Source organism: Ottowia sp. (assembly GCF_047975795.1).
Taxonomy (GTDB): Bacteria; Pseudomonadota; Gammaproteobacteria; order Burkholderiales; family Burkholderiaceae_C; genus Ottowia.
Genome location: NZ_JBKEEE010000010.1, coordinates 1 through 112809 on the forward strand (window position 1 = coordinate 1; position 112809 = coordinate 112809).

Genomic DNA, 112809 nt, shown 5'->3' on the forward strand with positions numbered 1-112809 from the left:
AAAATCAGGGTCAAGCGAACCAAAAACAGCGCAAAACGATGAGAAATTCAACGCTCGTTTCGCCATGTGAACATTCACGCGCCACCTCGCCCTGCAGCGGGGGTTGTGCAGACCTTCCCTAAGAGCGTGTTCAAAGTCTCAGCGTGAGAGGTGTGGGATGCGGATCGGGATGGGCTGCAAGGCGCAAACCGCAGCGATACCTAGTGGTATCGCGAGCATTTGCAACGCAGCAGACCGCCCGAGGCCGCGCCTACATACCCGCGCAGAGACTTTGAACACGCTCTAAGACAAGCATATCGCTCGGCTTCGCTAATGTCCTGAGTTGTAAGTTCGTTGAAAAGAAAAATCTGCCGAAATCGGCACCAGGCAAGGTGCAAAACGTAGCGATATCGGGCGGTATCGCGAGGCTTTGCAACGCCGCCTGACGTCGATTCTCAGTGGATTTGTTCAACGGATTTGCAATTCAGGACCCTAGGCATAGGTGGTTTTTCATCTGCACCGCATGCGCTACAAGGCGCTGAAGTGAGCGATCGTTCACCGGGCGGCAGTTTGCTGGCGCGGGCCTGGCAGGCGCTGCAAGACTTTTGGGCGCCGGTCATGCGCGTCTGGCGCGCGCTGGCGCGGCGGCTGTGTCCCATGAAGCGTTCGGTGCTGGCGTTTCTCATCAGCGCCGGCTGGGGGCTGCTGGGCATGGGTCTTTTGGGTCTGGCCTTGTATTACGCGGTGCTGCCGGCGCTCTGGCCGTGGTTTCTGCCTGAAAGCCAGTGGCATGGCGACTGGGTCTGGCCGGCCATGATTGGCGTGGGGATGTTGTGGTCGCTGGGCTTTTTGATTGCAAGGGTGCTTAATCTGCGCCTGCAAGCGCGCTAGGCAGCGGTGCGCCAGCGTCGGCTGGCGTATGTCGCGGTGTTGTGGCTGTGGGCGCTGGCGCTGTGGACGTACATCACCTGGGCGGTGGATGTATGGCGCTGATGCGACACGGAAGCACGACAGCGGCTACAGCGGCTACAAGGCACAGGCTATTTTTGCTTCATGATTAATAGCGTATTGGGCTTGATGCAAGAGCGTTAACGGCCAGTTTTGCTTGAATATTCAAGGCTTGAACAGCGCCCAATCCGGATCCTATGCCTGTGATGCCATGGCGTCGATGCATTGACAATATTTGGTCTTGCAAATAAATTCTCGCCGTCGCTTGGCCGGTGTCTTTGGTGTTTGCTGGACAGGCAGGTCGGCCTTGATTTTTTAACTCGCCATTTTCATGATCGCCCATGTGTGCCACCACGGTTGACCCAGCGCCTGCTTTGGCCCACGCCACTTTGATGGCAGGCATGGCCGCGCCGGTTGATTTTTTTACCCCCGAGCAGTTCAGTCCTGAAACCAGCGTGATGTATCTGCTGCGCCTGGCGCTGGTGGGCATGGGGCGCACGGTCAACCGCGAACTGGCGATGGAAGAATCCACCCTGCCGCAGTGGCTGCCGCTGTTCAAGGCGCACAAGGGCGGGGCCAACACCGTGGCCGAGCTGGCGCGCCAATGCACCATCGACGTCAGCACCATGACGCGGCTGCTCGACCGGCTGGAGAAAAAAGGCTTGTGCCGCCGCGAGCGATCGACCACCGACCGGCGCGTGGTGCACATCGTGCTGACCGCGCAGGGGCGCGCCGTGGCCGAACGCGTGCCCGAGGTGCTGTGCCGTGTGTACAACCAGGCGCTGGCCGGTTTCAGTGCCGCCGAGTGGCAGCAATTGCAGGCGATGCTGACCCGCCTGGGGCACAACGCCTGCGCGCTGGCTGAAGATGGTCTGCACGGGCCTGCTGCACCGGTGCAATCGGCCACGACACGGAAAAATACCTAACCAAACAAGGGTCTGGCCGACGCTGCACTGGTGGCTTGGCTGTTGACCGACTGCCCGTATGTCTGAACAAAACCAAAATCAAAACCAAAACCAAAGCACACCAGCCCAAACCGCCGTGGGCCGCTCCGGTGGCCGTTCGCGCCGCCAGCGCACGTTGATGGGGCTGACGCTGGTGCTGATACTGGCGGGCTTGGCCTGGCTGGCCTACGACTGGCTGGTGCTGCGCCATTACGAAGAAACCGACAACGCTTACGTGCAGGGCAACGTGGTGCAAATCACCCCACAGGTGGAAGGCACGGTGGTGGCCATTCGCGCCGACGAGACCGATCCGGTGCAGGCAGGCCAGCCCCTGGTAGAGCTGGACGCTGCTGACGCCCAGGTGGTGCTGGCGCAAGCCGAGGCAGCGCTGGGGCGGACGGTGCGCGAAGTGCGCGCGTTGTACGTCAACAACGGCGTGCTGCAAGCCCAGGTGCGCCAGCGCCAGGCCGATCTGACGCGCACCAAAGCCTTGCTGGTGACCGCACAAGACGATCTGGCGCGCCGCCAGCGGCTGGGCGCGGCCGTGTCAGGCGAAGAGCTGGCCCATGCCCGCGACACGGCGGCGGTGGCACTGGCCGCCCGCACAGCGGCAGAAGCGGCCCTGGTCACAGCGCGCGAGCAATTGGCCAGCAACCAGTCGCTGACCGCAGGCACGGCAGTGGCCCAGCACCCCAGTGTGCAGGCCGCTGCGGCCCAAGTGCGCCAGGACTGGCTGACCGTGCAGCGCATGGCCTTGCCTGCACCCGTGTCGGGTCATGTGGGCCAGCGCCATGTGCAACTGGGCCAGCGCGTGTCGCCGGGCACGCCACTGATGACGGTGGTGCCGCTGGAGCAGTTGTGGGTGGATGCCAATTTCAAGGAAAACCAGTTGCGCCAGATCCGCATTGGCCAGCCCGTCACCCTGACAGCCGACGTGTATGGCAGCAAAGTGGTGTTCAACGGGCAAGTGCTGGGTTTGGGCATGGCCACGGGCGCGGCGTCGGCGCTGCTGCCCGCACAAAACGCCACCGGCAACTGGATCAAGGTGGTGCAGCGGGTGCCGGTGCGCATTGCGCTGGATGCGCAGCAGTTGCGCGAACACCCCTTGCGCGTGGGTCTGTCGATGCTGGCCAAGGTGGACATCAGCGATCAAAGTGGCCCCGCCGTGGCCAGCAGCCAGAACGCGCAGAGTCTGGGACAAACCCAGGTGTTCACCCATGACGCAGCGGGCGTGCAGGCGCTGATTGAGCGCATCATTGCCCAGAACCTGGGGCCATCCGGCGGGGCATCATGAGTGCACCGCAAGCGGTGCTGCCGCCGCTGCAAGGCAGCACGCGCTTAGTGGGCACACTGGCGCTGTCGGCGGCCACGTTCATGAACGTGCTGGATTCGTCCATTGCCAATGTGTCGCTGCCCGCCATCTCGGGCGATCTGGGCGTCAGCCCGGTGCAGGGCACCTGGGTCATCACCAGTTTTGCGGTGGCCAACGCCATTGCTGTGCCGCTGACTGGCTGGCTGACGCAGCGCCTGGGCACGGTGCGGCTGTTCGTCGCCAGTGTGCTGTTGTTCGTGCTGACCTCATGGCTGTGCGGGCTGGCTCCCAACATGACGACGTTGATCGCCTTTCGTGCGCTGCAAGGCTTTGTGGCCGGGCCGATGATTCCGCTGTCGCAAACGCTGCTGCTGTCCAGCTACCCACGCGCCAAGGCAGGCTCGGCCATGGCCATATGGTCGATGACCACGCTGCTGGCCCCCATCATGGGGCCGTTGCTGGGTGGCTGGATCACCGACAACATCAGTTGGCCGTGGATCTTCTACATCAATGTGCCGGTGGGGCTGGCCGCTGCGGCGCTGACCTGGATCATCTACCGTGATCGTGAAAGCGCCACCCGCAAGGTGCCGATCGACGCCATCGGCCTGGCGCTGCTGGTGATCTGGGTGGGTGCGCTGCAACTGATGCTGGACAAGGGCAAGGAGCTGGACTGGTTCCACTCGCCGCTGATCATCGCCTTTGCCGTGGTGGCGGTGGTGGGCTTCGTCTACTTTCTGGTGTGGGAGCTGACCGAAGAACACCCGGTGGTGGATTTGTCGCTGTTTAAGCTGCGCAACTTTTGGGCCGGGTCGCTGGCCACGTCGGTGGGTTACGGCGTGTTTTTTGCCAACGTGGTGCTGCTGCCGCTGTGGTTGCAGCAGTTCATGGGCTATACCGCTACGTTGGCTGGTCTGGTGCTGGCCCCGGTGGGCCTGCTGGCCATTGTGCTGTCGCCTATGGTGGGCTTGACGGTGGGCCGGGTCGACCCGCGCTGGTACGCCAGTTTTGCCTTTGTGGTGTTTGCAGCGGTGATGTGGATGCGTTCGCAGTTCACTGTGCAGACCGACTTCATGACGATTTTGCTGCCCACAGTGGTGCAAGGCGTGGCGATGGCGTTTTTCTTTGTGCCGCTGGTGACCATCACGCTGTCGGGGCTGGAACCGGAGCGCATTGCGGCGGCTTCAGGGCTGTCGAATTTCACGCGCATCACGGCCGGGGCCATGGGCACGTCGATCTCAACCACGCTGTGGGAAAACCGCGCGGCCATGCACCATGCCGAACTGGTGGAGGCGGTGCGTTATGGCCGTTTGCCTGCCGAACAGGCGCTGACGCAGTTGCAGGCCAGTGGCATGAGTCATGAGCAGGCGCTGGCCGCTATCAACCAACTGGTGACGCAGCAGGCGTTCATGATCTCGACGCAGGAGATTTTTTACGCCTCAGCGCTGCTGTTTGTGGCCTTGATTGGTCTGGTCTGGCTGGCCCGCCACCGCGACAGTGCCGTGGACAGCGCCGCCGCCGCAGGGGCGCATTGATGGGGCAGGGGGATGAAGGCGGTTTCAGTTGCGGTCAGCGCGCACCCGCACAGCGCGGGGACAATACACCGGGGCGCAGGGCAGGGTGGGCGCGGCCACCAGGGCGTAAGGCTTGACCTGGCGCTCGTCAATCACGGTGGCTGGGGGGTAATAGGTGGTGGCGGCGGGAATAAAAGGCTCTGCGGCCATCTGGCGTTGCGCATCAGCGCCGCCGCCAGTGGGATTGAATTCGCCTGCATCGGGCATGCCAATGTCTTTGTAGGGCGAATTGGGCAGTACGTCGTCGGTGTTGACGGCGCTCAGCGCAGCTTGCGCCGAACCGGCTGCGGCCCACAAAGTGGCGACGATGAAAGTACTTTTAATAATGGACACGGGCAACCTCCTGACATCAATGATTGAAGGGCAGTTTACCGGCTTGCGGCGCGGCCACGGACATCAAAGGCGTGATTTGTGGTGAATTGATGCTATTTGGCGCGGATACTGCACGCGCTTCATCTCACAATAAGCGCATGAAAACCACACTGAATGGCACCCGAAAGCCTTGTATCGCCCTGATCGCAACAGGCGGCACCATAGCGGGGGTTGGGCCAAAGCCTGACGCTGGCGCAGCGCCTTCGGCCGCTTACCAGTCGGCTGTCACCCCGGCGGACGAGCTGGTGTCCGCCGTGCCGGGTTTGAGCGGCATGGCGCAGTTGAAAACAGAGCAGTTGCTGCAAATTGATTCGGCTGACTTCACCGACGAACGCCTGTTGCTGCTGGCGCGCCGCGTGGCCGCGCTGTGCGATCAGGACGACATTGACGGCGTGGTGGTCACCCACGGCACCGACACGCTGGAAGAGTCGGCTTATTTTTTGCACCTGACCGTGCCCAGCACCAAACCGGTGGTGCTGACTGGTGCCATGCGACCGGGCACGGCGCTGGCACCCGACGGGCCATTGAATTTGCTGCACGCCGTGGCGGTAGCCGCGCACCCCAGCAGCAGCGGGCGCGGCGTGTTGGTGGTGATGAACGAAGACATTCACAGCGCCCGTGACGTGACCAAATCGCACACCATGCGTGTGAACGCCTTCACTTCGCCTTACGGGCCGCTGGGCAGCGTGGTGGAGGGCGTGCCGCGCTGGTACCGGGTCGTGGCGCGCCCGCACACGACGGCCAGCGAGTTCGGTATTGGCCAGATCGATCACCTGCCCCTGGTCGGCATCGTCACCAGCCATGGGCAAATGCGGTCCGAAAGCTTCGACGCCTGGACCAGCTTAGGTGCTAAGGCTATCGTGTACGCAGGTTTTGGCGGTGGCACGGTACCGCTTGCCTTGCAGCCCGCGCTGCGCGAGCTTGGCGCGCAAGGGGTGTGCGTGGTGCGTGCATCGCGGGTGGGCAGCGGGCCAGTGATTCGCAACGCCAGTTTTGACGACGATGCCTGCGATAGTGTGGTGGTGGATGATCAGAATCCGCCCCGAGCGCGCCTGTTGACGGCTTTGGCGTTGGCCAAGTCATACACCGCCGCTGAGTTGCAACAAGTGCTTTGGCGCTATTGATGGGGCAGAACGGCGGAATGTGATGGGCCATAAAAAAAGCACGCCTATCGGCGTGCTTTTTGCTGAAAGCGCAGCACTGAGGCTGCGGCTTTATGCCAGAGCTGCCATGCTTTATTTGGATGCAGTGGCGGATTTGCTGGGGGCTGTTTTTGCAGGGGATTTCGTGCTGTTGCTGTTTTTGGCAGCCGGTTTGGCTTTGCTGTCTGTTTTTGTATCTGCTTTGGCAGGGGCGCTGGCGGCGGCACCTGAATAGGTCGCACCATTGACAGTCAGCCCTTCAGCCGAGAGCTTGGCGGCGGTTTTGTCGCCGACGCCATTGACGCGGCTGATGAGGTCGCCCCAGTCCTTGAATTTGCTCTTTTTGCGCTCGTCCACGATCTTGCCGGACAGGCTGGGGCCAATGCCTTTGACGCTGTCCAGATCGGCGGGCGAAGCGGTATTGACGTCTACGGCAGCAAATGCCATGGCGGCATAGAACATGGCCAGCACGGCCAGGAATTTTTTCAGCATGAATGTCTCCTTGATGCGAATGAAGGTGATACCGACTCAAGGCGGCCGGTGCGCCATCTCCATAACGATACGGAGCGTTGTATCGTTGACGTGGGGTGCAGCGGCTCAGAGTTCTTCGATTCGCCTTGGCGGAAAGCTGTCCCAGGCCTGGCATCCAGGGCATTGCCAGAAATAGCCCTGCGTTTCAAAGCCGCAGGCGGCGCAGCGGTAGCGGGCCAGAGGACGTGCAGCGTGTTCTAAAGAGCGCTGCACGATGGCTCGGGTGTCGTCTGGCGCAAAGGTGGCGTGACTTAACCAGCGGGTGGCGGCAATCAGGGATGGTTCTTGCGCCATGTGTTGTTCGTAGGGAGTGCGCGCCTGCTCCCAGGGGGTGCCCAGGGCGACTTGGGCTTGCACGATGGCGTCGGCCACGTCAAGGGATGGGGTCTGGGTGTAGGCGCGCTCAAGCAGCGTGATGGCGTCTTGTAGCCGCCCGCAAGCTTGACCGATGCGCACCAGCTCGCTGGCGATAAGAGGAACGGTTTGTGGAACATGGGTTTCAAGCTGTGCCAGTTGTTCAAAGGCAGCGTCCCAGTTTTGTTGGCCCGCCAGAAGGCCGGCCAACTGCACGCGGGGGCGAGCAGCGGTAGGTGCATCGGCAATGGCTTGCTCCAGCAGTTGCATGGCAGTCGCCGGGTCTTTTTGCTTGTTGAGCACGTTGGCTGCCAGCTCGCACTGATAGTGCGCCAGACGGGCGGTGAAGTCGCTGGTGCCGGTTTGCTGCAAATCGCGGGCAATGGCCGTAGCCTGGGGCCAGTCGCGCGCGCGCTCGTGCAGCGACAGCAGGGTCAACCAGGCCTGGTTTTGATATGGCGTGCCGATGAGTTTGCGCAAGGCCTCTTCGGCTCGGTCAATCAAACCGGCTTTCAGAAAATCTTGCGCCAGTGCAAACTGGGCACGCTCGCGGTCACTTTTGCTCAGGTCGGCACGCGCCAGCAGGTGCTCGTGTACCCGGACGGCGCGTTCGTATTCGCCACGCCGCCGAAACAGGTTGCCCAAGGCAAAGTGCAGCTCCGAGGTGTCGGGGTCGCGCTGTACGGCTTCGATGAAGGCGTCGATGGCCTGGTCTTGCTGCTCGTTGAGCAGGTAACTCAAACCTTTGAAGTACGCTTTGGGGGCGCGGTTGTTCTCAATGCGCCACTGGCGCAGGTCAAACCGCGATGCCAGCCAGCCCAGGGCGAAGACGATGGGTACGCCAAGCAGGAGCCAACTGAGGTCAAATTCCATGGGGTGATGGGCTGATGGTGTCGTCTTCTGCAGCGTGTTCAGCCATACCGGTGGTTGGCGTGATGGATGCCTTGCGACGAACCCACCAGCCAGGCATCATGCCCAGCACCCCGACCGCCATGCCGATCACAAAGGCTATCAGCACCACCAGCGTCATGGGCGCACGCCACTGGTGGCCGAACAGCAGGTGCACGGTGGTTTCTTGCTGGTTGTTCAACGCGAATGCAAACAGGGCAAAAAAAATGGCTGCCTTCAGTATCCACTTGAGCAGCCGGGTGAGTGTGGTCATGAGTCTTCAGAATTAATTCAGAAGATTCTAGCGATATGGTTTGCGCTACGTGCTGGGGCGAGCCTCATCAACGGGTTGATTGCCCACAACTTCGCGCAGTGCCTTGCCGGGTTTGAAGTGGGGCACACGCCGCTCGGGGATGTGCACGCTTTCTCCCGTGCGCGGGTTGCGGCCCATGCGCTGCGGACGCCAGTTGATCGAAAAGCTGCCAAAGCCACGGATTTCGATGCGGTGGCCGCGCACCAAGGCGTCGCTCATGGCGTCGAGCATCGTTTTGACGGCGGCTTCGGCATCACGGTGGGTCAATTGCCCCACGCGCTCTGCCAGCAGTTCTACGAGATCCGATCGGGTCATGGCAGCCAAGGTTTTTTGTGTTCGGTTGAAGTCATCGACCGCCTGATGGCGGGCGGCCATGGGGATCGGTCGGTACAAAAACAACGCTGCTTTACTTGTCGTTGTTGTCCAGCTTGGCGCGCAGCAAAGCGCCCAGGCTGGTGGTGCCTGCACTGCCAGCGTTTTGCTGGCTTAGGTTTTCCATGGCTTCTTGCTGATCCACGGCGTCCTTGGCTTTCACGGACAACTGGATGTTGCGCGACTTGCGGTCGACGTTGACCACCACGGCGGTCACTTCGTCGTCCACCTTCAACACCTGGCTGGCGTCTTCCACACGATCGGTGCTGATTTCAGAGGCACGCAGATAGCCCACCACGTCGTTGCCCAGATCGATCTCAGCGCCGCGCGCGTCCACCGTTTTCACTTTGCCTGACACGATCTGGCCCTTGTCGTTCACCGTCACGAAGGTGGTGAACGGGTCTTGATCGAGTTGCTTGATGCCCAAGCTGATGCGCTCGCGGTCCACGTCCACGGCCAGCACGATGGCTTCAACGTCCTGCCCCTTCTTGTAGTTGCGCACAGCGGCTTCGCCGGTTTCGTTCCACGACAGGTCAGACAGGTGCACCAGGCCGTCGATGCCAGCGGCCAGGCCCACGAACACGCCAAAGTCAGTGATTGACTTGATGGGGCCTTTGACGCGATCGCCGCGCTTGGTGTTTTGGGCAAATTCTTGCCAGGGGTTGGCCTTGCACTGCTTCATGCCCAAAGAGATGCGACGCTTGTCTTCGTCGATCTCCAGCACCATGACCTCGACCTCGTCGCCCATCGACACCACTTTGTTCGGGGCCACGTTCTTGTTGGTCCAGTCCATTTCGGACACGTGTACCAAGCCCTCGATGCCCGGCTCCAGCTCGACAAACGCGCCGTAGTCGGCGATGTTGGTGACTTTGCCAAACATGCGCGTGCCCTGCGGGTAGCGGCGCGACACGCCCAGCCAGGGGTCGTCGCCCATTTGCTTCAACCCTAAGCTGACACGGCTTTTCTCGGTGTCGAACTTGAGGATCTTGGCGGTGATTTCCTGACCCGGCTGCACCACTTCTGAGGGGTGACGCACACGGCGCCAGGCCATGTCGGTGATGTGCAGCAGACCGTCGATGCCGCCCAGATCGACAAAGGCACCGTATTCGGTGATGTTCTTGACCACGCCGTTGACAATGGCACCTTCTTTCAGCGTCTCCATCAGCTTGGCGCGCTCTTCGCCCATGCTGGCTTCGACCACGGCGCGGCGGCTCAACACCACGTTGTTGCGCTTGCGATCCAGCTTGATGACTTTGAATTCCAGCGTTTTGTTTTCGTAAGGCGTGAGGTCTTTGGTGGGACGGGTGTCGACCAGCGAGCCGGGCAAGAAGGCGCGGATGCCGTTGACCAATACGGTTAGGCCACCTTTGACCTTGCCTGCGGTGGTGCCGGTGACAAACTCGCCTGATTCCAGCGCCTGCTCCAGCGCCAGCCACGAGGCCAGGCGCTTGGCGGTGTCGCGGCTGAGAATGGTGTCGCCGTAGCCGTTTTCGATGGAGCCGATGGCCACCGGCACAAACGCGCCGGCCTCAACCTCGACGTCGCCCTGGTCGTTCTTGAATTCTTCAATGGGGATGTAAGCCTCAGACTTGAGTCCGGCGTTCACGACGACAAAGCTGTGCTCGACACGCACCACCTCGGCGGTGATGACTTCGCCTGTGCGCATTTCAGTGCGTTGCAGGGACTCTTCAAACAACTGGGCAAAAGATTCAGACATGAAATTTCCTTTTGGCGCGCACACAGGTTCACGACGGCACCGTGCAATCGTTTCTAAGGCTGTGAGGCGGCAGGGCTGCGGCTGTAACCGCGGTTAAAAAGTTAAACAACCTGCCAGCTCGGTGCGCCAGGAATGCGCCAGGAGGGAAGCCAACAGGGCCTGAAAAACACCCTGTGGCTTAAGCTCCAGGATGGTTGCAACAACAGAATAATGATTGCTGAACAATCAAAAAGGTTGCCGTGCTTGCCACCAAGCCAGCACCTGCGCCACCGATTCATCAATCGACAGTTGGGTGTTGTCCAGCAGCAGAGCGTCTTGCGCGGATTGAAGAGGCGCGGTAGAGCGGTTTTGATCCCGCGTGTCGCGCGCTTCCAAGTCAGCGCGAAGACTGTCGATATTAGCCGAAATTCCCTTGGAAATCAATTGCTTATAACGCCTTTCCGCACGCTGCGCAGCGCTGGCGGTGAGGAAGATTTTGAGTGGCGCGAGAGGAAAGATGACGGTGCCCATGTCGCGTCCGTCGGCCACCAGGCCGGGCAGGCGGACAAAGCTGTGTTGCAAGTCCACCAGCGCTTGCCGCACGGCGGGCAGGGCAGACACGTGTGAGGCATCCATGCCCGCCGCTTCAGTGCGGATGGCGTTGGTCACTTCGGCGGTATCCAGCCAGATGTGCTCGCCTTCAAAGCGCACGGGCAGCTGGCGGGCCAGGGTGGCGATGTCGGCTTCGTGGGCAACGTCTGGCTCCAGCCCTTGTTGACGCGCCGCCAGGCCCGTCAGGCGGTACAGCGCGCCAGAGTCCAGATAGTGGTAGCCCAGTTGCCGGGCGACTTCAGCGGCCAGCGTGCCTTTGCCCGAAGCGCTGGGGCCGTCGACGCAGATCACGGGCACGGGTTGGTCTGGCTTGGCTATGGCGAACAGGGTTTCAAAATAATCAGGGAAGGTTTTGCCCACGCATTGGGGGTCTTCGATGCGCACGGGCAGGCCCGCCGGGTTGAATGCTGCCAGCGAGCCGCACATGGCCATGCGGTGATCGTCGTAGGTGTGGATGCTGGCGGCTTGCCATGCCTGGGTGCTGGGCGGCGGTGTGATGCGCAGGTAGTCAGCACCTTCTTCTACTTCGGCACCCAGTTTGCGCAACTCGGTGGTCATGGCGGCGATGCGGTCAGTTTCTTTCACGCGCCAACTGGCGATGTTGCGCAGCGTGCTGGGGCCATCAGCGTACAGCGCCATCACGGCCAGCGTCATGGCGGCATCGGGGATGTGGTTGCAGTCCAGGTCGATGGCCTTGAGCGGCCAGATTCTGCGACGGACTTGGAGCCAGTTGGGGCCGCTGGTGATCTCGGCACCCATCAGACGGGCCGCCTCGATGAAACGAATGTCGCCCTGAATGGAGTCGGCACCAACCCCTTCTATTTTTAAGCCGTCTTGGCCGTTTGTGCTTTCTGATAAAGCGCCGGCGGCTATGAAATAGCTGGCGGATGATGCGTCTGCCTCAACGTGAATTTCTCCCGGCGAGCGGTAGGCCGTGCCGCTCGCAATCACAAACCGTTGCCAGCCCTGGCGCTGCACCTGCACACCAAAGCGGGCCAGCAGTTGCAAGGTGATGTCGATGTAGGGCTTGGAGATCAGCTCGCCCACGACTTCGATGGTGATATCGCCTGCACCGGGCTGGCTGGCGGCCAGCGGCAGCGCCATCAGCAGCGCGGTGAGGAACTGGCTGGACACATCGCCGCGCACGGCAATGGGGTGGTCCAGTCGCAGCGCAGGCGTGCCAATGTGCAGCGGCGGATAGCCGGGTGTGCCGGTGTAGCGCACGTTGCAGCCCAGGGACAGCAAGGCATCGACCAGGTCGCCAATGGGGCGCTCGTGCATGCGGGGCACGCCATGCAAGGTGAAATTGCCGCCCAGTACGGCCAGCGCCGCCGTTAATGGACGCATGGCGGTACCGGCGTTGCCCATGAACAAATCGGCTTGGCGTGGCCAGTCACTGCGACCACCGATGCCTTCAATCACCGCTTGCGTGCCGCTGACGGTGACGCCGCAGCCCAATTGGCGCAGCGCTTGCAGCATCACCTGGGTGTCGTCCGAGTCCAGTACGTCGTGCACCACGGTGCGGCCAGCGCACAGTGCAGCCAGCAGCAACACACGGTTGGAGATGCTTTTGGAGCCTGGCAGGCGCACGCTGCCTTGCACGGCCCGCAGCGCAGGCACATCGAGAAAGGCGATGTCGTACACGGTGGAAAGAAACGAGTGGTCAGCCCGCGGCAGGCTTGCCTGCCGCAGTGCTCCAGCGGGCGCGGGCCACGCTGGCGCGGTTGATCAGGCGTTCCAGCTCGCTGGTGTTGCCCTCGGCAATTTCCTTGGTCAGCGCGGCCAGAGCGTCCTGAAAGTGTTGCAACTGGTGCCCCATTTCTTCGCGGTTGGCCATCAGCACGTCGCGCCACATTTGCGGGTCGCCGGCAGCGATGCGGCTGAAGTCGCGAAAGCCTGGGCCAGCCAAAGAGAGGAAGGTGTTGCCTTCGGGTTGGGCGGCAATGCTGTTCATCAGCGCAAAGGCAATCATGTGCGGCAGGTGGCTGATGGCGGCAAAGGCCGTATCGTGCTGCTCGGGCGACATCTGGATCACGTTGCTGCCGATGGCGCGCCACAAGGCGTCGGCTTTTTCGATCTTGGCTGGCTGGGTGCGATCGATGGGGGTGATGACGAGCTGTTTGTTGGTGTACAGGTCGGCATCGGCATAGTCCACGCCCGACACCTCACGCCCGGTCACCGGGTGGCAGGGCACAAACTGGCCGACCTGGATTTTCAGCGTGCGTCGCGCGGCATCGACCACGTCGCGCTTGGTAGATCCCACGTCCATGATCAGCATTTGTGGCGTGATCAGGTGGCGAATGGTTTTGAGCGTGGTTTCAGTGGCGGCCACGGGCACGGCCAGCAGCACCAGATCAGCGCCAGATACGGCCAGCAGCGCCGAAGAGGCCTCGGCGTCGATCACGCCCAACTGGCGCGCGCGCGCGGTGGTCGAAGGCGATTTGCTGTAACCCACCACGCGCTTGACCAGTCTGGCACGCTTGAGTGCCAGCGCGAACGAGCCGCCCATCAGCCCGCAGCCGATTAATCCGAGTTGCTCAAACATCTTGTCCCAACGGGTAAGCACCCAGCACTTTGTAGAAAGCGCATATGGCTTGCAGATCGGTCAGCGCGGCCTTGACGTGCGGTTCGCTGGGGTGGCCTGACAAGTCGATGTAGAAAAAATATTCCCACTGGCCCGACTTGGCCGGGCGCGATTCAAAGCGTGTCATCGATACGCCGTGGGTTTTCAGCGGCGTCAGCATGTCGTGCACCGAGCCGGGGCGATTGGGCACCGACACCACGATGCTGGTGCAGTCGCGCCCAGTGGGGGCGGGCGTGGCCATGGTCTGCGGCAGACAAATCACGGCAAAGCGCGTGCGGTTGTAGGCTTCGTCCTGAATGGCATGGGCCAGGATGTGCAGGCCAAACTGCGCGGCGGCGCGCTCGCCCGCCAAGGCCGCCCAGGAGGGGTGGACCGCTGCCAGGCGCGCGCCTTCGGCGTTGCTGGACACGGCGCGACGCTCGGCGTGGGGCAGATGTTCGTTCAGCCATTTTTGGCATTGCATTAATGCCTGAGGGTGGCCCATGACCACTTCAATGTCTTCCAACGAGTTGATCTGGCGCAGCAGGTTGAAACGCACCAGCAGGCTGACCTCGCCAATCATGTGCAGGGGTGATTGCCTGAACAGATCAAACGAGCGCGTGACCACGCCTTCGGTGGAATTTTCCATGCCCACCACCCCAAACTGGGCCGTGCCTGCGGCGGTGGCGTGGAACACCTCGTCAAAGCTGTTGCAGTACACCAGATTGGCCGCGCTGCCAAAGTACTCGATGGCGGCCTGCTCGCAAAAGGTGCCTTCAGGGCCGAGCACGGCCACGCGCTGCGGCACTTCCAGTGCCAGGCAGGCGGACATGATTTCGCGCCAGATAGCGGCCACGTGCTGGTTTTGCAGCGGCCCAGGATTGGTTTGCTGTACCTTGGCAATGACTTGCGCCACGCGGTCGGGGCGAAAAAAAGGGGTGCCCTCTTGCCGCTTGAGTTCGCCCACGGCTTCGGCCACGCCCGCCCGCTCGTTCAGCAATTGCAGCAACTGCGTGTCGAGACGGTCAATCTGTACTCTGAGTTGGGCCAGCGCGTCGGACTGAACGGGAGAGGTGCTCATGGACAAAAATGAAAAGAAAGAGGCCAACCCTGAGGTTGGCCTGTGGCGTCAAGAGTGTAACCGTTTGCGCTTACTTCTTGGGGGCAGCGCCGCTGCCAGACGGTGCGCTGGAAGCGGCATTGACGATGCGGGTGGCGGCCGCATCGAAGGTCTTGGCACCATTTTCTACCGCTGGCTTGGTGGTATCGATCACGCGCTTGGCCCAGGCGTTGGACGCATCAGGCCCTAGGGCTTGAAACTTGGCGCTGACGGGTGATTCAAGGTAGGTGATGATGGTTTTCAGCTCGTCTTCAGACAGTTTTTCCATGAAGATGGGCACCAAGGCCGCTTCAGCCGCCTTGCCCACTTGCGCGTCGACGGCCTTTTGCGTGCTGTCGGTGAACTTTTTCAGCTCTACGTCCAGCTTGTCGCGCACGTCTTTTTGCTTGGCAGGGGGCACGGATTCGTCCAGGCGTTGCGACCAGCCGGCCAGCAAAGGCTGCACGGCGCTGGCGGTGAGCTGGGCCGACAGCACTTCGCCATCGGCCTTGCTTTGCATTTGGGCCAGTTTGACGGCCAACGCACGCTTTGAATCAGATTGAGCCATAACGCTTGTGGATAAAGCGCATGAAGCTACTATAAAAATAGCGATTGGCAATTTGTTGAGGGTTGCTTTCAAGATTTACTCCGTTGGGGTGTCCGTGGAATCGCCGTTATCCGGATCCTGCGCGTCGTTTTCAACAATGCGTTGCAGGCCGCTCAACTGGGCGCCGTCGTCGAGTGCGATCAGGGTCACGCCTTGCGTGGCGCGGCCCATTTCGCGGATTTCAGCCACGCGCGTGCGCACCAGCACACCTTTGTCGGTGATGAGCATGATTTCATCTTCCACGCTGACCAGCGTGGCGGCCACGACTTTGCCGTTGCGCTCGCTTTGCTGGATGGCGATCATGCCCTTGGTGCCACGGCCGTGGCGTGTGTATTCGGTAATGTGTGTGCGTTTTCCGTAACCGTTTTCAGTGGCGGTTAGAACGCTGGTGCGGGCACTTGGTTCCGCAGTGCTGTCGCTGGCCTCTGACTCGGCCACCAGCAGGGCGATCACGCTTTGGCCTTCTTCCAGTTGCATGCCGCGCACGCCGCGGGCGTTGCGGCCCATGGGCCGCACATCGTTTTCGTCAAAGCGCACGGCCTTGCCGCCGTCAGAAAACAGCATCACGTCGTGCGCGCCGTCCGTGAGGGCTGCGCCAATCAGATAGTCGCCCTCATCAAGGCCGACGGCGATGATACCAGCCTTGCGTGGGTTGCTGAACTCGGCCAGCGAGGTCTTCTTGACGGTGCCCATCGAAGTCGACATGAACACGTAGCGATCTTCAGGAAAGCTGTGCGCCTCGCCCGTGAGCGGCAGCACGACGTTGATTTTTTCGCCCTCGGCCAGCGGGAACATGTTGACGATGGGACGCCCGCGCGAGCCGCGCGAGCCGGAAGGCACTTCCCACACTTTCAGCCAGTACAGCCGTCCCCGGTTGGAAAAGCACAGGATGTAGTCGTGCGTGTTGGCGATGAACAGCTGATCGACCCAGTCGTCTTCCTTGGTGGCGGTGGCTTGCTTGCCGCGCCCGCCGCGCTTTTGCGACCGGTATTCGGACAGCGGCTGGGCCTTGATGTAGCCCGAGTGGCTGAGCGTGACCACCATGTCGGTGGGTGTGATCAGGTCTTCGGTGGCCAGGTCTTGCGCGTTGGGCTCGATGGTGGATCGGCGTGCGCCGTTCTTGGTTTGACCAAATTCGGTTTTGACGGCGGTCAGCTCGTCGGCAATGATGGTCGATACGCGCTCGGGTTTGGCCAGGATGTCGAGCAGGTCTTCAATCTCGGCCATCACGTCTTTGTATTCAGCGATGATTTTGTCCTGTTCCAGCCCTGTCAGGCGTTGCAGGCGCATTTGCAAAATTTCTTGCGCTTGCGTGTCTGACAGGCGGTACAGGCCGTCGCCTTGCAGGCCAAAGCTGCGGGACAAACTTTCGGGACGGTAGTCGTCGGCACTGATGGTGGCACCGTCCTCGCGGGTGCGGGTCAGCATTTCGCGCACCAGCGCACTGTCCCAACTGCGGGCCATCAGCTCGGCCTTGGCCACCGGTGGCGTGGGTGATTCGCGGATGATGCGGATGAATTCGTCGATGTTGGCCAGCGCCACCGCCAGACCTTCCAGCACGTGGCCGCGGTCACGCGCTTTGCGCAAATCGAACACCGTGCGGCGGGTGACCACTTCGCGTCGATGCTGGATGAAGACCTCGATCAGATCTTTCAGGTTGCACAGCTTGGGCTGCCCGTCCACCAGCGCCACCATATTGACGCCAAAGGTGTCTTGCAACTGGGTTTGTTTGTACAGGTTGTTGAGGACGACTTCGGGCACTTCGCCGCGCTTGAGCTCGATCACCAGGCGCATGCCGGATTTGTCGGACTCGTCCTGGATGTGGCTGATGCCTTCGAGCTTTTTCTCGTGCACCAGTTCGGCCATGCGCTCCTGCAAAGTCTTTTTGTTGACCTGGTAGGGGATCTCGTCAACGATGATGGCTTGGCGCTGGCCTTTGTCGATGTCTTCAAAATGCACCTTGGCGCGCATGACCACGCGGCCACGACCGGTGCGGTAGCCGTCGCGCACGCCTTGGATGCCGTAGATGATGCCGCCGGTGGGGAAGTCGGGCGCAGGCACGATCTCCATCAGCTCATCGATGCTGGCTTCGGGCTGGCGCAGCAGGTGCAGGCAGGCGTCTACCACCTCATTCAGGTTGTGCGGCGGGATGTTGGTCGCCATGCCAACGGCAATGCCGCCCGAGCCGTTGATCAGCAGGTTGGGCAGCCGGGTGGGCAGTACCGTCGGCTCCAGCTCTTTGCCGTCGTAATTGGGCACCATATCGACGGTTTGCTTGTCGATATCGGCCAAAATTTCGCTGGAAATTTTCTCCAGCCGACATTCTGTATAGCGATAAGCGGCGGCGCTGTCTCCATCGACCGAGCCGAAGTTGCCCTGCCCATCAATCAGCGGGTGGCGCAGCGAAAAATCTTGCGCCATGCGCACCAGCGCTTCATAAGTGGCCGAATCCCCGTGTGGGTGAAAGCGCCCCAGCACGTCACCGACCACGCGCGCGCATTTCACATAAGGGCGATTCCAGACGTTGTTGGCTTCATGCATGGAGTACAGCACGCGCCGGTGTACCGGCTTCAGCCCGTCCCGCGCATCAGGCAGCGCGCGACCCACGATCACGCTCATGGCGTAATCCAGGTAGCTTCGCCGCATCTCCTCTTCCAGGCTGATAGGGAGCGTTTCTTTGGCGAATGAAGTCATAAATGTAGGTTGCAGTCCACGGCGGGCGAAAGGGATCAATTCTAGGGGCATTGGGTTGTCGCAATCGCGCAACATAAGCTCAAAATTACGGCCTTGTCTGACGCCCGCAATGCGCGTTCTGGTAAGAATGCACGAAGACGTGTGGCACAATCAATCCCAACGTTTTTGGTGGTGGTCACTTGAAGCGTCCGATTTATCGCAGCCCGGCTGCGGATTTTTTCCCCATGAGGAGAACCATGAAGAAACTCAACCAAGTAGCGATCATGTTCGCCGTTGCAACCGTCGCTGGTTCCGCCTTCGCTGCTGGCTCGACGATCAACTCTGACAACTGGCGCAATGGCCACGGCAACCTGATCTGGAAAAACGGTACCAACGAACTGTGCTGGCGCGATGCCAACTGGACGCCTGCAACGGCTGCTCCTGGCTGCGACGGCGCTTTGGCTCCTGCTGCTGCTCCAGCGCCTGCCGCTGCCCCGGCCGCAACACCTGCTGCTCCGCCTCCCCCGGCTCCGGCTCCTGTCGTGCCGACCAAGGTGACCTACGCTGCTGATGCCTTCTTCGACTTCGACAAGTCGGTGCTCAAGCCTGAAGGCAAGGCCAAGCTGGACGATCTGACCAGCAAGATCCAGGGCATCAACCTGGAAGTCATCATTGCCGTGGGCCACACCGACTCGGTGGGTAGCGCTGCTTACAACCAACGCCTGTCGGTTCGCCGTGCTGAAGCCGTCAAGGCTTATCTGGTGAACAAAGGTGTTGAGCGCAACCGCGTTTACACCGAAGGCAAGGGCGAAACCCAGCCAGTGGCTACCAACAAGACCGCTGCTGGCCGCGCCCAGAACCGTCGCGTGGAAATCGAAGTGGTTGGCACGCGCGCAGGTCAATAATCCGCTTCACCGGATAACGACTCAAGAAAGCCTTGGGAGTGCAAGCTCCCAAGGCTTTTTTTATGCGGCAGCGACTTTGGGCTTTATGCAGATCGATCCGGCTGGCGTGGTGCTACTGGATGGTGGGGGTTGGGTGGTTTTTTTTGGGGTGCCTGCCTGCCTTTGCAGCGCAGTCTGTGCAGACGGCGACTTGTGCCATGGTCGCCGCATCCGCATTGAACTGGCCTGCATCCCGCAGTGCGGTGCTGGTGGTACTGTCGCCGCGCATGGTTTACGCCCTGCATGAGTGGCCGCGCATGCGCGTGGCCGCTGAGGCGGCAGGATTTGAAGTGGTTTTGCGGCGTGATCCACAAGTGCCTGCAAACGAGTGGCGGGCTGCTTTGGAAGCCGCAGGAATGCTCGATTTAAGCATCATCCCTGTGATGGAGCCACAACTGGCCGCCGCTTGTGGCTTGCTCAACCATTTTCCCAGTGCGCTGGTGGCGCGCTGTGGCCAAGTCCATCCTTGGCCGGTTTTTGGGGTGATGCCCAGCGATATGTGGCGCGCTGTTTTGGTGCAACGCCGGGATACCTTGTCATGCCCCTGAATGCTTTCTCACGCGTGCAGACCCAGCAAGCGTTGGTAGGCGCTTGTTTAATGGCGCTGCTGTGCGGTGGCGCGCGAGGTGAGGAAAGCGCCGCACCCGCTTGCGTGCCCCCCATCAGCTATCTGCCACTGGATGGGGCGGTGGTTGGCTTGGATACCCGTGACGTACCTGCGCTGGGCACTTATGAGCGCATCAGTCCAGATGGCCGCTACGTGTTGCGCTCTTATTCTGGTGCCCAGTGGGGGCGGGTGTCGCTGATGGAGTTGCCTGCTTCTGAAGCAGGCCCAATCAAGGCGTACCGAACGCCTTTTGACAATGAGGCGTTCCCGGTTCAGGGCACATGGCGCTATCTGGTGGACGTCAACGGTGCGCATTACCGCTTTGCTGATGTGCTGCGCTTGCAAGCGCAATCAAAGCCTTTGTTCAAAGGTGGCATGACAGGGTTTTACGCCGCAGCGTCCGAGATGGCAGTGAACGCACGCTCTTTGAAGCCGACTGCTGAAAAGCCGCAAACGATATTTGTCCGCTCGCTGAGCTGGCCCCAAAGTGCCCATCCTGACCAGCAAGGCGTAGGGCCTTTGCAGATCGCTACGCTGACCGTGCGCGATGACGGCCAGCAAGCCCAAATCATCCAAACCGACGGCCCGCACTTCATTTGCGGTGGTCGCGCGGCGCTGGACGGCAACGTGTACGCATTGCCCATGATTTCAATCGACGGCGCTGAGTTTTCAGCCATTCCGCAGGTGCCGCGCCAGGGCAAGCCCACAATGCGCGTCTATGGCCTGGGCGCGGCCAGTGGAGAGCCAGCGCCGTGCGACTTACGGGCTGATTTGGGTTTTTCACCCGGCAAGGCGGTGTTTGGTTACCCCAGTGGGGCCACGTCTGCGTGGCTGACCTACAGCGACCTGGGGCACGTGTACGTGTACGACCGGGGTTTGGCGACCACCTTCAGGCTGGCCCATGGGCGCCACCGTGTGTTGGCCAGCGCCTTTCCGGGCCTGACACGCGATGGCCGGGTGATTTACGGTGCCACCTGGCGCGACTGCCCGGATGCCAAAATCTGCCCGGAGCGCGCTGGGTATGTGATTGCCGATCCGTATCAGAGTGATGATTACCGCAATTTTTGGCACCAGCGCGCCGAGCAGCCTCCCAAAGCCTGCATCACCCAGCAAGAGGTGGATGCCGAGCGCGCCCGGTTTGCGCAAATGCACGGCTTGCCGCCGTAGACCGGGCTTGCGGCCGGTGGCAGCGGCGCTGGCCGTGGGACAATCAGGCCATGAATGCCGCCAATGTTGACGAATCCGAACTGGCCAAATTTTCCGCGCTGGCGCACCGCTGGTGGGACAAAAGCGGTGAGTTCGCGGCCCTGCATCACATCAATCCACTGCGCCTGGACTGGATTGATGGCCTGAGTCCGCTGGCGGACCAGCAAGTGTTGGATGTGGGCTGCGGTGGCGGCATTTTGGCCGACGCCATGGCGCGCAAAGGCGCGCATGTATTGGGCATTGACCTGGCTGAGAAATCGCTCAAAGTGGCGCAATTGCATGCGCTCGAAGCGCAAACGCCCAATATCACGTACAAAAATGTGGCCGCTGAAACCTTGGCGGAGCAGCAGCCCGGCCAATTTGATGTGGTGACGTGTCTGGAAATACTGGAACACGTGCCCAATCCGGCGTCTATCGTGCAAGCATGCGCCACACTGGTGAAGCCAGGCGGATGGGTGTTTTTCTCCACCATCAACCGCAATCCGAAGTCGTTTTTGTTCGCCATCGTGGGCGCGGAATACGTGCTGAACTTGGTGCCCCGCGGCACGCACGAATATGCCCGGCTGCTGCGCCCGAGCGAGCTGGCGCGCTTTGGCCGCGATGCCGGGCTGACTGTGCAGCACACCAAAGGGCTGGAATACAACCCGTTGACGCGGCGCTACCGCCTGTCAGGCGACACCTCGGTCAACTACCTGCTGGCCATGCGCAAAACCGTGTAACGTGGCAATACGCTGCCGCGCGCACGACCCAAAAATTCGCACAAAAGAACGCCATGCTGCTTGATGCTGACCAATCCCAATTGATTCTGGTGGACTACCAAAGCCGCTTGATGCCCGCCATTCACGGCAGTGTCGAGGTGCTGGCCAACGCCCAGCGGCTGGCCCGCATGGCCCGGCTGATGCAAGTGCCGGTGTGGGCCACCGAGCAAAACCCGGCCAAGCTGGGCGGCACCGATGTCGACCTGGTCGCGCAGTGCGACCGCGTGGTGCCCAAGATGGCGTTCAGCGCTGCCAGCGTGTTGCAGCCTTTGCTGGCACCGCCTGCACCCGCGCTGCGCGGCAACGCGCGCAGCCTGCCGCGCCACTTGCAAAAAAACCAGCCCGCCCAGCAAGCGCCCGAACGCAGCACGCTGGTCATGGCCGGTTGCGAGGCGCATGTCTGCTTGCTGCAAACCGCACTCGATTTACTGGAAGGCGATTGGGATGTGTGCGTCGTCACCGACGCCTGCGGCTCGCGCACCGACCGTAACCGCGATGCTGCGTTTGACCGCTTGGCCGCTGCCGGGTGCGAGCTGCTGACCGCCGAAATGGTGGGATTTGAATGGTTGCGCGACAGCCAGCACCCGCAGTTCAAAGCATGGCAGATGCTCATCAAATAAATCGCTGGTCTTGTGGGTCAGGAATTAAGCACGTTTTGGCTGACAGCGCTTGTTGAGAAGGTGGATGTAGCTACTAAAATAATAGTATTTCGCGCTGTTGCCACAGGCAGCGGCGCAACCAGCATTCAGGGAACCCATGCCATGACCTCCAGCAAACAATACAAGCTGTCTCGCCGCTCGGGCGAGCTGGCGCAAGCCGTGCCCCAGGTGGTGGCCATGCGCATGGGCCGCATGATGGGTGCGGGATGGCTGCCCGCCGCCAGCGACCAGCAAGAGTTTTTCCGTATGGGGGCGGAAAAGTTCGAGGCGTTTGGCGAATCATGGCAGGCCATGATGGCGCAGACGGCGCTGTCGCAGCAGCAGTTCGCCAACTGGTGGATCGGCTTGTGGTGGGGAGCGGCCATGAGTGGCTGGACCAGGTGGCCCACCGCTGGCCATGTCTCGACCCGTGCCGGTGAGCATTGGGCCAACGCCATGCTGGACATCGGCTTGCACGGGCTGGCACCAGTGCACCGGCGGGCGGTGAACAACGCGCGGCGGCTGGAAAAAGCGGCGCGCTGACTGGCGCTGGTTCCTTGACCCAGGTGTCTTGAATCTGGCATGAGGCTCCGGCGTGATGTCGAAGGCGGCGCACCTGGCTGTCAGCTTGACGCAAGTGCCTGCCTGCCACAATGTACCGATACCCGCTTGAATGCATTGGATACGCCAATGCGGGACGTGACCGGTGCATTGGCCCGTGCGAACATGTTCAATAAATACGACATAACTCAAGGAGACACTCATGACCAACTACGCTGATTTTTTCCGTCGATCCATTGATGACCGCGACGCCTTTTGGTCTGAGCAGGCCAGGTTGATCGACTGGCAAACCCCGCCACAAGCCGTTTGTGATTACAGCAACCCGCCGTTTGCGAAATGGTTTGTGGGCGGCACCACCAACTTATGCCACAACGCGGTGGATCGCCATCTGAAAGACCGTGCCGACCAGCCCGCGTTGATTTTTGTCTCCACCGAGACCGACCAAGAACGCGTTTACACCTTTGCCGAGTTGCACGCCGAGGTGCAGCGCATGGCAGCAGTGTTGAAAGCGCAAGGCGTCAAAAAAGGCGACCGGGTGCTGATCTACATGCCCATGATTGCCGAGGCGGCGTTTGCCATGCTGGCCTGCACCCGCATTGGGGCGCTGCATTCGGTGGTGTTTGGCGGTTTTGCGTCTGGCTCTCTGGCCACGCGAATCGACGATGTCGAGCCGGTGGTGATTGTCAGCGCCGACGCTGGCTCGCGCGGCGGCAAGCCAGTGCCCTACAAACACCTGCTGGATGAGGCAATTTCGCTGGCCAAGCACAAGCCCAAGGCGGTGTTGCTGGTCGATCGCGGCCTGGCCCCCATGCAATTGGTGCAAGGGCGCGATCTGGTGTGGGGCGCGCTGCGTGAACAGCATTTGAACGCTCAGGTGCCCTGCGAATGGGTCGAATCCACCCACCCCAGCTACACGCTCTACACCAGCGGCACCACCGGCAAGCCCAAGGGCGTGCAGCGCGATACCGGTGGCTACGCCGTGGCGCTGGCCGCGTCGATGAAGCACATTTTTACGGGCAACCCCGGTGAAACGTTCTTCTCCACCAGCGACATCGGCTGGGTGGTCGGCCACAGCTACATCGTCTACGGCCCGCTGATTGGTGGCATGGCCACCATCATGTACGAAGGCACGCCAGTGCGCCCTGACGGCGGCATCTGGTGGCATCTGGTCGAAAAATACAAGGTCACGGTGATGTTCAGCGCGCCCACGGCGGTGCGGGTGCTGAAAAAGCAAGACCCGGCTTATCTGACGAAATACGACCTGTCCAGCCTGCGCGCGCTGTTTCTGGCTGGCGAGCCGCTGGACGAACCCACGGCGCAGTGGATCAGCGCCGGGCTGAAGGGCAAGCCCATCATCGACAACTACTGGCAGACCGAAACTGGCTGGCCCATTCTGACCATTTGCAATGGGGTCGAAAAGCAATCGTCCAAATTCGGCTCGCCCGGCAAGGCGGTGTACGGTTACAACGTCAAGCTGCTGGACGACCAGACCGGTGCCGAGCTGGCCGGTGCCAACGAAAAAGGCGTGCTCGCCATCGAAGGCCCGCTGCCGCCCGGTTGCATGCAAACCGTGTGGCGCGATGACCAACGCTTTGTCAACACCTATTGGAAGAGCGTGCCCGGCAAGCTGGTGTATTCCACGTTCGACTGGGGCATTCGGGACGAAGACGGTTACTTCTTCATCCTGGGTCGCACCGACGATGTGATCAACGTGGCCGGTCACCGCCTGGGCGCGCGCGAGATTGAAGAATCCATTTCCAGCCACTCTGCGGTGGCCGAAGTAGCCGTGGTGGGCGTGGCCGACCAGCTCAAAGGGCAGGTGGCGATGGCCTTTGCCGTGCTGAAAGACGCCAGCATTCTGGACGACGAGCAGGCCCTGCTCAAGCTGGAGGGCGAAGTGATGAAGGTGGTGGATGCCTCGCTGGGTGCAGTGGCGCGGCCGTCGCGCGTACGTTTTGTGCAGGTGCTTCCAAAAACCCGTTCCGGCAAGGTATTGCGCCGCGCCGTGCAGGCTGTTTGCGAAGGGCGTGACCCTGGTGATTTGACCACCATGGAAGATCCTGCTGCGCTGCAACAAATCAAGGAAATGCTCACCCCATAAGCCGGGCAATGCGTGCAAGGTGACCGTGGGTTGTATGCCACGGTGGCCTGCACGCGCGCTGCCGTAGTGGCAAAATGGCGCTCCAGCGAAGTATTCCGGCCCCTTCCCAGCCAGTCGCGTCCGCCAACCGGTTCAGCCGTGACGCGGAAGGTTTTTTCACCAGCTCCAGCCCCCTGAAGGGGGGCGAAAGATCAGCGAACGCCATGAACGAGACGAAGTCCGTCTATCAAACCTACCAGGGCAACACTTATCTCTTTGGCGGCAATGCGCCGTATGTCGAAGAGATGTATGAAAGCTATCTGGCCAACCCCGGCAGCGTGCCCGATTCGTGGCGCGAATATTTCGACGCTTTGCAGCACGTGCCCGCCCTGGATGGCAGCAGCACGCGCGACGTGCCTCACCTGCCGGTCATTAATGCCTTTGCCGAGCGCGCCAAGCAAGGCGGCACCCAGGTGGTGTTGGCTTCCGGGGCCGATTCTGAGTTGGGCCGCAAGCGCACGGCGGCGCAACAACTGATTGCCGCGTACCGCAACGTGGGCGCGCGCTGGGCCGATCTGGATCCGCTCAAACGCACCGAGCGTCCGCCAATTCCTGAGCTGGAGCCGTCGTTCTATGGCTTCACCGACGCCGACATGGAGACGGTGTTCAACACCAGCAACACCTTCTTCGGCAAAGACACCATGTCGCTGCGCGACTTGCTGAACGCGCTGCGCGAAACCTATTGCGGCACCATTGGTGCCGAGTTCATGTACATCACCGACCAGACGCAAAAGCGCTGGTGGCAGCAAAAGCTGGAGAGCGCGCGTACCAACCCGCAGCTCAACGCCGAGCAGAAAAAACATGTGCTTGATCGCCTGACCGCTGCTGAAGGGCTGGAGCGTTTTTTGCACACCAAATATGTGGGGCAAAAGCGCTTTTCGCTCGAAGGCGGCGAGAGCTTCATCGTCGCCATGGACGAGCTGGTGAACCAGGCGGGCAAAGAAGGCGTGCAAGAAGTGGTGATCGGTATGGCCCACCGCGGTCGCCTGAACGTGCTGGTCAATACGCTGGGCAAGATGCCCTCGATGCTGTTCGCCGAGTTCGACCACACCGCACCCGAGAACCTGCCTTCGGGCGATGTGAAGTACCACCAGGGCTTCAGCTCCGACGTCAGCACACCTGGCGGCCCGGTGCACCTGACGCTGGCGTTCAACCCCTCGCACCTGGAAATCGTTAACCCGGTGGTCGAAGGCAGCGTGCGCGCCCGTCTGGACCGTCGCGGCGACAACGAGGGCGATACCGTCCTGCCCGTGCTGGTGCACGGCGATGCGGCCTTTGCGGGCCAGGGCGTGGTGATGGAAACCCTGGCGCTGTCCGAGACGCGCGGCTACACCACCGGCGGCACGATGCACATCGTCATCAACAACCAGATCGGCTTTACCACCAGCGATCCGCGTGACAGCCGCTCCACCCTGTACTGCACCGACATCGTGAAGATGATTGACGCGCCCGTACTGCACGTTAACGGCGACGACCCCGAAGCTGTGGTGTTGTGCACCCAACTGGCCTTGCAGTACCGGCAAGAATTCAACCGGGATGTGGTGGTGGACATCATCTGCTTTCGCAAGCTGGGCCACAACGAGCAAGACACGCCCATGCTGACGCAGCCGCTGATGTACACCAAGATTGGCCAGCACCCCGGCACGCGCAAGCTGTATGGCGACAAGTTGGTTACGCAAGGCGTGCTGACGGCCGAAGGCCCGGACGAATTCGTGGCTACCTACCGCGCCGCCATGGACGCGGGTCGCCACACGGTCGATCCGGTGCTGACCAACTTCAAGAGCAAATACTCGGTCGACTGGTCGCCTTTTTTGAGCACCAAGTGGACTGATGCGGCAGAAACCGCAATCCCTCTGGCTGAGTGGAAGCGGCTGGCCGAGCGCATCACCACCGTGCCTGAAGGCTTTAACGTCCACACCCTGGTCAAAAAAGTGCTGGAAGACCGCGCCGCCATGGGGCGGGGCGATGTCAACGTCGACTGGGGCATGGGCGAGCACATGGCCTTTGCTTCGCTGGTGGCCAGCGGCTACCCGATCCGCCTGTCGGGCGAAGACTGCGGGCGCGGCACCTTCGTGCACCGCCACGCCGTGCTGCACGACCAAAAGCGCGAGCGGTTCGACGAAGGCACTTACATCCCGCTGGAAAACGTCAGCGACAAGCAGGCTCCGTTTGTGGTCATCGATTCGATCCTGTCCGAAGAAGCGGTGCTGGGTTTTGAGTACGGCTACGCCTCGAACGACCCCAATACCCTGGTGGTCTGGGAAGCGCAGTTTGGTGACTTTGCCAACGGCGCGCAGGTGCTGATCGACCAGTTCATCGCCTCGGGCGAAGTCAAGTGGGGCCGCGTCAACGGCATCACGCTGATGCTGCCGCACGGCTACGAAGGCCAGGGGCCAGAGCACTCGTCGGCGCGTCTGGAGCGCTTTATGCAACTGTCGGCCGACACCAACATGCAGGTCGTGCAGCCCACCACCGCCAGCCAAATCTTCCACGTGCTGCGCCGTCAGATGATTCGCCCGCTGCGCAAGCCGCTGATCATCATGACGCCCAAGAGCCTGCTGCGCAACAAGGACGCCACCTCGCCGCTGACCGAATTTACCAAGGGCAGCTTCCAGACCGTGATTGCAGATCAGGGCGAGCTGAAGGCCGACAAAGTCAAACGCATCGTCGCTTGTTCGGGCAAGGTGTATTACGACCTGGCCAAGCGCCGGGAAGAAAAAGGCATGGACGACGTAGTCATCATCCGTGTCGAGCAGCTCTATCCGTTCCCACACAAAGCGTTCGGTGCCGAGGTCAAGAAATACCCTAACGCCACTGAAATCGTCTGGTGCCAGGACGAGCCGCAAAACCAGGGGGCATGGTTCTTTGTGCAGCATCTGATTCATGAAAACATGCAGTCGGGCCAGAAGCTGGGCTACGCCGGTCGCGCCGCATCGGCTTCGCCCGCAGTGGGCTATGCGCATTTGCATCAAGAGCAGCAAAAGTCACTGATCGATGCTGCCTTTGGCCGTATCAAAGGCTTCGTGTTGCAGAAATAAGGGGTGTTGGCGCTGGCGGACACGCTGCGACAGTGCGGCGCGGCCCGCCAGGTGCCCACGATGAATCACATACAAGACAACTGGAATACATCAAATGGCGATCGTTGAAGTCAAAGTCCCCCAACTGTCCGAATCCGTGGCCGAGGCCACGCTGCTGCAGTGGAAGAAACAACCGGGTGAGGCCGTCAAGGTCGATGAAATCCTGATCGAGGTCGAAACCGACAAGGTGGTGCTGGAAGTGCCTGCCCCGGCAGGTGGCGTGCTGGCCGAAATCGTCGAGGCCGACGGGGCCACTGTGGTGGCCGACCAACTGCTGGCCCGCATCGACACCGCTGCCGTGGCAGGCGCGGCCACACCAGCGGCAGCCCCGGCACCCGGTGCGGCGGCTGCCCCGGTCGTTTCGGCTCCGGCCACCGCTGTAGGCGGCAGCAAGTCTGACATTGCCATGCCCGCGGCCGCCAAGCTGATGGCCGACAACAAGCTGGCTGCCGGTGCTGTGGCGGGCACCGGCAAAGATGGTCGTGTGACCAAGGGCGACGTGCTCGGCGCGATGCAATCAGGAGCTGGTGGCGCAGGTGCTGTCAGCGCTGGTGGCCAAAAAGCTGCGCAAATTCCGACGGGTGTTCCCACCAGTGGCCTGCCGCAAGTCGCTGCGGCCCCCCCCAATTTGGGTGACCGTCCCGAGCAGCGCGTGCCCATGACGCGCCTGCGCGCCCGCGTGGCCGAGCGCTTGTTGCAATCGCAGGCCAGCAACGCCATCCTGACCACCTTCAACGAGGTGAACATGCAGCCGGTGATGGAGATGCGCAAGCGTTTTCAGGAAAAGTTCGAGAAGGAGCACGGCGTCAAGATCGGCTTCATGAGCTTTTTCGTTAAGGCAGCGGTGCATGCGCTGAAGAAATACCCGGTGCTCAACGCCAGCGTGGACGGCAACGACATCGTCTACCACGGCTATTTCGACGTCGGCATTGCCGTTGGCAGCCCGCGTGGCCTGGTGGTGCCGATCCTGCGCAACGCCGACCAGATGAGCTTTGCTGACATCGAGAAAAAGATCGCCGAGTTTGGTGCCAAGGCGCGCGATGGCAAGCTGGGCATTGAAGAGATGACCGGCGGCACCTTTTCCATCAGCAACGGTGGCGTGTTTGGCTCCATGATGTCCACCCCCATCATCAATCCGCCGCAGTCGGCCATCTTGGGCGTGCACGCCACCAAAGACCGCGCTGTGGTCGAAAACGGCCAGGTCGTGGTGCGCCCCATGAACTATTTGGCCATGAGCTACGACCACCGCATCATCGACGGTCGCGAAGCCGTGCTGGGCCTGGTGGCGATGAAAGAGGCGCTGGAAGATCCGGCGCGCTTGTTGTTCGACATCTGACCGGCCCGCAGAAGCGCCCGATCACCATGCCCAAGGCCAGCAAGTGCGCCGTGCCGCCGCAGTGTCGACTCAACCCGACGCTGCACAGCGCCGACTTTGCCGATGCCTATCAGGCCGCCAATCCGCAGCCCGCACGCTCGGCCATGGCGATCTGGCTGGACACTGTGCGCCGCACACCCGCCTGGGTAGAGCGTGCCATGGATGCGCGCAACGCCGTGGTGCGGCGACTGGGCCTTAAAGATTTGGGTAACCTGTCCAGCTTTGAGCCGCTGAAAGCCGACCACGACTACCGCGTGGGTGACCGGGTGGGCATTTTCACCGTGCGCCATATCGCTGTCGATGAAGTGATTCTGGGTGACTCGGACAAGCACCTGGACGTGGCCTTGTCGCTGTTAAAGATGGACGATGGCGCGCGCGTCGTCGTCTCCACCGTGGTGCATGTGCACAACCGGCTGGGCCACGCCTACATGGCGCTGGTCAAGCCCATGCATCGGCTGATTGCCCCAGCGGTGCTCTCGCGTATTTGAACTTTTGAAAGACTTCTCATGAGCCAACAATTCGACGTCATCGTCATCGGCGCAGGCCCTGGCGGCTACATCGCCGCCATTCGCGCTGCACAACTGGGCTACAACGTGGCCTGCATCGACGAGTGGGCCTCGGCCGACGGCCAGCCCATGCTGGGCGGCACCTGCACCAACGTGGGCTGCATCCCGTCCAAGGCGCTGTTGCAAAGTTCAGAGCACTTTGAGCACGCTGCCAAGCACTTTGGCGAGCACGGCATCAGCCTCAAGGATTTGAAAATCGACGTGCCCAAGATGGTGGCCCGCAAGGCCGCTGTGGTCAAACAAAACAACGACGGCATCCTGTACCTGTTCAAGAAGAACAAGGTCACGTTCTTTCATGGCCGTGGCAGCTTCGTCAAGGCGGTGCAAAGCGGCTATGAAATTGCCGTGGCCGGAGCCAAGCCCGAGACTCTGACCGGCCAGCAAATCATCGTCGCCACCGGCTCCAGCGCACGCGCGTTGCCCGGCCTGCCGTTTGATGAAGAGAACGTGCTCAGCAATGACGGCGCGCTGCGCATTCAGGCCGCACCCAAAACACTGGGCCTGATTGGCTCGGGCGTGATTGGGCTGGAAATGGGCAGCGTGTGGCGTCGCTTGGGCGCGCAGGTGACGGTGCTGGAAGCGCTGCCGACATTCCTGGGTGCGGTGGATGAGCAAATCGCCAAAGAAGCCAAAAAGGCTTTCGACAAACAGGGCTTGAAGATCGAGCTGGGCGTGAAGGTGGGCGAAGTCAAGTCCACCAAAAAGGGTGTTACGGTGGCGTACACCAACGCCAAGGGCGAGGCGCAAACGCTGGCGGTGGACAAGCTGATTGTCTCTATCGGGCGTGTGCCCAACACCACCGGCCTGAACGCTGAAGCCGTGGGCCTGAAGCTGGGCGAGCGCGGTGACATCGTGGTCGATGCCGACTGCAAAACCAACCTGCCCGGCGTCTGGGCCGTGGGCGACGAGGTGCGCGGCCCCATGCAGGCGCACAAAGCCGAAGAAGACGGCGTGGCGGTGGCTGAGCGCATCGCCGGCCAGCACGGACATGTGGATTTCAACCTGGTGCCCTCGGTCATCTACACCAGCCCAGAGATTGCCGGGGTGGGCCAGACCGAGCAGCAACTCAAAGCCGCAGGCGTCAAGTACAAGGCCGGCACCTTCCCGTTTCTGGCCAATGGCCGCGCGCGCGCGCTGGGCGACACCACCGGCATGGTCAAGTTTTTGGCCGATGCGGCTACTGATGAAATTCTGGGTGTGCACATCATCGGCCCCATGGCCAGCGAATTGATTGCCGAGGCGTGCGTGGCCATGGCCTTCCGCGCCAGCAGCGAGGACATCGCCCGCATCTGCCATGCCCACCCGTCCTTGAGCGAATCGACCAAGGAAGCGGCGCTGGCGGTCGACAAGCGCACCTTAAATTTTTAATCAAATGGGCTTATATCGCTTATTTTGAAAGCGATGAACGCTATATTTTTAAAAGCTAATCAAGCACTGAAGTGACTGGAGTTCGCCAAGCCTACGAGGCTGAGTTGAAAGCCCGTGGCTACAAAAGCGATCCGGCGCAACTACGCGCTGTTGCTGCGCTGGAGCGCTGCGCCGCCGAATGGTCGGCTTACAAAGAGCGGCGTTCCAGTTCGTTCAAAAAACTGTTCAACCGCCCTGATATTCCCAAGGGCGTGTACATGTATGGCGGCGTGGGGCGCGGCAAAAGCTTTTTGATGGATTGCTTTTTCAACGCCGTGCCGCTGCGCCGCAAGACGCGGCTGCACTTTCATGAATTCATGCGCGAAGTGCACCGCGAGTTGACCAGCCTTAAAGGCATTGCCGATCCGCTGGACGAGCTGGGTCGGCGCATGGCGGCGCGCTACAAGCTGATTTGCTTTGACGAATTTCACGTGGCCGACGTGACGGATGCGATGATCCTGCATCGCCTGCTGGTGGCGCTGTTCGACAACGGTGTGGGCTTTGTCACCACCAGTAATTTCAGGCCCGACGATCTGTACCCTGACGGCTTGCACCGCGACCGCATCTTGCCTGCCATTGCCCTGCTCAACCAGCGTATGGAAGTCGTCAACGTGGACAACGGCACCGATTACCGCCGTCGCACGCTGGAGCAGGTGCGGCTGTACCACACGCCTTTAGGTGCCGCAGCCGATGCGGCCATGACCGCTGCGTTCGATCAATTGGCCACCTGCGCCGACGAAGACACGGCGCTACGCATTGAGTCGCGGCAAATCCGCGCGCGCCGCCGCGCGGGCGGTGTGGTGTGGTTCGACTTCAAAGAGCTGTGCGGCGGCCCGCGCTCGCAAAACGACTATCTGGAAATCGCCAGCCAGTTTCATACCGTGCTGCTGTCCGATGTGCCGCAAATGTTTGTCCGCCATGCCTCTGAGGCGCGACGCTTTACTTGGCTGATCGACGTGCTGTACGACCGGCGTTGCAAATTCATGCTGTCGGCTGCCGTGCCGCCTGAGCAGTTGTACACGGAAGGCCCGCTGGCGCATGAATTCCCACGCACCATCTCGCGCCTGGCCGAGATGCAGTCGACTGAATACCTTGCCTTGGCCCACCGCACGGTAGATACTCATTTGACATGAATACGCGCCTGACAACCCGCCTGATCGGAATGACCTTTGGGGCGACTTTATTGGTGGCCTGCACATCTGCCCCGCCTGTGAGCGAAGAACGCCAGGCCATCGACGCCGCCAACCACGCTGCGGGCGAGGCACTGGCCGCACAGGCACCGGCCGATGATGCCTTGCTGGCCCCTTGGCTGGCCGCAGAGCGCACCCGTATTGGCGATGCACGCCGCGCCGCGCAGCAACAGTTTGACGAGGCTGAACGTGCCTGCTGGCGGCGCTTTACCGTCAATGCCTGTATCAGCGATGCAAGAATTGAGCGGCGCGCCACCACCGATCGTCTGCGGCAGGAAGATCTGGCTTTGAATGCGGTGGAACGCCAGCGTCGCACTGCCGAGCGCCTGCGCACGCTGGATCAGAAGCAGCAAGATGCCGAAGCGCGTCAAGGCGCACGCCCCTGAGCGTTGAGCGCGCCCGCATCCCTGATCTCAGCAAGCGGTAGTTTTCAGCGCAAAGGCGTAAAGGCCGAGCCGACTTGCGGCTTGTTGGTGACCAGGCGCTCGACCCGCACAATGGCCAGCGACAGGTTGTCGCCCGCGCCAGCGGCCCGCACGCGGGCTTTGTCGATCAGGAATTCGCTGGCATCGCGCGGCGGCAGCGAATGCAGCACCGACCCCAGCTCTTCATCGGTGAAGTAATGCCACAGACCATCGGTGCAGGCCAGCAGCGAGTCGCCCACTTGCAACTGGGGAATGATGTGCGCGTCCAGCTTGGGGTCGTCTTCGGTACCCAGGCAGCCCAGCAGCACGTTGGACTTGGGGTGCACGGCAGCTTCGTCCGGCGTCATCTCGCCCGCATCCACCATGGCTTGCACGTAAGACTGGTCTTTGGTGCGCCGCACCAAGGTAGAGCCGCGAAAGTGGTACAGCCGTGAATCGCCCGTGTGCAGCCAGTGGCATTCGCCACCGGGGGCAATCAAAAAGGCCGCCAGGGTGCTGTGCGGCTCTTGCTCGGCAGCCACGGCGGTCATCCTGATGACCATGTGCGATTCTTCGCCAATCTGGCGCAGCAAGGCGCTGGCGTCTTCGCTGTCGGGCGAAAAGTGCTCGAACAGCTGGCGCGATGTCAGCAGCACCTGGTCAGACGCCTTGCGCCCGCCTGTGCGCCCGCCCATGCCGTCGGCCACCACGCCCATGACGCAACCGTTGATGCGCGGGTGCGCAAACAGCGCCACCTGGTCTTGTTGGTACGGGCGGTCTCCCTTGTGAATGCCCGTGGCTGCGTTGAGTCGGTAACCTTTGTCCATGTTGTTGTGGCCCGTTTTGTTGTGACCAGCAAAGGGGCGTTGCTGGTCTTGCCAAGCTTCGTATTATCGACGCAACTTTAACGGCGCAAAATACACCTATCCTGTGTTTAGTAACAGTTTTGTGACATCTCACCTGCACTCCCTGGAAAGACAACTGATTGAGTTGCGCATGGAACACGCCGATCTGAATGCGTCCATCGACCAACTGGCCGGGCAAACCCCGGTCGATCAACTGATGGTGCAGCGCCTGAAAAAGCGCCGCTTGGCCTTGCGTGATGCCATGGCGAGACTGCAATCGGTGCTGGATCCTAAAGAACCCGCATGAAGGCGTTGATCCAGGCCGTGCAGGCGGTGTTTGATGCCGGTGGCCCACTGTCGGGGGCGGCTGAGGGCTTTTGCGTGCGCGAAGGCCAAACCTGTCTGGCGCTGGCCGTGGCTGAAACGATAGGGCAGGGCGGCGTGCTGGTGGCTGAAGCTGCCACCGGTGTGGGCAAAACCTTCGCTTATCTGGTGCCCGCATTGCTGTCGGGCGAACGGGTGCTGCTGTCTACCGCCACCAAAACCTTGCAAGACCAGTTGTTCGGGCGCGACTTGCCGCGCTTGGTGCAGGCGCTGGGCGTGCCAGTGCGCACGGCTTTGCTTAAAGGCCGGGGCAGCTACCTGTGCCTGCACCGGCTGGCGCTGGCTGGGCAAGCCGTGGACGTGCGCGAGCCGCGCCTGCGCCACGCGTTGACCAAAGTGGAGCGCTGGGCACCCACCACCCATACGGGCGATCTGGCCGAGCTGCCGGGGCTGGACGAGCGCTCGCCCATCATCCCGTTGGTGACTTCCACGCGCGAAAACTGCCTGGGCGCTGAATGCCCGCAGTTTCGCGCCTGCCACGTGAACCTGGCGCGGCGCCAAGCCATGGCCGCTGATGTGGTGGTGATTAACCATCACCTGTTTTTTGCCGATTTGGCGATTCGTGAATCTGGCATGGCCGAGTTGCTGCCCACTGTGCGTGTGGCCATTTTTGACGAGGCGCACCAGTTGAATGAAACCGGTATCCAGTTTCTGGGCCAGCATCTGGCCACCGGGCAACTGCTGGATTTGGCGCGCGATGTGCTGGCCAGCGGTTTGCAGCATGCCCGCGGCCTGTGCGACTGGATGGCGCTGGCCGCCGGGGTGGAAACCGCTGCGCGCGATCTGCGCCTGACCCTGGGTGCCGTGCGTGGGCAAGGTCAAACCCGTCTGCGCTGGAACGGGCTGGCTCCTGAAGGGGTGGACGAGGCGCAATGGCCGCGCGGTCTGGCGCGCCTGATCGCTGCGCTGAACGCCGCTGCCCAGGGGCTGGACACCGTCAGCGAGCTGTCGCCTGATTTTAGGCGTCTGGCCGAGCGTGCGCGCTTGCTGACCGCGCGTGCCGAGCGCTTCGCCCAGCCCTGCGATCCGGCGCTGGTGCGCTGGGCCGACGTGGGCGCTGCACTGCGTTTGGTCGAATCGCCGCTCGATATTGCCGAGGCCGTGCGCACCCGCCTGCTGGCAGCCCCTGCCGACGACGATGAACAGACAGGCCATGAGCGGGCTGGCGGTGCATCAGCGGGTGTATCAGCGGGTGAAACGCCTGAAGCGACGGGCCCCCCTGCACCTGTGTCTGCGTCTGCGTCTGCTCCAGAGCCTGTGATCGAGCCTGCATCCGCTGAACCAGCGCCCCCCGAACGCCCCCGCGCCTGGGTCTTCACCTCCGCCACGCTGGGCGATGACGAACGCCTGAGTTGGTTCACCCAGCCCTGCGGTTTGCAGGACGCGCGGGTGTTGCGCATCGACAGCCCGTTTGACTACGCACGTCAGGCAGCGCTGTACGTGCCCAGCCACCTGCCGCGGCCCGCCGATCCGGCCCACAGCATCCAGGTGGCCCGGCTGGCGGGCGATGCCGCCCAGCGCCTGGGCGGGCGCACCATGGTGCTCACCACCACGTTGCGCGCGCTGCGCACCATGGGCGATGCACTGCATGCGCGCTTTGGTGAAAGTGCCGGGCTTGAGGTGCTGGTGCAAGGCAGCCTGCCCAAACGCGCGCTGATGGAGCGCTTTCGTCAGGCAGGTCAAGGCGGCGCGCCAGGGGCCATCCTGGTGGCATCGGCCTCGTTCTGGGAAGGCGTGGATATGCCGGGTGAGGCGCTGCAACTGGTGGTCATCGACAAGCTGCCCTTCCCGCCGCCGGGCGATCCGCTGGTCGAAGCCCGTTGCCGCAAGCTGGAGGCGGAAGGCCGCAGTGCGTTTGCCAACTATTCCGTACCCGAAGCGGCTGTGGCCCTCAAGCAAGGTGCGGGCCGTCTGATCCGCCGCGAAACCGACACCGGCCTGCTGGTCATTGGCGACGCTCGGCTGATCCAGATGGGCTATGGCCGTCGCCTGCTGGCCGCGCTACCGCCCATGCGGCGGTTGAGCACGCAAGCGGAGTTTGATCAAGCGCTGGGGATGATGTCGGCGGAGATCACGGCTTAATCGTGACCTGCCCCTGATGGGCTGGTTTCGTGGCTTTCTGCCATCAACCCCTGTTCGCTGTATTGGTAGTACGTCGTGGTCGTTGTGCCGCCTTCTGTTACCGTCTTGGCTATCCTGCGTCCAAACGGGTCGTACCGGTAGCTGAGGAGCCTGTCGTGCGAGTCCCAGGTTTGTTTTGTGGCTTGCCCCAGGGTGTCGGTGGTCTGGATCAATCGGCCCAGCGCATCGTAGCTGTACAGGGTGGTTGCTCATCAGGCCCTGCTCACTGTAGATCAGGATATTTTATGGATCGAATCCGGATGTGGCGCTAGTGCAGCAATCGCAAGCAGCTATGAAATCAAGAGCTGCAGGGAGTGCCTTAAACCTGCGGGATAGCAAAACTTAAGACCCCAGCTTCCCCGTGGGCGGCCATCGGCACGGATGGTCCACACACGGCCAATCCATTAGGCCTGACGAACGTGTCGACGCCGAGACCCACACAACCCCAAGACGGCCAAGCACCCAGATAAACCGAGCAGCAGTTTTGTTTCCAGCGTCGGTACGCTGGCAATACTTCCTTGCCCTGAAGGAACGCCAGTGGCTGTAACAACGATAGTGGCTACTGCATTGGCGCATACGGCGGGGTTGACCGCTGGCTGTACGCAGATTTGATATGGGTAGCTGTAGGTTCCTGGCGTGGTGCTTGGCGCGACGGTGATAGTGCCATCAGTGGCCATGACGATAGAGCCACTGGTGGGCGTGGGAGCGATGATTCCGGGGGTCAAGCTCACATTGGTACCCACAGCGGCCGAGGCACCGTTGGTAGAGTCGTTTTCGGCCACGCTTGCCGTGGTGATACCTGCCGCTGGTGCCGTGTAACTGTCGTCCAGCGCAGTGATGGTGGCAAATAACCCTGGGGAAATTGGGGTCAGATCATAATTTTATTTAGCTTCGAGCTAACTTTTAACTCAACCAAATTGGCCTTTGCGCTTGTAGATAAAGCGCTAAATGCTATTGATTTTGTTGCGTTTTCAGGTGGCCTCAGATGCGCTTACCACAACTGCCACCAGGGCTTGCTTTCACCCTTTAAACCACGCACCAGGTACACGCTGTTGGGGTAGTTCTGGTCCAGCACGCGACGGGCGTCGTCGCGCAACGCGGGCATGTTGAGCTGGTCGTACGAGCGGGTGAGGATGTACAGCGCTTCTTCCAGTGCGGGGGCGTCACGGTAATCGGCAATGGCTTGCTGGGCGCGGTTGATGGCGGCGACGAACGCGCCGCGGGTGTAGTAGTAGCGCGCCACGTGTACGTCGTACTGGGCGAGGGCGTTGACGGTGTAGCGCATGCGCGCCTGGGCGTCGGGGGTGTAGCGCGATTCGGGAAAGCGGGTGACCAATTCCTGAAACGACTCGAACGCCTCTTTGGCCGCGCGCTGGTCGCGCTCGGATAAATCCTGCCGCGACAAGAAGGCGAATAATCCCAGTTCGTCGTTGAAGTTGATGATGCCCTTCATGTACAGGGCGTAGTCAATGGCCGGGCTGGCCGGGTGCAGCCGCATGAAACGGTCCAGCGTGGCGATGGCCTCGGCCTTCTGGCCGTCTTTGAACTGGGCGTAGGCTTTTTCGAGCTGGGCCTGTTGCGCCATAGGGGTGCCTGCGGCGCGGCCTTCGAGTTTTTCAAACAGCGGAATGGCTTTGTCGTAAGCGCCAGAATTCAGCTCGTCCTTGGCCTCAGACTGGATGCGGTTGGGGCTCCAGGTGTTGGCGGGGTCGGACACGGTGGTCGAGCAGCCTGCCAGCAGCGCTGCCAGCACCAAAGTGGCCGCGCCTGCGGCTGATAATCGGGCTTGTTGCATCAGTGGCCAATCTCTTGAATCACGCAAGCTCAATTATATCGACCGCCCCTGCGGCGGGCGGCAGCGTCTGGGAGCCAGAGGACAACGCGGGCGACGCGGCCGATGGCCTGGACAGCGCCGACGGGGCTGAAGTTGAGCTGCGCCAGATCGCCGTACCCGCTGATTTTCATGGCCAGCGGCTGGACCGCGCGCTGGCCAGTCTGGTGGCTGAGTTTTCGCGCAACTATTTGCGGCAGTTGATCGAAAGCGGCGCGGTACAGGTGAATGGGGCACAGGCGCTCAAGCCCGCGCAAAAAGTCCGCGCAGGTGCGCAGTTGTCGGTTGAGCTGCGCCCCACGCCCATGAGCCAGGCGTTTGTGCCGCAGGCCATCCCGCTGAATGTGCTGCACCAGGACGAGGACTTGCTGGTGATCGACAAACCGGCTGGCCTGGTGGTGCACCCCGCCCCCGGCCACTGGAGCGGTACTTTGCTCAACGCCTTGCTGGCACACGACGGGCGCGCCGCTTTGCTGCCGCGTGCGGGCATCGTGCACCGGCTGGACAAAGACACCAGCGGCCTGATGGTGGTGGCGCGCAGTCGCCCGGCCATGGACGCACTGGTGGCCCAGATTGCCGCGCGCGAGGTGCGGCGCGAATACCTGGCGCTGGCGCATCGGCCGTGGACGGGCGCGCCCGAGCGCGAGGTGGACGCCGCCATCGGCCGCGATGCCCGCAACCGCCTGCGCATGGCGGTGGTCGATCTGGCGCGCCAGCCGGGCAAGCTGGCGCAAACCCGTTTTGAACTGCTGGCCAATGCCGAGCACGGCTGCCTGGTGCGCGGGCTGCTGCGCACTGGGCGCACACACCAGATTCGGGTGCACATGGCGCATCTGGGGCACCCGCTGGTGGGCGATGCCTTGTACGGCGGCGCTGCAGCGGCAGGCATAGCGCGGCAGGCGTTGCACGCGCGGCGGCTGGCGTTGGTGCACCCGACGAGCGGTCAACTGCTGGACTTCGAGGCTGCCTTGCCGCTTGATCTGGGCAGTGCCCTGCGGCAATGGGGGCTTGGCTACAATTCGCCTTGATCGGCTGGCCCGTGGATGGGCCGCCGAATGACCGGGCAGGACAAGATGCCGCCCACCACCCAATCTTTGCACGAAGGCTGGCACCGCAGCGGTGTTTTTGGTACTTCGGATTTCTTGGCACCTTCTGGGCTGCGCCGGGCGCGGCCTGTTCAACACCACACCCATGAACCGCTCAGGCTTTGAATCGCATGAACTGCGCATGTGCGCCGCCGCTGTGGCGGCCTTGCACGGAGGTGCGCCATGAATTCGGTCGATGCACGCCGCATTCTTGAAACTGCGCTGATCTGCGCCCAGCAGCCGATGACGGTGCGCGAGCTGCGTGTGCTGTTTGATGACCAACTGAACGCCGACACCCTGAAAATCTTGCTGCAAGAGCTGCAAGACGAATGGACGCAGCGCGGTGTAGAACTGGTGCAGGTGGCCAGCGGCTGGCGCTTTCAAAGCCGCCCCGAGATGCGCGAGTACCTGGATCGGCTGAACCCCGAAAAACCGCCCAAATACACCCGCGCCACGCTGGAAACGCTGGCCATCATCGCCTACCGCCAGCCGGTCACGCGCGGCGACATCGAAGACATTCGCGGCGTCACGGTCAATTCGCAACTGCTCAAACAACTGGAAGACCGAGGCTGGGTCGAGGTGATTGGCCACCGCGAAACCGTCGGTCGCCCTGGTCTGTACGCCACCACGCGGCAGTTTCTGGACGATCTGGGGCTGGAATCGCTGGACCAGTTGCCCATGCTGGAGGCACCGTCCGAGCAGGCGGCCAGCATGTTCGATGCGCTGGAAACCGTGCAGGCTGACGCAATGACTGATGCGACGGTGGGTGCCGTCGTGGGCAATACCGCTGAATTTCAGGGCGTACCTGAAGAGGAAGCGGCTGCCGCCGAGGCATTGTCTGACGGACCGGCAGCGGCATCGCCTGATCTGCCTGCCGATGGGGCAACTTGGCCTTTTGCAGATGCACAAAGCCCCGCTGATACATCTGCCCTGGTGTCTGGCGATGTGCCCCAGACTGAAGCCAGCCCTGCGTCAGAGTTGCCACCGAAGCTGCCAGAACAAGCCGATGCAGCCCCTTCAGACGAGCTGGAAACCAATTCTGATGTCAGCACCGGCGCGGATGCGCAGGCCGAAACACCGATTGAAACCGAAGTTGCCCCCGACACGGACAAGCTGCTGAACGACGATCTCCCACCCACCCCAACGCCCACACCATGAACGCCGACGAGCCGACCCCACTGGATACCGAAGGCCCTGACGATGCTGAAGGCCAAACCACTGGTGCGCCACGTCAGCGCACCGAAAAATCTAAACAAAAATCGCCTTCAACGCCGTCTCGACAAGCACAAAAAGCTACAAAAAGCGAAGCAAATCAACCCACTGATGATCTGGGGGCTGTGGCTGCGCTACCGGCGGCCACTTCGGATGATCTGGCCCCGGTGGTCATCGACGACGTGCTGTCCGGCCGTTTTGACGATGAAGCCGACGCCCCGGCCACACCGCCCACACCGCCCAAGCGCGTGCTGCTGCCCCAGCCTGAGCAACCCAAGCTGCACAAGGTGCTGGCCCAGGCGGGCCTGGGGTCGCGGCTGGAAATGGAGCGGCTGATTCTGGAGGGGCGCATCAGCGTCAACGGCCAGCCTGCGCACGTGGGCCAGCGTATTCAGTACGGCGACCAGGTGCGCATCAATGGTCGCCCGATCCAGGTGCGCATTGCACCGCCACCGGCGCGCGTGCTGGCCTACCACAAGCCGGTGGGCGAGCTGGTCACGCACGACGATCCGCAAAACCGGCCCACCGTGTTCCGCAAACTGCCGCGCCTGCAGGCGGGGCAGGGCAAATGGCAGTCAGTCGGGCGGCTGGACTTGAACACCGAAGGGCTGCTGCTGCTGACCAACTCGGGCGAGCTGGCCAACCGCCTGATGCACCCGCGCTTTGGGCTGGAGCGCGAATACGCCGTGCGCGTGTTGGGCGCGCTGACTGACGATGAAAAGCAGCGCCTGCTGGACGGCGTGACGCTGGACGACGGTATGGCGCAGTTCAGCTCGATCAAGGAAGAGGGCGTCAGCGAAGGGGCCAACCAGTGGTACCGCGTGACCATCTCCGAGGGCCGCAATCGCGAGGTGCGGCGCATGGTTGAATCGGTCGGCCACGCCGTCAGCCGCCTGATCCGCATCCGCTACGGGGCCATGCTGCTGCCGCGCGGCTTGAAGCGCGGCATGTGGATGGAGCTGGGCGAGCGCGACATCCGCGCGCTGGGCGAAGCCTCGGGCACGCCCGAGCGGGTGATTCGTGGCGGGCGCGAGCCTGGCCCTGCGCAGGCCGACAAGCCGCGCCGTGGTCGGGGCGACCGCGGGCACAGCAGCGGCCCGCGCCCCAGCATGGCGGGCGGCGCGCCGCGCGATATGCAGCCGCCACAGCCGCCGCGCCCCGCACCGAGCGGCCCGCGCCGCCGTGGCGGCAGCATGGGCGGTGGTGCGGGCGGTAGAGCCGATGACGTGGGCAGCGCATCGGGTCGCAGGGGCCGGGTGCAGCCGGATCCGCTGAAAACTTCGCAAGGCTATATCGGTGCCGACAGCCTGTCGCGCCAGCGCAGACCAGCGTCTGGCGCGGGCAAGACCAAGACGCGCGGCAGTGGTGCAGGCCAGCGGCGGGGCGGTACAGGCGGTGGGCGGCGCGGATGATCGTGCTTTTACCGCGCTGAACTGCGGTTAGAGCGTGTTCAAAGTCTCTGCGCGGGTGTGTGTGCGCGGCCCCGGGCGGTCTGCTGCGTTGCAAATCCTCGCGATATCGCCAGGTATCGCTGCGGTTTGCGCCTTGCAGCCCATCCCGATCCGCATCCCACACCCTTTACGCTGAGACTTTGAACACGCTCTTAAAGCAACGGCTGAAACTGTAGCCACGGATGCCCTTGTGGCTGCTGGGTTGACCCGGTCGCCGGTTAAAATGAAGAGCTTTGCCTTTTACGGGCAAAACGGTTTTCTTTTTATTACAGGATCATTGCTTTTATGGCTACCCAACGCACTCTTTCCATCATCAAGCCCGACGCCGTGGCCAAGAACGTCATCGGCCAGATCTACGCGCGTTTTGAAGCCGCTGGCCTGAAAATCGTGGCGGCCCGTTTGCAGCATCTGTCGCGCCGTGAGGCAGAGCAGTTTTATGCCGTGCACAAAGAGCGCCCGTTCTTCAAGGATTTGGTGGATTTCATGGTCTCTGGCCCGGTCATGATCCAGGTGCTGGAAGGCGAAGACGCCATCGCCAAAAACCGCGAGCTGATGGGTGCGACCGACCCCAAAAAGGCCGACAAGGGCACCATCCGCGCCGACTTTGCCGATTCGATCGACGCCAACGCGGTGCACGGCTCCGATGCGCCTGAAACCGCCGCTGTCGAAGTGGCGTTCTTCTTCCCCGGCCTGGCCATTTACTCGCGCTGAAGCTGAGCGCGGCCTTTGGGGCCGCTGATATGAACGCCATCACCCCGGTCAACCTGCTCGATTTCGACCTTGACGGACTCGCTGCGTATTGCGAGAGGCTGGGTGAAAAGCGTTTTCGCGCTGTGCAGCTGCTGCGCTGGGTGCACCAGCGCGGTGTGGCTGATTTTGGCCAGATGAGCGACTTGGCCAAGTCTTTGCGTGACAAGCTGGCAGGCCGTGCCGAGGTGCGTGCGCTGCCCGTGCTGCGCCAGCACGAATCGCGCGACGGCACCATCAAGTGGCTGTTCGACGTGGGCGGCGGCAACGCCGTCGAGGCGGTGTTCATCCCCGAATTCGAGTCCGATGACGGCGGCGCGCTGGATCGCGGCACGCTGTGCGTGTCGTCGCAGGCCGGTTGTGCCGTAGGCTGCCGCTTTTGCTCCACGGGCCATCAGGGTTTCAGCCGCAATTTGACGACGGGCGAGATCGTCGCTCAGCTGTGGTTTGCCGAGCACTATCTGCGCCGCAAGTTGGGCCAGGACACGCGCGTCATCTCCAACGTGGTGATGATGGGCATGGGTGAGCCGCTGCAAAACTATGACCGCTTGATACCTGCGCTGCGCCTGATGCTGGATGACCACGGCTACGGCCTGTCGCGTCGGCGCGTGACGGTGTCTACCTCGGGCGTGGTGCCCATGATCGACCGGCTGGCGCGCGATTGTCCGGTGGCGCTGGCGGTGTCGTTGCATGCGCCCTCAGATGCTTTGCGCGATCATCTGGTGCCGCTGAATCGCAAATACCCGCTGGATGAACTGTTGCAAACCTGCGTCCGCTACCTGGCCAGCGCGCCACGCGACTTCATCACGTTTGAATACTGCATGCTTGATGGCGTCAACGATGCGCCCGAGCACGCCCAGGCGCTGATCGCGCTGGTGCGCCAGCACAGCGCGCAGGGCCTGCGCTGCAAGTTCAACCTGATTCCGTTTAACCCATTTCCGCAGTCCGGGCTGGCGTGTTCGCCCACGGCGCGCGTACAGGCGTTCGGTAAGCTGCTGAACGCAGCGGGTATCGTCACCACCGTGCGCAAAACGCGCGGTGACGACATTGACGCGGCCTGTGGCCAACTGGCTGGCGATGTGCAAGACCGCACGCGGGCACCAGAGCGCATGGCGCGCCAGCGTACGATGGTGTTGCACCATGCACCAGTCAAGACGGTGTCGACTACAAAGGTGGTTTCATGATTTTTGTTTCTTCGTTTTCCACAGGGCGGCTCCTGCGGGCCTGGGCGGCGCTGGCATTGGTGGGGGCGCTGACGGGCTGTGTCAACCAGCCCGGGTTTGGCGACATTCCGCCCGAGCTGCAAACCGCATCGGACGAAACTGATGACCGCAAACGCGCCCGCACGCGCGTGCTGCTGGCCACCAGCTATTTCCAGAATGGGCAGACCATGGTGGCGCTGGACGAGGTGAAAAAAGCCATCCAGACCGACCCCAGCTTTTCGGAGTCCTACAACTTGGCCGGGCTGATCTACATGGCCATGGGCGAGCAGCAACTGGCGGGCAGCAATTTTCAGCGCGCCGTACAACTGAATTCGCGCGATGGCAATGCGTGGCACAACCTGGGCTGGTTGCAGTGCCAAGGTGGTGACTATGCCGCCGCCACACAGTCGTTTCAGACCGCCATTGCCCTGCCGACTTACCGCGAGCGCGCCAAAACCACCATGGCGCAAGGCGTGTGCGAAGCCCGCAGCGGGGACTTGGCCAAAGCCGAGGCGACCTTGCTGCGCGCCTACGAGCTGGACGCGGGCAACCCGGTCACCGGCTACAACTTGGCCAAGCTGATGTACCAGCGTGGCGAATTTGAGCGCGCGCGCTTTTACGTCCGCAGGCTGAACAACAGCGAAATGGCCAATGCCGAGTCGCTGTGGCTGGGTGTCCGGATCGAGCGCAAGCTGAACAACGGCCAGGCCATGGAGCAACTGGCCTCGCAGTTGCGCAGACGCTTTCCCGAGTCGAACGAGTTGAAAGCCTACAAACAAGGGCAGTTTGATGACTGAGCGCGAGGCCGAGCCTGTCAGCGCCACGGAAAGCGCCACGGAAGATCGCGCAGAGCAGGCCAGCATCATCCAAGCCAGCGCCACCCAGGCCGGGTCGTTGACGGCCGGTGCCATGCTGCGCCAGATGCGCGAGGCGGCAGAGGTTGACCAGGCATTGCTGGCCAGTGCGCTGAAAGTGTCACCGCAAAAAATCCAGGCGCTGGAGAGCGATCAGTTCGATCAGTTGCCCGACATGACCTTTGCGCGCGGCCTGGCGTCGGCTGTGGCCCGCGCATTTGGCGCAGACCCGGCCCCGGTGCTGGAGCGCATGCCCGTGGCCGCGCCCGATCTGCATGCGCCTGCGGGTGTGGGCAGTGCGCCGTTTCGCGGCGCTGGTGACAGGCCTGCCCCGATGCTGGCGAGCAGCTTTTCCAAACCTTTGCTGTGGGGCGTGATCGCGCTTTTGGTCGGGGCGGTCGTCCTGTGGCGGCTGCCGACGCTGCCCATTCAATTGGGCGCACCTCAACCGGGCGCGCCTGCAACCGGTCAAGACGCTGCCGTGACAGAGTCGGCACCGGGCGAGGTGACTGAAAGCCTGTCGTTGAACCAGGCGGAGAATGTGCCGCTTGAGTCGGCCTCAGAGGCGACTTCAATAACCACATCGGAATCTGTATCTGCATCGATGGTGCCCCCGGCGGCTTTGCCTGCCAGCGCGGCGTCGGTCACGCCTGGTGCGCCGGTGCCGCTTGCGTCGGTGCCGCTTGCTGCGGCATCGGATGCGGCGCGCAACGCCGCTCAGGCCGCCACCGGTGCCGTGGTTTTTGAGGCCACGGGCGAGACCTGGGTGGCGGTGCGCGATGCCAACGGCAAGGTGCTCATCAATCGCACGCTTCAGTCAGGTGCCAAGCTGGGCGTGAGCGGTGATTTGCCCCTGTCGGTTACTGTGGGTCGCAAGGACGCGGTGGCGGTCACGGTGCATGGCAAGCCTTTTGACATCAAGTCGCTCAGCCGTTCGGCGGTGGCGCGTTTCGAGGTCAAGTAAGTGGACATGGCTGCCCCCACCTTGCCTGTTGCGGTGGCCCAGCCTTTGCCGCGCCGCAGCCGTCAGGCCCGCGTGGTCTGGGGCCAGCGCGTGGTTACCGTGGGCGGCGACGCGCCGGTGCGCGTGCAGTCGATGACCAATACCGACACGCAAGACCCCGTGGTCACTGCCATCCAATGCAAAGAGCTGGCACTGGCGGGCAGCGAGCTGGTGCGCATCACCGTCAATACGCCCGAGGCGGCGGCGCAAGTGCCCTACATTCGTGAGCAGTTGGATCGCATGGGCATCGATGTGCCACTGATTGGCGACTTTCATTACAACGGCCACCGCCTGCTGACCGAGCACCCCGGCTGTGCCCAGGCGCTCAGTAAATACCGCATCAACCCCGGCAACGTGGGTAAAGGGACTAAGCGCGATACCCAGTTCGGCCAGATGATCGAAGCGGCCCTGAAGTGGGACAAGCCGGTGCGCATTGGCGTCAACTGGGGCAGTCTGGATCAGGATTTGATGGCGGAGCTGATGGACGAAAACAGCGGCCGCGTCCCACCCTGGGACGCGCGCCAGGTGATGTACGAGGCGCTGATCCAGTCGGCCATCGACTCGGCTGGGCGTGCCGTGGCCATGGGCATGGCACCAAGCCAAGTCATCCTGAGCTGCAAGGTCAGCGGCGTGCAGGACTTGATCGCCGTTTACCGCGAGCTGGCGCGCCGTTGCGACTATCCGTTGCACCTGGGGCTGACCGAAGCGGGCATGGCCACCAAAGGTACTGTGGCGTCCAGCACCGCGCTGGGCATCTTGTTGCAAGAAGGTATTGGCGACACCATTCGCGTCAGCCTGACGCCGCAGCCGGGCGAAGCGCGCACGCAAGAGGTGGTGGTGGCGTCGGAAATTTTGCAGTCGCTCGGCCTGCGCGTGTTCGTGCCCAGCGTCACCGCCTGCCCGGGTTGCGGGCGCACCACCAGCACCACGTTCCAGGAGCTGGCCAAGCAGATCGACGACCACCTGCGTGCACAGATGCCGGTGTGGCGCAGCCGTTACCCCGGCGTTGAAAAGCTCAAGGTGGCGGTGATGGGCTGCATCGTCAACGGCCCGGGTGAGAGCAAGCACGCCGACATCGGCATCAGCCTGCCCGGCACGGGCGAAGCCCCGGCGGCCCCGGTGTTCATCGACGGCGAAAAAGCCGTGACCTTGCGCGGCGAGCACATCGCGACGGAATTCCATGCGCTGGTCGAGCGCTATATCCAGCAGCGTTTTGGTGCTGAAGCCGTGGCCAGTGCCAAAAGTTAAAAATCAAACCATGCTTTGACGCTTGTGTAACAAGCGATTGAAGCTATTAAAAATATAGTTTTATTGCCATGTCAAAAACACCTTCGATTCAGGCCATCAAAGGCATGAACGACATCTTGCCGCCCACGTCGGCGCGCTGGCAATGGCTGGAAGATCAGGTGCGCTGTGTGATGGGCAGCTTTGCCTACCGCAACGCTCGCACGCCCATCATGGAGCAGGTGCAGTTGTACACGCGCGGCCTGGGTGAGGTGACCGACATCGTCGAAAAAGAGATGTATTCGTTCCAGGATCGGCAAGACAAGCACGGCGACGCTGACCATCTGGCGCTGCGCCCCGAAGGCACCGCCGGTCTGGTGCGCGCCGTGGCCGAGCACAACCTGCTGTACGACGGCGGCAAGCGCCTGTTCTACATGGGGCCGATGTTCCGGCGCGAGCGTCCGCAGCGTGGCCGCTATCGCCAGTTTCATCAGATCGGTGCCGAGGCGCTGGGCTTTGGCGGCCCCGAGGCCGACGCCGAGATGATTTTGCTGGCCGTGGCGCTGTGGCGTGCACTGGGCATCAAAAACTGGCGCCTCGAACTCAACAGCCTGGGTCAGCCTGATGAGCGGCGCGCCCATCGCGAAGCCCTGATCGCCTACTTCGAGCAGCATCAGGAGCAGTTGGACGAAGACGCGCGCCGCCGCCTGCACAGCAACCCGCTGCGTATTCTGGACACCAAGAACCCGGCCATGCAGGCGCTGGTCGATGGCGCGCCCAAGCTGCTTGACTATCTTGGCGCGGCGTCACAACAGCACTTTGCGGCGGTACAGGCCATGCTGCGCGCCAGCGGTGTTGAATGGCGCATCAACCCGCGTCTGGTGCGCGGGCTGGACTATTACAACCTGACGGTGTTCGAGTTCATCACCGACAGCCTGGGCGCGCAAGGCACCATTTGCGGCGGTGGTCGCTACGACTATCTTGTTGAGCAGATCGGCGGCAAACCCGCGCCCGCCGTCGGCTGGGCCATGGGTGTGGAGCGGGTGCTGGAGCTGCTGCAAGAAGAGGGCATGGCCGTGCCCGAGCCGGTGCCCGATGCTTACGCGGTGATCCCTGATGCGGCGGCGCTGCCTGCGGTAATGCCCTGCTTGCAAGCGCTGCGCGCGGCGGGGGTGGCGGTGCAAATGCACGCCAGCAGTGGGCAAGCGGACGCGGGCATGGGCAGCATGAAAAGCCAGCTCAAGCGCGCCGATGCCTCAGGTGCGCGCTTTGCGCTGATTTTTGGCGCGCAAGAACTGGCCGAAGGGCAGATTACCGTCAAAGCGCTGCGCGATGGTGCAGGCCAGCAAAGCCGCCAGCCGCTGGCCGACGCGGCGGCCTGGGCCGCCACCCTAAAATCTCCCGATTCAGCACAGTGATCCACACGACCGCAACAACACGACCGTAACGAACCGCCATGGCAACACATCTCGACCTTGAAGAACAGGAACAGCTTGACGCGCTCAAGCACTTCTGGAACCAGTGGGGCAACCTGATTACCTGGGGGCTGATCGCCGTGCTGGCGGCCCTGGCCAGCTTCAACGGCTGGCAGTACTGGCAACGCCGTCAGGCGGCGCAGGCCGCTGTGCTGTACGACGAAATCAGTCGCAGCGCCGAGGCGGGCGAGCTGGAGCGGCTGCAACGCGCGCTGGCAGATATGAAAGACAAGTTTGGCAGCACCACCTACGCCGCCCAGAGTGGTTTACTGGCGGCCAAGACCCTGTATGAAAAAGACAAAGCAGCCGAGGCCAAGGCCGCGCTGACCTGGGTGGCTGAGCAGGCACCCATGGACGCGCTGCAAGCTGTGGCCCGTTTGCGGCTGGCGTCTATCCAGACGGGCGAAAAAGCCTATGACGAGGCGCTGAAAACCCTGTCGGCCAGCGTGCCCGAGCAATTTGCGGCTTTGGTGGCCGACCGGCGCGGTGACGTGCTGCTGCTGCAAGACAAGCGCGCCGAAGCGGCGGTGGAGTTTGGCAGGGCTTATCAGGGCTTGAGCGCTGACAGCGGTGACTACCGCCGTCTGGTGGGCATCAAGCTCAACGCGCTGGGCATCGATCCGGAAGCGGCGGGCACCCGTGCAGCGGCTGACGGGGCCAAGTCATGAAAACGCTGACTGGCCAAACTTGGCGGCGCTGGCCTGTGGCCGGTGCTGCGTTGCTGGTGCTGGCTGTGCTGGCCGGATGTGCTGGTGGCAGCAAACGGCCCGAACCGGCCGAGTTGCCCCCCAATGTGGCTGTGCTTGGCGTGCGGCAAGCCTGGGTGGCGCGGGCGACCGAAGTGGCGTTTCCGCTGGAAGTGCACGTCGCTGGTCAGCAGGTGGCGCTGGCGGGATCGGACGGCACGGTGCTGACGCTGGACGCGGCCACGGGCCAGACGCTGGGCCGCGCGCAGGTGGGCGAGGCGCTGTCGGGCGGCGTGGGCAGCGATGGCCAGGTCACCGCCGTGGTGACGCGGGTCAACGAAGTCGTGGCTTTGTCTGGCGGGCGTGAAATCTGGCGCCACCGTCTGGGCACGCAAAGCTATACCGCGCCGCTGGTGGCCGGCGGGCGCGTGTTCGTGCTTGGAGCTGACCGCTCCTTGACAGGCATGGACGGTCAGACCGGGGCTGTTCTGTGGAATGTGCAGCGCACCACCGAGCCGCTGGTGCTGCGGCAGGCGGGGGTGTTGACAGCAGTGGGCAATACGTTGGTGGCCGGGTTGTCGGGGCGCCTGGTCGGCGTCAATCCTGACAACGGGAGCATTCTTTGGGAAGCCCCCGTGGCGTCGGCGCGGGGCACCAACGACGTGGAACGCCTGGTCGATCTGGTGGGCGGTGTGAGCCGTCAGGCCAACGTGGTGTGCACGCGCGCTTTCCAGGCGGCGGTGGGCTGTGTGGATACCCACAACGGCCAGGTGCAATGGACCCGGCAGGCCAATGGGGCTACCGGAATTTCAGGCGATGGTGAACGCCTGTATGGCACGGAAGGCGATGGCCGCGTGATGGCCTGGAACGCGCAAGATGGTGGCCGGGCCTGGGTGGCTGATGATTTGCAATGGCGCTTTTTGACCGGCACGCTGGTGTTGGGCAGCGCGGTGGTGTTTGGCGACAGCACGGGTTTGGTGCACCTGCGTGCACGCGCCGACGGCAAACCGCTGAACCGCCTGCGCACCGATGGCTCAGGCATTGCCGCCACGCCCGTGCTGGCGGGCAATACCCTGGTGGTGGTGACGCGCAAAGGCGCGGTGTACGGCTTTGTGCTGGAATAGATGCACACCCCCCTGAGTCGCTGCGCGCCTTTCCCCCTCTCCTGCGGGATGGGGGACACCGCCAGTGGCCGGGCCAAGCCCGCTCCACGGCGGTACCTGGTTTGTACAGCCATTGGCCAGGAAGGGGTGCCGAAACCGACTGATCTTTTTTGTTCAGGACTGCTTGAGTGAAACCCGTTATCGCGCTGGTGGGGCGGCCCAATGTGGGCAAATCCACCCTGTTCAACCGGCTGACCAAAAGCCGGGACGCCATCGTGGCCGATTTTGCGGGCCTGACGCGTGACCGCCACTATGGCCAAGGTCAGTTGGGTGGGCGCGAATACATCGTGATCGACACCGGCGGCTTTGAGCCGGATGCCGACAGCGGCATCTTCAAAGAGATGGCCAAACAGACGCAGCAGGCCGTGGCCGAGGCCGATGTGGTGATTTTCATGGTGGACGCGCGCGCCGGGCTGTCGGGGCAAGACCATGACATTGCCCATTACCTGCGCCGCTTGGGCAAAACCTGCTTGCTGATTGCCAACAAGGCTGAGGGCATGCGCGAAGGCGCACAACTGGCCGAGTTTTATGAACTGGGCCTGGGCGAGGTGGTGCCGGTGTCGGCCGCGCATGGGCAAGGCGTGCGTTCCATGTTGGACGCGGCGCTGGACGCGCTGGGCATTCCTGAGCCAGACGAAGACGCGGCCGAGCCAGATGAAAGCCTGATCCGCCTGGCTGTGGCGGGTCGTCCCAACGTAGGCAAGTCCACGCTCATCAACACCTGGCTGGGCGAAGAACGCTTGGTGGCGTTCGACTTGCCTGGCACCACGCGCGACGCCATCAGCGTGCCGTTTGAACGCAATGGGCAGCGTTTTGAGCTGATCGACACCGCAGGATTGCGCCGCAAAGGCAAGGTGTTTGAGGCGATTGAAAAATTTTCGGTCGTCAAGACCTTGCAGGCTATTGAATCGTCCAACGTGGTGCTGCTGTTGCTGGACGCCACGCAAGGTATTACCGACCAGGATGCGCACATTGCGGGCTTCATCCTTGATGCGGGCCGCGCCGTGGTGCTGGCGGTGAATAAGTGGGATGCGGTGGATGCCTATCAGCGCGAGCTGGTGCAACGTGCCATCGAGACACGGCTGGCGTTTCTGAAGTTTGCCGAGATTCATTTCATCTCGGTCAAAAAGCGCCAGGGCCTGGGGCCGCTGTGGGGCTCGATTGCCAAGGCGCACAAAGCCGCGCTGCGCAAAATGCCGACGCCACAGCTCACCCGCTTGCTGCAAGAGGCGGTGCAGTTTCAGCAACCCCGGCGTGCTGGTATGTACCGCCCTAAACTGCGTTATGCCCACCAGGGCGGGATGAACCCACCGGTCATCGTGGTGCATGGCAACTCACTGGACGGGGTGACCGATGCTTACAAGCGCTATCTGGAAGGGCGCTTTCGCAAGGCGTTCGATTTGATTGGCACGCCCTTGCGTATCGAAATGAAATCGGCACGGAACCCTTACGCCGACAAGGACTCATAAGCTGTCTTGGTGCACACCTGCCGTGGCGTGGGCAATGGACTTCTTCGCTGACATTGACCATTTGGCGCAATGACCGGGGTTGATTTTTCAGAACTCGCCCACAATTAAATAGTTCTTTTGTGGTAAATTCCATTCTTTTCTCAACTTCTCGAACACGGAGAATATCGTGAGCAATAAAGGGCAACTCCTACAAGACCCGTTTCTCAACACCTTGCGTCGTGAGCACATTCCGGTGTCCATCTATTTGGTCAACGGCATCAAGCTGCAAGGACAGATTGAGTCTTTTGATCAATACGTTGTGCTTTTGCGCAACACCGTTACGCAGATGGTCTACAAACACGCCATCTCGACCATCGTGCCTGGCCGTGCGGTCAATTTTGCAGCCGCTAACGATCAGCAAGACGCTGATTAAACAAGACTTGGACACCAAGTCCAGAATTGTTTTTTAAGCTCTCTGTTTCATAGCTGCCGTATGTCCGGCCAGGTGTTTCTCGACATTGTCTGATCGCGTTGATGCCAGCCATTGCGCTGCTGCTGTGCTGGTGGGTGTGGACTTGGGTGCGCCGCATTTCGATGGTGAGCTGCAAGAGCTGGGCCTGCTGGCGCAAACCGCAGGTCTGGAGCCAGTGGCGCGCCTGAGCTGCAAACGAAAAGCCCCCGATGCGGCGCTGTTCGTGGGCAGCGGCAAGGCTGAAGAAATCCGCCTGCTGGCCGTCAGCTGCGGCGCGCAAGAAGTGCTGTTCGACCAGGCGCTCAGCCCGGTGCAGCAGCGCAATCTGGAGCGCGCCATTGGCCTGCCGGTGAACGACCGCACGCTGCTGATTTTGGAAATCTTCGCCCAGCGCGCGCGCAGCCATGTGGGCAAGCTGCAAGTCGAATTGGCACGCCTGCAATACCTCAGCACCCGGCTGGTGCGGCGCTGGTCGCACCTGGAGCGCCAGCAAGGCGGTATTGGCACGCGCGGCGGGCCGGGCGAGACGCAGATCGAGCTGGATCGCCGCATGATTGGCGAGGCCATCAAGCGCACCAAGGAGCGGCTGGTCAAGGTCAAGCGCCAGCGCCGCACGCAGCGGCGTCAGCGCGAGCGCCGGGGCATCTTCAACATCTCGTTGGTGGGCTACACCAACGCGGGCAAATCCACGCTGTTCAATGCGCTGGTAAAAGCGCGCGCCTATGCAGCCGACCAGTTGTTCGCTACGTTGGACACCACCACGCGCCAGTTGTACTTGAGCGAGGCGGGTGGCTCGGTATCACTGTCTGACACGGTAGGTTTTATCCGTGATTTGCCGCACGGGTTGGTCGAAGCGTTTGAAGCCACGCTGCAAGAAGCCGCCGATGCCGATTTGTTGCTGCACGTGGTGGATGCGGCCAACCCCGGCTTTCTGGAGCAGATGCATGAAGTGCAACGCGTGTTGCATGAAATTGGCGCGGGCGAGGTGCCGCAATTGCTGGTGTTCAACAAGCTGGATGCGGTGGACGAAGGCCGCCTGCCTACAGCGCTTGAAGGCACGTTCGAGCTTGATGGACGGACATGGGGTCGCATCTTTGTCAGTGCCCGCTCTGGCCAGGGGCTGGACACACTGCGCGCTGCGCTGGCCGCCAAAGCGCAGGCCGCTTGGCACGATCATGAAGCGGCGGTGGCAATTGGGCACAATGACGGGTTGGACACGAATGTGAATACGAATATGGATGTGCGAGCCGATATGCGAGACGACAACGAATGAACGATCAATTTCACACCCCCCGAGCAGCCACTTGGCCTGAACGCGTGCGCGGCATGTTCAACCTGAACGACCCGCATTGGGGTCGAGGCGACCAGTCGTCCGGCCAGGACGAGCCGCGCCCAGATGATCAGCCTGACCGGCCTGTCGAGCCACCACGACAGCCGGAGCGGCCTAGAGGCGGCCAGAATCAAGGCCCGCCCGATCTGGACGAGCTGTGGCGCGACTTCAACCGCAAGCTGGGCGGTATGTTTGGCGGGCGCGGAGGCGGGAGCGGCCGTGGCGCAGGCAATGGCGGCTACCAGCCGCCCGAGATGAAAAACGCGGGTGCGGGCATTGGCATCATCGCTGGTCTGGCGGTGGTCATTTGGGCTGCCACCGGCATCTTCATCGTGCAGGAAGGCTATCAGGCGGTGATCACGCGGTTTGGCAAGTTTGACCGCGTGGCCACGGCGGGCGTCAACATGCGTTTGCCTTACCCAATCGAGCGGCACGAGACGGTGGCCGTGACGCAGATCCGTTCCAAGGACGTGGGCGGCGACAGCATCATCCAGTCCACCGGCCTGCGCGAATCGGCCATGCTGACGCAAGACGAGAACATCGTTGAAATCCGGTTTGGCGTGCAGTACCGCCTGAGCGACGCGCGAGCTTATCTGTTTGAAAGTAAAAACCCGGACGATGCGGTGGTGCAGGCCGCCGAAAGCGCGGTGCGCGAAGTGGTGGGCAGCATGACCATGGACAGCGCCATGGCCGAAGAGCGCGACCAGATTGCGCCGCGCGTGCGCGACTTGATGCAAAAAATTCTCGACCGCTACCACGTTGGTATCGACGTGCTGGCCGTCACCATGCAGCAAAGCGGTGTGCGTCCGCCCGAGCAGGTCAAAGAAGCGTTTGACGATGTGCTCAAGGCCGATCAGGACAGCAAGCGCGCGGTCAACGAGGCGCAGGCTTACGCCAACCAAGTGGTGCCGTTGGCCAAGGGCACGGCAGCGCGCCTGACGCAAGAGGCCGAGGGCTACAAGGCGCGCATCGTGGCGCAGGCCGAAGGTGATGCGCAGCGCTTTAATTCGGTGCTGACCGAATACCAGAAAGCGCCGCAGGTCACCCGTGACCGCATGTACCTGGACACCATGCAAAGCATTTACGGCGGGGTCAACAAGATCATTGTGGACAGCAAATCGGGCGGCAACCTGATGTATCTGCCGCTGGACAAGGTGATGCAGGCCGCCGGGGCTTCTGCTGCGCCAAACACGTCAACAGCGGCCGCTGCCATCTCGGCACCGCCCGCAGCCGCTGCCAACGATGCGCGCACGCGCGACAACACCCGCAGCCGCGAGCGTGAATCTCGATAAGCCCAGGGACACTGACATGAACAAAATCGGATTTATCGGAACCTCTGTCCTGCTGCTGTTGATGCTGCTGGGCGCTGCGACGTTCGTGGTCGATCAGCGCCAGTTTGGCGTCGTCTTTCAACTGGGCCAGATCCAGAAAGTGGTGAGCCAGCCGGGCCTGAACTTCAAGCTGCCGCTGGTGCAGAACGTGAGTTACTTCGACAAGCGCCTGCTCATGCTCAACAGCATGGACAGCGAGCCTTTGCTGACGGCCGAAAAGCAGCGCGTGATCATCGACTGGTATGTGCGCTGGCGCATCACCAACCCGCAGGAATACATTCCGAATGTGGGCCGCGACGAGCAAGCCGGTGCGCAGCAGCTCAACCGTGCGGTGCGCAACGCGTTTCAAGAAGAGATCAACCGCCGCACGGTGCGCGAAATCATCTCCACGCGCCGCGAAACGCTGATGGCCGACGTGCAGCGCAAAGTCAGCGAGGCGGTCAAAGGCAGCAAGCCGTGGGGCATCGAAATTGTGGACGTGCGTATCACCCGCGCCGATTACGTCGAATCGATCACCGCCTCGGTGTATGGCCGTATGGAGGCCGAGCGCAAGCGCGTAGCCAACGAGTTGCGCTCGACCGGCCAGGCCGAGGCCGAGCGCATCCGCGCCGATGCTGACCGCCAGCGCGAGGTGACGGTGGCCAACGCTTACCGCGATGCCGAAAAAGTGCGCGGCCAAGGCGATGCCGAGGCCACGCGCCTGTATGGCGCTGCGTTTGGCCAAGACCCGCAGTTTGCCGAGTTCTACCGCAGCATGGACGCGTATCGCGCCAGTATTGGCAAGCAAGGCGATGTGCTGGTGATCGACCCCGATTCGTCGGACTTTTTCCGCAACATGCGCAGTCAGTCGGCATCGGCGCGCCGCTGAGGTGCTCCAGGGTTTTTGCGATGAACAGCGACACGCTGTGGCTGGCTCTGGGCCTGTTTCTAATTTTGGAAGGGCTGACGCCCTTCATCGCCCCCGGCGCATGGCGCAAGATGCTCCAGCAAATCAGCCAGATGCAAGATGGGCAGGCACGTTTTTTTGGCCTGATGATGCTGATGGTGGGGCTGGTTTTGCTGTGGCTGCTTAAATAGTGCCAGCGGCCCATGCGCTGCGTTGATCGGCACGAGGCTGGCACCACGGTTTGCGCAACCGTTTGTATCGCCCGGTAGAATCGCGGTTTTAACGGCCCACGAAAGCTGAAAACCGCCATGTCCGCTTGGCTTTTGCCGGATCACATTGCCGATGTATTGCCCGCCGAGGCACAGCACATTGAAGCACTCCGCCGCCAGTTGCTCGATACGGCGTGCAGTTACGGCTATGAACTGGTCATTCCTCCCCTCATCGAGCACCTTGAGTCGCTGCTGACCGGCACCGGCCAGGCGCTGGATCTGCAAACCTTCAAGCTGGTCGATCAGATATCTGGCCGTCTGCTGGGCGTGCGGGCGGACACAACGCCGCAGGTTGCGCGCATGGACGCTCATTTGCTGGGCAAGCAAGGCGTGGCCCGCCTGTGCTACTGCGGCCCGGTGCTACACACCCAGCCCGAGCGGCCCCACGCCACGCGCGAACCCATGCAGTTCGGGGCAGAAATTTACGGTCATGCAGGCCGCGAGGCCGATCTGGAAGCGCTGTCGCTGGCACTGGATTGCCTGCGCGCCGCGCACGTTGGGCCAAGCTTGCTGGTCGATTTGGGCGATGCCCGCATCGTGCGCGCGCTGCTGGCCGGTGTGATGGTCGATCCGCAGGTGCTGACCCAGGTGCACGCCGCGCTGGCCGCCAAAGATGCGAGCGCGCTGGCGCAGCTGACCAAGGCTTTTCCTGCCACGTCGCGCCAAGCGCTGGCGGTGCTGGTTCGGCTGTACGGCGGCCCAGAGGTGCTGGCCGAGGCAGAGCAATCCCTGGCGCACATTCCCGGCGTGAAAGACGCGCTGGCCGATCTGGCCTGGCTGGCGGCGCGTTTGCCGGATGCTCGCCTGTGCTTTGATCTGGCCGATTCGCGCGGTTGGGGTTATTACACCGGCGTGCGTTTTGCCATGTATGCCGAAGGCGCGGGCGACGCCGTGCTGCGCGGTGGCCGCTACGACGGCGTGGGGGCGGTGTTTGGCCATCAGCTTGACCGCGTGCGGCCTGCGGTCGGTTTCAGCCTGGATGTGCGGTCGCTGGCGCGGGTGGCCAAGCGCCCTGCGCGCCGCCCAGCCATCCGCGCACCCTGGAGCGATGCGACCGATTTGCACGCCGCAGTGGCAGCCTTGCGCCAGCAAGGCGAAGTGGTGGTCAGCATGCTGCCTGGTCACGGCAACGCCGAGGCGAACGAATGCGACTGCGACCGCGAGCTGGTTCTTGCGGCCGGGCAGTGGGTGGTTCAGGCGTTGCCATGAAGCGCACCTTGAGCCGAATCAATTATTTCAATCTACCGAGCACGACATGAAACCTACCACCGGACGCAACGTCGTCGTCGTTGGCACCCAGTGGGGCGACGAAGGCAAGGGCAAGCTGGTCGACTGGCTGACCGAAAGCGCCCAGGGCGTGGTGCGCTTTCAGGGCGGCCACAACGCTGGGCACACTCTGGTCATCAATGGCGTGACCACCGCCTTGCACTTGATCCCCAGCGGCATCATGCGCCCTGGCGTGACCTGCTATATCGGCAATGGGGTGGTGCTGTCGCCCGCCAAGCTGCTGGAAGAGATCGAAGGGCTGGAAAAAGCCGGGGTGCAGGTGCGCCAGCGCCTGCGCATCAGCGAGGCCTGCCCCTTGATTTTGCCGCTGCACGCCGTGCTGGACGTGGCACGCGAAGCCGCGCGCGAGGCCGCGCAAGCGCAGGGTGGTGCGGGCAAGATCGGCACCACCGGCCGTGGCATTGGCCCGGCGTATGAGGACAAGATTGCCCGCCGCGCCCTGCGTGCGCAAGACTTGAAGCACCCCGAGCGCTTTGCCGTCAAGCTGCGCGAATTGCTGGCGCTGTACAACCACGTGCTCATGGGCCTGCTGGGATCAGCCCAGTTGCAGTTTGCCGAAGCGCTTGCGCCGTATCTGAAGGGCGGCGCGCTACAGTTTGAGCCGATCTATGCCGAGGCCATGCGCCACGCTGAAGAACTCAAACCCATGCTGGCCGACGTGTCCCGCGAATTGAACGAAGCCCACCGCAACGGAGCCAACCTGCTGTTTGAAGGCGCGCAGGGCACTTTGCTGGATGTGGATCACGGCACCTACCCGTTTGTTACCAGCAGCAATTGCGTGGCAGGCAATGCTGCGGCAGGTGCAGGCGTGGGGCCAGGCTTGTTGCATTACGTGCTGGGCATCACCAAGGCGTATTGCACGCGGGTCGGCTCAGGCCCGTTCCCGACCGAGCTGGACTGGGAAACCGAAGGCACCCCCGGCTGGCACATGAGTACCGTGGGTGCTGAAAAAGGCGTAACCACCGGGCGCAGCCGCCGTTGTGGCTGGTTTGATGCGGCGCTGCTCAAACGCAGCGCGCAAGTCAACGGTCTGTCGGGCCTGTGCCTGACCAAGCTTGACGTGCTGGACGGCCTGAAAGAGTTGCAACTGTGCGTGGGCTACGAACTGGATGGCGAGCGCCTCGACATCCTGCCGCTGGGTGCCGATGACATTGCCCGTTGCCGGCCCATTTATGAAACCCTGGAAGGCTGGAGCGAGAGCACCGTGGGCGTGACCCAGTACGACAAGCTGCCTATCAACGCGCGCCTGTATTTGCAGCGCATCGAGCACGCCACCGGCGTGCCCATCCATGTCATCTCTACCAGCCCGGACCGTGATCACACCATCATGAGGCGGCATCCGTTCTTGGGATGAACCCCCTGAGTCGCCTGCGGCGTCTTCCCCCTTTTGCTGCGCAAGGGGGACAACGCCAGTTCGCGGCGCAGGTCCGCGAACGGTGTTCACTCGCCTGGCCTGCTCTGCGGTCATTTGTTTCTTTTGGTGTTTTTGGCCTTTGGCGCCCAAATTATCAGCCCTTGCAGCTATTAAATCAGGAGCAATCGGATGTTGACTGAAGACGGTAAGCACCTGTACGTCAGCTATGACGAATACCACAACCTGATTGAAAAGCTGGCCATCAAGGTGCACCAGTCGGGCTGGCAATTCGACACCATTTTGTGCCTGGCGCGCGGGGGCATGCGGCCGGGCGACATTTTGAGCCGGGTGTTCAAGGTGCCGCTGGCCATCATGTCCACCAGCAGCTACCGCGCTGATGCGGGCACCGTGCAGGGGCATCTGGACATTGCCCACTACATCACCACCCCGCAGGGGCAGATTGCAGGCAAGGTGCTGCTGGTCGACGATCTGGCCGACACCGGCGTGACCTTGCAATCCGTGGTCGAGCGCCTGCGCAACAACTACCCGCCCATCACCGAATTGCGCACCGCCGTCCTTTGGACCAAGGGCACATCCAGCTTTCAGTGCGACTATTCAGTTGAAGACCTGCCCACCAACCCGTGGATTCACCAGCCCTTTGAGGTGTACGACAACCTCACGCCAGACAAGCTGTTGTTCAAGTGGAAGGTTTGAAGAATTGATGAGTAGCTGGGCGTTGCTCAAGGCGCAGGGCAGCTGGGCTGCTTGACCACTGGGCACTTGGCAAAACCTTCGGCCTTGATGGCCCCGCCCTTGGCGCGATAGGGGTCAAGACAGGCATAGGCGGCGTTGTAGCGCTGCCATTGTGCTGCGCAGCTTTGGTCGTCGGCCGATGGGGTTTGAGGCTGTGGGGAAGAGGCTGCTGATGCAGGCGCTGCTGGCGGGTTTTGGGCCAGTTGCTGGCGGTATTTTTCCAACTGCTGCTGGGCGGCGGCGCTTTCGGCGGCGCTGGGTTGGCGCGCCAAGGGCACTTCGGTCACGGGTGAGGCCACCTGGTCGGCAGGCTGTGGGTCGGCGTTGCTGAAGTGCACCACGCCGTTTTCATCGACCCAGCGTTTGATCTGGGCGCTGGCTGGCGCGGCGGTGGCCAGAAGGCTTGCCGCCAAAACGGTGGCCAGTACAAAGGGCCGTGGGCCGAAGGCGGTGCTGGGTTGGGGTTTGTAGCGTTGCGTCATACCGGCCATTGTGTCGCCAATCGCGTTCAAATCAAGACTGACGCAGGCCCATTGCGCGTAAAACGCACCAACCATGGAGACAGGAGCCGACAGTTTTTTTGCAGGGCCACTGGGTGCCGTTCGACGCCGCTCTCTAATTCAGTCGCCATTTTTTGGCCCCGCTGGCCATGTTGCAGTGCGACAATAGGGCACTAATGAGCACTTCTTATTCAGACCTCGCGCTGGCCGATCCACTCAAGCGCGCCGTGGCCGAGATGGGCTACGAAACCATGACGCCGATCCAGGCCCAGGCCATTCCCGTGGTGCTGGCAGGCCAGGACGTGATGGGCGCGGCGCAGACCGGCACGGGAAAGACCGCTGCCTTTTCGCTGCCGCTGTTGCAGCGCCTGCTCAAGCACGAAACGCCGTCGCTGTCGCCTGCGCGCCACCCGGTGCGTGCGCTGGTGCTGCTGCCCACGCGCGAGCTGGCGGTGCAGGTGGCCGACCAGGTCAAGCAATACGCCAAACACACCCAGTTGCGCAGCGCGGTGGTGTTTGGCGGCATGGACATGAAGCCGCAGATTGAAGAGCTGCGCAAAGGTGTCGAGGTGCTGGTGGCCACGCCGGGGCGTTTGCTGGACCACATCGAGGCCAAGACCGCGGTTCTGAACCAGGTCGAATACGTGGTGTTGGACGAGGCCGACCGCATGCTGGACATCGGGTTTTTGCCCGATTTGCAGCGCATATTGAGCTACCTTCCCAAGTCGGGGCGCACCACGCTGCTGTTCTCGGCCACTTTTTCGCCTGAAATCAAGCGCCTGGCTGAAAGTTACCTGAGCAACCCGGTGCTGATCGAGGTGGCGCGGCCCAATGCCACGGCGTCCACCGTAGAGCAGCACTTTTACCTGCTGGCCGACGAGGACAAGCGCCGCGCCATCCGCCAGGTGCTGCGCGACAAAGAACTGCGCCAGGCGTTTGTGTTTTGCAACAGCAAGCTGGGCACGGCGCGGCTGGCGCGCGCGCTGGAGCGCGATGGTTTGCGCACCACCGCCTTGCACGGTGACAAAAGTCAGGACGAGCGCCTGAAGTCGCTGGAAGCCTTCAAGCGCGGAGAGGTCGATTTGCTGGTGGCCACCGACGTGGCCGCGCGCGGGCTGGACATCAAAGACGTGCCCGCCGTCTTCAACTACGACGTGCCTTTCAACCCCGAGGATTACGTGCACCGCATTGGCCGCACGGGCCGCGCGGGCGCATCGGGCGTGGCGGTGACGCTGGTCACCAAAAACGACCAGCGCCTGATGGGCGAGCTGGAAAAGCTGCTGAAGAAAAAAATCGACGTCGAGCACCTGGCGTTTGAAGACGAAAAACCACGGGGCCGCCAAAACGATGGCCGCCGCCATTGGCGCGGCGACGAAACCGGCGACGCCCGCGACGAGGTGCGCCGCACCCGTGGTGACCGGCAGCGCACCGAGCGCCGAGCGCCGCCTGTGGCCCCGGCCGACCCGTTTTTCGATCAGCCTTATGAAGCCCCCGCTGAAGTGGCCGAGCCTGCCGCCTGGGAGCAAAAAGCCCGCCCGGCGCGCAGCGGCCTGTCGGCCAACATCAAACCCAAGCGCAAAGTAGCGGCGCTGTTCAAGGCCAGCGATTCGGCTGATTGAATCCGGTGGCGCAGCACCATATGCGCCATATACTGCCCAGTAGTAATAAGCTATATCGCTTTATAGTATTGCGATGCGGGATGATACTGATGGATAGTATGTGGGTTTACCTTCAGTGCCAAGCCTGCGTCAGCGCATGGATCAGCAACCCCACCAGCCCGCCCACCAAGGTGCCGTTGATGCGGATGAACTGCAAATCGCGCCCAATGTGGCGCTCCATCTCGTCGGTCATCTCGTGGGCGTCCCAGGCGGCCACGCGCGCCACGATGTAGCGGGCGATGTCGTCGCGGTAGCGCTCGATCAGTGGCGGCACCAGACGCTGGATTTCGCCGTTGATCCAGTCCTTTAACCCAGCATCGGCAGCGAGTCGCTCGCCCAGTGTTTGCGCGGCTTCGGTGATGCGTTGACGGATGGTGGAATCGGCCCGCGCCAGATCGTTTTGCAGCCACGCCAGCAAATTGGCCCACAGATCGTCCACGTAGCGCATCAGGGCAGGATGGGCCAGCAACTCGTCGCGCAGGCGCTCACCGCGGGCGCGCAAAGCGTCATCGCGCTGCAAGCGGTCAATAAAACCGACCACGGTGTCGTCAAAGCGCAGGCGCAAATCGTGCTGAGGATCGTCGGCCATCTCGATGATGGTTTTGGCCACGATGACCACCACCTTGCGCGTGGCCAGGCGCGCGGCCACCTGATCCAGACCGACCAGTTTGAGGGCTTTGATCTCGCGTGCGATGGCGTCGGTGATGGCCTCTTGCAGGCGCTCTTCGCCCAGCAGCTTGGCCACTTGCACCAGCACACCGTCCAGCAGTTCTTGATGGCGGCGCTCGTGCGTCATGGCCTGCAACACCTGACCGGACAAGCGGGCGATGTCCACTTGCCGCAGGCCGCGCTGCGCCAGCTCGGCCACGAAGGCGCGTACGCGGGCATCGTGCAGCGCATCCACGGCCCAGCGGCCCACGGCCACCAGCCGCTCGCCCACCAATGCGGCGTGGGCGGGTTGCGACAGCCAGGCGGCCAGGCGGGCAGCGGCGTCAAAGTCGCGCACGCGCGCCAGCACCTGTTCAGTGGACAGAAAGTGGGTGGTGATGAAGCTGGCCAGGTTCTGACCGATGCGGTCTTTGTTCTCTGGAATGATGGCGGTGTGCGGAATGGGCAGGCCCATGGGGCGGCGGAACAGCGCCACCACGGCAAACCAGTCGGCAATGGCACCGATCATGGCCGCTTCGGCAAACGCGGCCACGTAGCCCCAGGCCGTGTGCTGCGCCAGCATGCGGGTGGCCAGCGCGTACAGCAACGCAGCGGCCAGCAGCAAGCCAAGGGCCAGGCGCTTCATGCCCGCCGCGTCGCGCACGCGCGGCGCAGGTGCCAACGGTATGGACGGGTCGCTCATCGGCCACCACCCGGCGTCTGGGCTGGCGGGCAGCGCACCTGCACCGGATCGCTCCAGCGGCCATCCGCATCCAGTCGCACCGCACTCAGACAGCCGCCCCAGACGCACCCGGTGTCCAGCGCGATCACGTCGCTGCGCTGTAGCTTGCCCAGGGTAGACCAGTGTCCAAAAGCCACCACGCCGCCTGCGGTGCGGCGGCTGGGCACGTCAAACCAGGGCATATAGCCCGGCGGCGCGCCATCAGCGGCGCGGTCTTTGGTAGCGAATTCCATGCGTCCGTCAGCGCTGCAAAAGCGCAGCCGTGTCAGCGCGTTGACAATCACGCGCAGGCGCAGCGCGCCTTGCAGGCCGTCGTGCCACTGATCGGGTTGGTTGCCGTACATCTGGTGCAAAAACACCGCCCAGTCCGCGCCGCGCAGCACGGCTTGCACCTCGGCGGCCAGACGCAGCGTTTGCGCGGCGCTCCACTGCGGCAGCACGCCCGCATGCACCATCAGCACACCGCGCTCGTGCAGCGCCATCGGGCGGTGGCGCAGCCAGTCGAGCAGCGCCGGGCGGTCTGGCGCGGCCAGGATGCCTGCCAGCGTGTCGGTGCGGCTGGGCTGGCGCACGCCTTGGGCGACAGCCAACAAGTGCAGATCGTGGTTGCCCAGCACGCAGGCCGCCGCATCGCCCAGCGCCGTCAGCCGCCGCAGCACGGCCAGCGATTCCGGCCCGCGGTTGACCAGGTCGCCCAGCAGCAGCAGCTGATCCCGGCTGGGCGAAAACGCCAGTTGGTCCAACAAACGTGCCAAGGCCGTGTCGCAGCCTTGCACGTCACCGATCAGGTAGAGTGCCATGGTGTTGATTTTCCCACCGGACTTGTGGGGTTCGTTTGCTCATGGATCTGCTGCTGATCGTTTTTTTGACTTTGCTGAACGGTGTGTTCGCCATGTCCGAGCTGGCGCTGGCATCCAGCCGCAAGCCGCTGCTGGCGGCCATGGAAGAGTCGGGCGATGCCGGTGCGCGCACGGCGCTGAAGCTGATGGCGCGGCCGACGCAGTTTTTATCGACCGTGCAGGTGGGCATCACCTCGATCGGCATGCTCAACGGCATCGTGGGCGAGGCCGCATTCAGCGGCCCGGTGGGGCAATGGCTGGGCGGTTTTGGCTTGAGCGACAACGTGGCCTCGTTCGCCGCCACGGCGCTGGTGGTGACCGCCATCACCTTCACCACCATCATCTTTGGCGAGCTGGTGCCCAAGCGCATTGGCCAGATGTTTCCCGAAACCGTGGCGCGCTGGGTGGCCAAGCCCATGGCCTGGCTGGCGATGGCCGCGAAACCTTTTGTGGCTTTGCTGGCTTTATGTACGCAAGCGGTATTGAAGCTGCTGCGCATTGACGACTCGCACGCACGCGCCGTGACGGCCGAAGAAATATCGGCCAGCCTGGAAGAAGGCGTGGATGCCGGTTTAATTGAAGAGCACGAACACCAAATGGTGCGCAATGTGTTTCACTTGGATGACCGCTCGCTCACGTCTTTGATGGTGCCGCGCAGTGATATTGAATGGCTGGACGCCCATCAAACCATTGCGCAGGCGCTGGAGTTTGTGGCGCATCGCAGCGAGCAGCAAACGCACTCATGGTATCCAGTGTGCAATGAAAGCCTGGATGACGTGATTGGGATTATTTCAATCGCCCAGCTTTTAAAACTACAGCCGGTATCAGATAAAACGCTCGAATCGCATGCGGTGCCTGCCGTGTTCGTGCCCGAGACCCTGAGCGGGCTGGAATTGCTGGAGCAATTGCGTACCAAGTCAGGCCGGTTAATGTTTGTGGTGGATGAATATGGCGTGGTACAGGGGCTGATGACACCGCGCGACTTGCTGGAGGCTATTACTGGCGAGTTGAAACCAGGTGCCCATACCGACGCTTGGGCCACGCCACTGAATGGAGGGGCGTGGCTGTTGGACGGCCTGATGCCGGTCACCGAGCTGAAAGCACGGTTGGACATCGATAGCCTACCGCTGGAAAACAAGGGGCGTTACAACACCGTGGCAGGGCTGCTGATGTCGGTGGCCGGACATTTGCCCGTGTTGAACGATCAAATTGAAAGTGAAAGCGCTGGCTGGGTATTTGAAGTGGTGGAAATGGAAGGTCGCCGGATTGACAAGGTGCTGGCGCGCCCGCTGCATTCAAATGAGGGGCAGAGCCACCATTAACAAAGATCGAGGTTGATTATTTTTAACAAGGTGGTAATATCTGCCCCGAACTTATTCAATGGAGCCACTGTTAATGTCCTCGTACCAAGAACTCGTCCAGCAACGTGACGAATTAAATCAAAAAATCGAAGCCGCCCGCAAAAGTGCCATTGCCGATGCCGTGGCCAAGGCCCGTGCCCTGGTCGCTGAGTTTGATTTGACGGTGCAAGACGTGTTCCCGTCGGGCCGTAAGGGTCGCGCCAAATCAACTGCTGGCATCAAAGTCGCCCCCAAATACCGCGATCCAGCCACTGGCCAGACCTGGACGGGCCGCGGTAAAGCGCCTAAATGGATTGATGGCAAAGACCGCACGCAATTTTTGATTGCCTGAGTTTTATTTTGTATTGATTTTTGTCAAAGCGCCCACCAGGGCGCTTTTTTCATGGCGGACGGCCTGCCTGAGCAGATGAAAACCGTACACCACCACAGTCCATTGATGTGCCGTTGGTCTGCAAGTGGAATAATCACCCCTATTGCATAGAAAGAAGGATCGACACACCATGGATGCCAACACTCAGCAACGTATTGACGAACTGGTCAAAGGACACGACATCGTGCTGTTCATGAAGGGCAACGCCAGCTTTCCCATGTGCGGTTTTTCAGGCCGCGCGGTTCAGATCCTGAAAGCCAGCGGCGTGGAGTCGCGCGGGTTGACTACCGTGAACGTGCTGGAAGACGAGGCCATTCGCCAGGGCATCAAGGAGTACAGCAACTGGCCGACAATTCCTCAGTTGTACGTCAAAGGGGAATTTGTGGGCGGCTCAGACATCATGATGGAGATGTACGAATCGGGCGAGTTGCAGCAACTGGTGACGGGCACTGCCGCCTGAAATACGCGCACTGCGCCGACGTGTGCGGCTTGGGGAGTTGCCAACAAAAAACGGACGCTTGAGGCGTCCATTTTTTCATCTTGCGCTTTGAAGGCGCTGGTGTATCGCCCGCATCACGGGCGTAGCACTACTTCCACGCGGCGCGATGCGGCATTGCTGGTGGTGGTGTCGGTGGCCTCGGCCGGTTTTTCGAGCACCGTGCGGTCTTCAGCTACGCCTTGGGCCACCAAGGCGGCCTGAACCGCTTTGGCCCGGTTTTTGGACAACTCGGCATTGGCTGCGGTGTTGCCTGTGGGGTCGTTGTAGCCCGAGATGACGGCTTTGGCCCCAGCATGGTTTTGCAGGTAAGTCACCAGGTCTTCGGCCTGCCCGGCAAAGTCGGCATGCACGTCGGTCTTGCCGGAGTCGAAATAGACCTTGAGTGCGGGCAGGTCGTGGGCGATCAGGCTGACTACGGCTGCACCGGTGGGTTCTTCTGCGGCCGTGCTGTTGTTGTCTCCAGAAGCAGCGGGTGTTGCTGCTGAAGAGGTGGTGTTATCGCTGCTGGCTTGTGCCGTAGAGGATGCAGTCTCAGCGGGGACTGATGTGGTGGCTGGTGGCGTGGCGATGTCTGTCGCAGAAGCAGGTTCAGAGGCCGCAGCAGGGGCGGAGGCATCCTGCGTAGCGGCTGATGGTTCAGATGCCGTCGCAGAGGGGCCAAAGCCGGTGCTCGACACGGCCGGATCGCTGCTGGCTGATTCAGGGGCGGTGATGGCGGACGGGGTGGCCTCGGGCGGGGTTTCGCTTGTGCGGGTCTTGCTCCAGTAGCCCAGACCAATGACGACGGCAGCAGCCACGATCAGCCAAGGCAGCCATTTCATTGCACTGCCACTGCCAGAAGAAGCGGCAGCGTCTACCACCGGTGCGTTCAACAAGGCGTCGCCCGCATCGGCCAGGCTGGCAATTTCAGGCGGTAGACCACCAGAAGGCATGCTGCCACCGGGCGTCAGCTTGCCCACCAGGGTGGGCAGCAGGTAGCCCAGGGCAGAAGTGATGTTGTCGCGCGGCAAATCGAGCCGCGAAGTTAACGCAGGCAGCAAACCGCCGCTGGCCCCCAGCACGGTCTCCAGCTGGCTATTGCTGATAGCCTGCGCCGCTGGCCCGCCGCCCAGCCACGACTGGATGATCGGCCCCAGTCCCGCTGCCTTGAACTTTTCCAGAAAACCCGCCAGCCCACCGCTTTCTTTGTTGGTGATGTAAGCCAGCAAAATTTGCAGCAAAGGCAAAGACTTATCGCCCAGACCAAAACGGGCAGCGGCTTCGCGAATCAGGATTTCAAACATGGGGGAGAACCTTTCTCATGAGCGGTGCAAGGCCATCAGCAGCGCGCACCAAGCTAGTAGCGCAACGGGCGTTGGCGATGAATCCGCAACCCGCACGGTCAAAAAATTATAGAAGGGATGCGCTCGCCTGCATTGGTGCGCGTATTGGTGTGATGCTTAATTTGTGCGGCAGGCCTTAACAGGCTGCTGAAATACCTCCCCTAACCATCAGGTTCGGCAGGCCCTGCCCGACAATAGCCCTATCTCCACGAATCCGATCCAGAGATGTATGGAGCCGATACCTTCATCGAAAGATGGCCGCTACATTTTTGTCTGGGGCTGCGAGTGAGTCAACGACATTACACGTGTGCATCCGCCGCCCATTGCGTGGGAGCTGCTGCGGTGAGGAACAGCCCACGCCATTTTGGTGCTGCTTTTCCTGACATGGCGCGGGATGCATGCTCTACGAACCATGTCGTGTAGATATCTTGATGTGCGATGCACAGTGCCGCAAATTGTTTTCACATTAAGAAAAATAAAATTGTCGCATCACCGCATAATTTCTCAATATGAAAAATATAATTCCTTATTATGAAATAACACTTGCAACCCGTTGATAGTCAATAAGAAAAATTTGTCTTATATAAGACATAAGAATCGATTGTCATCTTATATAAGAGTTATGATATTGCTCAATGGCAGCGCGATGAATCGGGCATTTCGTGTGTATCGACTGTGCTGCTTTTGTCTGCTAACCGTTTGTTCAATTCACCCACTGGAGCGTTTACATGCCAAACACCAACGAGCAACTCAGCCGCGAACAACAAATCGCCGCCCTGGAAAAAGACTGGGCCACTAATCCGCGCTGGAAGGGCGTCAAGCGCGGCTACAGCGCTGCCGACGTGGTGCGCCTGCGCGGCAGCCTGCCGGTCGAATACACCCTGGCCAAGCGCGGCTCCGAGAAGCTGTGGGGCTTGATCAACGGCGAAGCCAAGAAAGGCTACGTCAACGCCTTTGGTGCCATCACCGCCGGCCAGGCCATGCAGCAGGCCAAGGCCGGGCTGGAAGCGGTGTACCTGTCGGGCTGGCAGGTGGCCGCCGACGGCAACACCAGCGAGACCATGTACCCCGACCAGTCGCTGTACGCTTACGACTCAGTGCCGACCATGGTGCGCCGCATCAATAACACTTTCAAGCGCGCCGACGAAATTCAATGGGGCCGCGGCGTTGGCCTTGGCGACAAGGACTTTGTCGACTACTTCCTGCCCATCGTGGCCGATGCCGAAGCTGGCTTTGGCGGCGTGCTGAACGCCTTTGAACTGATGAAGAACATGATCATTTCTGGTGCGGCCGGCGTGCACTTTGAAGACCAACTGGCCGCCGTCAAGAAATGCGGCCACATGGGGGGCAAGGTGCTGGTGCCCACACAGGAAGCATGCGAGAAGCTGATCGCCGCGCGCTTTGCCGCCGACGTGATGGGCGTGCCCACCATCGTGCTGGCCCGCACCGACGCCGAGGCTGCCAACCTGATCACCAGCGACCACGACGCCAACGACAAGCCGTTCCTGACCGGCGAGCGCACGCAAGAGGGCTTTTACCGCGTCAAGAACGGTCTGGAGCAGGCCATCAGCCGCGGCGTGGCCTACGCGCCGTATGCCGACCTGGTGTGGTGCGAGACCGGCACGCCCGATCTGGGCTTTGCGCGCGAGTTCGCCCAGGCCGTGCTGGCCAAGCACCCCGGCAAGCTGCTCAGCTACAACTGCTCGCCCAGCTTCAACTGGCGGAAGAACCTGGACGACAAGACCATCGCCAAGTTCCAGGACGAGCTGTCGGCGCTGGGCTACAAGTACCAGTTCATCACCCTGGCCGGTATCCACAGCAATTGGTACAACACCTTCAAGTTCGCCCACGCCTATGCGCGCGGCGAGGGCATGAAGCACTACGTCGAGATGATCCAGGAACCCGAGTTCGCCGCCCGCGAGCAAGGCTACACCTTCGTGTCGCACCAGCAGGAAGTCGGTGCCGGTTACTTCGACGACGTGACTACCGTTATTCAAGGCGGCAGCTCCAGCGTGAAAGCGCTCACCGGCTCGACCGAAGAAGAGCAATTTCACTGAACAAGGTTGGAGGCATGAGAGGCGAAGCCGCCACGATACGTGACGGCCATAAAGCCACTCTCATGAGCAAGAGACCTTGAGTCTTGTGCTTGCAGCCGAGCTGAAATATGATGTAGAATAATCAGCTTACCAAGAGGCAGTGCGTTGTTTGCTTGAACTGGCGACAGGGAAGGCTGACAAGCTCAGTTCTCAGGGAAAGACGGTGTATACGTTTTTCCCTTTCCAATGCGGGAATAGCTCAGTTGGTAGAGCGCAACCTTGCCAAGGTTGAGGTCGCGAGTTCGAGCCTCGTTTCCCGCTCCAAATTGTGATCTACAGACTTACTCTTGGGATCTATAAATCAATGAAAACAGGGCCATTCGGCCCTGTTTTCATTTCAGTGCCGAAGATTTGGCAGCTTTGCGATGGTATTCAATCCCGCGTCACGCGCAGCACTTCTTCCTGGCTGGTGATGCCTTCTTGCACCAAGCGGTCGCCATCCTGGCGCATCAGGCTCATGCCGTTGGAGAGTGCTGATGCGCGAATGTCGGCTTCAGGTTCCTGGGCATGAATTTGAGCGCGAATGTCGTCGCCCACCATCAACAGTTCAAACAAACCAGTACGACCTTGGTAGCCGGTGTGACTGCAGGTGTCACAACCCTGGCCGTGGCAACTGTGACAATATTTGCGCACCAGACGTTGAGCCAGCACACCCAGCAGTGATGAGCTGAGCAGAAAAGGCTCTACGCCCATGTCGGTCAGACGCGTGATGGCACTGGTGGCGTCGTTGGTGTGCAAGGTGGCCAGTACCAAGTGACCGGTCAGACTGGCTTGGATAGCGATTTGCGCGGTTTCGATGTCGCGGATTTCGCCAATCATCACGATGTCTGGGTCTTGGCGCAGGATGGCACGCAGCGCGCGTGCAAAGGTCAACTCGATGCGCGGGTTGACCTGGGTCTGGCCGACGCCGGGCAGATCGTACTCGATCGGGTCTTCCACCGTCATGATGTTGTTGCGATGCGCGTCAAGCCGCGCCAGGCTGGCGTACAGCGTGGTGGTTTTGCCGCTGCCTGTGGGGCCGGTGACCAAGATGATGCCGTGTGGCTGGCGAATGAGTTGCTCAAACTGCGCCAGCACACCGCCTTGCATGCCCACGGCTTCCAGACTGAGCTTGTCCTGGCTTTTGTCGAGTAGACGCAGCACCGCGCGCTCGCCGTGGGCATTGGGGATGGTGGATACGCGCACGTCAATGGCGCGGGTGCCCAGGCGCAGGCTGATGCGGCCATCTTGCGGCAGACGCTTTTCGGCGATGTCCAGATCAGCCATGATTTTCAGGCGACTGATCAACGCGGCGTGCAGCGCGCGGTTGGGCTGGACTACTTCGCGCAGCGTGCCATCAACACGAAAACGCACGCTGGAGTGGCGCTCATAAGGCTCGATATGAATGTCGCTGGCACCGTCGCGCGCGGCCTGTGTGAGCAGCGCGTTCAGCATGCGAATGATGGGTGCGTCGTCGGCGGCTTCCAGCAAATCCTCCACCGCTGGCAACTCTTGCATGATGCGCGAGAGATCGGCATCGGACTGCACTTCGCTGACCACGGCAGCGGCGGATGACTCGCTTTGCGATGAATAGGCATGGCTGATGCGCTGCGCCAGTGCATGAGTATCGACCTGTTGTAAGGACAGTGGCATGCTGTCGTGCCCGTAACGGCGCATCACTTCGCTCAGATAGCCTGCGTCAGGCTGACCGTGGTGCCACAGGGTCAGGCTGCGGCCATCATCTTCCAGAAGCAAACTGGCCGTGCGGGCAAAGGCGTAGGGAAGCGGATAGCGCATGGGATGTGGCGTTGTGCCGCAGCGTGTGGCTGATCAGTTGTAGGACTTGATGGGATCGCCGTAATAATTTTGCTCGCCTGCACTGGGTTGCACCAGTGGCGGTGGTGGAGGCGGTGATGCTTGGCGCGTCCAGGCATTGGGATCAGTGGGTGCCATGGCGGGCAATACCGGCGCTTGATTGATTTGCAGCACGCTGCTGGATTGGGGTTGGTTGTTTTGCTGCGCAGCCCGCAAAACGTCGTAACGGCTGAGGGAGAAGGCTTCGGTTGAAGCGCTGTCGCGCACCACTACGGGACGCAAGAACACCATCAGGTTGGTTTTAACCAGACTGCGGCTGCGGCTCTTGAACAGGTTGCCGATGGCGGGCACGTCACCCAGTAATGGCACTTTGTCTTCGGTGCTGGCGTAATTGTCTTCCAGCAGGCCGCCGAGTACCACGATGGAGCCGTCATTGACCAGGACGCTGGATTCAATGGCTCGCTTGTTGGTGGTGGGGCCACTTGAGTTGCCTGCAGTTCCGGCGACGACGCTGGAAACTTCCTGGTAAATCACCATCTTGATCGAGCCGTCTTCACTGATTTGCGGGCGCACCCGTAATGTCAGGCCCACGTCCTTGCGCTCATAGGTTTGGAATGGATTGACAGAGGTGCTGCTGGAGCCGGTGTTGGTGTAGCTGCCCGTGACAAAGGGCACGTTCTGGCCGACGATGATCTTGGCCTCTTCGTTATCCAGCGTCAGCAGCGTGGGCGTGGACAGCACGTTGCCCGCTCCCGTGCTTTGGATGAAGCTGGCCAGAATGCCCAGCGCTCGTGTGCCCAGCAGTAAATTGAAGCCGACACCAGGCCTTACACCTGCCAGATCGGCAATATCACCGCTACTGTCGTAGCCTAACGCCGCTGCGGCCACATCAAAAATATTGGTTGCGCTGCCGCCACTGGGAGACGCACTGGTGGTGGAGTAGTTGGTGCCCATGATGCCCACCGAGTTGTTGCCGCTGCCAAAGGCCTGCCATTGAATGCCAAAGTCGGCCATTTTGTCAGCACGTACTTCGGCGATCAGACTTTCGACGAACACCTGCGCGCGCCGCTGATCCAGCTTGTCAATCACCGCGCGAAGTTCGCGGTACACCGGTTCAGGCGCGCTGATGATGAGCGAGTTGGTGGCCGGATCGGCCTGGATCTGGCCACCGGTCGAGGGTTGGTTGTTGGCTGCGGCGTTGATGCTGGGGCCGGATTCCAGGCTGCTGCCGGACGACGAGCTGGAGTTGGTGCTGTTTTGGTTGGTGGTGCTGGCGGTCAAGCCGCCGCTGGTGCTGGTACTTGATGCACCCCCGGTGGCGCTGGACTGACCAGGCAATGCAGCCAGGGCTGCGCGCAAGGTGACAGCCAGCTTGGTGGCGTCGGCGTTTTTCAGGTAAACCACATGGATGTTGCCGCTGGAGCCATCGGCGCGCAGGGAGGGCGGTTGATCCAGTTGCTCGATCAGAGATTTGGCCTGTGCCAGCCGTGCGGCATTGGCCGCGCGCACGATGATCGCGTTGCTGCGTGGCTCGGGCACCAGCGTGGTGCGGTAGCCGTCGCCGGAGTTGACGGTTGCCACGGCGGCGGCGTTATTGGCCTGGCCCGGTGTGGCCGCCTGCGGTGTGGGTGCAGCAGTGCTGCCGCCTGACTCCAGCAGGCGAGCCACCAGCGGGGCCAGGTCTGAAGCCACGGCATAGCGCAGGCGCACCACCTCGACGCCGGTGGCGTTGGACACGTCCAGCGCGGCAATGATGCGGCCCAGGCGTTGCAGGTTGTCGGCGTAATCGGTGATGACCAGCGAGTTGGTGCTTGCATTCACGTTGATGGTGTTGTTGGCGCTGATCAGCGGGCGCAGCACGGGCACCAGGCTGTTGGCGCTTTCGTGCGTCAGCTTGAAGATCTGCGTCACGATTTGTCCGCCTGCCGCGCGAGGCGATCCCGCCGTGACTGTGCTGCTTTGTAATTTGGCCTCGGCTTCGGGCAGCACCACGTACATGCCGCTGGATTCGACCAAGGCAAAACCCTGCGTGCGCAATTGCACCGAGAACAGCCGCAATGCTTCGGCAGGCGTGACGGGGGTGGTGCTGGTCAGCGTCATCGTGCCTTTGACGCGCGGATCGACCACCACATTGCGCCCGGTGATGGTGGCCATGGTGCGGGCTACGGCATCGAGTTCTGCGTTGGCAAAGTCCAGTGTGACCCGGCCAGCGGGCACTTGAGCAGGCGGTGCGTCGGCTGTTTGGGTATTGACGGTGGTGCGGGCAGCGGTTTGCGGGGCATCGGCAGCCAGGGCCGCAGCGGCGCTCAGGCTGGCCGCCAGCGCCAGACAGGACAGAGCAGGTGGTGATGGGAAGAACTTGTCAAAAACGCAACGCATGGGATATGAGGCTGGGCGTACCCTGCCAACTGTAGCCCCTATGGCTGGGGGATTGATAAATAGAATGCTCAACGCATAAGGCAAAAGTGCCATAAAACAACGACTTGGCGGGATTATCTGAGATTTAGCCTAAAGAGATGATGGCGCGCTCGCCCTGCCGACGTCCCAGCACGTTGAGCAGATTGGCCAGCGGTGCCTCCATGCCGGGTGCAGCCTGGGCTTGGCCGCGCAAACGCAGGCGCGTGCCAATCCATTGACCATCGGCCGACAGTTGAAGATGGCCTTCCAGCGTGGTCAGCTTCAGCGAAAGGGCTTGGCCGCTGTTTGTACCACCCCCATTCAAGACTACACGGTACGACCCCAAAGGCTCCAGTGTGGACAGGCGTGATGACATCTGGCGTGCGGTAATTTCGGCCTGGCCCGTGACATCCATGCGTCCGGCGTGCCAATGCACTGCCAGGCTGCGGGTCAACAAAGCCAATTCGCCTTGCGGGCGCACCGTGTTCCAGGGGGTGCCCAGGCCCGTCAGCAGCAAGGCGGGCCAAAATGATTGGCCATCGCCCACTTGTACCTGCGCGCCATTCCAGCGCGGGCTGATCTGTATGTGGATGGGTGTTTGGGGCGTGCAGCAATCAGCGCTCAGACGGGCCATCAGGCCCGTGAGCTGGGGGCGCAACTGCCACTGCACGCGCCCTGGCAAAGCGGTGCTGTCACGGCTGCCTGCGCCGCCGGTCAACACCAGACGGGCTGTGCCAGACCAGATGTTGCCTTGTGGTTCGGCCAGCACCACCGCGCCTTGTGTGGCTTGCGCCAAGCCAGCGGCCAGCCAGCGTGCGGGCGCTGCCAGGGCCAATATCAGCGCCAGGCCAATGCCTGCCCCCAGCCATGCCCAGCCCCACGGGGCATAGGGGGGTGCTGTGCGGGTGCTTGCACGACGAGGGGCGCGTTGCAGTGTCATGGGCTGGGCAAGCTGAGTGACAGCGTGCCGCTCCACAGGATGGTTGCGTCGGGCGTGGTGGCGCTTTGGCGCGTCAGGCGCGCATCAACGGGCATGGCGCGGGCGTTCACGCGCGCATCGGTCAGCCAGTCGGCCAGCGCAGCGGCTGGTGCGGATTGGAGCGTGACGTTGGCGCGGTCTCCTACCACCGACAGTTGTGCGGCGGCACCCAGGCGCTGCTGGGTGGTGGCTTGCAGCGTGCGCAAGGCTTCTTCGTGGCCCATGCGGGGCAGTGCCTTCAGGGCAGCGGCTTCGCGTTGAAGTTGTTGCATTTGCTGGGCCTTGGCTTGCAGCTCGGCGCGTTGATCTGCGGTGGTGCGCAAAGTGCGCAGCGCGGGCGACAGACCCAGCCACCAAAGTAAAGCCAGGCCCACCACCAGGGCAGAAAGCCCAATCAACCGGCGCTCACGTGCTTGCAATTGCCGCCAGAACGCCTGCATGCGGTGGCGGGCGGATGTTTCAGCAGATGGCTGACCGGTCATGGCAGCGCTCTTTCGCGCAGCACCATGCTGTCCGCTTCGGTGTGCAGTTGGTAGCCTTGCGCTTGCAAGCGCTGGTTGGTGGTAGCCAGCGGCCCGGTGGCCAGTTGAATGCCTTTAAGGCGCAATTCGCCTGCGCTGTAGTCGATTTGATTGGGGGTGGCTGGACCTTCCAGCGCCTGCCCCAGGGCGCTGAGCATCGGCTCCAGATCGCGCGGCGACGCCGCGCCGGTGGCTTGGCGCAGCGCTGCCAGTTGGCGTTGCATTTGCACTGGGCCGTCAACGACCACCTGGACCTGAGGGAAAGTGCTGGTCAGCGCGGCGTTGATGTGCGTGCGGCGGGCCACCAAATCCTGTTGAGCGCGCCAGGCCCACAAGTTCAGACCCACCAGATTGGCCAGCAGCAACAAGACGATGCCCCAGCGTGCCGGACGCCACAGCGGGGCGTGTAAAAAATCGCGCCAGACCGTGGCCATGCGCTTGGCTGCCCGGGCTGTGCCGGTGCGGGCCAGGTCAAGCTGGGCCAAATCCCAGTTTGATCGGCTGCTGGCCAGCAGACGCTGGGCAGCGGGTTGAATGATGACCGGCTGACGCAGCAGTTGCTCAGTCACTTCGGCCACCGCAGGCTCGGCTATGACTTCGGAGAAAGCGTTGTCTGGGCTGTTGGGATGATCTTCTGTGGTTTGGAGCAGGGCCAGGGTCTGGGCCGTCAGCGGCAGCGCCTGGGCACCGCCGGGCACACCATCACCGCTCATCAACGCCTGGGGCTGATCGGCCTCGCCCACTACTGTCAGTTGCAGCGGGCCGGTGCGGGGATGCAGTTCGGGCACGATGCGGCTGATGGGGCGCTGTGCTTCGTCCAGCGCGTGCACATGTGCGGTCAACCAGGCTTTTGGGCACACGGCGACCCAGACGGCGCTGCCGCTGCGGGCGTCAGGGCTGAGGGCAAAGTGCAGTTGCTCAGGGTCGTCCAGCAACTGCTCTTCCAGCATGCCGACAAGAACGGTGCGCAGGCGAGCCGAGCCGGGGCCGACGCCGGGCGGCAGCGTGACGCGCTGCCATGACAGTTGCGAAGCGGGTACCACCGCCACCACTTCGACGCCACGGCTCGCTGTGGGCAGCAAGGCCGCGCTGGCGCTGCCATGCGCGGCCAGCGTCTGGCCGTCAACAGAGGTGGCGTAGGTATAGCTGCCCGGTGGCCCGGGTGGCAGTGTGAGTAACAACAGGCTCATGGAAAGGTGGGCCTGATTGTAGGTGGCCGATGTAAATACACGCTGGCGGGTGGCGCGGGTGGCGAATACGGTCGAGGGGTGCGGTCGAAGGGTGTGATTGGCGCAGGACTTATGGCCCGTCGGGCACGACCACGGCAGCGCGTTCACGCCACAGGGTGGACACGCCGCTGCTGCTGCGTCGCACAACGGCAAATTCTTCCAGCGCCACGTCGTCCAGGCGCAGGCGCCCGCGCACCTCGAAATAGCTGGAGTTGACGCTTTGCCATGTGGCGTCCACATTCATCCCCGAAATTTGCGCAACCGCTGTGGCGACGTTTTCAAAGTACTGGCTTTGCCGCTGGGCCACCAGCCGCTGCGCCCCGGCTTCGTCGATGGACAGGTTGGCGGCGTAAATAACCAGCGCGCTGGCGGTGTTCAGGTTGACCGGCACGGCCACGGGATTGTTGTTGTTGCCGCTGGTGACCGGCAACACCGTGACGTAAGGGCGCAGTATGTCAAGCGTGTCGGCCGACAGGCCCAGCCAGGCGAGCTGGTCAAAGCGCCGGGGCATCAACAGGGCATCGGTGGTATCGCTGGTGTCGGCTCCGGTGCGGTTGTCTTGCATGGCGGCGTCAGCGCGTTGCAGGTTGTCGCGCAAGGTGGCCAGCTCGCCGCTGCGCAGACCCAGGGCGTTGAACAGGCGTTCAAAGCGCTGGTAGGCGGCCAGACCGTCGCCGACCAGCAGGTTCATCACGTTCAGGCGCGATTGCAGATCGGTCACCTGGCCGGAAAGAAAGGCGTCGCGGTCGGTGTCGGTGCTGGCTTCGCCTGCGGCCAAAAAGGTGGACAGGCGCGCTTCGGCCAGCGGTACCGACCAAGGCTCGCCCAGATGATCGACGTATTGCTTTTTCTTCCGGTCTTCGCGGCGGTCACCGGCCAGCAGCAGGCGGCCCCAGTCGAGCGCGCCGGTCAGCAGCCAGGCCGATTGCACCCGTGCGCGCTCGGCCGCTTCGACTTCAACCCCGCGCCACTGCCGCCACAGGGCGGCGGTGGCCAGTGTGGCCACCAGTGCTACGGTGACCATGGCGGCCAGCAGGGCCGCGCCGGATTGTGCGCCCCCACGCTGCGCGGCTGCGCCCGCTGCGCTGCCCCCCAAGGGGGCCGCACCCGCCTTGGGACGGCCCGGCGGCGGGTGGTGTGCGCCCCCACGCTGCGCGGCTGCGCCTGCTGCGCTGCCCCAAGTCGGGCAAGGGGCCTCGGCTTCGCTGATGTGTGGGGCCGCACCCGTTTGGGGACGGTCAGGTGGCGGGCGGTGCAGGGTGGGCCGGGTCATGGCAGCGCCCCAAAGTCGGGCCGCACCCAGTCGATCACCATGGAGCCTGCCAGCGCCTGGCCGGGGGCCAGGGTCATCATCAGGCGCACGCCGTCGGGCAGGGTGTAGGTGTTGGTGGCCGATGCGGCGCTGCTGGATTGGGCGTTGGTCCAGGCGTTGTTGCGAAAGTACTGCAACTGCCAGTCGTTCAAGGTGGCCACAGCCACAGCCTGTGCGCCGCTGTTTTGTAGGCCCGTGGGGGCTGACTGGCTCCAGCCAAGCGCCGCGTCCCAGGCGCTTTGCCAGGCGGTTTGCGAGCGCAACGGGGCAGACTGCCAGCGTAGCCACTGGCCGTCGCCACGGCGCGTCCAGGCCACTACGCGCAGGCCAGCGCTGGGCACGTCGGTCATCATGCGGGTGATGCGCAGCACGTTGCCGTTCCAGTCCAGGCTGCGGCGGCTGGCGGCGCTGACGGGCAGGGTGCCGCTGGCATTGGGCCAGCTCATCATGGCGTCCAGGTCGGCCTGCCACTGGGTCAAGCCCGCTTGCAGGGTGAGCACGTCGTCGCTGTAGCGGTGGGTGGCTTCTTGCGCGCGCAGCATGCCGTCGATGCCGCGCCAGGTCAGCGCGGCCATCACGGCCATGATGGTCAGGGCCACCAGCACTTCGACCAGGGTAAAGCCTTTGACGGGCGTGAACGGGCCATTTTTTTTAAAGCCAAATTGGCCTTTTACGCTTGATGCACAAGCGTTATTAGCTATTAAATAAATAGCTTTAATCAATTGCGCCCCACAATGGTGACCACCCGAACGATGAATACCCCACCTTCGCTGACGGTGGCGTCCACGCGGCGGAAGTTGGGGTTGGGCGTGGGCCGTACGGTTTGCTGCACTTGCAGCGTGCGCCCGGCTTGCACGCAGTCGTTGCTGAAGTCGCCCACGCTGGGCAATTGGCGCGCCAGCCGCAGCTCAACCAGCTTGTTGGCAGCGCACAACTGGGCCAGCAGCACGTCGGCCTGGCGGTCGGCGTTGTCGGTCAGGGCGGTGGTGGCTTTCAGCCCCGCCACCAGGGCGATGGCCGTGATGGCCAGCGCCACCATCACTTCGACCAGGGTGAAGCCCTGCATGTGGCGAGCGGGGCGCAGGGTCATTGCAGTTGCTCCGCACGGAACGGGCGCAGGCCGTCGGTGGCCACGGTGACCTGCTGCACCCGGCCATTGCTGGCGCGCTGCAACACCACATATTGCGCGCTGATGATCGGGTCAGGCCCCAGCACCAGGTTGTCCTTGCTGACCACGGTGGTTTGTGCGTCCAGCCACCGATCGGGCAGAGGTGGTGCAGTGGCGGGCAGGCCATCAAATTCGAAGCCACCGATGGTGGCGCGCCATAGCACCGGCACGCCCGCCGTGCGCGATTGGGCGCGGGCCGACTCCAGCACGGCGGCCAGCCGGTCGCCTTCGCGCGCCAGCAGCGCGTCGCTGCCATCGCGCAAAGCCAGCGCCACCACCGTGGTGCCCAGGGCGATGATGGCGACTACCACCATCAGCTCGATCAGGGTGAAGCCGCGGGCAATTCTTCGAGTAGTGTGGTGGGCGGCGCAGGCAGCGCGTGAAAGCGGCGTGCGGTCAGCCGGGTGCTTGTGGGGCATCAGCCAAGCCATCATTCAATCCATCAGTCAGCCCGTAAGCCACGCGCTGGGTGGCGGCCAGCAGCGCATGGCCGTATTTGCGGTCGGGTTCCAGATAAACACCTTCGGCCCATTCGTTCCAGGCGTTGATGAACACCATTGACGTGCTGCCCAGTACCGGGTGGGCGCGGGCAAAGTCGGTCGATTCGCGCAGCCAGCGTTCGTACAGCGGCGGCGTGCAGCCATGAAAGATTTGGGCGCGCTGGCCCTTGCGCGCGGTGTTGTCCCAACTGCCGGCCAGCACGGTTTTGACCAGCGGTTGCGTGGGTGCCGGTAGCGCGCGCAATTTGTCTATTAAGGCTTCGTAGTAAATGACGTTGATTTGGTGTGTGGGCTGGTAAAAGTCGAGCACGCCGTTGGCGCTATCTGCTAATTGATAAGTCAGTGAGTTGGAGGGGGGGAACTCGAAGAAAAAATCCACACCCAGATCAGCGGTGCCGCGCAGTGTGCCTGCGGCCATCAAATCGGACTTTTCATGCCCGCCAATCCACAATTCGCCCAAACCCAGCTCGCGTGCGCGCGCGCGCCAACGCGCGACGTAAGACCGTGTGGTGATGACATCTGCCGTGCCATCGGGGCCAATCAGTGGGTAAACCAGCAGCACCGGTTTGCCTTCGATGCGCCGATAGCCGGGGTGCGACAAGATGGGTTGCAGGTCGTCGATGAAACGCTCAGGGTCGTCAGACAAATGCTGGTGTGCCAGCAGAACATCTTCACTGGCTTGGTGGTTTCCACCGTCCACCCAGGTGCGGCGCCAGTTCTCGTTGCACCACATGACGAAGAAGGGCAACTCAAACTCGTTCCAGCGCGCCATGTACTGCTGGAGTGGCATCTCCAGCATGGGCGTGCCGCTGAACCAGTAGTAGTAGAAGATGAAACCTGCCAACCCGGCCTGCTTGGCCAGTGCCACCTGACGCGCCATGACCTCCGGCACGCGCAGGTCGTAATAGCCCAACTCACCCGGGTGGCGCGGCTGGTAATGGCCGTTGAAGGCTGGCCGGGCGCGGGTGACGTTGGTCCACTCGGTAAACCCTTCGCCCCACCAGCGGTCGTTTTCGGGTGTGGGGTGGTATTGCGGCAGATAGAACGCGTACAGATCGACGCGCGCGCGGGGCGTGGGCGGCGCAGGGGGCAGTTGCGGCACATGGTGCACCGGGTCAGGCTGGAATGCCTGGTCGTAGTCTGCGCTCAAGCGGTCAACGCCAGCGCCTCGGACAGCAGGTTGCAAATCGTGTAACAGGCGTTTGGGCACGGCACGGAACATGAATTGTTTGGCGCACAACTCGCCCAGCGTTTCGCCATTGGCCCGGATGCCGACGTTCTGGTACTGAAACGCATAGGGTGCGCCTGGGCGCACCAGCGGCGCATGGTGGGCGTGAAAGGCGGCCAGGCGCTCGTCCAGTGCCACACCGCCCTGAAGGATGTGGTAGCCCGTGGTAGCCATCAGACCGTGGATTTCCTGCAGCGTGAAAAACCGGATATGTGTGACATCGAGCAGACCGTTTTCGGCGTAAGTAAAGCGGCCTTCAGCGATTTCGTTCATCAACCACAGGTTGCGCAAATTGGGCAGGCTGATGACCAGCTCAGCATCTTCACTCAACCAGGGCAGCAGCGCGGTCAACACGCGCCAGGGGTCGTACAGGTGCTCTAGCACGTCGCCCAGCACCACGCCGTCCACCGAATGGGGTTTGAGGCCCAGCAAGGCCAAATCCTGCTCTTCAAACTTGCCAACGACCACCTTGTCGAGCTGGGCCAGCGATTCTTTGGCTGCGGCGCGGTTCAGCTCAAAACCCCAATATTCGACGTCGGGAAACTTCTGTTTGCAGTATTGGCCGGTGTAACCCGCGCTGGAGCCGATCTCGATCACGCGGCGGCGCGGGCTGCTGAACAAGTCAATCAGCTCTTTGCGCACAAGGCGGTGATAAAAGGTGACGCTGGTGTGTTCCACACCCAGGTGCTGTTGCCAGGCGATCATGATTTATTTTGAAGGTGACTGCGCCACCATGCATTGGCGAAGCCAGTGCTGCGGCACCAGCTTGGGGCAGCGCAGCGGGGGAGCGTGAGGGCCATCACCCACCGCCGGGCCGCCCCAAGGTGGGTGCGGCCCCCTCGGGGGGCAGCGCACCACGCGCAGCGGGGGAGCGTGGGGGCCTTGTTCACTGCCAACTGCCAATATCGGCGTCTTTGCCTTCGCCGCCGCTTTGGCCGTCAGCACCGTAACTCATCACATCCACTTCGCCTTGCACACCGGGGTTGAGGTACATGTAGGGGCGGCCCCAAGGGTCGTTGGGCAGTTTTTCCACGTAAGGGCGCCAGTTGGTCGGTTGGGGGTTGATGGAAGGGCGGGCCACCAGCGCCTGCAAGCCCTGCTCGGCCGTGGGAAAGCGCAGGTTATCGAGCTTGTACAGCTTCAGTGCCTGCATCAGGTTGTGCACGTCGGTGCGCGCGGCAGTGGCGCGGGCGTCGTCGGTGCGGTCGAGCACGTTGGGCACGATCAGTGCGGCCAGCACGCCAATGATGACCAGCACCACCATCAGCTCGATCAGGGTAAAACCGGCAGCGCGACGGGCGCGGGCGGCCAGATGCAGGGAATGGGGGATGAAAGAGGCCATGTGGTCCGTCAACAAAGCAAATCGCATCAATGATAATCCCCGCTTATGAACGCTTGTTTGTCCCACTGTCCATGAGGCGGCGTCCTTCCCCCCGGTTGACGGCAGGTCTGCTCACGGCCCTGGTGTGGGCGTTGCTGGCGGGCAGTGCCTTGTTCTGGGCGTTGCGCATGGGGGCCAGTCCGTTGGTGAGCGCCCAGGTGGCCGATGGTGCGTCAGGTGCTGCGCCGCTTGACCAGCGCAGCGTGGCGCGCATGCTGGGTGCGGCTGATGGTCCGACCCGCGCCGCACCTGCCCACGATGTGACCAAACGACTGACCCTGCGCGGCATCGTCACCTACGACGGGCGCGGGGCGGCACTGATTGCGGTGGATGGGCAGCCACCCAAGCCGGTGCGCGTAGGTGCCGTCATCGAGGGCGTAGACGGCGGCTGGACCGTACAGTCGCTCACCCCGCGCGCCGTGGTGCTGGCTGCGGGCGAGCAGCAGGCCAGGCTGGAGATGCCGCTGATGTCCGAGCGCTCCAACGCCACCGATGCCAAGATGGCCTCAGCCGGTCGGGTGCCGCCGCCTGCCCCACCTGTCAAACGCTGAAAAACGCTGAAACGCGCGCCGTTCAGCGCTAATTTTCTGGATCTGCGATGGCCCCGACAGAGACGCGCAAGGGCACCCGGTACACGTTGCGCGGCTCGGGCTTCTGGGAATTGTCTTGGCGGCCTTCAAACACCAGCGCTTGGGCGGTGGCGTCCCAGCGCATGGGCTCCAGCGTGTAGGGGTTGCGCAACTCGGGCGGTTGGCTGGCCAGCCAGGTGGTCATGTGCGCGGAGTCGATGTTCTCTTGCAGGGCCTTGATTTGCAGCAGCACCAGGCGGCGGTGGGCTTCGACGTCATGGGTGCGTTCGATGTAGGTCGCATAGCTTGCCATGTCGGTATTCAGGCTGAGCAAATACGCCCCCAGTGGATTGCGTAATCGCAACCACGGTGGCAGCCAGTTACCAATTGCGCGTGTTGGGACTTTGGTGCGGATGGCATTGATCTGCGTATTCAACTCGGTCGCAGGGATCCTGGCCAAGGCCACATTGCCTTGCCAGTATGGATAGCCCGCATTCATGGTTGCGTTGGGTAAATAGACAAATTGTGTTGGCCCTGATCTAAGGGGGTACGAAAGATGATCGCTATCGGTGTTTGATGTTGTACGTGAGCCTGCCGCTGCGAGGGATGACAGCATGCCGAATGACATCGCTGCCTCACTTTCGATGGCTGTGCCCAAATCAGTGGGGTGGATGTCCAGTATTTGCAATAAGTTTGCGCTGTACGCCATCAACAAAGGCTGGTGACGGAGCGCGTTGCTGATGAATTGTTGCTGTCGAAACAGAAGTTTGCGGGTGTTCATTGAGTTGACCCAACTACGTGACCCTGCTGCAAGCCGCTGCAAAATCTGCGCGTTGCGCATCAGCAGAGCCACGCCGTCTACTTGTCGGGCACTGTTCAGCATCAGCGCAACCTGCATGATGATCAGTTCTGATACAGCGACATAAGCGATATCAGGGGAGCTGACATTCAGCTCTGGAATGATGATTTCGTGGAATTCTGGCGTTTCCAGCAGCGACAGATACCGTTTGGCTAGCGGCGTATTGGCGGTTAACAAGTGTCGAATAGCGTAGGTATGCTGGATGTAGTGTTCGTAGCAATCTAGCTCACCCTCCGGGCAGCGTGCGGGGGTTATGTCGATACTTGAGCGAGGAAATGCTTCACGGGCATATGGCTCGGAGTGTCCTGTGCGTTGTAGTTGTTCGTACTCCTTGAGCTGCATTTCAAAAAAATGCTTGCCTGTTTCAAATGCATCCTGGTCTGCAGGTGCGCCAAGGCCCAGTAAGGTGAAGTAGCCATTACGCCGCATGGCTTCTGACGAGGGGGCTGGAATTTTAGTAACGCGACTACTTCGGGGCGCGGTGGCTCGTCGTGTCGGTTGGTCCACCACAGTGCGGCAATCAAAATTATTGCCAGCAGAAAAACGGCTTGCAGCAACCGATGTAGTGTGCGCCAGATGGTCCAAACACCCAAGATCAGCTCCGGTGGTGGCCAGCGCAGCACGCGCCAAGTGGTGCGCAGCCAATAGGGGGACTCATTGTGTTGTGCTCATCCGTGCTTGCTCCTTAAAAGTGAGCTTTGACAGTTGATGGCCCTGTCAGCCTTGCGCCGCCTTGGCGGGCATCCACTTCCACACGGCCAGGTGCGTGGCATCCACCGCGGGCAGGGTGCTGACGACCAGGGTGCTGCCGGGGCTGAGGGCGGCGCGCAGACGGCCGGGGGCACCGGCGTCGATGGTGGCCAGCAGATCGCGCCACAAAGCCGTGTCCAGGGCGGGGGCTGCGCTTGCTGCGCCCAAAGCCTGCCAGTGGCCGCCAGCGGCCCAACTGAAAACGCCGGGCGAGGGCACTGGCAATTGCTGCGCTGCGGTGGGCAGCGGGGCGGCGGCCACGATGCGCCCGGCTTGCAGAGCGAAGGCGCGGTTTTGCGGCAGGCTGACCAGCAAAGTGAGTGGCGGCAGCGGAGGCAACAGCACCAGTTCGGATAAACCGGGCAAGCCAGATGCGGGCATGGGGTCGGTGATGGCTGTGACTGCGGCGGTGGCCAGCGCTGCCGATGCCGCGCTGGATGCGACCACGGGCAAAGGTGTCGATGCGACAGGTGCGGACGGCTCCGGCCAGGCCCAGTAGCCCTGTGCGGCCAGCATGCCGGGCAGCAAAGCTGGGGTGCCTTCCGGTGTCAGGGGAGCCAGCAGGTGCAGCGGGTAGCCGTCGCCTTGGCCAGCTTCGCGCACGATGGCCACTTTGTTCCCCCGCTTGATCGCGCCAAACAGGCGCGGCGCAAAGCTGGAAGGCAGGCGCACGCAGCCGTGCGAGGCGGGGTAGCCTGGCAGCGCGCCGCCGTGCAGGGCAATGCCGTCCCAGGTCAGGCGCACCATCCACGGCATGGGGGCGTTGTCGTAGGTGCTGGATCGGTGGTGGCGGCGCTTTTCCAGCACGGTGAACACGCCCGGTGGCGTGCTGTGGCCGCGCTTGCCGGTACTGGTGCTGGAAAAACCAATCGCCACGCCATTGCGGTAAAGCTGCACATGCTGGGTGTGCAGGTTGGTCAGCGCCACCACCGGCCCCTCGGGTGCGAAGGCGGGCAGCCACAGCGACTGGCCTGGGCGCAGCGGGTGAACAGGCGCGCGGGCCGCGCGGCGGCGGCGCGTGCCGCTGGCGGCCCAGGCGGTGGATGTGGTTGTAGCAGAGGCGACTGCCAATGCCGCACCCAACTGGGTCAGGCTGCGGCGGCGCGTCAACGTTATGAGGGCGGGGGCAAGATTGGTCACATCATCGTCTTGAAGCGGTGTTGCAACAAATCGTACCAAAATGCATCGCCGTACACGGGATGGTTTGGCAAGGCCCGCATGCCCTTGGGCATGCAGCGTGATTTTTTGCCAAAGGGTGATTTGGCGCAGGTGCGTCTGGCGCTGAAAGCTATTTAATGGATAGCAAAAATACGCCGTCACCTTGTCTGCGCGTTGACCGTGTTTGTCGACGCATCAACAATCGCCGGGATCATCGGCGTTGGTGCAGTGCAGTGTGCAGACCGGTGGCGCTGCCGATCAGCACACCACGGCAGGCTGCGCCGCCGCTTCTCTGGCCTGGCCTGCCGGGGCTTGCAGCAGGGTGCGCAGTGCCTCGTAGCCGCCAACGTAGGCGGGGCCGTCGTGGCGTTGGACAAAAATTTGCGGCAGGCTGCGCACCGGCTGGCCCACTTTGGCTTGCAATTCGTCGGCGCTGATGTCCTGGCCGACGGTGCGGTATTCAAATGTGACGGACTGGATTTGGCACAGCATTTTGGTTTTGTTGCAGTCGGTGCAGTTGTCTTTGCCGTAGATGATGACTTGCATGAAGGGAGGCTCCTTTGGGGTTTTAGAGAAGGTAAAAATTTTCAGAAATCGTCGTCGAACACCAGGTCTTTGTCGGTGCGGCGCATGACGCCGACTTTGTAGGCGGCGATGTCCTGCTCTTGCGGCGACGCCTGGATTTTCGAGATGTTGAGCCACTTTTCCATGAACTTCAGCGGGTTGGCGGCGGGCAGGGTGTATTGGTTGGCGGTAAGCCCCAACGTTTGGTAAACGTCTTTGGCGCAGTACAGCGTCCAGGCCGACAGGCGCTCGGCGTTCATGCCGACGAGTTCGCGGCCTTCGGAAAACAGGTAGGCAATCCAGGTCAGCTCGCAGTCGATGACTTCGGCAATCATCTTTTCAATGTCAGCGCGGCACTGGGCAAAGGCGGCCTGCCCGCGTTCGGTTTTCAGCTCGTTGAGCAGCACCGCGCGGTCCAGCTCGGCATGGATTTCCAGCTCGTCTTGCGCAATCTTCTGGATGGCCTTGCCGATGGGCTGGAACAGCCCGGTGTCGCAGATGGCAAAGGTGACGGCAAAGCTGGCCAGAAACTGGATGCGTTCCATGCAAAACAGCGCCACCACGGTCATGAAGACGGCGTTGTAGGTGTTCTGATCGTTGGGCAACTGGCCCAGCGCGTACTGGTGCGATGCCTCGTAGCCGGTGGCAAATGCGCGCTCTACGCACTCCAGCCGGTCGTGGGCTTGCTGCACGCGCAGGATTTCGTCCAAGATGACGGAAGGGTCGTCGAATGAGTTGCGCACGATTTCGGAGTAGGTGGCCGCGTGCACGACTTCGTTGTCGGAGATGCGCTGCCACGCCGCCCACAACTCGCTCGACGTGATGAAGGGGGCCAGCACAGGCGCAATGGCGCGCGAGGCGACCGAGTCGGCCTCCCACTGCCAGGCCAGCGTTTTGATCATCATGTCGTAGGTGGCGCGCGAGCAGGATTTGAAGTCGGCGTTGCAGGACGAGTAGTTGAACTCGTTTTCGTCCCAGTCCAGCGATTTCTGCGCCTTGTACAGCTTCCAGATCTCGGGGTAGTGGCGGTTGACGGTGTCGAACAAACCCGGGCGTTCGCCCAGCAGCAGCAGGGGCTTGGCGTAGTCGGTTTTGGCGTAGTTGAAAACGGTGTCGGTCATGGCAGGGGTGGCCTCTTGTTGTCTATCGCTGAGACTTTGAACACGCTTTTACAGGGTGCAGGCTTCGCAATCGCTGTCGCTGTAGTTGTCACTGTCGCTGACTTGCTGTGCGGCTTGCAAGGCCGCAGCAGCGACCTCTTCGGGACGGGCGCGGGGAATGCCCAGCTCCAGTTGGCGCATGCCGGCGGATGTTTTCTGGTTCATGTAGTACTTGGATTTCAAGCCCAGCCGGACGCGGTACAGGTAGTTTTCGATCAGCTCGGTCGACTCGATGCAGTCGTCACCGATCACGCGGCGGTAAAAGTCGGCCGAGATGCCTTGGTCGGTCCACTTTTGCACGATGGCGTACAGCTCGGTCATGTCACGGGCCGGGATGTCCCAGGCCGACTGATAGTGCTCGGCCAGGGTGTCGCCATCGGGCGCGGCCCAGTAGTTGACGCGCTGGTTGTCGGTCTTGATCAGCGTCAGCTCGCGGATCGGGTACAGCCCATTGGTGGTGCCCGAGGCGTTGGCGCTGGTTTCGGTGGGCATGTGGGCGGCCAGCACCGAGTTGCGAATGCCGCCGTTGGCCACGATGTCCTGACGCAGCGCCTGCCAGTCGTAGCGGTTTTCAAAGGGGGCGATCTTGTCGACGTTGCGGTTGTAGCTGTCGATGGGCAGCCAGCCTTGGGGCCAGCGGGTTTTGTGGATCCACGGGGCGTTGCCCAGTTCGCGGCCCAGTTGCAGGCTGGCGCGCAGCAGGTGGTAGTAATGGCGTTCGCCCACCTGGTGGATGAACTGCTTGCCTTCGGGTGTGGTGTAGTGCTGGTGGTTTTTGGCCATCAGGTGGGCCAGCCCCAGAATGCCGACCCCGGCATTCAGGCGGTTGCGGCTGGTCACGCCCACCTGCGGCAGTTCGTAATGCGCCAGATGGATGCATTTGTCGATCATCAGCAGGGCGTAGTAAGCCACTTCGGCGTACTGCGCTTCGGATTCGATGTTGGACACGACAATGCCCGCCAGGTTGCAGGTGGCCACCTCGGGCGACGAGCGCTGCACGATGCGCTCGATCGGCAGGCCATCCAGCGCATCGCCGGCTTGCAGATCGTCGGGCCACAGCGCGCCACGCGAGGTGCTCACGCGCTGGTCGCCGGGCAGGGTGCGGCGCTCGCCCGTGGCCAGCTCGATCTCGACAAAAGAGATATCGCCTTCGGCATACAGCTCGGTGATGTGGTTGTAGGCCGCAGTGGGCAGGGCAATTTCTGCGCACAGGTTGGATGAAAAGATGGTGTCTTTGAACGGTGTGTGCCGGTTCATCTCGGCAATGTTGTGCTCGTACACGCGTCCGGTTTCGTTCCACTCGTTGCTGGCGGTGATCAGTAGCTCGCGGGCGCTGACCCAGGTTTTGGCAAACGACTCATCTTGCTCGTAGCGCGCGTACAGTTCCTCAAAGCGGGCTTCGTCGCCGCTGTACAGCGCCATTTGCAAATCGGGCGCGGTGTGGCAGTTGAACAGGAAAATGTCTTCGTTGCGCGCCACCTTGCGTGCAAAGAAACGGTTGCCCCCCCAAGAGTAGTCCATGCCGCGGATCTTTTTGTCTTCGGTGGACATGGGGTTTTTCAGGCGCAGCAGCGTGTCCACTTCCGGGTCGAAGATCGGGAAGTAAGTGGTGCAGGCTCCGCCACGGCCGTTTTGCAGGTTGGATTTGACCTCGGCCACCAGCGCCCGGTAATAAGGCAGCTTGCCCTGGTGGCGGATCACGCCGCCGCGCACCGGATCATTGATGGAGCGGGTTTGCATGTGCGCGCCAATGCCTGCCGACATGTAGGTCATGGTGTTGGCAATGTGGTTGCCCACGGCGATCGATCGAGCGTTGTCGCCCACCGTGTACAGACAGCAACTGGCGTAGCCGCGCAGCGGCGTGCCCAGGTTGACGTGGTTGGGTGTGGGCGCGTTGATGCGGTTTTTGGACAGGTGTTCGTACAGGCGCTCTACGTCGCGCATGCGGCGCTCGCGCGGCTGATCGACGGCCAGCGCCATGGCCATGCGCATGTAAATGAATTGAGGGGATTCGTAGTACACGCCCTGCACCCGGTCAGCGATGGCGTATTTGGTCAGATGGGTGTGCAACTGGTAGTGGGCATATTCAAAATCGCGCTCGTGGTCGATCCACTCTTGGATGACGGCGTATTCCGATGCCGAATAGTCCAGCATCTCCATCAGGCCAAGCTGTTGCAGCTTGCGGTGCAGTGCCAGCACGGTGGGGCGGTCGTTGCGATAAAGGTCTTTGCGGATCAGCGTGGCATACAGGCGCCCGGCCATGCGGTTGTACGACCATGAGTCGAAGTTCAGGCAGGTGCGGATCAGTTGCTGCTGCAAATCGCGCGAGGTGGCGGTGGTGGACATGGCCGAGACGGCTTCCAGCACCGCCGACGGCCAGTCCACCGCGTCACCCAGGGTCTGGGCGGCCCATTGGCCCCACTGGTTGAGTTTGGATGGCGTGAAAGGCTCGGTGTGCCCGTCGCGCTTGACGATGGTTTCCAGCATTTGTGTCTCGCAAGCCAGGCTACAGACACCGAAAGCCCGCAGCATCTGGTCGAAATTGTTGTCCCAAGTGCCTGCTCCCGCGCGCAGGATCGAAAAGCCAAGTTCACACGAACTCACATGCACTGGCGATGACCGTGGGCTACCTGTGGGTGGCTGGTGACCGGCTGTCCAGTGCGTCGGCAGGGCTGCGGACTGTGCAGAGACGAGCCTGAAGTTTCAAGCTGCTTTTTGTGCCCCACTTCCTGTGCGCTGGACACCCAGTGCGAAGCGGGCACGTTGCTTTTTCTGCTTACCGCTGCGGGGCAGTTTCGGGCTTGCACCGAAAACCCTCTTTCGATTCGCCATCAGATCGACAGCCAAATACCAACGGGCACAATATACAGTGTTTTTGAAGCCATTTGAACACTACATATAGTGTTTTTTTGAGATGGCGACTTTGTGTTCTGTGATGCAGGGCGCAGCCTACACGGGTGCGAAACTTTTCATGAAAAGCGCTTTTCCAGCGCATCCCATTGAGGTTTGCCTACCAGTCGCTGGCGCTCTGCAAATGACGTAACCAGGCCGCTGGATTCCTGCACCTGCTTGTCGTCGCGCAGTGTTGTCAGGGTTTTTTGCATGCCCGCCACTGCGCCTTGCAAGGCCGCGTTGGCGTACAGCACGATGCCAAAGCCCAGCTCGGCCAGTTGATCGGCGTTGAAGATGGGCGTGCGCCCGCCGATCACCATGTTCATCAGTTGCGGCTTGGCCAGGCGTTGGGGCAGGGCTTTCACCTCTTCGGCCTGCGTGACGGCTTCGACGAACAGGAGGTCGGCACCGGCCTCGGCGAACTGTTGCGCGCGCTCCACAGCGGCTTCAAAACCATGCGTGGCCGCTGCATCGGTGCGGGCCATGATGAGCAGATCGGCATCGCGTCGCGCGTCGACAGCCGCCTTGATTTTGCTGATGGCCTCTTCGGTGCTGATGACCTCTTTGCCGCTGAAGTGGCCGCAGCGCTTGGGGGCTACCTGGTCTTCAAGCTGAATGCAGTCGGCCCCGGCGCGCTCCAGCGTGCGCACGGTGTGGTAAACGTTCAGCGCGTTGCCAAAGCCGGTGTCGGCATCGACCAGCAGCGGCACGCTCACCGCGTCACGGATGCGCGCTGTATGGTCAGCGATTTCGGCCAGCCCCATGAAGCCTTGGTCGGGCAGACCGAGCCACATGTTGGTCACGCCCGCGCCGGTGACGTAAATGGCTTCGAAGCCCAGGTCTTCGATGACCTTGGCCGACAGTGCATTGAACGCGCCGGGCACGATGGTGCCGCGCCGCGCTTCGGCCAGCGCGCGCAGGCGCTGGCGGGTGGTCAGTGGTGTGTTGGTGTTCATGCGGCAATCGTAAACAGATCGACGAAGTCGTTGACCGGCGTGGCTTCCAGCTTGTTCTGGTCGAGCGCCAGCGCGAGGATGGCTTGTTGCTGCTTGGTTGGAAACTTGCGCGCCAAGTTGGTGCGGAACTTGGCTTCGAGCAGTGGAATGCCGTCGGCGCGGCGGCGCTTGTGGCCGATGGGGTATTCAACGAACGCCACCTCGTTGGCACCGCCAAGGGGCTTGACTTGCAGGCCCCTGAAGTGACGACGCCGATTGGCATGGGCTGCAAGGTGTGCGAGCGCGAACGCTGCCCGCAACGGGCGTTCCCCTATGTCGGGCGCACGCTGGGCGTGGACGAAAATCTAAGCCGGTTCACGCCCTACGGGTTCGCCTGATGAAGGTGAGGCTTGCTGAACCCGTAGCATTGCTTTAATTTTGATAGTTGACATGGCTTTAAATACAGGCGTCAGAGGCTATTTTGGGTATAAAAAAGCCCGCATCAGGCGGGCTGTGGCATGAGGGGGTAGCAGCCGTATTACAGCAGCGTCTCGGGGTGTTCGCCACGCTCGTACACCACGTGGGCGCGGCCGACGATCAGGGGATCGAGCTTGCCGACTTGCGTCAGGTCTTTGTCCTCATATGGCATTTTGTGCAGCACGTAGCGCATGGCGTTCAGGCGGGCGCGTTTTTTGCAATTGCTTTTGATCACCGTCCAGGGGCTGTCGGCGGTGTCGGTTTCAAAGAACATGGCTTCTTTGGCGCGGGTGTAGTCGTCCCATTTGTCCAGGCTGGCCTTGTCGATGGGGCTGAGTTTCCATTGCTTGAGCGGGTGGCCTTCGCGCTCTTTGAAGCGGCGGCGCTGCTCTTCGCGGCTGACCGAAAACCAGAACTTGATCAGGTGAACGCCTGATGACACCAGGTGACGCTCAAATTCAGGCGCTTGGCGTACGAAGTCGTGGTATTCCTTTTCAGAGCAAAAACCCATCACGCGCTCAACGCCTGCGCGGTTGTACCAACTGCGGTCAAACAGCACGATTTCGCCTGCCGTGGGCAGGTGTTCGACATAACGCTGAAAGTACCATTGGCCGCGCTCGGTTTCGGTGGGTTTTTCCAGCGCCACCACACGCGCGCCGCGGGGGTTGAGGTGTTCCATGAAGCGCTTGATGGTGCCGCCCTTGCCTGCGGCGTCGCGCCCTTCAAACAAAATCACCACGCGCTGGCCGGTTTCTTTGACCCAGCTTTGCAGCTTCAGCAACTCGACTTGCAGTTTGAACTTTTCTTTTTCGTACACCGCGCGGCGCAGCAGGTTTTTGTACGGGTAGCCGCCATCGCGCCAGTCGGCGGCCAGTTCTTCGTCGGGGTTGGGTTTGCTGACGTTGGCCGCTTCACTGGCCTTGATGGCTTTGCGCAGTGCCTTGCGGTCGTCGGGCGAAGCGCCTTCCAAAATGGCGCGCAGGCCGGTTGCGCGTTCGGCTGGGGTACCGGATTTTTCGTCCATCAGCAGGCGCTGCACGGCCACCAGTTGCTTGTCGCGCGCGGAGACGGTGGCGCGATCGGCGATGAATTTTTCAAGCGCCTTGGGTTTGAGTGAAGGTGGGGTGTCGCCTTTGGCTACGGGGCGTACGCCATCGTTGATGCGGCTGGTGGCGGAGCTGCCGTTTTTGCGTGCGACGGGCTTTTTGACGGGGGGGCTGGTTTTGCGGGTGGAGACGGGCTTGTCCATGGGTGTCCTCTCTGAAGGTTGAATTGAATGGGGGGTGTCGGACGCAAACTCAAAGCCTAAGCCCGAAACTTTCCAGTATCTCTCTGACAGGCATTTTTTTGCTTGATATCAATCAAGATAAGCCGTCCATCGCGTAGGGTTGTAGGGGCCATCAAGCCCCGTCCATCGGTCAGACTCCGCCAATCGGCCAAACCACCCCGTTGTCGTTCAAGATGGCGTCCAGCGGTTGGTCGTGCGGCTCGGGTTCCATGTCGTCGATAAAGCCGTTGGTAAAACCCAGTCCCACGGTGACAGGGCGCGGTTGCAGCGCGGCCAGTGTGCGGTCGTAAAAACCGCCGCCATAGCCCAGCCGGTAGCCGCCTGCGCCATAGCCCACGCAGGGCACGAACAGCAGGGTAGGCACGATGACCTCGGTGTCTTTGGGCTTTGGAATGCCGTAGGCGTCTTCTTCCATGGGACAGCCGGGGTACCAGATGTGAAATTTCAGGGTTTTGTGAACCTTGTCCACCACCGGCAGTCCGATGCGGCGGCGCAGCGGCTCGTCCATCAACTCGCCGTCTTCCTTCCAGCGGTGCAGCGCGGGCAGCGGGTCAAATTCGCCCTTGATGGGCCAGTAAGCGCCGATCACCGTGTCGGCCCTGCCCACCAGCCAGATGCGCATGACGTGTTGCAGCGCGTCGCAGCGGGTCAGGCGCTCTGGAAGATGTAAGCGTTCTTGAATCAGGCGCTCGCGCACGGTTTTTTTGTCGAACTTGCTCATAATTGACTCATGCGTTTACCCATGATTTTGACATTCTTGCGCCTGGCTGCGGCGTATGTGGTGGGCTTTGCGGGCCATGGGCTGTATCTGGCCCCGGTGCTGGCGCAGTCGGTGCCGCAGATATCGGCAGACGGCGATGCCGTCATCCTCGACATGCGCGAAGCCCTGCGCCGCAACGACAGTGCGCGCCTGACCGAGTTGTTGCCGCAGGCACGCGGCCATGCGCTGGAGGTGTGGGCCGCCTACTGGGAGCTGAAAGCGCGCCTGGAAGAAGCCACGCCGCAAGACGTGCACGACTTTTTGCAGCGCTACGCAGGCACTTACCAGGAAGACCGACTGCGCAACGATTGGCTGCTTTTGTCGGGCAAGCGACGCGACTGGGACAACTTTGCCCCTGAGCTGCCGCGCTTTCGCATGCAAGACGACCCGCAGGTGCGCTGCTTTGCCGTGGCGATGGACGCCATGCAAGGGCGCGCCGTCAGTGCGCAAGCGGTGCAGCAAATGCGCATCGACTGGTTTGGCCAGCGCAATCAGGACGACGGCTGCCTGCTGGCCGCCGATGTGCTGCGCCAGAGTGGGCAACTCAGCAGTCAGGACTTGTGGAAAAAAGCCCGTTTGGCGATGGAGGCCAACCGGGCTTCACTGGCGCGTGCGGTGATTGATCTGGAGGCACCCGATGTCTCATCTGATGTGGCGCAAATCCAGAACAGCGCCATGCGCTACCTCAACCGCGCTCAGCCCGCGTCGCGCTTTCAAGCGGCCTTGACCACGCTGGCGCTGATCAAGCTGGCCGTGGCTGACCCCGATCAGGCCGCTGCGCAAATGGATGGCCGCAAAGCCGCCCAGCTCAATCCCGAAGAGCGCAACTGGGTCTGGGGCGTGATTGGCAAGCAAGCGGCCACGAAACTGCAAGACAACGCGGTGCGGTACTTTGCCAAAGTCACCCGTGCGCAGAATTTGACCGACGACATGCTGGCCTGGCAGGCGCGCGCTGCCCTGCGCCAGGGCCAGTGGCCGATGGTGCAAAGCGCCATCAAAGCCATGAGCGCTGACGAGCGCCAGGACAGCGGCTGGACCTACTGGCTGGCGCGGGCCAACCAGGCCCAGGCCCGCACTGATGCTGACCGCGCTGCCGCACGCCAGTTGCTGCAGGGCATTGCTGGCTTTGGTGGTTTTTACGAAAAGCTGGCGCTCGAAGAACTCGACCGCCCTATCACACCGCCGCCTGCGCCTGCGCCATTGACAGCGGCCGAGCGCGATGCAGCGCGCCGTCATCCGGGGCTGAACCGTGCGCTGCTGGCCATTGGCCTGGGCCTGCGCAGCGAAGGCGTGCGTGAATGGAATTACTGGACCAACCTGCACGAGCGTGGCGGCATGGATGACCGCGCGCTGTACGCCGCTGCCGATCTGGCCTGCCAGCGCCAGGTGTGGGACCGCTGCATCAACGCCAGCGAACGCACCAAGGGCTTTGCCGACTTTGTGCAGCGCTTTCCCATGCCTTACCGCGACGCGGTGGTGCAACAGGCGCGCCGTATTGCGCTTGAGCCGGCTTATGTGTACGGCCTGATCCGACAGGAAAGCCGCTTCATCATGGACGCGCGCTCTGGCGTCGGTGCCTCTGGGCTGATGCAGGTCATGCCCGCCACCGCGCGCTGGACGGCGCGCAAGATCGGCCTGGAAGGCTTTACGCCTGATCAGATTTACGACCGCGACACCAACATCCTGATTGGCACCAGCTACCTCAAACTGGCGCTGGACCAGTTTGAAGGCTCCATGCCGCTGGCCGCTGCCGCCTACAACGCCGGGCCGGGCCGACCGCGCAACTGGCGCAACGGCCCGGTGATCGAAGGGGCCATCTGGGCCGAAAACGTGCCCTTTACCGAAACCCGCAATTACGTCAAGAAAGTGCTGTCCAACACCACTGACTACGCCATCATCTTGAGCGGCCAGCCGCAATCGCTCAAAGCCCGGCTGGGCAGCGTGGGGCCTGCGCCGGTCGAGATGGAAGTGGTGACCAAGGACTTGCCTTGAGGCCAAGAATTTCGGCCAAAAGCGTAGTCAAAATTGGTTTTGGGCGCTTATGTACAAAGCGCAGCAAGCTATTGAATAAATAGCTTTGAACACGCTCTTAAAGGCTGTCGCTGGTGGCGCGCCGCTGCACGCATTCCACATAGGCTGCACCGTCGGGCGAGGTGCTGCGGCGCTGCGCGTCGGCCAGCATCTGGCCCAGGCATTGCATGGCCTGGTGGTGCGCGGCGTGCAAGTCGCCCAGACGGCGTGCGAGCAATTCCACCGCCTGCCGGATGCCCGGTGGCTGGTCGATGCTGCATTGCTCGCTGATCGACAAGTGCATCGACAGGTGCAAGAACGGGTTGCCGCCCACGGCACCTTCGTCATAGGTGCGCTGCACGGCGGCGTCGGCATCGGCGAAGTCGGTGTGCCATTCGGGGTGCTCGGCGATCCAGCCTGCGGCCAGCGTTTCCATGGCGTCCAGTGGCTGATTGGCTTGCGATTTGACCCAGGCGTTGCAAAAAAAGCGCCGGACTTCGGCTTGAGTGGGGGCGAACATCGGACGGCCTTTTTTAGCGTGTGGTTGGGTGGTTGACCATCAGCGGCTTGTCGCCTTGCGCCGCCATCCGGCCCACCACGGCTGCATCATCAAAACCGTGTTGGCGGAACACGCCCAGCACCTCATCCACGGCATTGGGCGCGCAGGCCACCAGCAGGCCGCCGCTGGTTTGCGGGTCGGTCAGCAGGGCGCGTTCGGCCTCGGCAAAACCGGGCGGCAGGGCGATGTCGTGGCCATAAGCGGCCCAGTTGCGGCCACTGGCCCCGGTGACGATGCCTTGGGTGGCCAGATCGCGCACGCCGGGCAGCAGGGGCACGGCGGGCCAGTCGATCTGCACCGTCAAGCCTGCGCCGCGCGCCAGCTCCAGCGCGTGGCCAGCCAGGGCAAAGCCGGTCACGTCGGTCAGGGCGTGCACGCCCGGCAGTGCGGCCAGCGCGGGGCCGGGTGTGTTCAGGCGCGTGGTATGGGCGATCATCTGTGCGTAACCGTCGCTGTCCAGCCGGTCTTTTTTCAGTGCGGCCGAATAAATGCCGACGCCCAGCGGTTTGCCCAGCACCAGCACATCGCCTGCCTGCGCCGCTGCGTTGCGCTTGACGCGGCTGGGGTGCACCAGCCCCAACGCCACCAGGCCATAAATAGGTTCGACCGAATCAATGGTATGGCCGCCCGCAATGGGGATGCCCGCTTCGCGGCAGATGCTGGCGCCGCCTTCCAGAATCTGTCCGATGGTGGCGGTGGACAGCACGTTGATCGGCATGCCCACAATGGCCAGCGCCATGATGGGCTGCCCGCCCATGGCGTAGACGTCGGACAGGGCGTTGGCGGCGGCAATGCGGCCAAAGTCGCGCGCGTCGTCGACGATGGGCATGAAAAAGTCTGTCGTCGCCACCAACGCCTGATCGTCGTTCAGACGGTAAACAGCGGCGTCGTCAGACGTTTCAATGCCCACCAGCAATTCTGGCGGTACCGGCAGGCCACCCGTGCCGCGCAGGATGTCGGACAGCACCCCCGGTGCAATCTTGCAGCCGCAGCCGCCGCCGTGCGACAGACTGGTGAGAAGCGGTTCGCTGTGGGTGGGTGGTGAAGCGGTGGTTGATGCGGTGGTCGCTGAGGCGGGCATGGGGGCATTCATGCGCCGATTGTCGTTGATGGCACAAGACCAACAGAGCGCTGCGCCGACACAGGAAAGTGGTCGCAAGCCGCAAGCCCTGTGCCGACACAGAGAACACCGCTGCAACGCCTTGTTTGTGGCGGTGGGCTACGATGCTTGCTGGCGGCTCAGAAAGTCGATGATGCGGCGATTGACCTCGGCCGCCGCCTCCACTTGGACCATGTGGCCCATGCCCTCAAGAAGGTGAAACTCCACATCGGTTTGCGCCCACTGCGCCGGGTTGGGCGGCGGGATCACCTGGTCGGCCGCCCCCCAGATCATGATCAACGGTACCTGGGTGGCCAATTCAGGCAATGCCGCACCTGCATGACCCAGGCTGCGCTCGGCGATGGCGCTGAGTGCGGCGGTCATGCCTTCCAGCCGCTTGTACTTCAGCGTATCGTCGACCAGTTGGCGTGAGACAAATCCTGGCTCGGCGAACAATTGCTCAAGTACAGGTTTGAGTTCACGCCTGGTTTGCGCATTGGTAAACCCTTGAATGTAGGCGTTGTTGACAGCCTGGCCCACGCCCGCTGGTGCAATCAGTGACAGCGACTTGACCCGGCTTGGGGCCTGACGCTGAACCATCAGGCAGACGGCTGACCCCATGGAGTGGCCCACCAGATGCGCTTCTTTGAAACCCATGAAATCCATGTAGGCCATCACCGACGAAGCCAGCTCGCCCAGCGAGCCATCATCCAGCGTTTTCAATGATTCGCCATGTCCTGGCAAGTCCAGCGCCGCCACCGGATGCCCGCCCGCGGCCAAGGCGGCCTGATTCAGGATCCAGTTCTCCAGATTGCCGCCAAATCCATGCACCAGGACGATGGGTGTGCCCTGCCCAGGCTGTGCCAGATGGCGCACCCGGCGTCCGGCCACCTCGATGTGTTCTGGTGCCGGTGGCGGGGTGCCGTCGTCGGCGTCGCTCTCGGCTGCGATGTCTGCCTTGAAATCGGCGATGAATGCGTCAATCTCTGCGTCGCTGACCGATTCATCGGCAATCACCCCCAGCAATGCACCAATGGGCAGCACATCACCTACGCTGGCGACTTGACGCCGCAAGATGCCCGAGACGGGCGACTCGATGCCGCCCATGATTTTTTCGGTTTCAAGGTCGCAGACTTCGTCGCCAGTTTCCACCCGGTCACCTGGTTGCCTGTTCCAGGCGGCCAGGGTTCCGCGCTCCATGGTCAGCCCCCATTTGGGCACCGTCAGTTTGTGGATTTCGCCGCTCATGCTTTTGAGCCTCCGTAGGCCATCGTTTCGGCCACGGCGGCACCAATGCGCTCCGGCGATGGGACGAAGGCATCTTCAAGCGCGGCCGCAAATGGCACGGGCGAATGTGGCGCCGTCACCTTTTTGATGGGTGCCTTGAGTGCGCCGAAAGCCTGTTCAGCCACCAGTGAAGAAATATCGGCAGCGACAGAGCAACGCGGATAGGCTTCATCAACCACCACCAGCCGTCCGGTTTTCTCGACCGACTCGATAATGGTGTCTTCATCCAGCGGTGACAGTGTGCGCAGGTCAATGACCTCGCATTGAATGCCCTGTTTGGCCAGCTCGGTGGCCACGCCCATGGCCATCAACACCATCAGGCCGTAGGTGACGATGGTCACGTCGCTGCCTTCGCGCAAGACGTTGGCTTCGCCAAAGCCAATCGTGTAGCTTTCTTGCGGAACATCGCCCTTGGTGGCCAACAGCGCCTTGTGCTCCATGAAGATGACCGGATCGTTGTCCCGGATGGCTTGGATCAGCAGCCCCTTGGCGTCATACGGGCTGGAAGGAAAGACCACTTTCAAACCCGGTATGTGTGTGAATATTGGCGTCAACATCTGCGAATGCTGGGCCGCAGCGCGTGCCTTGCCGCCGCAGTTGGTGCGGATGACCAGCGGCGTTTGCGCCTTGCCGCCGAACATGTAGCGGAACTTGGCCGCCTGGTTGAAAATCTGGTCAAAACACACGCCCAGAAAATCCGCGAACATCAGTTCCACCACGGGGCGCATGCCCGCCACTGCGGCACCCACGCCTGCACCGACCAGGGCCGACTCCGAGATAGGGGTGTCCACCACCCGGGTGGGGTATTGCTCGTACAGTCCTTTGGTGATGCCCAAAATGCCGCCCCATGCGCCAGGGCCACCCTTGGTGCCGGTGCCGCCAGCGATGTCTTCACCTATCAGGAACACCGATTCGTCACGCGCCATTTCGGTCTTCAAGGCTTCGTTGATCGCGTCCATAAAAAGAATTTCTCTTGCCATTGCGCTTGCTCCAGTGCTGTTCAGGGGTGGGTCAGGGATAGGACACGTAAACATCGGCCAGTAAGTCTTTGGCCGGGTCAGGTGTCGGATCAAGGCGTGCTTGCTTGACGGCCGAGTCGATCAGCGCCACGACCGCCGCGTCGACGTCGTCCAGTTCTGCATCAGAAAGCGCGCCCGACGACGTGGCTTTGGCACGGAATATGTTCAGGCAATCGCTTTCGCTGCGCAGGCGTTCGACCTCGCCTTCTTCGCGATAGGTTTGCTGGTCGCCCTCGTAATGACCCATGAAGCGGCCCGTTTTGGTTTCCAGCAAGGTGGGGCCTTCGCCGTTGCGTGCTCGTTCAATGGCGTGTGCGGCGGCTTCATGAACAGCAAAAAAATCGAAGCCGTCGACGATGACGCCCGGCATGTTGAAGCCAGCAGCGCGGTCAGCGACGTCTTCGGTGGCTACGGCAAAAGAGGCCGCGCAGGCTTCGCCGTACCCGTTGTTTTCGGCCACGAATATGACCGGCAGCTTCAGCACCGAAGCCAGGTTCATCGACTCCAAGATGGTGCCTTGATTGGATGCGCCGTCGCCGAAGAAGCAAGCGGTTACGCTGCGATTGCCGCGAATCTTGCTGGCCAGCGCCGCGCCGCACGACAGTGGGCCACCCGCGCCCACGATGCCATTGGCACCCAGCATGCCTTTGGAGATGTCGGCAATGTGCATCGACCCGCCCTTGCCCCGGCACAGCCCCGTGGATTTGCCAAAGATTTCCGCCATCATGCCGACCGGATCGACGCCCTTGGCGATGCAGTGGCCGTGCCCCCGGTGGGTGGAGGAGATGAAGTCGGCGTCACCCAGGTTCATGCAAACTCCGGTGGCCGATGCTTCTTGGCCCGCGTAAAGATGCACGAAACCCGGGATGTCGCCGGTGGCAAACTCGCGGTGAAGCCTTTCTTCAAACTCACGGATGGTGCGCATGCGGCGGTAGGCGTCCAGCAGTGCGGATTTGGGCAGTGTCGTCATGGTTGTCTCCTTTGACAAAGGGGTGCAGGAATTTCGGGGGTGTCAATGAAATGGCGGCTTGCAAGGCCGCTGTTCAGGGTATTTGCGATGCTTGCCGGCGCAGCAAAGCTGATAAAAGCGACTCGCGTGGGCGCGCATTGGTGCAGATGCAGAAGCTATGAAAGCCACGGAAGCCACAAAAACCGCAGGCCGTTTGGCGACTGACATCAGCGGCCAGGCTGTCAGTGCGGGTGGCGCGATGCTGGATCGCACAGCGCCTGGGTGTGCAGGTTTGGCGCAGTCCGTGTGATCGCCAAGCAGGCCATCTTTTACACAGACGATGGGTGGTAACGCTGGGGTTAACGTCACGACTGTCTCCAAGTATTTTTTATGATGTCAAGGAGAGAGTACGTCGGCTGCGCCATCAGTTATTGACATTACGCGACAAATTTTGGGCATCGTGCGTCAAGGAGACGGAAGGTGAAAGATCTGTGCAGGGCCGGTGGGATGTCCAACTTCGAGCCTTTGGTCAAGTCGCTCGGCGGCGACGCGCGCGAGGTGCTGGCGCTGGTCGGGTTAAAGCCGTCAGAGCTTGCTGATCCAGACCGCTACTTGTCGTACCGGAAAATCATGACGGCCTTCGAGATGGCCGCTTGCAGGCTCAATCGGCCTGATTTTGGGTTTTGCCTGGCCGACCGTCAGGAGCTTTCTTTTCTGGGCGTTTTGGCGATCGCCGTTCAGGCCGCCGACAGTCCGCTGATGGCCGTGCGCACCATCAGCCGGTTTCTTCGCTTTCACACGCCGGGCGCAGAGCTGGCGGTTGAAGAGGACGGCGCGGATCTGTACAGGGTCAGCTTTTGCCTGCTGGTGGCCGATGAGGCCGATTACCCGCAGGTGGTCGAACATGCCGTGCTGCATGTGTTGCGTCTGCTGACGCTGGTGTCGCAAGGCAAGCTGGTTCCAAAGATGGTGTGCCTGAGCCACCGCATGCAGTCGGATCCGGCCACCTACCTGCGATATATGGGGCAGCAGCCCCAATTCAGTGCGCCGTTCAATGGGGTGGTGCTCGATGCCTGGGCCATGCGCCAGCGCTGTCCGGATGCCAATCCCTTGCTCAAGCAGTTCGCAGAAAAATACCTGATGGGCACGGTCGCTGTGGCGGAAGATCCGTTTGACCAGGTGGTTGAGCGCCTGGTCAATCGCCTGCTCAGAATCAGGCAGGTGGATTTGAAGCTGGTGGCCACCACGCTGAACATCGAGCCTAGAACCTTGCAGCGGCGGTTGCGCGAGCGCGGCACCTCGTTGCAGCAGATTACAGACCGCGTGAGAAGTCGTCTGGCCATGAAATACCTCAAACAACAAGCGCTGCCGCTGGCCCAGGTGAGCGACATGCTCGGGTTTGCCGATCAATCGTCTTTTACGCGCTCGTGCAAGCGCTGGTTTGGCAGAACGCCCAAAGAGCAGCGCATCTTTTCAAACCTGCCCTCCAGTTGAAAAGCAGTCGATGTTGCGGCGCAGGGCGTGGCTAACGTTCGATCGTTCAACGCCCGGCCAGCAGGCCCGAGATTTCCTGCGCCGCGCGCCGCAGCGCGGGCAGGATGCGCGCGCGCATGGTGTCGGCATCGGTGCGATTGGCCTGGCCGGAGACGTTGATGGCGGCCAGCGTCTGGCCCTGACGACCGATGATGGGGGCGGCCATCGAGATCAGCCCTTCTTCCAGCTCTTGATCGACCAGCGCCCAGCCCTGGGTGCGCGCTTGCGCCACTTCGGCCATCAGGACGTCGATGTCGGTGATGGTGCGCGGGGTGTGCGCCACCAGGGGCGATGCGTGCAGGATGGTGCGCGCTTGCGGCTCGGGCTGGGCGGCCAATAACACGCGGCCCATCGAGGTGCAGTACGCGGGCAGGCGTGAACCCGCGCCCAGGCCGATGCGCATGATCTTGCGGGTGGACACGCGCAGCACGTACACCACGTCGGTGCCGTCCAGCACGGCCGATGAGGTGGATTCGCTCACCTCGGCGGCCAGCGCTTCCATCACCGGCTCGGCCAGGTTCCAGGTGGGCATGGCCGACAGGTAGGCAAAACCCAAATCGAGGATGCGCGGCGCCAGCCGGAACAGCTTGCCGTCGCTGTGCACGTAGCCCAGGGTGTGCAGCGTCAGCAGAATGCGCCGCGCCCCGGCACGGGTCAGGCCGGTGCGGGCGGCCACTTCAGACAGGGTTTGCTGCGGCGCGTCGGCGCTGAAGCTGCGGATCACTGCCAGCCCCCGCGCGAACGATTGCACGTAACTGTCGCTGGGGCGTGGAGGCTGGCGGGCCGCGCTGGTTTCAGCGGGCGGCATTTCGTCAGAAGGAGCGGGTAAGGCGCGATGGATGGGCGATGTCTTCATGGGGACAGTGGGGACGTGGGTAAGCCGATATATTCGTTATTAGAACATTTGTTCGATATAAGAACAAATAGAAATAACATCTCTGCCATGTCCCAAGGGGATGTGGCCTGATGAGGAGACTTGAGATGATTGACAAAATTGCCTCTTCAGTGGCCCAGGCGCTGGCGGGTGTGCAAGACGGTGCCACGGTGCTGATTGGCGGCTTTGGCACGGCGGGCGTTCCGGGCGAGTTGATCGACGGGCTGATCGCGCAGGGCGCGAAAGACCTGACGCTGGTCAACAACAACGCGGGCAATGGCGACACTGGCGTGGCCGCGCTGCTGAAAACCGGGCGCGTGCGCAAGATGATTTGCAGCTTTCCGCGCCAGGTCGACAGCCATGTGTTCGACGCGCTGTATCGGGCGGGCCAGATCGAGCTGGAGCTGGTGCCTCAGGGCAATCTGGCCGAGCGCTTGCGCGCTGCCGGGGCGGGCGTGGGGGCGTTTTTCACGCCCACCGGCTTTGGCACCGATCTGGCCAAAAACGCTGACGGCAGCGCCAAGGAAACGCGCGAAATCAATGGTCGTCAATACGTGCTGGAATACCCGATTCACGGTGACGTGGCCCTCATCAAGGCCGAGCGTGGCGACCGCTGGGGCAATCTGACCTACCGCAAGGCGGCGCGCAATTTCGGCCCGGTGATGGCCATGGCCGCGCGTCACACGGTGGCCACGGTGCACGAGGTGGTGCCGCTGGGCGCGCTGGATGCCGAGGCGGTGGTTACCCCCGGCATCTTCGTCAGCCAGGTGGTGCAGGTGCCGCGCACCGCGACCCAGGCGGGCGGCTTCAAGGCGGCGGCATGAAGATTCATGCATCAAATCGACGTTTAACGCAGGAAATAAAAGCGTGAACAGCTACCAAAAAAGAAGCAAATCAGAGCTGGCCCAGCGCATCGCGGCGGATATTCCCAACGGCGCTTACGTCAACTTGGGCATTGGCCAGCCCACGCTGGTGGCCAACCACATTCCGGCTGAGCGCGAAGTGGTGCTGCACTCTGAAAACGGCATTCTTGGCATGGGCGCGGCCCCGGCGGTGGGGCAAGAGGATTACGACCTCATCAACGCGGGCAAAGCCCCCGTCACCTTGCTGGCGGGCGGCAGTTACTTTCACCATGCCGACAGCTTTGCCATGATGCGCGGTGGCCATCTGGACGTGTGCGTGCTGGGGGCGTTTCAGGTTTCGGTGCGGGGCGATCTGGCCAACTGGAGCACCGGCGAGCCGGGGGCCATTCCCGCCGTCGGCGGTGCGATGGACTTGGCCGTGGGCGCGCGCCAGACCTGGGTGATGATGGATTTGCTGACCAAGCAAGGTGCCAGCAAGATCGTTGCCGAATGCACTTACCCGCTGACGGCGGTGGGCTGCGTCAAACGCATTTACACCGATCTGGCCACTTTGCGCTGCTCTGCCGACGGCCTGGGGCTGATCGATCTGGTCGATGGCTTGAGTCACGCTGAGCTGGAACGCCTGATCGGCCAGCCTATTGCCGCTTGAATTGCATTCAAATTTCAGGAGACTCTTTTATGAAACAAGCTTTCATCGTCGACGCCATTCGCACGCCTTTTGGCCGCTACGGCGGTGCGCTGGCCAGTGTGCGCACCGACGATCTGGGCGCGGTGCCCATTCGGGCGTTGATGGCGCGCAACCCCCAAGTGGATTGGGCCGCCGTTACCGACGTGCTGTACGGCTGCGCCAACCAGGCGGGTGAAGACAACCGTAACGTGGCGCGCATGTCGGCGCTGCTGGCGGGGCTGCCCGTCGACGTGCCGGGGGCTACCCTCAACCGCCTGTGCGGCTCGGGCCTGGACGCGGTGGGCACGGCAGCGCGCGCCATCAAGGCCGAAGAAGCCACGCTGATGATTGCTGGCGGCGTAGAAAGCATGAGCCGCGCACCCTTTGTCATGCCCAAAGCCGAAAGCGCCTTCAGCCGCGCCAATGCCGTGTACGACACCACCATCGGCTGGCGCTTCGTCAACCGGCTGATGAAGGCGCAGTACGGCATCGACTCCATGCCCGAGACGGCTGAGAACGTCGCCACCGACTATCGTGTAGAGCGCGCCGCGCAGGACCAGATGGCCCTGGCCAGCCAGCGCAAAGCCGTGGCGGCGCAACAGGCGGGCCACTTGGCGCGCGAGATCACCCCGGTGCACGTGGCGCAGAAAAAAGGCGATCCGGTGGTGGTAGATACCGACGAACACCCGCGCGAGACCAGCCTGGACAAGCTGTCCAAACTCAAAGGCGTGGTCAAGCCCGACGGCACGGTGACGGCGGGCAACGCCAGCGGTGTCAACGATGGCGCTTGCGCGTTACTGCTGGCGGGTGAGGCCACGGCGGCCCAATACGGCCTGACCCCCAGGGCGCGCGTGGTTGGCATGGCCACGGCGGGCGTGGCCCCGCGCGTGATGGGCATCGGCCCGGCCCCGGCCACGCAAAAAGTGCTGGCGCTGACGGGCCTGAAGCTCGATCAGATCGACGTGATCGAGCTGAACGAAGCCTTTGCCGCCCAAGGCCTGGCCGTGCTGCGGCTGTTGGAGCTGCAAGACGATGACGAGCGCGTCAATGCCTGGGGCGGCGCCATCGCGCTGGGCCATCCGCTGGGTGCCAGCGGCGCGCGGCTGGCCACCACCGCCGTCAACCGCCTGCACGCCACCGGCGGCAGGTACGCCCTGTGCACCATGTGCATTGGTGTGGGGCAGGGCATTGCGCTGGTGCTGGAGCGCGTGTGATGGCGGCGGCTGCCGAACGGGTGCTGATTACAGGCGGTGCAGCGGGTATCGGCGCGGCGGTGGCCGAGCATTGCCACCAGCGCGGCTGGGAGCCGGTGGTGATCGACCGCGAGGTGGTGTCAGGCGGTATTCAGGCCGACTTGTCCAGCCCCGACGCCACGGCGCGCGCGCTGGACGAAGCGCTGGCCGGCGGCCCCATCACGCGGCTGGTCAACAACGTTGGCGTGGTGGTACCCGCCGATGCCGAACGTCAGACGCTGGCTGAGTTGGACTTGGCGCTGTCGCTCAATCTGCGCTGCGCCTTTCAGTGCATGCAGGCGCTGCTGCCGGGTATGAAGGCAGCGGGCTTTGGGCGCATCGTCAACATGGCCTCGCGCGCCGCGCTGGGCAAAGAGCTGCGCACCGCCTACAGCGCCACCAAGGCCGGGCTGATCGGTATGGCGCGCGTGTGGGCGCTGGAGTTGGGCGCGCACGGCATCACCGCCAACGCCATCGGCCCCGGCCCCATCCGCACCGAATTATTTGACCGCGCCAACCCGCCGGGTGCAGCGCGCACGCAGGCCATCATCGACGCGGTGCCCGTCAAGCGCGTGGGCACGCCCGATGACGTGGCCCACGCCACCACCTTTTTGCTGGATGCGCACAGCGGCTTCATCACCGGCCAGGTGCTGTACGTGTGCGGCGGCATGACCGTGGGTGTGGTGGGGGTGTGATTTCGGCTGCTTTTTGCCGCTGGGCCGCCCCAAGGCAAAAGAGGCCCCCTTTGGGGGCAGCGCACCTCGCGCAGCGGGTAAGCGTGGGGGCATTTTTTGTGGCTGCCCTGGGTGGCCGTGTTTTGCAGTGAAAGGAGACTTTTTATGAACGTGATGAACCAAATTCTGCCACGCCGTCGTGCGCTGCTGGCGACCGCTGCGGTGGCGCTGGTGGGAATGAATTCGGGCGCGGCCTGGGCGCAAGGCTATCCAGACCGACCGCTCACGCTGGTGGTGCCGTTTTCAGCCGGGGGCACCACCGACATTCTGGCGCGCATTCTGGGCAAGGCGCTGGAGGCTGAACTGGGCCAGCCGGTGGTGATCGACAACAAGGCAGGCGCGGGCGGCAATATTGGCGCACAGGCGGCGGCGCGCGCCAAGGCCGATGGCTACACGCTGTTCATGGGCACAGTGGGCACGCACGCCATCAATGAGTCGCTGTACAAAAACCTGCCCTATAAACCACTGGGTGACTTTCAACCCGTGTCGCTGGTGGCGATGGTGCCCAACTTGCTGGTGGCCCACCCGTCGCGCCCCTACAAAACAGTGAAAGAGTTGATTGATTACGCCAAGGCCAATCCGGGCAAAGTCACGTTTGGCTCGTCGGGCAATGGCTCGTCGATTCACCTGTCGGGAGAGCTGTTCAAGACCATGACCGGCGTGGACATGCTGCATATTCCCTATAAGGGCAGCGCGCCTGCCGTGGCCGATTTGCTGGCTGGGCAGATCGACATCATGTTCGACAACATGCCCTCGGCCATTCAGCACGTCAAGGCGGGCAAGCTGCGCCCCATCGCCGTCACGGCGGATAAACGCTATCCCGAGTTGCCCGATGTGCCCACCATTGCCGAAGCCGGTGTGCCGGGTTACAGCGCCATGTCCTGGTTTGGTTTGTTCACCAACCGGGGCTTGCCTGCCGATGTGCTGGCCAAACTGAATGCGGCCACGGTGAAAGTGCTGTCGCAGCCGGAGGTGGCCAAGCAAATGGCGGCCCAGGGCGCGATGGCCAGCCCAGACACGCCCGCAGAGTTTGAGGCTTTCATCAAAAAAGAGGCCGACAAGTGGCGTCAGGTGGTCAAGGCATCGGGTGCCAAGGTGGACTGATGGGCCGACGCCAGCGCGGCTGGTGCCGCTGGGATCACTGGTTCCAGGCCGGTAACTGCCAGCCGCGCCAGACGGCCACCAGCCGCAGCGCGGCGGTGAAGATCACCGTCAACACCAAGGCTATCCAGGGTGGCAGACCCATGCTGATGACCCCTACGTACAGCCAGCCGCCGATGAACGCACAGGCGGCGTAGGGGCTGCGGTCGCTCAGCGCGCGGGGCAGCTCGTTGCACAGCACGTCGCGCAACACGCCGCCCAAGCAACTGGTGGTGACGCCCATCATCACCGCCACCAGTGGCGGCAGGCCCTGCGCCAGTGCGGGGTTGACGCCCACGGCGGTGAACATCCCCAGGCCCATGGCATCGGGCCAGAGCAGGGCGCGCTCGGTAGGGTGCACATGCCGCTGGTGCATGAACAGCACAGCGACCAGGCACACGGCCATCAGCACCCAGACAAATTCAACATGCTGCACCCAGAAAAAGGGCCGTTGGTCGATCAGTATGTCGCGCAGCGTGCCGCCGCCAAAGGCGGTGACGAAAGCCACCACGCACACGCCCACCAAATCCAGGTTTTTGCGTGCCGCAGCCAACACGCCCGACAGCGCAAAGGCCAGCGTGGCGGTGGCTTCCAGCACCGTGTGCAGCCATTCGGCCCAGATGGGTGGCAAAGTCGGCAGAGTATTCATGGCGCGCATTGTGCATGGACTTGTCTTCAGAGCGTGTTCAAAGTCTCTGCGTGGGTGTGCGGGCGCGGTCTCGGGCAGTCTGCGCCTTGCAGCCTATCCCGATCCGCATCCCACACCCCTCACGCTGAGACGTTGAACACGCTCTCAGGCATGTGGATGGCGCACTGCGACCACAAGCGTCGGATGGCTTGACGCGAATCGCGGACAATGGCTGCATGAACTGGTTGGATCAAGTCAAATGGGATGCGCAAGGCTTGGTGCCGGTGATTGCGCAGGAGCGCGACACGGGCGACGTGCTGATGTTGGCCTGGATGAACCGCGAGGCGCTGGCCAAAACAGCCGAGCTGGGCCAGGCGGTGTATTTCAGCCGCTCGCGCGGCAAGCTGTGGTTCAAGGGCGAAGAATCAGGCCATGTGCAGACCGTGCATGACATCCGCATCGATTGCGATAACGATGTGGTGTTGCTGCAAGTCACGCAACTGGGGCATGAACCGGGCATTGCTTGCCACACCGGGCGGCACAGTTGTTTTTTCAGTGTGCTGAAAGGCGGCCAGTGGCAAGCCGACGCCCCAGTCTTGAAAGATCCGGCCACCATCTATAAATAACAAGCTGTATGACCCAATCTGCCGATACTGATACAGACACCCTGGCGCGGCTGACGGCCGTGATCGAAAGCCGCAAGCCCGCCGCAGGCGGCAACCCTGAGGCCAGCTACGTGGCGCGCCTGCTGCATAAGGGACCGGACGCCTTTTTAAAGAAAATTGGTGAGGAAGCCACCGAGGTGGTGATGGCCGCCAAGGATGCCGAGCACGGCGGTGCGCCCGAAAAAATGGTGGCTGAAATGGCCGATTTATGGTTCCACGGCATGGTGGCGCTGGCGCACTACGGCTTTTCAGCGGCCGACGTGGTGGCGGAACTGGCGCGCCGCGAAGGACTCTCAGGTATCGAAGAAAAAGCGTTGCGCAAGGTGCGCGAGCGCGAAGCGGCAGAACCTCTGACGAAAGGAACGGGCACATGAGCAGCAACCACGACATCATGGACGTCGAGCCGAATGTGCGGCCTGCCAGCGAGCGCGAGCTGAATCAGGACGCCAGCGATACGCTGAAAACCTGGGGCTGGGTCAGCTACATCCTGCACCTGATCGTTGCCGTGGCGGCGGTGGTGCCGGGCGCGCAGGTCAGCATTGCCCTGCTGATCATCGCGCTGGTGATGGACTTGGTGAAAAAAGACGATGCGCGCGGCAGCTGGCAAGAAAGCCACTTCAACTGGCGCATCAGCTCGGTGCTGTGGGCGGGCGTGTGCTATGTGTTGACTTCGCCGTTGTTTTTGCTGCTGTACCTGCCGGGGGCGATTGCCTGGGGGCTGATCTCGCTGTGGTTTCTCTACCGCATTGTCAAAGGCATGGTGCGCATGAACGCGGATCGCGCGATCGATGTCTGAGCGCGCATCGGCTGCGACCACAGCCGCCAAAAAAAGCACGGTCAAAAAAAGCACGACTAAATCCAGTCGCACTAAAGCCAACGGCCATGCCAGCAAACCCATCAACCTGGCGCTGCAAGGCGGCGGCTCGCACGGCGCGTTCACCTGGGGCGTGCTGGACGCGCTGCTGGAAGACGGGCGGCTGAAGTTTGAAGGGGCCAGCGGCACCAGCGCCGGGGCCATGAATGCAGTGGTGCTGGCGCACGGGCTGGCCCGCGCTGATGCCGACGGTCTGAAGGGTCAGGCGCGTTACGAGGCCGCGCGCGTGGCCCTGGCGCGGTTTTGGGACGGCGTGGGTCTGATGGGGGCGTTTCAAAGTGGCTTGCCGCTGGCGGCCACGCAGATGGTGGCCTCGTGGTGGACGCAATGGCTCAGCCCCACACAGGCCAATCCGCTGGGCCTGAACCCCTTGCGCCAGCTGCTGGAGCGCGAGGTGGACTTTGATTTGCTGCGGCAGTCGCCCGCGCTCAAGGCGTTTGTGGCCGCCACCAACGTGCGCACCGGGCGGGGCGAGATTTTCAACGACGACCGTCTGTCGGCCAGCGCCGTGATGGCCTCGGCCTGCCTGCCCACGCTGTTCAAGGCGGTGGAAATTGATGGTGAGCATTACTGGGATGGCGGCTATTCGGGCAACCCGGCGATTTATCCGCTGATCTACAACACCAAAACCAGCGACGTGCTGTTGGTGCAGATCAACCCCATCGAGGCTGATTTTTCGCCCAGCGCCAGCGCACAAGAGATTGCCGAGCGCATCAACGAGATCACCTTCAACGCCCCTTTGCTGGCCGAAGCGCGTGCCATCGAGTTCGTCAGTCGCCTGCTGCAAGAAGGCCGCCTGGATGCCAAAAAGTACAAGCGCATGCGTTTCCATCGTGTGGACGGTGGGGCGGCGCTGGCCGCGTTTGGTGCGGCCAGCAAGTCGCGCTCGGACACTGCTTTTTTGCACCAATTGTTCGATTTAGGTCGAGCGGCGGGCAAAGATTGGCTGACAAAGAACTTCCGTCACATTGGCGAAAAGACCACCGGCTCGGCCACGCATTTGCTGAGCACCCACCTGCCCACTGCGGCCCCTTAACCATGAGCATACTGGCATGAACACATCCGCTTCGCACGACCCCAACTGCATTTTCTGCAAGATCATTGCCGGGCAAATCCCGTCCAAAAAGGTGTGCGAAGACGAGCAGGTTTACGCCTTTCACGACATCAACCCGTGGGCACCGGTGCATTTCATGCTGGTGCCCAAGGCGCACATTTCGTCCATGGCGCAACTGGGCCAGGAACATGCGGCGCTGATGGGGCACATCATGACGCTGGCCCCCCGCCTGGCACTGGAGCAAGGTTGCAATCCGTACCCCGACGGCGGTTTTCGTGTGGTGGTCAACACCGGGGCAGAGGGCGGTCAGGAAGTGCAGCACCTGCACGTGCACGTGATGGGCGGCCCGCGCCCGTGGGCCAAGGGCTGAGAAGCCTGCCGCATCCAGCGCAACCGTTGTCAACCGCTGTCATGTTCCACCGTCTAAAATCAGGCACATGGCGCTCGCTTTATCGATTTGAGCGCGCAAGGAGAAAAGCACATGGGTTCGTTTTCTATCTGGCACTGGCTGATCGTTTTGCTGATCGTGGTCATGGTTTTTGGCACCAAGAAGCTCAGAAATATGGGTTCTGATCTGGGTGGGGCCGTCAAAGGTTTTAAAGACGGCATGCGCGATGGCGTGGCCGAAGGTGACCAGCCTGCTGCGGCCCCCACCGCACAGGTGACGAATAACGCCACAGCCAACCAAGACACCATCGACGTGCAGGCCAAGGAAAAAAGCTGACACAACGCGGTGCGCTCATCGCTGGCGGTTGACGTGCCAGCGATGCGCTTGCGGCTTGCATCGACATGCTTGACCTCGGTATTTCCAAAATGGCCTTGATTGGCGCGGTGGCGCTGATCGTCATTGGCCCTGAAAAATTGCCGCGCGTGGCGCGCACGGTAGGCACTTTGCTGGGTAAGGCGCAGCGCTATGTCTCGGACGTGAAGGCCGAGGTCAACCGCGCCATGGATCTGGATGAGCTGAAGAAAATGAAAGCCTCGGTCGAAGAAGCCGGGCGCGATGTTGAAAGCAGCCTGCGCAGTGTCAAGACCGACTTTGAAAAAGACTGGAACGCTGTCACTGCTGAAGTGCAAGACATGGGCGAGGCCACTGCCGACAGCCCTTCACCCGGTTGGACGCCACCGCCGCCCGAATACCGCAGGCCCGACAAGAACTGGCGTCTCAAGCGTGGCGCGGTGCCGCAGTGGTACAAGTCACGCCACGGCGTGCGCAGACAGGTGCAGTCGGGTGCCGCCCGGGTGGCACGGTTCAGGCCCAGGCGGCCGGGTGCCTGAGCGGAAAGCAGCCTGACGCCTTGAAAACCCTTGCAGTGCCCCATAACCCTGGTGTCCAGCCAGCGGTGGGCGACAATGCCCCGACATGAGTGATCCCAAGCAATCCCCTGAAGACGAACTGGCGGGTACTGAGCAGCCGTTTGTCACGCACCTGATGGAGCTGCGCGACCGGCTGATCAAGGCGCTGGTGGCCGTAGGCGTGGTGGCGGTTGCGCTGGGCTTCTTTCCCGGTGCGGGCCAGTTGTATGACCTGCTGGCCGCGCCGCTGGTGGCGCACCTGCCCAAAGGCGCGACCATGATCGCCACCTCGGTCATCTCACCGTTCATGGTGCCGCTGAAAATTTTGTTGATGGCCGCCTTTTTGATCGCGCTGCCCGTGGTGCTGCACCAAGTGTGGGCTTTCGTCGCGCCGGGGCTGTATTCGCACGAGAAAAAGTTGGTGCTGCCGCTGGTGGTATCGAGCACCTTACTGTTCTTCGCAGGCGTGGCGTTCTGTTATTTCTTCGTCTTCGGCAAGGTGTTTGCGTTTATTCAGCAGTTTGCGCCACAGTCGATCACGGCCGCGCCAGACATCGAGGCGTACCTGAGTTTCGTGCTCACCATGTTTTTGGCCTTTGGGTTGGCTTTTGAGGTGCCCGTGGCCGTGGTGGTGCTGGCCAAGGTAGGCGTGGTGAATGTGCAGCAGCTCAAGGACTTTCGCGGCTACTTCTGGGTGTCTGCGGCCATTGTTTGCGCCATCGTCACGCCGCCTGATGTGGTGTCGATGGCATCGTTGCTGATCCCGATGGGCTTGCTGTACGAGGTGGGGATTTGGGTGACCCAGCTGTTCATCCGCAACACGCAAGCGTCTGAAGACGAAGCCAAGACGGCAGAGACCTGAAGCACAGCGCAGGTTTGAGCCAAAGTTGGGTGGCTTTTGCCATGCCCAGCGCGGTTGCTGAGGTCTGTAAAGGCCGCTCTATTGAACAAGAGGCAGATTTGCTGGAAGCTATGTGTCGCATCCCGGACGATTGGATGACTTTGGTCGCCTGTGAAACAGGTGCGACTTTTCATCGTACCAATGCTTCATTGCTTCGATGGGCGTTTTGGACTTCAGGGCCGACTGCGGCAGTTGATGGTTGTACAG

106 protein-coding genes, 1 tRNA gene, 3 pseudogenes and 1 riboswitch are annotated in these 112809 nt (G+C 62.3%); of the genes and pseudogenes, 64 read left to right on the top strand and 46 right to left on the bottom strand.

Annotated features, from left to right (window positions below):
• Positions 1-522 precede the first annotated feature (522 nt).
• Positions 523-870, top strand: coding sequence for a hypothetical protein (locus tag ACK5NW_RS00940; protein WP_416924374.1), 348 nt, complete (start codon positions 523-525; stop codon positions 868-870).
• Between the two features lie 166 nt (positions 871-1036).
• Here the strand turns inward: ACK5NW_RS00940 and ACK5NW_RS00945 are convergent, their stop codons facing one another.
• On the bottom strand, positions 1037-1330 hold the full coding sequence (locus ACK5NW_RS00945; RefSeq protein WP_416924375.1) for a hypothetical protein: 294 nt from the start codon (positions 1328-1330) through the stop codon (positions 1037-1039).
• On the opposite strand from ACK5NW_RS00945, the gene ACK5NW_RS00950 reads away from it, so the two are divergent.
• Genes ACK5NW_RS00950 through ACK5NW_RS00960 form a run of 3 tightly spaced genes read left to right on the top strand, consistent with a single transcriptional unit; the run spans position 1329 to position 4715 of the window.
• Positions 1329-1853: a MarR family winged helix-turn-helix transcriptional regulator gene (locus ACK5NW_RS00950; protein WP_416924376.1), complete on the top strand. Its 525-nt coding sequence runs from the start codon at positions 1329-1331 to the stop codon at positions 1851-1853. The two genes, ACK5NW_RS00945 and ACK5NW_RS00950, sit on opposite strands and share 2 nt — an antisense overlap.
• A gap of 58 nt (positions 1854-1911) precedes the next feature.
• Positions 1912-3165 carry an efflux RND transporter periplasmic adaptor subunit gene (locus ACK5NW_RS00955; RefSeq protein WP_416924378.1) on the top strand — a complete coding sequence of 418 codons (1254 nt, stop codon included), beginning with the start codon at positions 1912-1914 and terminating at the stop codon, positions 3163-3165.
• Positions 3162-4715: a DHA2 family efflux MFS transporter permease subunit gene (locus ACK5NW_RS00960; RefSeq protein ID WP_416924379.1), complete on the top strand. Its 1554-nt coding sequence runs from the start codon at positions 3162-3164 to the stop codon at positions 4713-4715. Before ACK5NW_RS00955 ends, ACK5NW_RS00960 begins: the two co-directional genes overlap by 4 nt.
• A 24-nt stretch (positions 4716-4739) precedes the next feature.
• Here ACK5NW_RS00960 and ACK5NW_RS00965 read toward each other — a convergent pair whose 3' ends face one another.
• The gene (locus ACK5NW_RS00965; protein ID WP_416924380.1) at positions 4740-5087 is read right to left on the bottom strand and encodes a hypothetical protein; all 348 of its coding nucleotides are present in this window, start codon (positions 5085-5087) and stop codon (positions 4740-4742) included.
• Between the two features lie 137 nt (positions 5088-5224).
• Here ACK5NW_RS00965 and ACK5NW_RS00970 point away from each other — a divergent pair, with 137 nt between their 5' ends.
• On the top strand, positions 5225-6250 hold the full coding sequence (locus ACK5NW_RS00970) for an asparaginase (protein WP_416924381.1): 1026 nt from the start codon (positions 5225-5227) through the stop codon (positions 6248-6250).
• 111 nt (positions 6251-6361) lie between these two features.
• Here the strand turns inward: ACK5NW_RS00970 and ACK5NW_RS00975 are convergent, their stop codons facing one another.
• The 10 genes from ACK5NW_RS00975 to gyrA all read right to left on the bottom strand — a co-directional run bounded on the left by ACK5NW_RS00975 (position 6362) and on the right by gyrA (position 17997).
• Positions 6362-6760 (bottom strand): ComEA family DNA-binding protein, encoded by a 399-nt coding sequence (locus ACK5NW_RS00975; protein WP_416924382.1) that lies wholly within the window; start codon positions 6758-6760, stop codon positions 6362-6364.
• Positions 6761-6865: 105 nt separating this feature from the next.
• Positions 6866-8026, bottom strand: a complete 1161-nt coding sequence (gene lapB, locus ACK5NW_RS00980) for a lipopolysaccharide assembly protein LapB (RefSeq protein WP_416924383.1) — start codon at positions 8024-8026, stop codon at positions 6866-6868.
• Positions 8016-8315 (bottom strand): lipopolysaccharide assembly protein LapA domain-containing protein, encoded by a 300-nt coding sequence (locus tag ACK5NW_RS00985; RefSeq protein WP_416924384.1) that lies wholly within the window; start codon positions 8313-8315, stop codon positions 8016-8018. The genes lapB and ACK5NW_RS00985 overlap by 11 nt, the downstream gene beginning before the upstream one ends.
• 45 nt (positions 8316-8360) lie before the next feature.
• Positions 8361-8669: an integration host factor subunit beta gene (locus tag ACK5NW_RS00990; RefSeq protein ID WP_416924476.1), complete on the bottom strand. Its 309-nt coding sequence runs from the start codon at positions 8667-8669 to the stop codon at positions 8361-8363.
• A gap of 91 nt (positions 8670-8760) precedes the next feature.
• Positions 8761-10443 (bottom strand): 30S ribosomal protein S1, encoded by a 1683-nt coding sequence (gene rpsA, locus ACK5NW_RS00995; protein WP_416924385.1) that lies wholly within the window; start codon positions 10441-10443, stop codon positions 8761-8763.
• Positions 10444-10668: 225 nt separating this feature from the next.
• Positions 10669-12678, bottom strand: a complete 2010-nt coding sequence (locus tag ACK5NW_RS01000; RefSeq protein ID WP_416924386.1) for a bifunctional 3-phosphoshikimate 1-carboxyvinyltransferase/cytidylate kinase — start codon at positions 12676-12678, stop codon at positions 10669-10671.
• A gap of 19 nt (positions 12679-12697) precedes the next feature.
• Positions 12698-13579: a prephenate dehydrogenase gene (locus ACK5NW_RS01005; protein ID WP_416924477.1), complete on the bottom strand. Its 882-nt coding sequence runs from the start codon at positions 13577-13579 to the stop codon at positions 12698-12700.
• Positions 13572-14678 (bottom strand): prephenate dehydratase, encoded by a 1107-nt coding sequence (gene pheA / locus ACK5NW_RS01010; protein WP_416924387.1) that lies wholly within the window; start codon positions 14676-14678, stop codon positions 13572-13574. The genes ACK5NW_RS01005 and pheA overlap by 8 nt, the downstream gene beginning before the upstream one ends.
• 70 nt (positions 14679-14748) lie before the next feature.
• A complete protein-coding gene (locus ACK5NW_RS01015) occupies positions 14749-15264 on the bottom strand; it encodes a DUF2059 domain-containing protein (RefSeq protein WP_416924388.1) in 516 nt (171 codons plus the stop codon).
• Between the two features lie 75 nt (positions 15265-15339).
• Positions 15340-17997: a DNA gyrase subunit A gene (gyrA, locus tag ACK5NW_RS01020; RefSeq protein ID WP_416924389.1), complete on the bottom strand. Its 2658-nt coding sequence runs from the start codon at positions 17995-17997 to the stop codon at positions 15340-15342.
• Positions 17998-18233: 236 nt separating this feature from the next.
• Between gyrA and ompA the strand changes: the two genes are divergently transcribed.
• The 13 genes from ompA (at position 18234) to ACK5NW_RS01085 (ending at position 32831) form a co-directional block, all read left to right on the top strand.
• Complete coding sequence (gene ompA, locus ACK5NW_RS01025; protein WP_416924390.1) at positions 18234-18881, top strand: outer membrane protein OmpA; 648 nt, start codon at positions 18234-18236, stop codon at positions 18879-18881.
• A 197-nt stretch (positions 18882-19078) separates the two neighbouring features.
• Complete coding sequence (locus tag ACK5NW_RS01030) at positions 19079-19468, top strand: hypothetical protein (RefSeq protein WP_416924391.1); 390 nt, start codon at positions 19079-19081, stop codon at positions 19466-19468.
• On the top strand, positions 19459-20694 hold the full coding sequence (locus tag ACK5NW_RS01035; RefSeq protein WP_416924392.1) for a hypothetical protein: 1236 nt from the start codon (positions 19459-19461) through the stop codon (positions 20692-20694). The genes ACK5NW_RS01030 and ACK5NW_RS01035 overlap by 10 nt, the downstream gene beginning before the upstream one ends.
• Positions 20695-20744: 50 nt before the next feature.
• The gene (gene ubiG / locus ACK5NW_RS01040; RefSeq protein WP_416924393.1) at positions 20745-21452 is read left to right on the top strand and encodes a bifunctional 2-polyprenyl-6-hydroxyphenol methylase/3-demethylubiquinol 3-O-methyltransferase UbiG; all 708 of its coding nucleotides are present in this window, start codon (positions 20745-20747) and stop codon (positions 21450-21452) included.
• A gap of 53 nt (positions 21453-21505) precedes the next feature.
• Positions 21506-22111 (top strand): isochorismatase family protein, encoded by a 606-nt coding sequence (locus tag ACK5NW_RS01045; protein ID WP_416924394.1) that lies wholly within the window; start codon positions 21506-21508, stop codon positions 22109-22111.
• Positions 22112-22252: 141 nt separating this feature from the next.
• Positions 22253-22672 (top strand): polyhydroxyalkanoate granule-associated phasin, encoded by a 420-nt coding sequence (locus ACK5NW_RS01050; RefSeq protein ID WP_416924395.1) that lies wholly within the window; start codon positions 22253-22255, stop codon positions 22670-22672.
• A gap of 220 nt (positions 22673-22892) precedes the next feature.
• On the top strand, positions 22893-24791 hold the full coding sequence (locus ACK5NW_RS01055; RefSeq protein ID WP_416924396.1) for a propionate--CoA ligase: 1899 nt from the start codon (positions 22893-22895) through the stop codon (positions 24789-24791).
• Between the two features lie 203 nt (positions 24792-24994).
• Positions 24995-27868, top strand: a complete 2874-nt coding sequence (locus ACK5NW_RS01060) for a 2-oxoglutarate dehydrogenase E1 component (RefSeq protein WP_416924397.1) — start codon at positions 24995-24997, stop codon at positions 27866-27868.
• A gap of 94 nt (positions 27869-27962) precedes the next feature.
• Complete coding sequence (odhB, locus tag ACK5NW_RS01065; protein WP_416924398.1) at positions 27963-29243, top strand: 2-oxoglutarate dehydrogenase complex dihydrolipoyllysine-residue succinyltransferase; 1281 nt, start codon at positions 27963-27965, stop codon at positions 29241-29243.
• A 26-nt stretch (positions 29244-29269) separates the two neighbouring features.
• Positions 29270-29770, top strand: coding sequence for a DUF2867 domain-containing protein (locus ACK5NW_RS01070; protein WP_416924399.1), 501 nt, complete (start codon positions 29270-29272; stop codon positions 29768-29770).
• Positions 29771-29788: 18 nt separating this feature from the next.
• Positions 29789-31216: a dihydrolipoyl dehydrogenase gene (gene lpdA / locus ACK5NW_RS01075; protein ID WP_416924400.1), complete on the top strand. Its 1428-nt coding sequence runs from the start codon at positions 29789-29791 to the stop codon at positions 31214-31216.
• A gap of 71 nt (positions 31217-31287) precedes the next feature.
• Entirely contained in the window at positions 31288-32388 is a 1101-nt protein-coding gene (gene zapE / locus ACK5NW_RS01080) for a cell division protein ZapE (protein ID WP_416924401.1), read from the top strand.
• Entirely contained in the window at positions 32385-32831 is a 447-nt protein-coding gene (locus ACK5NW_RS01085; RefSeq protein ID WP_416924402.1) for a hypothetical protein, read from the top strand. Before zapE ends, ACK5NW_RS01085 begins: the two co-directional genes overlap by 4 nt.
• Positions 32832-32875: 44 nt before the next feature.
• Here the strand turns inward: ACK5NW_RS01085 and ACK5NW_RS01090 are convergent, their stop codons facing one another.
• Positions 32876-33676: a PP2C family protein-serine/threonine phosphatase gene (locus ACK5NW_RS01090; RefSeq protein WP_416924403.1), complete on the bottom strand. Its 801-nt coding sequence runs from the start codon at positions 33674-33676 to the stop codon at positions 32876-32878.
• Between the two features lie 121 nt (positions 33677-33797).
• Between ACK5NW_RS01090 and ACK5NW_RS01095 the strand changes: the two genes are divergently transcribed.
• The 3 genes from ACK5NW_RS01095 (at position 33798) to ACK5NW_RS01105 (ending at position 37018) form a co-directional block, all read left to right on the top strand.
• Entirely contained in the window at positions 33798-34001 is a 204-nt protein-coding gene (locus ACK5NW_RS01095; protein ID WP_416924404.1) for a YdcH family protein, read from the top strand.
• On the top strand, positions 33998-36160 hold the full coding sequence (locus tag ACK5NW_RS01100; RefSeq protein WP_416924405.1) for a helicase C-terminal domain-containing protein: 2163 nt from the start codon (positions 33998-34000) through the stop codon (positions 36158-36160). The genes ACK5NW_RS01095 and ACK5NW_RS01100 overlap by 4 nt, the downstream gene beginning before the upstream one ends.
• A gap of 714 nt (positions 36161-36874) precedes the next feature.
• A complete protein-coding gene (locus tag ACK5NW_RS01105; RefSeq protein WP_416924406.1) occupies positions 36875-37018 on the top strand; it encodes a hypothetical protein in 144 nt (47 codons plus the stop codon).
• Positions 37019-37190: 172 nt separating this feature from the next.
• On the opposite strand, the gene ACK5NW_RS01110 is transcribed toward ACK5NW_RS01105, so the two are convergent.
• Positions 37191-37994, bottom strand: coding sequence for an outer membrane protein assembly factor BamD (locus ACK5NW_RS01110; protein ID WP_416924407.1), 804 nt, complete (start codon positions 37992-37994; stop codon positions 37191-37193).
• Between the two features lie 14 nt (positions 37995-38008).
• On the opposite strand from ACK5NW_RS01110, the gene ACK5NW_RS01115 reads away from it, so the two are divergent.
• The 20 genes from ACK5NW_RS01115 to ACK5NW_RS01210 all read left to right on the top strand — a co-directional run bounded on the left by ACK5NW_RS01115 (position 38009) and on the right by ACK5NW_RS01210 (position 59223).
• Positions 38009-39058: an RluA family pseudouridine synthase gene (locus tag ACK5NW_RS01115; RefSeq protein WP_416924408.1), complete on the top strand. Its 1050-nt coding sequence runs from the start codon at positions 38009-38011 to the stop codon at positions 39056-39058.
• A gap of 240 nt (positions 39059-39298) precedes the next feature.
• A complete protein-coding gene (gene scpB, locus ACK5NW_RS01120; RefSeq protein WP_416924409.1) occupies positions 39299-40273 on the top strand; it encodes an SMC-Scp complex subunit ScpB in 975 nt (324 codons plus the stop codon).
• Complete coding sequence (locus tag ACK5NW_RS01125; protein ID WP_416924410.1) at positions 40270-41739, top strand: pseudouridine synthase; 1470 nt, start codon at positions 40270-40272, stop codon at positions 41737-41739. The genes scpB and ACK5NW_RS01125 overlap by 4 nt, the downstream gene beginning before the upstream one ends.
• Positions 41740-42063: 324 nt before the next feature.
• Positions 42064-42489: a nucleoside-diphosphate kinase gene (gene ndk, locus ACK5NW_RS01130; protein ID WP_416924411.1), complete on the top strand. Its 426-nt coding sequence runs from the start codon at positions 42064-42066 to the stop codon at positions 42487-42489.
• A gap of 29 nt (positions 42490-42518) precedes the next feature.
• Complete coding sequence (gene rlmN / locus ACK5NW_RS01135; protein ID WP_416924412.1) at positions 42519-43709, top strand: 23S rRNA (adenine(2503)-C(2))-methyltransferase RlmN; 1191 nt, start codon at positions 42519-42521, stop codon at positions 43707-43709.
• A complete protein-coding gene (gene pilW, locus ACK5NW_RS01140) occupies positions 43706-44524 on the top strand; it encodes a type IV pilus biogenesis/stability protein PilW (protein ID WP_416924413.1) in 819 nt (272 codons plus the stop codon). The genes rlmN and pilW overlap by 4 nt, the downstream gene beginning before the upstream one ends.
• Positions 44517-45545, top strand: a complete 1029-nt coding sequence (locus tag ACK5NW_RS01145; protein WP_416924414.1) for a helix-turn-helix domain-containing protein — start codon at positions 44517-44519, stop codon at positions 45543-45545. The genes pilW and ACK5NW_RS01145 overlap by 8 nt, the downstream gene beginning before the upstream one ends.
• Before the next feature lie 6 nt (positions 45546-45551).
• Positions 45552-46832: a flavodoxin-dependent (E)-4-hydroxy-3-methylbut-2-enyl-diphosphate synthase gene (gene ispG, locus ACK5NW_RS01150; RefSeq protein ID WP_416924415.1), complete on the top strand. Its 1281-nt coding sequence runs from the start codon at positions 45552-45554 to the stop codon at positions 46830-46832.
• A gap of 68 nt (positions 46833-46900) precedes the next feature.
• Positions 46901-48226: a histidine--tRNA ligase gene (gene hisS, locus ACK5NW_RS01155; RefSeq protein WP_416924416.1), complete on the top strand. Its 1326-nt coding sequence runs from the start codon at positions 46901-46903 to the stop codon at positions 48224-48226.
• A 38-nt stretch (positions 48227-48264) separates the two neighbouring features.
• Positions 48265-48951 (top strand): YfgM family protein, encoded by a 687-nt coding sequence (locus ACK5NW_RS01160; RefSeq protein ID WP_416924417.1) that lies wholly within the window; start codon positions 48265-48267, stop codon positions 48949-48951.
• On the top strand, positions 48948-50093 hold the full coding sequence (gene bamB / locus ACK5NW_RS01165) for an outer membrane protein assembly factor BamB (RefSeq protein WP_416924418.1): 1146 nt from the start codon (positions 48948-48950) through the stop codon (positions 50091-50093). Before ACK5NW_RS01160 ends, bamB begins: the two co-directional genes overlap by 4 nt.
• A gap of 167 nt (positions 50094-50260) precedes the next feature.
• Positions 50261-51601 (top strand): ribosome biogenesis GTPase Der, encoded by a 1341-nt coding sequence (gene der / locus ACK5NW_RS01170; RefSeq protein WP_416924419.1) that lies wholly within the window; start codon positions 50261-50263, stop codon positions 51599-51601.
• A gap of 166 nt (positions 51602-51767) precedes the next feature.
• Positions 51768-52013 (top strand): RNA chaperone Hfq, encoded by a 246-nt coding sequence (gene hfq, locus ACK5NW_RS01175; protein ID WP_416924420.1) that lies wholly within the window; start codon positions 51768-51770, stop codon positions 52011-52013.
• A gap of 85 nt (positions 52014-52098) precedes the next feature.
• On the top strand, positions 52099-53325 hold the full coding sequence (gene hflX / locus ACK5NW_RS01180; RefSeq protein ID WP_416924421.1) for a GTPase HflX: 1227 nt from the start codon (positions 52099-52101) through the stop codon (positions 53323-53325).
• Positions 53322-54674: an FtsH protease activity modulator HflK gene (gene hflK, locus ACK5NW_RS01185; protein WP_416924422.1), complete on the top strand. Its 1353-nt coding sequence runs from the start codon at positions 53322-53324 to the stop codon at positions 54672-54674. Before hflX ends, hflK begins: the two co-directional genes overlap by 4 nt.
• 16 nt (positions 54675-54690) lie before the next feature.
• Positions 54691-55581, top strand: coding sequence for a protease modulator HflC (hflC, locus tag ACK5NW_RS01190; RefSeq protein WP_416924423.1), 891 nt, complete (start codon positions 54691-54693; stop codon positions 55579-55581).
• Positions 55582-55601: 20 nt separating this feature from the next.
• Complete coding sequence (locus ACK5NW_RS01195; protein WP_416924424.1) at positions 55602-55790, top strand: DUF2065 domain-containing protein; 189 nt, start codon at positions 55602-55604, stop codon at positions 55788-55790.
• Between the two features lie 117 nt (positions 55791-55907).
• Positions 55908-57077 (top strand): ATP phosphoribosyltransferase regulatory subunit, encoded by a 1170-nt coding sequence (locus ACK5NW_RS01200; RefSeq protein WP_416924425.1) that lies wholly within the window; start codon positions 55908-55910, stop codon positions 57075-57077.
• Positions 57078-57123: 46 nt separating this feature from the next.
• On the top strand, positions 57124-58509 hold the full coding sequence (locus ACK5NW_RS01205; protein ID WP_416924426.1) for an adenylosuccinate synthase: 1386 nt from the start codon (positions 57124-57126) through the stop codon (positions 58507-58509).
• Between the two features lie 189 nt (positions 58510-58698).
• On the top strand, positions 58699-59223 hold the full coding sequence (locus ACK5NW_RS01210; RefSeq protein WP_416924427.1) for a phosphoribosyltransferase: 525 nt from the start codon (positions 58699-58701) through the stop codon (positions 59221-59223).
• Between the two features lie 26 nt (positions 59224-59249).
• Here the strand turns inward: ACK5NW_RS01210 and ACK5NW_RS01215 are convergent, their stop codons facing one another.
• Entirely contained in the window at positions 59250-59744 is a 495-nt protein-coding gene (locus ACK5NW_RS01215) for a DUF4124 domain-containing protein (RefSeq protein ID WP_416924428.1), read from the bottom strand.
• A gap of 194 nt (positions 59745-59938) precedes the next feature.
• Here ACK5NW_RS01215 and ACK5NW_RS01220 point away from each other — a divergent pair, with 194 nt between their 5' ends.
• Positions 59939-61381, top strand: coding sequence for a DEAD/DEAH box helicase (locus ACK5NW_RS01220; protein ID WP_416924429.1), 1443 nt, complete (start codon positions 59939-59941; stop codon positions 61379-61381).
• 112 nt (positions 61382-61493) lie between these two features.
• On the opposite strand, the gene ACK5NW_RS01225 is transcribed toward ACK5NW_RS01220, so the two are convergent.
• Both ACK5NW_RS01225 and ACK5NW_RS01230 read right to left on the bottom strand, forming a co-directional pair.
• Entirely contained in the window at positions 61494-62771 is a 1278-nt protein-coding gene (locus ACK5NW_RS01225) for a DUF445 domain-containing protein (RefSeq protein WP_416924430.1), read from the bottom strand.
• Positions 62768-63610 carry a symmetrical bis(5'-nucleosyl)-tetraphosphatase gene (locus ACK5NW_RS01230; RefSeq protein ID WP_416924431.1) on the bottom strand — a complete coding sequence of 281 codons (843 nt, stop codon included), beginning with the start codon at positions 63608-63610 and terminating at the stop codon, positions 62768-62770. The genes ACK5NW_RS01225 and ACK5NW_RS01230 overlap by 4 nt, the downstream gene beginning before the upstream one ends.
• A 41-nt stretch (positions 63611-63651) precedes the next feature.
• Here ACK5NW_RS01230 and ACK5NW_RS01235 point away from each other — a divergent pair, with 41 nt between their 5' ends.
• From ACK5NW_RS01235 to grxD, 3 genes are all read left to right on the top strand, one after another.
• Complete coding sequence (locus ACK5NW_RS01235) at positions 63652-64971, top strand: hemolysin family protein (protein WP_416924432.1); 1320 nt, start codon at positions 63652-63654, stop codon at positions 64969-64971.
• Between the two features lie 73 nt (positions 64972-65044).
• Positions 65045-65341, top strand: coding sequence for an H-NS histone family protein (locus tag ACK5NW_RS01240; protein ID WP_416924433.1), 297 nt, complete (start codon positions 65045-65047; stop codon positions 65339-65341).
• A 169-nt stretch (positions 65342-65510) separates the two neighbouring features.
• The gene (gene grxD, locus ACK5NW_RS01245; RefSeq protein ID WP_416924434.1) at positions 65511-65840 is read left to right on the top strand and encodes a Grx4 family monothiol glutaredoxin; all 330 of its coding nucleotides are present in this window, start codon (positions 65511-65513) and stop codon (positions 65838-65840) included.
• A 113-nt stretch (positions 65841-65953) separates the two neighbouring features.
• Here the strand turns inward: grxD and ACK5NW_RS01250 are convergent, their stop codons facing one another.
• Positions 65954-67162: a YidB family protein gene (locus ACK5NW_RS01250; protein WP_416924435.1), complete on the bottom strand. Its 1209-nt coding sequence runs from the start codon at positions 67160-67162 to the stop codon at positions 65954-65956.
• A gap of 767 nt (positions 67163-67929) precedes the next feature.
• On the opposite strand from ACK5NW_RS01250, the gene aceA reads away from it, so the two are divergent.
• Entirely contained in the window at positions 67930-69258 is a 1329-nt protein-coding gene (gene aceA / locus ACK5NW_RS01255; RefSeq protein WP_416924436.1) for an isocitrate lyase, read from the top strand.
• A 227-nt stretch (positions 69259-69485) separates the two neighbouring features.
• Positions 69486-69561, top strand: a tRNA-Gly gene (locus ACK5NW_RS01260).
• 108 nt (positions 69562-69669) lie between these two features.
• On the opposite strand, the gene ACK5NW_RS01265 is transcribed toward ACK5NW_RS01260, so the two are convergent.
• The 11 genes from ACK5NW_RS01265 to gspG form a co-directional block, all read right to left on the bottom strand.
• The gene (locus ACK5NW_RS01265; RefSeq protein WP_416924437.1) at positions 69670-71073 is read right to left on the bottom strand and encodes a GspE/PulE family protein; all 1404 of its coding nucleotides are present in this window, start codon (positions 71071-71073) and stop codon (positions 69670-69672) included.
• 33 nt (positions 71074-71106) lie between these two features.
• Positions 71107-73470, bottom strand: coding sequence for a type II secretion system secretin GspD (gene gspD / locus ACK5NW_RS01270; protein ID WP_416924438.1), 2364 nt, complete (start codon positions 73468-73470; stop codon positions 71107-71109).
• Positions 73471-73594: 124 nt separating this feature from the next.
• The gene (gspN, locus tag ACK5NW_RS01275) at positions 73595-74428 is read right to left on the bottom strand and encodes a type II secretion system protein N (protein ID WP_416924439.1); all 834 of its coding nucleotides are present in this window, start codon (positions 74426-74428) and stop codon (positions 73595-73597) included.
• Positions 74425-74949, bottom strand: a complete 525-nt coding sequence (gene gspM, locus ACK5NW_RS01280) for a type II secretion system protein GspM (protein ID WP_416924440.1) — start codon at positions 74947-74949, stop codon at positions 74425-74427. Before gspM ends, gspN begins: the two co-directional genes overlap by 4 nt.
• Positions 74946-76178 (bottom strand): type II secretion system protein GspL, encoded by a 1233-nt coding sequence (gene gspL / locus ACK5NW_RS01285; RefSeq protein WP_416924441.1) that lies wholly within the window; start codon positions 76176-76178, stop codon positions 74946-74948. The genes gspM and gspL overlap by 4 nt, the downstream gene beginning before the upstream one ends.
• A gap of 109 nt (positions 76179-76287) precedes the next feature.
• The gene (gene gspK / locus ACK5NW_RS01290; RefSeq protein ID WP_416924442.1) at positions 76288-77490 is read right to left on the bottom strand and encodes a type II secretion system minor pseudopilin GspK; all 1203 of its coding nucleotides are present in this window, start codon (positions 77488-77490) and stop codon (positions 76288-76290) included.
• Positions 77487-78251, bottom strand: coding sequence for a PulJ/GspJ family protein (locus ACK5NW_RS01295; protein WP_416924443.1), 765 nt, complete (start codon positions 78249-78251; stop codon positions 77487-77489). Before ACK5NW_RS01295 ends, gspK begins: the two co-directional genes overlap by 4 nt.
• On the bottom strand, positions 78248-78619 hold the full coding sequence (gene gspI, locus ACK5NW_RS01300) for a type II secretion system minor pseudopilin GspI (RefSeq protein WP_416924444.1): 372 nt from the start codon (positions 78617-78619) through the stop codon (positions 78248-78250). The genes ACK5NW_RS01295 and gspI overlap by 4 nt, the downstream gene beginning before the upstream one ends.
• Complete coding sequence (locus ACK5NW_RS01305) at positions 78616-79116, bottom strand: prepilin-type N-terminal cleavage/methylation domain-containing protein (RefSeq protein WP_416924445.1); 501 nt, start codon at positions 79114-79116, stop codon at positions 78616-78618. The genes gspI and ACK5NW_RS01305 overlap by 4 nt, the downstream gene beginning before the upstream one ends.
• Positions 79094-81130 carry a glycoside hydrolase family 99-like domain-containing protein gene (locus tag ACK5NW_RS01310; RefSeq protein WP_416924446.1) on the bottom strand — a complete coding sequence of 679 codons (2037 nt, stop codon included), beginning with the start codon at positions 81128-81130 and terminating at the stop codon, positions 79094-79096. The genes ACK5NW_RS01305 and ACK5NW_RS01310 overlap by 23 nt, the downstream gene beginning before the upstream one ends.
• A 181-nt stretch (positions 81131-81311) precedes the next feature.
• Positions 81312-81767: a type II secretion system major pseudopilin GspG gene (gene gspG, locus ACK5NW_RS01315; RefSeq protein ID WP_416924447.1), complete on the bottom strand. Its 456-nt coding sequence runs from the start codon at positions 81765-81767 to the stop codon at positions 81312-81314.
• 71 nt (positions 81768-81838) lie between these two features.
• On the opposite strand from gspG, the gene ACK5NW_RS01320 reads away from it, so the two are divergent.
• Positions 81839-82357: a type II secretion system protein N gene (locus ACK5NW_RS01320; RefSeq protein WP_416924448.1), complete on the top strand. Its 519-nt coding sequence runs from the start codon at positions 81839-81841 to the stop codon at positions 82355-82357.
• 28 nt (positions 82358-82385) lie between these two features.
• On the opposite strand, the gene ACK5NW_RS01325 is transcribed toward ACK5NW_RS01320, so the two are convergent.
• The 7 genes and pseudogenes from ACK5NW_RS01325 to prpD all read right to left on the bottom strand — a co-directional run.
• The gene (locus ACK5NW_RS01325; protein ID WP_416924449.1) at positions 82386-83879 is read right to left on the bottom strand and encodes a hypothetical protein; all 1494 of its coding nucleotides are present in this window, start codon (positions 83877-83879) and stop codon (positions 82386-82388) included.
• 72 nt (positions 83880-83951) lie between these two features.
• Complete coding sequence (locus tag ACK5NW_RS01330) at positions 83952-85124, bottom strand: L,D-transpeptidase family protein (RefSeq protein ID WP_416924450.1); 1173 nt, start codon at positions 85122-85124, stop codon at positions 83952-83954.
• Between the two features lie 276 nt (positions 85125-85400).
• Positions 85401-85688, bottom strand: coding sequence for a glutaredoxin domain-containing protein (locus tag ACK5NW_RS01335; protein WP_416924451.1), 288 nt, complete (start codon positions 85686-85688; stop codon positions 85401-85403).
• 41 nt (positions 85689-85729) lie between these two features.
• Positions 85730-86827 (bottom strand): ribonucleotide-diphosphate reductase subunit beta, encoded by a 1098-nt coding sequence (locus ACK5NW_RS01340; RefSeq protein ID WP_416924452.1) that lies wholly within the window; start codon positions 86825-86827, stop codon positions 85730-85732.
• A gap of 48 nt (positions 86828-86875) precedes the next feature.
• Positions 86876-89353, bottom strand: coding sequence for a ribonucleoside-diphosphate reductase subunit alpha (locus ACK5NW_RS01345; protein WP_416924453.1), 2478 nt, complete (start codon positions 89351-89353; stop codon positions 86876-86878).
• 160 nt (positions 89354-89513) lie between these two features.
• Positions 89514-89736: riboswitch (cobalamin riboswitch) on the bottom strand.
• Positions 89737-89835: 99 nt separating this feature from the next.
• Positions 89836-90696: an isocitrate lyase/PEP mutase family protein gene (locus ACK5NW_RS01350; RefSeq protein WP_416924478.1), complete on the bottom strand. Its 861-nt coding sequence runs from the start codon at positions 90694-90696 to the stop codon at positions 89836-89838.
• 14 nt (positions 90697-90710) lie between these two features.
• Positions 90711-90917 (bottom strand): annotated as a pseudogene (gene prpD, locus ACK5NW_RS01355) (2-methylcitrate dehydratase); the annotation flags it as partial.
• A 9-nt stretch (positions 90918-90926) separates the two neighbouring features.
• Here prpD and ACK5NW_RS01360 point away from each other — a divergent pair.
• Positions 90927-91091, top strand: a pseudogene (locus ACK5NW_RS01360) (short-chain fatty acyl-CoA regulator family protein); the annotation flags it as partial.
• Between the two features lie 140 nt (positions 91092-91231).
• On the opposite strand, the gene ppk2 reads toward ACK5NW_RS01360, so the two are convergent.
• Together ppk2 and ACK5NW_RS01370 are read right to left on the bottom strand one after the other, a co-directional pair.
• Positions 91232-92419: a polyphosphate kinase 2 gene (ppk2, locus tag ACK5NW_RS01365; RefSeq protein WP_416924454.1), complete on the bottom strand. Its 1188-nt coding sequence runs from the start codon at positions 92417-92419 to the stop codon at positions 91232-91234.
• A 169-nt stretch (positions 92420-92588) separates the two neighbouring features.
• A complete protein-coding gene (locus tag ACK5NW_RS01370) occupies positions 92589-93179 on the bottom strand; it encodes a 5-formyltetrahydrofolate cyclo-ligase (RefSeq protein WP_416924455.1) in 591 nt (196 codons plus the stop codon).
• 21 nt (positions 93180-93200) lie between these two features.
• Here ACK5NW_RS01370 and ACK5NW_RS01375 point away from each other — a divergent pair, with 21 nt between their 5' ends.
• Positions 93201-95210 (top strand): transglycosylase SLT domain-containing protein, encoded by a 2010-nt coding sequence (locus ACK5NW_RS01375; RefSeq protein ID WP_416924456.1) that lies wholly within the window; start codon positions 93201-93203, stop codon positions 95208-95210.
• 97 nt (positions 95211-95307) lie between these two features.
• Here the strand turns inward: ACK5NW_RS01375 and ACK5NW_RS01380 are convergent, their stop codons facing one another.
• From ACK5NW_RS01380 to ACK5NW_RS01400, 5 genes are all read right to left on the bottom strand, one after another.
• Positions 95308-95748 carry a DUF1841 family protein gene (locus ACK5NW_RS01380; RefSeq protein ID WP_416924457.1) on the bottom strand — a complete coding sequence of 147 codons (441 nt, stop codon included), beginning with the start codon at positions 95746-95748 and terminating at the stop codon, positions 95308-95310.
• 13 nt (positions 95749-95761) lie between these two features.
• Positions 95762-96868, bottom strand: a complete 1107-nt coding sequence (gene selD / locus ACK5NW_RS01385) for a selenide, water dikinase SelD (RefSeq protein ID WP_416924479.1) — start codon at positions 96866-96868, stop codon at positions 95762-95764.
• Positions 96869-97006: 138 nt separating this feature from the next.
• The gene (locus ACK5NW_RS01390; protein ID WP_416924458.1) at positions 97007-98134 is read right to left on the bottom strand and encodes an acetoin dehydrogenase dihydrolipoyllysine-residue acetyltransferase subunit; all 1128 of its coding nucleotides are present in this window, start codon (positions 98132-98134) and stop codon (positions 97007-97009) included.
• Complete coding sequence (locus ACK5NW_RS01395) at positions 98131-99153, bottom strand: alpha-ketoacid dehydrogenase subunit beta (protein ID WP_416924459.1); 1023 nt, start codon at positions 99151-99153, stop codon at positions 98131-98133. The genes ACK5NW_RS01390 and ACK5NW_RS01395 overlap by 4 nt, the downstream gene beginning before the upstream one ends.
• 31 nt (positions 99154-99184) lie before the next feature.
• Positions 99185-100162 (bottom strand): thiamine pyrophosphate-dependent dehydrogenase E1 component subunit alpha, encoded by a 978-nt coding sequence (locus tag ACK5NW_RS01400; protein ID WP_416924460.1) that lies wholly within the window; start codon positions 100160-100162, stop codon positions 99185-99187.
• A gap of 486 nt (positions 100163-100648) precedes the next feature.
• On the opposite strand from ACK5NW_RS01400, the gene ACK5NW_RS01405 reads away from it, so the two are divergent.
• A complete protein-coding gene (locus tag ACK5NW_RS01405; protein ID WP_416924461.1) occupies positions 100649-101635 on the top strand; it encodes an AraC family transcriptional regulator in 987 nt (328 codons plus the stop codon).
• A 46-nt stretch (positions 101636-101681) separates the two neighbouring features.
• Here the strand turns inward: ACK5NW_RS01405 and ACK5NW_RS01410 are convergent, their stop codons facing one another.
• Positions 101682-102482, bottom strand: a complete 801-nt coding sequence (locus ACK5NW_RS01410) for an IclR family transcriptional regulator domain-containing protein (protein ID WP_416924480.1) — start codon at positions 102480-102482, stop codon at positions 101682-101684.
• A 173-nt stretch (positions 102483-102655) separates the two neighbouring features.
• Here ACK5NW_RS01410 and ACK5NW_RS01415 point away from each other — a divergent pair, with 173 nt between their 5' ends.
• The 5 genes from ACK5NW_RS01415 (at position 102656) to ACK5NW_RS01435 (ending at position 107148) form a co-directional block, all read left to right on the top strand.
• Positions 102656-103372: a 3-oxoacid CoA-transferase subunit A gene (locus ACK5NW_RS01415; protein ID WP_416924462.1), complete on the top strand. Its 717-nt coding sequence runs from the start codon at positions 102656-102658 to the stop codon at positions 103370-103372.
• A 43-nt stretch (positions 103373-103415) separates the two neighbouring features.
• Complete coding sequence (locus tag ACK5NW_RS01420) at positions 103416-104060, top strand: 3-oxoacid CoA-transferase subunit B (RefSeq protein WP_416924463.1); 645 nt, start codon at positions 103416-103418, stop codon at positions 104058-104060.
• Between the two features lie 29 nt (positions 104061-104089).
• Positions 104090-105292 (top strand): 3-oxoadipyl-CoA thiolase, encoded by a 1203-nt coding sequence (pcaF, locus tag ACK5NW_RS01425; protein ID WP_416924464.1) that lies wholly within the window; start codon positions 104090-104092, stop codon positions 105290-105292.
• Positions 105292-106005: an SDR family oxidoreductase gene (locus ACK5NW_RS01430; RefSeq protein ID WP_416924465.1), complete on the top strand. Its 714-nt coding sequence runs from the start codon at positions 105292-105294 to the stop codon at positions 106003-106005. The genes pcaF and ACK5NW_RS01430 overlap by 1 nt, the downstream gene beginning before the upstream one ends.
• Before the next feature lie 144 nt (positions 106006-106149).
• On the top strand, positions 106150-107148 hold the full coding sequence (locus ACK5NW_RS01435) for a Bug family tripartite tricarboxylate transporter substrate binding protein (RefSeq protein ID WP_416924466.1): 999 nt from the start codon (positions 106150-106152) through the stop codon (positions 107146-107148).
• A 34-nt stretch (positions 107149-107182) separates the two neighbouring features.
• On the opposite strand, the gene ACK5NW_RS01440 is transcribed toward ACK5NW_RS01435, so the two are convergent.
• Positions 107183-107833 carry a trimeric intracellular cation channel family protein gene (locus tag ACK5NW_RS01440; RefSeq protein WP_416924467.1) on the bottom strand — a complete coding sequence of 217 codons (651 nt, stop codon included), beginning with the start codon at positions 107831-107833 and terminating at the stop codon, positions 107183-107185.
• Positions 107834-108048: 215 nt separating this feature from the next.
• Here ACK5NW_RS01440 and hisI point away from each other — a divergent pair, with 215 nt between their 5' ends.
• From hisI to tatC, 8 genes are all read left to right on the top strand, one after another.
• Positions 108049-108438, top strand: coding sequence for a phosphoribosyl-AMP cyclohydrolase (gene hisI, locus ACK5NW_RS01445; RefSeq protein ID WP_416924468.1), 390 nt, complete (start codon positions 108049-108051; stop codon positions 108436-108438).
• A gap of 8 nt (positions 108439-108446) precedes the next feature.
• Positions 108447-108851, top strand: coding sequence for a phosphoribosyl-ATP diphosphatase (locus ACK5NW_RS01450; RefSeq protein WP_416924469.1), 405 nt, complete (start codon positions 108447-108449; stop codon positions 108849-108851).
• The gene (locus ACK5NW_RS01455) at positions 108848-109273 is read left to right on the top strand and encodes a DUF4870 family protein (RefSeq protein ID WP_416924470.1); all 426 of its coding nucleotides are present in this window, start codon (positions 108848-108850) and stop codon (positions 109271-109273) included. Before ACK5NW_RS01450 ends, ACK5NW_RS01455 begins: the two co-directional genes overlap by 4 nt.
• Positions 109266-110387: a patatin-like phospholipase family protein gene (locus ACK5NW_RS01460; RefSeq protein ID WP_416924471.1), complete on the top strand. Its 1122-nt coding sequence runs from the start codon at positions 109266-109268 to the stop codon at positions 110385-110387. The genes ACK5NW_RS01455 and ACK5NW_RS01460 overlap by 8 nt, the downstream gene beginning before the upstream one ends.
• A 16-nt stretch (positions 110388-110403) precedes the next feature.
• The gene (locus ACK5NW_RS01465; RefSeq protein ID WP_416924472.1) at positions 110404-110775 is read left to right on the top strand and encodes a histidine triad nucleotide-binding protein; all 372 of its coding nucleotides are present in this window, start codon (positions 110404-110406) and stop codon (positions 110773-110775) included.
• A 111-nt stretch (positions 110776-110886) separates the two neighbouring features.
• The gene (tatA, locus tag ACK5NW_RS01470; RefSeq protein WP_416924473.1) at positions 110887-111129 is read left to right on the top strand and encodes a Sec-independent protein translocase subunit TatA; all 243 of its coding nucleotides are present in this window, start codon (positions 110887-110889) and stop codon (positions 111127-111129) included.
• Positions 111130-111194: 65 nt separating this feature from the next.
• Positions 111195-111683 (top strand): Sec-independent protein translocase protein TatB, encoded by a 489-nt coding sequence (tatB, locus tag ACK5NW_RS01475; RefSeq protein ID WP_416924474.1) that lies wholly within the window; start codon positions 111195-111197, stop codon positions 111681-111683.
• Positions 111684-111768: 85 nt separating this feature from the next.
• Positions 111769-112563 (top strand): twin-arginine translocase subunit TatC, encoded by a 795-nt coding sequence (gene tatC, locus ACK5NW_RS01480; protein WP_416924475.1) that lies wholly within the window; start codon positions 111769-111771, stop codon positions 112561-112563.
• A 108-nt stretch (positions 112564-112671) separates the two neighbouring features.
• Here tatC and ACK5NW_RS01485 read toward each other — a convergent pair.
• Positions 112672-112809 (bottom strand): annotated as a pseudogene (locus tag ACK5NW_RS01485) (IS481 family transposase); the annotation flags it as partial.

Bases quoted from the DNA above. Each gene is read 5' to 3' on its own strand.
- ACK5NW_RS00950 (WP_416924376.1), top strand. From the start codon at position 1,329: ATGGCCGCGCCGGTTGATTTTTTTACCCCCGAGCAGTTCAGTCCTGAA.
- ACK5NW_RS00945 (WP_416924375.1), bottom strand. From the start codon at position 1,330: ATGCCTGCCATCAAAGTGGCGTGGGCCAAAGCAGGCGCTGGGTCAACC.
- ACK5NW_RS00955 (WP_416924378.1), top strand. From the start codon at position 1,912: ATGTCTGAACAAAACCAAAATCAAAACCAAAACCAAAGCACACCAGCC.
- ACK5NW_RS00960 (WP_416924379.1), top strand. From the start codon at position 3,162: ATGAGTGCACCGCAAGCGGTGCTGCCGCCGCTGCAAGGCAGCACGCGC.
- ACK5NW_RS00970 (WP_416924381.1), top strand. From the start codon at position 5,225: ATGAAAACCACACTGAATGGCACCCGAAAGCCTTGTATCGCCCTGATC.
- ACK5NW_RS00975 (WP_416924382.1), bottom strand. From the start codon at position 6,760: ATGCTGAAAAAATTCCTGGCCGTGCTGGCCATGTTCTATGCCGCCATG.
- lapB (WP_416924383.1), bottom strand. From the start codon at position 8,026: ATGGAATTTGACCTCAGTTGGCTCCTGCTTGGCGTACCCATCGTCTTC.
- ACK5NW_RS00985 (WP_416924384.1), bottom strand. From the start codon at position 8,315: ATGACCACACTCACCCGGCTGCTCAAGTGGATACTGAAGGCAGCCATT.
- ACK5NW_RS00990 (WP_416924476.1), bottom strand. From the start codon at position 8,669: ATGACCCGATCGGATCTCGTAGAACTGCTGGCAGAGCGCGTGGGGCAA.
- rpsA (WP_416924385.1), bottom strand. From the start codon at position 10,443: ATGTCTGAATCTTTTGCCCAGTTGTTTGAAGAGTCCCTGCAACGCACT.
- ACK5NW_RS01005 (WP_416924477.1), bottom strand. From the start codon at position 13,579: ATGTTTGAGCAACTCGGATTAATCGGCTGCGGGCTGATGGGCGGCTCG.
- pheA (WP_416924387.1), bottom strand. From the start codon at position 14,678: ATGAGCACCTCTCCCGTTCAGTCCGACGCGCTGGCCCAACTCAGAGTA.
- ACK5NW_RS01015 (WP_416924388.1), bottom strand. From the start codon at position 15,264: ATGGCTCAATCTGATTCAAAGCGTGCGTTGGCCGTCAAACTGGCCCAA.
- gyrA (WP_416924389.1), bottom strand. From the start codon at position 17,997: ATGACTTCATTCGCCAAAGAAACGCTCCCTATCAGCCTGGAAGAGGAG.
- ompA (WP_416924390.1), top strand. From the start codon at position 18,234: ATGAAGAAACTCAACCAAGTAGCGATCATGTTCGCCGTTGCAACCGTC.
- ACK5NW_RS01030 (WP_416924391.1), top strand. From the start codon at position 19,079: ATGGTCGCCGCATCCGCATTGAACTGGCCTGCATCCCGCAGTGCGGTG.
- ACK5NW_RS01035 (WP_416924392.1), top strand. From the start codon at position 19,459: ATGCCCCTGAATGCTTTCTCACGCGTGCAGACCCAGCAAGCGTTGGTA.
- ubiG (WP_416924393.1), top strand. From the start codon at position 20,745: ATGAATGCCGCCAATGTTGACGAATCCGAACTGGCCAAATTTTCCGCG.
- ACK5NW_RS01045 (WP_416924394.1), top strand. From the start codon at position 21,506: ATGCTGCTTGATGCTGACCAATCCCAATTGATTCTGGTGGACTACCAA.
- ACK5NW_RS01050 (WP_416924395.1), top strand. From the start codon at position 22,253: ATGACCTCCAGCAAACAATACAAGCTGTCTCGCCGCTCGGGCGAGCTG.
- ACK5NW_RS01055 (WP_416924396.1), top strand. From the start codon at position 22,893: ATGACCAACTACGCTGATTTTTTCCGTCGATCCATTGATGACCGCGAC.
- ACK5NW_RS01060 (WP_416924397.1), top strand. From the start codon at position 24,995: ATGAACGAGACGAAGTCCGTCTATCAAACCTACCAGGGCAACACTTAT.
- odhB (WP_416924398.1), top strand. From the start codon at position 27,963: ATGGCGATCGTTGAAGTCAAAGTCCCCCAACTGTCCGAATCCGTGGCC.
- ACK5NW_RS01070 (WP_416924399.1), top strand. From the start codon at position 29,270: ATGCCCAAGGCCAGCAAGTGCGCCGTGCCGCCGCAGTGTCGACTCAAC.
- lpdA (WP_416924400.1), top strand. From the start codon at position 29,789: ATGAGCCAACAATTCGACGTCATCGTCATCGGCGCAGGCCCTGGCGGC.
- ACK5NW_RS01085 (WP_416924402.1), top strand. From the start codon at position 32,385: ATGAATACGCGCCTGACAACCCGCCTGATCGGAATGACCTTTGGGGCG.
- ACK5NW_RS01090 (WP_416924403.1), bottom strand. From the start codon at position 33,676: ATGGACAAAGGTTACCGACTCAACGCAGCCACGGGCATTCACAAGGGA.
- ACK5NW_RS01100 (WP_416924405.1), top strand. From the start codon at position 33,998: ATGAAGGCGTTGATCCAGGCCGTGCAGGCGGTGTTTGATGCCGGTGGC.
- ACK5NW_RS01105 (WP_416924406.1), top strand. From the start codon at position 36,875: ATGACGATAGAGCCACTGGTGGGCGTGGGAGCGATGATTCCGGGGGTC.
- ACK5NW_RS01110 (WP_416924407.1), bottom strand. From the start codon at position 37,994: ATGCAACAAGCCCGATTATCAGCCGCAGGCGCGGCCACTTTGGTGCTG.
- scpB (WP_416924409.1), top strand. From the start codon at position 39,299: ATGAATTCGGTCGATGCACGCCGCATTCTTGAAACTGCGCTGATCTGC.
- ACK5NW_RS01125 (WP_416924410.1), top strand. From the start codon at position 40,270: ATGAACGCCGACGAGCCGACCCCACTGGATACCGAAGGCCCTGACGAT.
- ndk (WP_416924411.1), top strand. From the start codon at position 42,064: ATGGCTACCCAACGCACTCTTTCCATCATCAAGCCCGACGCCGTGGCC.
- rlmN (WP_416924412.1), top strand. From the start codon at position 42,519: ATGAACGCCATCACCCCGGTCAACCTGCTCGATTTCGACCTTGACGGA.
- pilW (WP_416924413.1), top strand. From the start codon at position 43,706: ATGATTTTTGTTTCTTCGTTTTCCACAGGGCGGCTCCTGCGGGCCTGG.
- ACK5NW_RS01145 (WP_416924414.1), top strand. From the start codon at position 44,517: ATGACTGAGCGCGAGGCCGAGCCTGTCAGCGCCACGGAAAGCGCCACG.
- ispG (WP_416924415.1), top strand. From the start codon at position 45,552: ATGGCTGCCCCCACCTTGCCTGTTGCGGTGGCCCAGCCTTTGCCGCGC.
- hisS (WP_416924416.1), top strand. From the start codon at position 46,901: ATGTCAAAAACACCTTCGATTCAGGCCATCAAAGGCATGAACGACATC.
- ACK5NW_RS01160 (WP_416924417.1), top strand. From the start codon at position 48,265: ATGGCAACACATCTCGACCTTGAAGAACAGGAACAGCTTGACGCGCTC.
- bamB (WP_416924418.1), top strand. From the start codon at position 48,948: ATGAAAACGCTGACTGGCCAAACTTGGCGGCGCTGGCCTGTGGCCGGT.
- hflK (WP_416924422.1), top strand. From the start codon at position 53,322: ATGAACGATCAATTTCACACCCCCCGAGCAGCCACTTGGCCTGAACGC.
- hflC (WP_416924423.1), top strand. From the start codon at position 54,691: ATGAACAAAATCGGATTTATCGGAACCTCTGTCCTGCTGCTGTTGATG.
- ACK5NW_RS01195 (WP_416924424.1), top strand. From the start codon at position 55,602: ATGAACAGCGACACGCTGTGGCTGGCTCTGGGCCTGTTTCTAATTTTG.
- ACK5NW_RS01200 (WP_416924425.1), top strand. From the start codon at position 55,908: ATGTCCGCTTGGCTTTTGCCGGATCACATTGCCGATGTATTGCCCGCC.
- ACK5NW_RS01205 (WP_416924426.1), top strand. From the start codon at position 57,124: ATGAAACCTACCACCGGACGCAACGTCGTCGTCGTTGGCACCCAGTGG.
- ACK5NW_RS01210 (WP_416924427.1), top strand. From the start codon at position 58,699: ATGTTGACTGAAGACGGTAAGCACCTGTACGTCAGCTATGACGAATAC.
- ACK5NW_RS01215 (WP_416924428.1), bottom strand. From the start codon at position 59,744: ATGACGCAACGCTACAAACCCCAACCCAGCACCGCCTTCGGCCCACGG.
- ACK5NW_RS01220 (WP_416924429.1), top strand. From the start codon at position 59,939: ATGAGCACTTCTTATTCAGACCTCGCGCTGGCCGATCCACTCAAGCGC.
- ACK5NW_RS01225 (WP_416924430.1), bottom strand. From the start codon at position 62,771: ATGAGCGACCCGTCCATACCGTTGGCACCTGCGCCGCGCGTGCGCGAC.
- ACK5NW_RS01230 (WP_416924431.1), bottom strand. From the start codon at position 63,610: ATGGCACTCTACCTGATCGGTGACGTGCAAGGCTGCGACACGGCCTTG.
- ACK5NW_RS01235 (WP_416924432.1), top strand. From the start codon at position 63,652: ATGGATCTGCTGCTGATCGTTTTTTTGACTTTGCTGAACGGTGTGTTC.
- ACK5NW_RS01240 (WP_416924433.1), top strand. From the start codon at position 65,045: ATGTCCTCGTACCAAGAACTCGTCCAGCAACGTGACGAATTAAATCAA.
- grxD (WP_416924434.1), top strand. From the start codon at position 65,511: ATGGATGCCAACACTCAGCAACGTATTGACGAACTGGTCAAAGGACAC.
- ACK5NW_RS01250 (WP_416924435.1), bottom strand. From the start codon at position 67,162: ATGTTTGAAATCCTGATTCGCGAAGCCGCTGCCCGTTTTGGTCTGGGC.
- aceA (WP_416924436.1), top strand. From the start codon at position 67,930: ATGCCAAACACCAACGAGCAACTCAGCCGCGAACAACAAATCGCCGCC.
- ACK5NW_RS01265 (WP_416924437.1), bottom strand. From the start codon at position 71,073: ATGCGCTATCCGCTTCCCTACGCCTTTGCCCGCACGGCCAGTTTGCTT.
- gspD (WP_416924438.1), bottom strand. From the start codon at position 73,470: ATGCGTTGCGTTTTTGACAAGTTCTTCCCATCACCACCTGCTCTGTCC.
- gspN (WP_416924439.1), bottom strand. From the start codon at position 74,428: ATGACACTGCAACGCGCCCCTCGTCGTGCAAGCACCCGCACAGCACCC.
- gspM (WP_416924440.1), bottom strand. From the start codon at position 74,949: ATGACCGGTCAGCCATCTGCTGAAACATCCGCCCGCCACCGCATGCAG.
- gspL (WP_416924441.1), bottom strand. From the start codon at position 76,178: ATGAGCCTGTTGTTACTCACACTGCCACCCGGGCCACCGGGCAGCTAT.
- gspK (WP_416924442.1), bottom strand. From the start codon at position 77,490: ATGACCCGGCCCACCCTGCACCGCCCGCCACCTGACCGTCCCCAAACG.
- gspI (WP_416924444.1), bottom strand. From the start codon at position 78,619: ATGACCCTGCGCCCCGCTCGCCACATGCAGGGCTTCACCCTGGTCGAA.
- ACK5NW_RS01305 (WP_416924445.1), bottom strand. From the start codon at position 79,116: ATGCCCCACAAGCACCCGGCTGACCGCACGCCGCTTTCACGCGCTGCC.
- ACK5NW_RS01310 (WP_416924446.1), bottom strand. From the start codon at position 81,130: ATGATCGCCTGGCAACAGCACCTGGGTGTGGAACACACCAGCGTCACC.
- gspG (WP_416924447.1), bottom strand. From the start codon at position 81,767: ATGGCCTCTTTCATCCCCCATTCCCTGCATCTGGCCGCCCGCGCCCGT.
- ACK5NW_RS01320 (WP_416924448.1), top strand. From the start codon at position 81,839: ATGAGGCGGCGTCCTTCCCCCCGGTTGACGGCAGGTCTGCTCACGGCC.
- ACK5NW_RS01335 (WP_416924451.1), bottom strand. From the start codon at position 85,688: ATGCAAGTCATCATCTACGGCAAAGACAACTGCACCGACTGCAACAAA.
- ACK5NW_RS01340 (WP_416924452.1), bottom strand. From the start codon at position 86,827: ATGACCGACACCGTTTTCAACTACGCCAAAACCGACTACGCCAAGCCC.
- ACK5NW_RS01345 (WP_416924453.1), bottom strand. From the start codon at position 89,353: ATGCTGGAAACCATCGTCAAGCGCGACGGGCACACCGAGCCTTTCACG.
- ppk2 (WP_416924454.1), bottom strand. From the start codon at position 92,419: ATGGACAAGCCCGTCTCCACCCGCAAAACCAGCCCCCCCGTCAAAAAG.
- ACK5NW_RS01370 (WP_416924455.1), bottom strand. From the start codon at position 93,179: ATGAGCAAGTTCGACAAAAAAACCGTGCGCGAGCGCCTGATTCAAGAA.
- ACK5NW_RS01375 (WP_416924456.1), top strand. From the start codon at position 93,201: ATGATTTTGACATTCTTGCGCCTGGCTGCGGCGTATGTGGTGGGCTTT.
- ACK5NW_RS01380 (WP_416924457.1), bottom strand. From the start codon at position 95,748: ATGTTCGCCCCCACTCAAGCCGAAGTCCGGCGCTTTTTTTGCAACGCC.
- selD (WP_416924479.1), bottom strand. From the start codon at position 96,868: ATGCCCGCCTCAGCGACCACCGCATCAACCACCGCTTCACCACCCACC.
- ACK5NW_RS01390 (WP_416924458.1), bottom strand. From the start codon at position 98,134: ATGAGCGGCGAAATCCACAAACTGACGGTGCCCAAATGGGGGCTGACC.
- ACK5NW_RS01395 (WP_416924459.1), bottom strand. From the start codon at position 99,153: ATGGCAAGAGAAATTCTTTTTATGGACGCGATCAACGAAGCCTTGAAG.
- ACK5NW_RS01400 (WP_416924460.1), bottom strand. From the start codon at position 100,162: ATGACGACACTGCCCAAATCCGCACTGCTGGACGCCTACCGCCGCATG.
- ACK5NW_RS01405 (WP_416924461.1), top strand. From the start codon at position 100,649: ATGTCCAACTTCGAGCCTTTGGTCAAGTCGCTCGGCGGCGACGCGCGC.
- ACK5NW_RS01410 (WP_416924480.1), bottom strand. From the start codon at position 102,482: ATGCCGCCCGCTGAAACCAGCGCGGCCCGCCAGCCTCCACGCCCCAGC.
- ACK5NW_RS01415 (WP_416924462.1), top strand. From the start codon at position 102,656: ATGATTGACAAAATTGCCTCTTCAGTGGCCCAGGCGCTGGCGGGTGTG.
- pcaF (WP_416924464.1), top strand. From the start codon at position 104,090: ATGAAACAAGCTTTCATCGTCGACGCCATTCGCACGCCTTTTGGCCGC.
- ACK5NW_RS01430 (WP_416924465.1), top strand. From the start codon at position 105,292: ATGGCGGCGGCTGCCGAACGGGTGCTGATTACAGGCGGTGCAGCGGGT.
- ACK5NW_RS01435 (WP_416924466.1), top strand. From the start codon at position 106,150: ATGAACGTGATGAACCAAATTCTGCCACGCCGTCGTGCGCTGCTGGCG.
- ACK5NW_RS01440 (WP_416924467.1), bottom strand. From the start codon at position 107,833: ATGAATACTCTGCCGACTTTGCCACCCATCTGGGCCGAATGGCTGCAC.
- hisI (WP_416924468.1), top strand. From the start codon at position 108,049: ATGAACTGGTTGGATCAAGTCAAATGGGATGCGCAAGGCTTGGTGCCG.
- ACK5NW_RS01450 (WP_416924469.1), top strand. From the start codon at position 108,447: ATGACCCAATCTGCCGATACTGATACAGACACCCTGGCGCGGCTGACG.
- ACK5NW_RS01455 (WP_416924470.1), top strand. From the start codon at position 108,848: ATGAGCAGCAACCACGACATCATGGACGTCGAGCCGAATGTGCGGCCT.
- ACK5NW_RS01460 (WP_416924471.1), top strand. From the start codon at position 109,266: ATGTCTGAGCGCGCATCGGCTGCGACCACAGCCGCCAAAAAAAGCACG.
- ACK5NW_RS01465 (WP_416924472.1), top strand. From the start codon at position 110,404: ATGAACACATCCGCTTCGCACGACCCCAACTGCATTTTCTGCAAGATC.
- tatA (WP_416924473.1), top strand. From the start codon at position 110,887: ATGGGTTCGTTTTCTATCTGGCACTGGCTGATCGTTTTGCTGATCGTG.
- tatB (WP_416924474.1), top strand. From the start codon at position 111,195: ATGCTTGACCTCGGTATTTCCAAAATGGCCTTGATTGGCGCGGTGGCG.
- tatC (WP_416924475.1), top strand. From the start codon at position 111,769: ATGAGTGATCCCAAGCAATCCCCTGAAGACGAACTGGCGGGTACTGAG.